Annotated in this window: 99 protein-coding genes and 2 tRNA genes; 72 read left to right on the forward strand and 29 right to left on the reverse strand. The window is 66.2% G+C overall.

The window, feature by feature from the left end:
* The 43 genes from BGO47_RS07960 to BGO47_RS08170 all read left to right on the forward strand — a co-directional run.
* A partial coding sequence (locus tag BGO47_RS07960) for an integrase core domain-containing protein (protein ID WP_292710592.1) occupies positions 1–120 on the forward strand: 120 nt, incomplete at its 5' end.
* A gap of 117 nt (positions 121–237) precedes the next feature.
* The gene (locus BGO47_RS07965) at positions 238–534 is read left to right on the forward strand and encodes an ATPase (RefSeq protein WP_292710318.1); all 297 of its coding nucleotides are present in this window, start codon (positions 238–240) and stop codon (positions 532–534) included.
* A 63-nt stretch (positions 535–597) separates the two neighbouring features.
* The gene (alaS, locus tag BGO47_RS07970; protein WP_292710321.1) at positions 598–3,258 is read left to right on the forward strand and encodes an alanine--tRNA ligase; all 2,661 of its coding nucleotides are present in this window, start codon (positions 598–600) and stop codon (positions 3,256–3,258) included.
* Positions 3,255–3,728, forward strand: a complete 474-nt coding sequence (gene ruvX / locus BGO47_RS07975; RefSeq protein ID WP_292710324.1) for a Holliday junction resolvase RuvX — start codon at positions 3,255–3,257, stop codon at positions 3,726–3,728. The genes alaS and ruvX overlap by 4 nt, the downstream gene beginning before the upstream one ends.
* Before the next feature lies 1 nt (position 3,729).
* Positions 3,730–5,346 carry an endolytic transglycosylase MltG gene (gene mltG, locus BGO47_RS07980; protein ID WP_292710327.1) on the forward strand — a complete coding sequence of 539 codons (1,617 nt, stop codon included), beginning with the start codon at positions 3,730–3,732 and terminating at the stop codon, positions 5,344–5,346.
* A gap of 1 nt (position 5,347) precedes the next feature.
* Positions 5,348–6,187, forward strand: a complete 840-nt coding sequence (locus tag BGO47_RS07985) for a shikimate dehydrogenase (protein WP_292710330.1) — start codon at positions 5,348–5,350, stop codon at positions 6,185–6,187.
* Between the two features lie 4 nt (positions 6,188–6,191).
* Entirely contained in the window at positions 6,192–7,436 is a 1,245-nt protein-coding gene (gene aroC / locus BGO47_RS07990; RefSeq protein ID WP_292710333.1) for a chorismate synthase, read from the forward strand.
* A 22-nt stretch (positions 7,437–7,458) separates the two neighbouring features.
* A complete protein-coding gene (locus BGO47_RS07995) occupies positions 7,459–7,974 on the forward strand; it encodes a shikimate kinase (RefSeq protein ID WP_292710336.1) in 516 nt (171 codons plus the stop codon).
* Complete coding sequence (aroB, locus tag BGO47_RS08000) at positions 7,971–9,047, forward strand: 3-dehydroquinate synthase (protein WP_292710340.1); 1,077 nt, start codon at positions 7,971–7,973, stop codon at positions 9,045–9,047. Before BGO47_RS07995 ends, aroB begins: the two co-directional genes overlap by 4 nt.
* Positions 9,048–9,073: 26 nt before the next feature.
* Positions 9,074–9,529 (forward strand): type II 3-dehydroquinate dehydratase, encoded by a 456-nt coding sequence (gene aroQ, locus BGO47_RS08005; RefSeq protein WP_292710343.1) that lies wholly within the window; start codon positions 9,074–9,076, stop codon positions 9,527–9,529.
* A 44-nt stretch (positions 9,530–9,573) separates the two neighbouring features.
* Positions 9,574–10,230, forward strand: a complete 657-nt coding sequence (locus tag BGO47_RS08010; RefSeq protein WP_292710346.1) for a TetR/AcrR family transcriptional regulator — start codon at positions 9,574–9,576, stop codon at positions 10,228–10,230.
* Positions 10,227–11,081, forward strand: a complete 855-nt coding sequence (locus BGO47_RS08015; protein ID WP_292710349.1) for a 3-hydroxyacyl-CoA dehydrogenase — start codon at positions 10,227–10,229, stop codon at positions 11,079–11,081. The genes BGO47_RS08010 and BGO47_RS08015 overlap by 4 nt, the downstream gene beginning before the upstream one ends.
* A gap of 176 nt (positions 11,082–11,257) precedes the next feature.
* Positions 11,258–11,818: an elongation factor P gene (gene efp / locus BGO47_RS08020; RefSeq protein WP_292710352.1), complete on the forward strand. Its 561-nt coding sequence runs from the start codon at positions 11,258–11,260 to the stop codon at positions 11,816–11,818.
* 3 nt (positions 11,819–11,821) lie between these two features.
* On the forward strand, positions 11,822–12,256 hold the full coding sequence (nusB, locus tag BGO47_RS08025; protein WP_292710355.1) for a transcription antitermination factor NusB: 435 nt from the start codon (positions 11,822–11,824) through the stop codon (positions 12,254–12,256).
* A 78-nt stretch (positions 12,257–12,334) separates the two neighbouring features.
* Positions 12,335–13,900 carry a Rieske 2Fe-2S domain-containing protein gene (locus tag BGO47_RS08030; RefSeq protein WP_292710358.1) on the forward strand — a complete coding sequence of 522 codons (1,566 nt, stop codon included), beginning with the start codon at positions 12,335–12,337 and terminating at the stop codon, positions 13,898–13,900.
* A gap of 71 nt (positions 13,901–13,971) precedes the next feature.
* Complete coding sequence (gene pyrR, locus BGO47_RS08035; protein WP_292710361.1) at positions 13,972–14,502, forward strand: bifunctional pyr operon transcriptional regulator/uracil phosphoribosyltransferase PyrR; 531 nt, start codon at positions 13,972–13,974, stop codon at positions 14,500–14,502.
* Entirely contained in the window at positions 14,499–15,479 is a 981-nt protein-coding gene (locus BGO47_RS08040) for an aspartate carbamoyltransferase catalytic subunit (protein WP_292710364.1), read from the forward strand. The genes pyrR and BGO47_RS08040 overlap by 4 nt, the downstream gene beginning before the upstream one ends.
* Positions 15,476–16,786: a dihydroorotase gene (locus BGO47_RS08045; RefSeq protein ID WP_292710368.1), complete on the forward strand. Its 1,311-nt coding sequence runs from the start codon at positions 15,476–15,478 to the stop codon at positions 16,784–16,786. Before BGO47_RS08040 ends, BGO47_RS08045 begins: the two co-directional genes overlap by 4 nt.
* Entirely contained in the window at positions 16,783–17,304 is a 522-nt protein-coding gene (locus BGO47_RS08050) for a hypothetical protein (RefSeq protein WP_292710371.1), read from the forward strand. The genes BGO47_RS08045 and BGO47_RS08050 overlap by 4 nt, the downstream gene beginning before the upstream one ends.
* Positions 17,301–18,458: a glutamine-hydrolyzing carbamoyl-phosphate synthase small subunit gene (carA, locus tag BGO47_RS08055; protein WP_292710374.1), complete on the forward strand. Its 1,158-nt coding sequence runs from the start codon at positions 17,301–17,303 to the stop codon at positions 18,456–18,458. The genes BGO47_RS08050 and carA overlap by 4 nt, the downstream gene beginning before the upstream one ends.
* Positions 18,451–21,738 (forward strand): carbamoyl-phosphate synthase large subunit, encoded by a 3,288-nt coding sequence (gene carB / locus BGO47_RS08060; protein WP_292710377.1) that lies wholly within the window; start codon positions 18,451–18,453, stop codon positions 21,736–21,738. The genes carA and carB overlap by 8 nt, the downstream gene beginning before the upstream one ends.
* Positions 21,735–22,589 carry an orotidine-5'-phosphate decarboxylase gene (gene pyrF / locus BGO47_RS08065; RefSeq protein ID WP_292710380.1) on the forward strand — a complete coding sequence of 285 codons (855 nt, stop codon included), beginning with the start codon at positions 21,735–21,737 and terminating at the stop codon, positions 22,587–22,589. The genes carB and pyrF overlap by 4 nt, the downstream gene beginning before the upstream one ends.
* Positions 22,582–23,490, forward strand: coding sequence for a guanylate kinase (gmk, locus tag BGO47_RS08070; protein ID WP_292710383.1), 909 nt, complete (start codon positions 22,582–22,584; stop codon positions 23,488–23,490). Before pyrF ends, gmk begins: the two co-directional genes overlap by 8 nt.
* Before the next feature lie 60 nt (positions 23,491–23,550).
* Positions 23,551–23,805, forward strand: coding sequence for a DNA-directed RNA polymerase subunit omega (gene rpoZ, locus BGO47_RS08075; protein ID WP_195693834.1), 255 nt, complete (start codon positions 23,551–23,553; stop codon positions 23,803–23,805).
* A gap of 73 nt (positions 23,806–23,878) precedes the next feature.
* The gene (gene metK / locus BGO47_RS08080; protein ID WP_292710390.1) at positions 23,879–25,072 is read left to right on the forward strand and encodes a methionine adenosyltransferase; all 1,194 of its coding nucleotides are present in this window, start codon (positions 23,879–23,881) and stop codon (positions 25,070–25,072) included.
* Between the two features lies 1 nt (position 25,073).
* Positions 25,074–27,068, forward strand: coding sequence for a primosomal protein N' (locus tag BGO47_RS08085; protein WP_292710393.1), 1,995 nt, complete (start codon positions 25,074–25,076; stop codon positions 27,066–27,068).
* Positions 27,065–28,024, forward strand: coding sequence for a methionyl-tRNA formyltransferase (gene fmt, locus BGO47_RS08090; protein ID WP_292710396.1), 960 nt, complete (start codon positions 27,065–27,067; stop codon positions 28,022–28,024). Before BGO47_RS08085 ends, fmt begins: the two co-directional genes overlap by 4 nt.
* Positions 28,021–29,403 carry a transcription antitermination factor NusB gene (locus BGO47_RS08095; RefSeq protein ID WP_292710399.1) on the forward strand — a complete coding sequence of 461 codons (1,383 nt, stop codon included), beginning with the start codon at positions 28,021–28,023 and terminating at the stop codon, positions 29,401–29,403. The genes fmt and BGO47_RS08095 overlap by 4 nt, the downstream gene beginning before the upstream one ends.
* A gap of 26 nt (positions 29,404–29,429) precedes the next feature.
* Positions 29,430–30,125 carry a ribulose-phosphate 3-epimerase gene (rpe, locus tag BGO47_RS08100; protein WP_292710402.1) on the forward strand — a complete coding sequence of 232 codons (696 nt, stop codon included), beginning with the start codon at positions 29,430–29,432 and terminating at the stop codon, positions 30,123–30,125.
* Between the two features lie 34 nt (positions 30,126–30,159).
* Positions 30,160–30,423, forward strand: coding sequence for a phosphoribosyl-ATP diphosphatase (locus BGO47_RS08105; protein WP_292710404.1), 264 nt, complete (start codon positions 30,160–30,162; stop codon positions 30,421–30,423).
* Positions 30,424–30,460: 37 nt separating this feature from the next.
* Positions 30,461–31,300 (forward strand): ATP phosphoribosyltransferase, encoded by an 840-nt coding sequence (hisG, locus tag BGO47_RS08110; protein ID WP_292710408.1) that lies wholly within the window; start codon positions 30,461–30,463, stop codon positions 31,298–31,300.
* A complete protein-coding gene (gene hisF, locus BGO47_RS08115; RefSeq protein WP_292710412.1) occupies positions 31,301–32,065 on the forward strand; it encodes an imidazole glycerol phosphate synthase subunit HisF in 765 nt (254 codons plus the stop codon).
* Positions 32,062–32,421, forward strand: a complete 360-nt coding sequence (gene hisI / locus BGO47_RS08120; protein ID WP_292710414.1) for a phosphoribosyl-AMP cyclohydrolase — start codon at positions 32,062–32,064, stop codon at positions 32,419–32,421. The genes hisF and hisI overlap by 4 nt, the downstream gene beginning before the upstream one ends.
* On the forward strand, positions 32,418–33,005 hold the full coding sequence (locus BGO47_RS08125) for a Trp biosynthesis-associated membrane protein (RefSeq protein WP_292710417.1): 588 nt from the start codon (positions 32,418–32,420) through the stop codon (positions 33,003–33,005). The genes hisI and BGO47_RS08125 overlap by 4 nt, the downstream gene beginning before the upstream one ends.
* A 42-nt stretch (positions 33,006–33,047) precedes the next feature.
* A complete protein-coding gene (locus BGO47_RS08130; protein WP_228178708.1) occupies positions 33,048–33,278 on the forward strand; it encodes a DUF6704 family protein in 231 nt (76 codons plus the stop codon).
* Positions 33,279–33,280: 2 nt separating this feature from the next.
* Entirely contained in the window at positions 33,281–34,057 is a 777-nt protein-coding gene (trpC, locus tag BGO47_RS08135; RefSeq protein WP_292710422.1) for an indole-3-glycerol phosphate synthase TrpC, read from the forward strand.
* Positions 34,054–35,268: a tryptophan synthase subunit beta gene (gene trpB / locus BGO47_RS08140; RefSeq protein ID WP_292710425.1), complete on the forward strand. Its 1,215-nt coding sequence runs from the start codon at positions 34,054–34,056 to the stop codon at positions 35,266–35,268. The genes trpC and trpB overlap by 4 nt, the downstream gene beginning before the upstream one ends.
* On the forward strand, positions 35,265–36,050 hold the full coding sequence (trpA, locus tag BGO47_RS08145) for a tryptophan synthase subunit alpha (RefSeq protein WP_292710428.1): 786 nt from the start codon (positions 35,265–35,267) through the stop codon (positions 36,048–36,050). Before trpB ends, trpA begins: the two co-directional genes overlap by 4 nt.
* A 72-nt stretch (positions 36,051–36,122) precedes the next feature.
* Positions 36,123–37,094 (forward strand): prolipoprotein diacylglyceryl transferase, encoded by a 972-nt coding sequence (gene lgt, locus BGO47_RS08150; protein ID WP_292710431.1) that lies wholly within the window; start codon positions 36,123–36,125, stop codon positions 37,092–37,094.
* A 95-nt stretch (positions 37,095–37,189) separates the two neighbouring features.
* A complete protein-coding gene (gene gltB, locus BGO47_RS08155) occupies positions 37,190–41,770 on the forward strand; it encodes a glutamate synthase large subunit (RefSeq protein ID WP_292710434.1) in 4,581 nt (1,526 codons plus the stop codon).
* Positions 41,763–43,229, forward strand: coding sequence for a glutamate synthase subunit beta (locus tag BGO47_RS08160; protein ID WP_292710437.1), 1,467 nt, complete (start codon positions 41,763–41,765; stop codon positions 43,227–43,229). Before gltB ends, BGO47_RS08160 begins: the two co-directional genes overlap by 8 nt.
* A 70-nt stretch (positions 43,230–43,299) precedes the next feature.
* On the forward strand, positions 43,300–44,748 hold the full coding sequence (gene pyk, locus BGO47_RS08165) for a pyruvate kinase (protein ID WP_292710440.1): 1,449 nt from the start codon (positions 43,300–43,302) through the stop codon (positions 44,746–44,748).
* Positions 44,749–44,819: 71 nt separating this feature from the next.
* Positions 44,820–45,209, forward strand: coding sequence for an SHOCT domain-containing protein (locus tag BGO47_RS08170; RefSeq protein ID WP_331791277.1), 390 nt, complete (start codon positions 44,820–44,822; stop codon positions 45,207–45,209).
* 239 nt (positions 45,210–45,448) lie between these two features.
* Here the strand turns inward: BGO47_RS08170 and BGO47_RS08175 are convergent.
* A tRNA-Leu gene (locus BGO47_RS08175) sits at positions 45,449–45,531 on the reverse strand.
* 38 nt (positions 45,532–45,569) lie between these two features.
* Here BGO47_RS08175 and BGO47_RS08180 point away from each other — a divergent pair.
* Positions 45,570–46,190, forward strand: a complete 621-nt coding sequence (locus tag BGO47_RS08180; protein WP_292710443.1) for a response regulator — start codon at positions 45,570–45,572, stop codon at positions 46,188–46,190.
* A gap of 66 nt (positions 46,191–46,256) precedes the next feature.
* On the opposite strand, the gene BGO47_RS08185 is transcribed toward BGO47_RS08180, so the two are convergent.
* Complete coding sequence (locus BGO47_RS08185; protein ID WP_292710446.1) at positions 46,257–46,712, reverse strand: hotdog fold thioesterase; 456 nt, start codon at positions 46,710–46,712, stop codon at positions 46,257–46,259.
* A gap of 50 nt (positions 46,713–46,762) precedes the next feature.
* On the opposite strand from BGO47_RS08185, the gene polA reads away from it, so the two are divergent.
* The 5 genes from polA to BGO47_RS08210 are packed head-to-tail and all read left to right on the forward strand — an operon-like array spanning position 46,763 to position 53,206.
* A complete protein-coding gene (gene polA / locus BGO47_RS08190) occupies positions 46,763–49,411 on the forward strand; it encodes a DNA polymerase I (protein ID WP_292710449.1) in 2,649 nt (882 codons plus the stop codon).
* Positions 49,412–49,438: 27 nt separating this feature from the next.
* Positions 49,439–51,112, forward strand: coding sequence for a DUF885 domain-containing protein (locus BGO47_RS08195; protein WP_292710453.1), 1,674 nt, complete (start codon positions 49,439–49,441; stop codon positions 51,110–51,112).
* A gap of 60 nt (positions 51,113–51,172) precedes the next feature.
* Entirely contained in the window at positions 51,173–52,237 is a 1,065-nt protein-coding gene (locus tag BGO47_RS08200) for an LLM class flavin-dependent oxidoreductase (RefSeq protein ID WP_292710457.1), read from the forward strand.
* A 4-nt stretch (positions 52,238–52,241) separates the two neighbouring features.
* Complete coding sequence (locus BGO47_RS08205) at positions 52,242–53,006, forward strand: SGNH/GDSL hydrolase family protein (protein WP_292710460.1); 765 nt, start codon at positions 52,242–52,244, stop codon at positions 53,004–53,006.
* A 32-nt stretch (positions 53,007–53,038) separates the two neighbouring features.
* Positions 53,039–53,206, forward strand: coding sequence for a hypothetical protein (locus BGO47_RS08210; RefSeq protein WP_292710462.1), 168 nt, complete (start codon positions 53,039–53,041; stop codon positions 53,204–53,206).
* Between the two features lie 93 nt (positions 53,207–53,299).
* Here the strand turns inward: BGO47_RS08210 and BGO47_RS08215 are convergent, their stop codons facing one another.
* Entirely contained in the window at positions 53,300–54,646 is a 1,347-nt protein-coding gene (locus tag BGO47_RS08215) for a D-alanyl-D-alanine carboxypeptidase (RefSeq protein WP_292710465.1), read from the reverse strand.
* A gap of 285 nt (positions 54,647–54,931) precedes the next feature.
* Between BGO47_RS08215 and BGO47_RS08220 the strand changes: the two genes are divergently transcribed.
* The 3 genes from BGO47_RS08220 (at position 54,932) to BGO47_RS08230 (ending at position 57,227) form a co-directional block, all read left to right on the forward strand.
* Positions 54,932–55,573, forward strand: a complete 642-nt coding sequence (locus BGO47_RS08220; RefSeq protein ID WP_292710467.1) for a hypothetical protein — start codon at positions 54,932–54,934, stop codon at positions 55,571–55,573.
* Between the two features lie 25 nt (positions 55,574–55,598).
* Positions 55,599–56,570, forward strand: a complete 972-nt coding sequence (locus BGO47_RS08225) for an AEC family transporter (RefSeq protein WP_292710470.1) — start codon at positions 55,599–55,601, stop codon at positions 56,568–56,570.
* Positions 56,571–56,666: 96 nt separating this feature from the next.
* Positions 56,667–57,227, forward strand: a complete 561-nt coding sequence (locus tag BGO47_RS08230) for a DUF308 domain-containing protein (RefSeq protein ID WP_292710473.1) — start codon at positions 56,667–56,669, stop codon at positions 57,225–57,227.
* A gap of 71 nt (positions 57,228–57,298) precedes the next feature.
* Here the strand turns inward: BGO47_RS08230 and BGO47_RS08235 are convergent, their stop codons facing one another.
* Positions 57,299–58,063: an SDR family oxidoreductase gene (locus BGO47_RS08235; RefSeq protein WP_292710600.1), complete on the reverse strand. Its 765-nt coding sequence runs from the start codon at positions 58,061–58,063 to the stop codon at positions 57,299–57,301.
* Positions 58,064–58,201: 138 nt separating this feature from the next.
* Here BGO47_RS08235 and BGO47_RS08240 point away from each other — a divergent pair, with 138 nt between their 5' ends.
* The 4 genes from BGO47_RS08240 to BGO47_RS08255 all read left to right on the forward strand — a co-directional run bounded on the left by BGO47_RS08240 (position 58,202) and on the right by BGO47_RS08255 (position 60,943).
* Positions 58,202–58,699 (forward strand): NfeD family protein, encoded by a 498-nt coding sequence (locus tag BGO47_RS08240; RefSeq protein WP_292710476.1) that lies wholly within the window; start codon positions 58,202–58,204, stop codon positions 58,697–58,699.
* Positions 58,692–59,621, forward strand: coding sequence for an SPFH domain-containing protein (locus tag BGO47_RS08245; protein ID WP_292710479.1), 930 nt, complete (start codon positions 58,692–58,694; stop codon positions 59,619–59,621). Before BGO47_RS08240 ends, BGO47_RS08245 begins: the two co-directional genes overlap by 8 nt.
* Positions 59,618–60,406, forward strand: a complete 789-nt coding sequence (locus BGO47_RS08250; RefSeq protein ID WP_292710482.1) for a glycerophosphodiester phosphodiesterase family protein — start codon at positions 59,618–59,620, stop codon at positions 60,404–60,406. The genes BGO47_RS08245 and BGO47_RS08250 overlap by 4 nt, the downstream gene beginning before the upstream one ends.
* 153 nt (positions 60,407–60,559) lie before the next feature.
* Entirely contained in the window at positions 60,560–60,943 is a 384-nt protein-coding gene (locus BGO47_RS08255; protein WP_292710486.1) for an RNA polymerase-binding protein RbpA, read from the forward strand.
* A gap of 72 nt (positions 60,944–61,015) precedes the next feature.
* On the opposite strand, the gene lnt is transcribed toward BGO47_RS08255, so the two are convergent.
* The 9 genes from lnt to BGO47_RS08300 form a co-directional block, all read right to left on the reverse strand.
* The gene (gene lnt, locus BGO47_RS08260) at positions 61,016–62,566 is read right to left on the reverse strand and encodes an apolipoprotein N-acyltransferase (protein ID WP_292710490.1); all 1,551 of its coding nucleotides are present in this window, start codon (positions 62,564–62,566) and stop codon (positions 61,016–61,018) included.
* A 50-nt stretch (positions 62,567–62,616) separates the two neighbouring features.
* A complete protein-coding gene (locus BGO47_RS08265) occupies positions 62,617–65,106 on the reverse strand; it encodes a DEAD/DEAH box helicase (RefSeq protein ID WP_292710493.1) in 2,490 nt (829 codons plus the stop codon).
* Positions 65,103–65,864: a twin-arginine translocase subunit TatC gene (gene tatC, locus BGO47_RS08270; protein ID WP_292710603.1), complete on the reverse strand. Its 762-nt coding sequence runs from the start codon at positions 65,862–65,864 to the stop codon at positions 65,103–65,105. Before tatC ends, BGO47_RS08265 begins: the two co-directional genes overlap by 4 nt.
* Before the next feature lie 68 nt (positions 65,865–65,932).
* Positions 65,933–66,202: a Sec-independent protein translocase subunit TatA gene (gene tatA, locus BGO47_RS08275; protein ID WP_292710496.1), complete on the reverse strand. Its 270-nt coding sequence runs from the start codon at positions 66,200–66,202 to the stop codon at positions 65,933–65,935.
* Positions 66,203–66,302: 100 nt separating this feature from the next.
* Positions 66,303–67,280 carry a WYL domain-containing protein gene (locus BGO47_RS08280; protein ID WP_292710498.1) on the reverse strand — a complete coding sequence of 326 codons (978 nt, stop codon included), beginning with the start codon at positions 67,278–67,280 and terminating at the stop codon, positions 66,303–66,305.
* On the reverse strand, positions 67,277–68,284 hold the full coding sequence (locus BGO47_RS08285; protein ID WP_292710502.1) for a WYL domain-containing protein: 1,008 nt from the start codon (positions 68,282–68,284) through the stop codon (positions 67,277–67,279). The genes BGO47_RS08280 and BGO47_RS08285 overlap by 4 nt, the downstream gene beginning before the upstream one ends.
* Positions 68,285–68,332: 48 nt before the next feature.
* Positions 68,333–69,295, reverse strand: coding sequence for an FKBP-type peptidyl-prolyl cis-trans isomerase (locus BGO47_RS08290; protein WP_292710505.1), 963 nt, complete (start codon positions 69,293–69,295; stop codon positions 68,333–68,335).
* 4 nt (positions 69,296–69,299) lie between these two features.
* The gene (locus BGO47_RS08295) at positions 69,300–70,337 is read right to left on the reverse strand and encodes a tRNA (adenine-N1)-methyltransferase (protein WP_292710508.1); all 1,038 of its coding nucleotides are present in this window, start codon (positions 70,335–70,337) and stop codon (positions 69,300–69,302) included.
* Positions 70,334–71,017: an HAD family phosphatase gene (locus tag BGO47_RS08300; protein WP_366246880.1), complete on the reverse strand. Its 684-nt coding sequence runs from the start codon at positions 71,015–71,017 to the stop codon at positions 70,334–70,336. Before BGO47_RS08300 ends, BGO47_RS08295 begins: the two co-directional genes overlap by 4 nt.
* A 124-nt stretch (positions 71,018–71,141) precedes the next feature.
* Here BGO47_RS08300 and BGO47_RS08305 point away from each other — a divergent pair, with 124 nt between their 5' ends.
* On the forward strand, positions 71,142–72,008 hold the full coding sequence (locus BGO47_RS08305; protein WP_292710511.1) for a PAC2 family protein: 867 nt from the start codon (positions 71,142–71,144) through the stop codon (positions 72,006–72,008).
* Positions 72,009–72,032: 24 nt separating this feature from the next.
* On the opposite strand, the gene BGO47_RS08310 is transcribed toward BGO47_RS08305, so the two are convergent.
* Both BGO47_RS08310 and BGO47_RS08315 read right to left on the reverse strand, forming a co-directional pair.
* The gene (locus tag BGO47_RS08310) at positions 72,033–72,857 is read right to left on the reverse strand and encodes an undecaprenyl-diphosphate phosphatase (RefSeq protein WP_292710514.1); all 825 of its coding nucleotides are present in this window, start codon (positions 72,855–72,857) and stop codon (positions 72,033–72,035) included.
* A 14-nt stretch (positions 72,858–72,871) separates the two neighbouring features.
* Entirely contained in the window at positions 72,872–74,179 is a 1,308-nt protein-coding gene (locus BGO47_RS08315) for a M20/M25/M40 family metallo-hydrolase (RefSeq protein WP_292710517.1), read from the reverse strand.
* A gap of 113 nt (positions 74,180–74,292) precedes the next feature.
* On the opposite strand from BGO47_RS08315, the gene BGO47_RS08320 reads away from it, so the two are divergent.
* Positions 74,293–74,377, forward strand: a tRNA-Leu gene (locus BGO47_RS08320).
* Between the two features lie 79 nt (positions 74,378–74,456).
* On the opposite strand, the gene BGO47_RS08325 is transcribed toward BGO47_RS08320, so the two are convergent.
* Positions 74,457–74,675: a tyrosine-type recombinase/integrase gene (locus BGO47_RS08325; RefSeq protein ID WP_292710520.1), complete on the reverse strand. Its 219-nt coding sequence runs from the start codon at positions 74,673–74,675 to the stop codon at positions 74,457–74,459.
* 2 nt (positions 74,676–74,677) lie between these two features.
* Between BGO47_RS08325 and BGO47_RS08330 the strand changes: the two genes are divergently transcribed.
* Complete coding sequence (locus BGO47_RS08330; RefSeq protein WP_292710523.1) at positions 74,678–77,047, forward strand: arylsulfatase; 2,370 nt, start codon at positions 74,678–74,680, stop codon at positions 77,045–77,047.
* A gap of 436 nt (positions 77,048–77,483) precedes the next feature.
* Here BGO47_RS08330 and BGO47_RS08335 read toward each other — a convergent pair whose 3' ends face one another.
* From BGO47_RS08335 to BGO47_RS08350, 4 genes are all read right to left on the reverse strand, one after another.
* Complete coding sequence (locus BGO47_RS08335) at positions 77,484–77,615, reverse strand: hypothetical protein (protein ID WP_292710525.1); 132 nt, start codon at positions 77,613–77,615, stop codon at positions 77,484–77,486.
* Positions 77,612–78,274: a DsbA family oxidoreductase gene (locus tag BGO47_RS08340; protein WP_292710528.1), complete on the reverse strand. Its 663-nt coding sequence runs from the start codon at positions 78,272–78,274 to the stop codon at positions 77,612–77,614. The genes BGO47_RS08335 and BGO47_RS08340 overlap by 4 nt, the downstream gene beginning before the upstream one ends.
* Positions 78,275–78,344: 70 nt before the next feature.
* Entirely contained in the window at positions 78,345–79,427 is a 1,083-nt protein-coding gene (locus BGO47_RS08345) for a VIT1/CCC1 family protein (RefSeq protein ID WP_292710532.1), read from the reverse strand.
* Positions 79,428–79,524: 97 nt separating this feature from the next.
* Positions 79,525–81,372, reverse strand: coding sequence for a DEAD/DEAH box helicase (locus tag BGO47_RS08350; RefSeq protein WP_292710535.1), 1,848 nt, complete (start codon positions 81,370–81,372; stop codon positions 79,525–79,527).
* 71 nt (positions 81,373–81,443) lie between these two features.
* On the opposite strand from BGO47_RS08350, the gene BGO47_RS08355 reads away from it, so the two are divergent.
* Positions 81,444–82,292 carry an SGNH/GDSL hydrolase family protein gene (locus BGO47_RS08355; protein ID WP_292710538.1) on the forward strand — a complete coding sequence of 283 codons (849 nt, stop codon included), beginning with the start codon at positions 81,444–81,446 and terminating at the stop codon, positions 82,290–82,292.
* Here the strand turns inward: BGO47_RS08355 and BGO47_RS08360 are convergent.
* Positions 82,267–83,079: an RNA methyltransferase gene (locus BGO47_RS08360; RefSeq protein ID WP_292710542.1), complete on the reverse strand. Its 813-nt coding sequence runs from the start codon at positions 83,077–83,079 to the stop codon at positions 82,267–82,269. The two genes, BGO47_RS08355 and BGO47_RS08360, sit on opposite strands and share 26 nt — an antisense overlap.
* Positions 83,080–83,179: 100 nt before the next feature.
* Between BGO47_RS08360 and BGO47_RS08365 the strand changes: the two genes are divergently transcribed.
* The 3 genes from BGO47_RS08365 to BGO47_RS08375 all read left to right on the forward strand — a co-directional run bounded on the left by BGO47_RS08365 (position 83,180) and on the right by BGO47_RS08375 (position 85,255).
* Positions 83,180–84,061: a Sir2 family NAD-dependent protein deacetylase gene (locus BGO47_RS08365; protein WP_292710544.1), complete on the forward strand. Its 882-nt coding sequence runs from the start codon at positions 83,180–83,182 to the stop codon at positions 84,059–84,061.
* On the forward strand, positions 84,058–84,666 hold the full coding sequence (locus tag BGO47_RS08370; protein WP_292710547.1) for a histidine phosphatase family protein: 609 nt from the start codon (positions 84,058–84,060) through the stop codon (positions 84,664–84,666). Before BGO47_RS08365 ends, BGO47_RS08370 begins: the two co-directional genes overlap by 4 nt.
* 115 nt (positions 84,667–84,781) lie before the next feature.
* Positions 84,782–85,255 carry an Lrp/AsnC family transcriptional regulator gene (locus tag BGO47_RS08375; protein WP_292710550.1) on the forward strand — a complete coding sequence of 158 codons (474 nt, stop codon included), beginning with the start codon at positions 84,782–84,784 and terminating at the stop codon, positions 85,253–85,255.
* Here BGO47_RS08375 and BGO47_RS08380 read toward each other — a convergent pair.
* Positions 85,227–86,219: a DMT family transporter gene (locus tag BGO47_RS08380; RefSeq protein ID WP_292710552.1), complete on the reverse strand. Its 993-nt coding sequence runs from the start codon at positions 86,217–86,219 to the stop codon at positions 85,227–85,229. The genes BGO47_RS08375 and BGO47_RS08380 overlap by 29 nt on opposite strands.
* 87 nt (positions 86,220–86,306) lie before the next feature.
* Between BGO47_RS08380 and BGO47_RS08385 the strand changes: the two genes are divergently transcribed.
* Positions 86,307–86,861: a CGNR zinc finger domain-containing protein gene (locus BGO47_RS08385; RefSeq protein WP_292710608.1), complete on the forward strand. Its 555-nt coding sequence runs from the start codon at positions 86,307–86,309 to the stop codon at positions 86,859–86,861.
* Here BGO47_RS08385 and BGO47_RS08390 read toward each other — a convergent pair.
* The 4 genes from BGO47_RS08390 to glgA form a co-directional block, all read right to left on the reverse strand.
* On the reverse strand, positions 86,821–87,720 hold the full coding sequence (locus BGO47_RS08390; RefSeq protein WP_292710555.1) for an alpha/beta hydrolase: 900 nt from the start codon (positions 87,718–87,720) through the stop codon (positions 86,821–86,823). The two genes, BGO47_RS08385 and BGO47_RS08390, sit on opposite strands and share 41 nt — an antisense overlap.
* Before the next feature lie 108 nt (positions 87,721–87,828).
* Entirely contained in the window at positions 87,829–88,086 is a 258-nt protein-coding gene (locus BGO47_RS08395; protein WP_292710558.1) for a type B 50S ribosomal protein L31, read from the reverse strand.
* A gap of 86 nt (positions 88,087–88,172) precedes the next feature.
* Positions 88,173–88,961 (reverse strand): ABC transporter ATP-binding protein, encoded by a 789-nt coding sequence (locus BGO47_RS08400; protein WP_292710562.1) that lies wholly within the window; start codon positions 88,959–88,961, stop codon positions 88,173–88,175.
* A 10-nt stretch (positions 88,962–88,971) separates the two neighbouring features.
* On the reverse strand, positions 88,972–90,195 hold the full coding sequence (gene glgA, locus BGO47_RS08405) for a glycogen synthase (RefSeq protein ID WP_292710565.1): 1,224 nt from the start codon (positions 90,193–90,195) through the stop codon (positions 88,972–88,974).
* Between the two features lie 47 nt (positions 90,196–90,242).
* Here glgA and BGO47_RS08410 point away from each other — a divergent pair, with 47 nt between their 5' ends.
* The 3 genes from BGO47_RS08410 to BGO47_RS08420 all read left to right on the forward strand — a co-directional run bounded on the left by BGO47_RS08410 (position 90,243) and on the right by BGO47_RS08420 (position 92,935).
* On the forward strand, positions 90,243–91,484 hold the full coding sequence (locus BGO47_RS08410; protein ID WP_292710568.1) for a glucose-1-phosphate adenylyltransferase: 1,242 nt from the start codon (positions 90,243–90,245) through the stop codon (positions 91,482–91,484).
* Positions 91,485–91,529: 45 nt separating this feature from the next.
* Entirely contained in the window at positions 91,530–92,168 is a 639-nt protein-coding gene (gene serB, locus BGO47_RS08415; protein WP_292710571.1) for a phosphoserine phosphatase SerB, read from the forward strand.
* Between the two features lie 68 nt (positions 92,169–92,236).
* Complete coding sequence (locus BGO47_RS08420) at positions 92,237–92,935, forward strand: alpha/beta hydrolase (RefSeq protein ID WP_292710574.1); 699 nt, start codon at positions 92,237–92,239, stop codon at positions 92,933–92,935.
* A 6-nt stretch (positions 92,936–92,941) separates the two neighbouring features.
* Here the strand turns inward: BGO47_RS08420 and fabG are convergent, their stop codons facing one another.
* On the reverse strand, positions 92,942–93,652 hold the full coding sequence (fabG, locus tag BGO47_RS08425; RefSeq protein WP_292710577.1) for a 3-oxoacyl-ACP reductase FabG: 711 nt from the start codon (positions 93,650–93,652) through the stop codon (positions 92,942–92,944).
* 142 nt (positions 93,653–93,794) lie between these two features.
* Here fabG and BGO47_RS08430 point away from each other — a divergent pair, with 142 nt between their 5' ends.
* The 4 genes from BGO47_RS08430 (at position 93,795) to BGO47_RS08445 (ending at position 95,774) form a co-directional block, all read left to right on the forward strand.
* Positions 93,795–94,250, forward strand: a complete 456-nt coding sequence (locus BGO47_RS08430; protein WP_292710580.1) for a DUF4190 domain-containing protein — start codon at positions 93,795–93,797, stop codon at positions 94,248–94,250.
* 66 nt (positions 94,251–94,316) lie between these two features.
* Complete coding sequence (locus BGO47_RS08435) at positions 94,317–94,682, forward strand: DUF3099 domain-containing protein (protein ID WP_292710583.1); 366 nt, start codon at positions 94,317–94,319, stop codon at positions 94,680–94,682.
* Positions 94,672–94,896, forward strand: coding sequence for a hypothetical protein (locus tag BGO47_RS08440; RefSeq protein ID WP_292710586.1), 225 nt, complete (start codon positions 94,672–94,674; stop codon positions 94,894–94,896). Before BGO47_RS08435 ends, BGO47_RS08440 begins: the two co-directional genes overlap by 11 nt.
* A 65-nt stretch (positions 94,897–94,961) precedes the next feature.
* Entirely contained in the window at positions 94,962–95,774 is an 813-nt protein-coding gene (locus BGO47_RS08445; protein WP_292710611.1) for an SURF1 family protein, read from the forward strand.
* A gap of 16 nt (positions 95,775–95,790) precedes the next feature.
* Here BGO47_RS08445 and BGO47_RS08450 read toward each other — a convergent pair whose 3' ends face one another.
* Positions 95,791–97,389: an ABC-F family ATP-binding cassette domain-containing protein gene (locus BGO47_RS08450; RefSeq protein ID WP_292710614.1), complete on the reverse strand. Its 1,599-nt coding sequence runs from the start codon at positions 97,387–97,389 to the stop codon at positions 95,791–95,793.
* A gap of 110 nt (positions 97,390–97,499) precedes the next feature.
* Here BGO47_RS08450 and BGO47_RS08455 point away from each other — a divergent pair, with 110 nt between their 5' ends.
* Positions 97,500–98,138, forward strand: a complete 639-nt coding sequence (locus BGO47_RS08455; protein ID WP_292710589.1) for a biotin transporter BioY — start codon at positions 97,500–97,502, stop codon at positions 98,136–98,138.
* Between the two features lie 19 nt (positions 98,139–98,157).
* Here the strand turns inward: BGO47_RS08455 and BGO47_RS08460 are convergent.
* Positions 98,158–98,262, reverse strand: a 105-nt coding sequence (locus BGO47_RS08460; protein WP_292710616.1) for an integrase core domain-containing protein, incomplete at its 5' end; no start/stop codon positions are given.

Consider the following 98,262-nt stretch of genomic DNA (forward strand, 5'->3'; position numbering starts at 1 on the left):
CGCCGCGCAGCCCTGCCCGCCTGGCTGCACTTCTACAATCACCACAGGCCCCACACTGCGATCGGGAAGCTCCCGCCCATCAGCCGGATCTCAAACAACCTGCCTGGGCAGTACAGCTAAGCACCGTTGCGCGGCGCGCTAAGCCGCGCGCTGGCAAGGGCGTCGGGGAGACCCGGCGCCCTTCGCTGTTCTCGCCTACGATGGAATGAGCCGCCGTCGCGGAAAGGGAGTGAGCGCATGAAAAACCTGCTGTGGTTCGCACTGGGGCTTGCCGGGGGTTTCGTCGCCGCCCATTACGTCAACAAGGATCCGCGCGGACACGAACTGCTCGCCGAGGTGGATGCGCGTATCTCGCAGTTCACCGACCGGATCGCGGATGCGTATCGTGAGCAGGAAGCCCGGATTGTCGGGATCGTCGAAGATGCCGTGGATTCGGCATCCGCGACCGCCGACGCCGTGACCGAGGCCGTGACGGACGCTGCCGGCGATGCCGCCGACGCAGCGAAAGACGCCGCCAAGAAGCTCACCGACTGATCTCAATGCGTGCGTGCGTCGCCCGGGCCGGGCGATGCCGTTCACCCGTGCAAAGGAAACCCGATGAAGACCGCTGAGATCGCCCAGCGCTACCTCGACTACTTCGAGAAGAACGATCACGTCATCGTTCCGAGCGCATCGCTGGTCACCGACGACCCATCACTGCTCTTTACCGTCGCGGGAATGGTGCCCTTCATTCCCTACCTCACCGGGGTCGTTCCCGCGCCCTACCCTCGCGCTGCTGACGTGCAGAAGTGCATCCGCACCAACGACATCGAAGAGGTCGGCAAGACCGCACGCCACGGAACGTTCTTCCAGATGCTGGGGAACTGGTCGTTCGGCGACTACTTCAAAGCTGGCGCCATCGAATACGCCTGGGAACTGCTGACCTCGCCCGAGTCGGCCGGCGGCCTCGGCTTCGCCGAGCGCGACCTCTGGGTCACCGTGTACGAGGACGATGACGAGGCAGCCGGGCTCTGGAAGAAGATCGCCGGGCTTCCCGATGAGCGTATCCAGCGCTTCGGCAAGGAAGACAACTACTGGTCGACCGGTCAACCGGGTCCCGCGGGGCCCTGTTCCGAGATCTATTTCGACCGGGGACCGGCGTACGGCCCGGACGGGGGACCGGCAGTCGATGACAGCCGGTTCACCGAGATCTGGAACCTCGTGTTCATGCAGTACGCGATCACGAACGTTCGGTCCAAAGTCGATTTCGATGTGGTGGGCGAGCTCCCGCAGAAGAACATCGACACCGGCATGGGCCTGGAGCGGGTCGCGTTCATCAAGCAGGGCGTCGACAACATGTACGAGACCGATCAGGTGCGCCCTGTGCTCGATCTCGCCGTCGCACTGTCGGGCCGCACCTACGGTGCCGTCCACGAGGATGACGTGCGATTCCGCGTTGTCGCCGATCACGTTCGTTCCTCGCTCATGCTGCTCTCCGACGGGGTCCGCCCCTCGAACGAGGGACGTGGCTACATCCTCCGCCGCCTCATGCGCCGCACGGTTCGTGCGATGCGCCTGCTCGGTGTCGACGCGCCGACGTTCCGCGAGCTGTTCGCCGCGTCGCGGGATGCCATGGCTCCCGCCTACCCGACTCTCGCTACCGACTACGACCGGCTGGAGTCCGCGGCGGTCGCCGAGGAAGAGACGTTCCTTCGTACGCTCGCAGCAGGATCGACGATCCTCGATCTTGCTGTGGCTGAGACCAAGAGCTCCGGCAAAGCCGAGATCGCCGGCTCCGAGGCGTTCCTGCTGCATGACACCTACGGTTTTCCGATCGACCTCACGCTCGAGATCGCCGAAGAGGCCGGTCTGTCTGTGGACCGGGCCGCTTTCGACTCGCTCATGCACGAGCAGCGCGAGCGCGCCAAGGCCGACGCGAAGTCGCGCAAGCGCGCCATCGCAGATCATTCGGTCTACCGCGAGTTCCGCGCCCTCGGCGAAACGACGTTCACGGGATACACCGATCTTGAAACCGAGTCCCGCATCCTCGGGGTTCTCGTGGATGGGGTCTCTGTCGATCGTGCCGCCACCGGTCAGGTGGCCGAGGTGATCCTCGCCGAGACGGCACTGTACGCGGAGTCGGGTGGTCAGGTCGCCGACAAGGGAATCATCGTCGGTCCCGGCTATCAGCTCGATGTCATCGATGTGCAAAAGCCGGTACCGGGCCTGGTGAGTCACACAGTGGAGGTGACCAGTGGCGAGGTCGCTGTCGGGTTGGCGGCTACCACGATCGTGGATGCCGCCAACCGCCGTGCGGCAGCACAGGCGCACTCCGCGACCCACCTCGTTCATGCCGCCCTTCGCGACACGCTCGGGTCATCGGCCACGCAGTCGGGATCGCTGAACCGCGCCGGCTACCTGCGCTTCGACTTCGCGTGGACTCAGGCTCTTTCTCCTGAGACGAAGTCTGAGATCGAAGAGATCGCAAACAACGCCGTGCGCGACAATCTGCAGGTCACCACGCGTGTCCTCGCGCTCGACGAAGCCAAAGAGCTCGGCGCCATGGCCCTGTTCGGGGAGAAGTACGGCGACACCGTTCGGATGGTCGACATCGGCGGACCGTGGTCGCGCGAGCTGTGTGGTGGCACCCACGTCGCGACGAGCGCCGAAGTTGGCCTCATCAACCTCGTGGGCGAATCCTCGGTCGGCGCCGCCAATCGTCGTGTCGAGGCGCTCGTCGGCGCTGATGCCTTCCGTGAGCTCGCCGCCGAACGAGCGATCGTCTCACAACTGACCTCGTCGCTGAAGACCCCCCGAGATCAGCTGCCGGCGCGCATCGCCGAGCTCGCCGCGAACCTCAAGGCAGCCGAGAAGAAGATCGCGTCGCTGCAGGCGAAAGCTCTGAGCGAGCAGGTTCCGGACCTCGTTGCCGGCGCTCGTCGTGTGGGCGCACTGTCGGTCATCACCGCCAACCTCGGCCGCACAGGCTCGGCTGACGACCTCAGAGCCGTCGCGCTGAAGGTCCGCGAGCGACTCGGTTCCGACGCTGCGGTCGTCGCTCTCGGAGGCGAGGTCGATGACCGACCGGTCGTCATCGTTGCCACGACCGACGCGGCACGCTTGCTCGGCGTGAAGGCCGGCCCCCTGGCAAAGGCTGCCGCGACGACACTCGGCGGTGGCGGTGGCGGACGCGACGACCTCGCCCAGGGCGGTGGCGCCGATGTCAGCGCGCTGGCTCGCGCCCTCGATGACGTCGTGGCGGGGCTGCCCCGGCCGTGAGCGGATTTCGCCGCGGCATCCGTCTCGCCGTCGACGTCGGGAAGGTTCGTGTGGGCGTCGCCCAGTGCGATCCTGACGGCATGCTTGCGACGCCGACCGAGACTGTCGCGCGCGGCGACGGCACGATCGGGCGCTTGGCTGAGCTCGTATCCGATATGGATCCGATCGAAGTCATCGTCGGCCTGCCGATCAATCTGCGGGGAGAACGCACCGCCTCGACCGAAGACGCAGAGGCGTTCGCCGTCGAGCTGGGTGCCCGGATCACCGTTCCGATCCGGATGCTCGATGAGCGCCTGAGCACGGTCTCGGCGCACAGCGCCCTGCGCGCATCGGGCAAAACCACCCGAACTTCTCGTACCATGGTGGATCAGGTCGCCGCCGTCGTGCTGCTGCAGCAGGCGTTGGACATCGAGAAGAGCACCGGCCGCCCACCGGGTGCGCTACTACCCCCCGCCGAGGAGCCTGCCTGACATGCCCGACGATTCGTCACCGTTCGACGATCCGTTCGCCGATCTCTTCGGGAAACTCCCGGACGGTCGGTCGCGCGGGACCGGAGGTGCAGCCTCGGCCTCGTCAGAGCCGTCTGCCCCCACTACCGGCGATCCCACTGACAGCGTCCCCACTACGGACGAACCGCCAGCACCGGTTCCAACTTCCGAGGGATCGTCCACGCCGGCTCCGCCGTCACGGCGTGCAGCGCGTGAGGCCCGTGCCGCCGGCACGACCGGCGGCACGCCGTCAGATCCTCAGCTCCCCGCACAGCCGACGAGCACGGCTGGCTCCGCCGCGGCAGACGACGATGTGCCGCCGGAGCTGTTCTGGGCCGCGGTCGCAGCGCCGCCGGCCTCCACCCAAAGCCTCACCTCGACCTCGACCTCGGCCCCTCGCGCGGAGCGTCCCGCGCCGGCACCGACCGGCACCCTCGATGACCTCTTCGCAGGAGAGCGCACCACGGATGACATCGGCATGACCCCTCCACCGGCAGAACGCCGCCGTCGCCGACGCGGCGGATGGATCGCCCTCATCGTCGTTCTCGTGCTCTTCGGCGGAGCTGCGGCAGGCGGCTGGTGGGTGTGGTCGACGTACGAGGACAAGATCCGCGAGGTGCTGGGCTGGGAAGAGCCGCAGGAATACGAGGAGGGGATCGCCACCGGCGAAGCCTTCCTCACGATCGTGTCGGGGGATACCGGCGCATCGATCTCACCCAAGCTCTACGACGCAGGTGTGACGAAGACGCCTGACGCGTTCTACGACTACCTCGTCGCCGAAGACCTCAATCCGCCGTTCGTCCCCGGCGTCTTCCGGCTCCAGCAGCAGATGACGTCGGCAGCGGCGCTGGAGGCGATTCTCGATCCCGCCAACAAGATGGAAAACACCGCGCAGTTGCGCGAGGGACTCACGGTCTATCAGTCGATCCAGATCCTCTCCGACAGCCTCGGAATCCCGCTCGAGGACTTCCAGGCCGCAGTGGCCGACCCGGGTCTGTACGGCGTGCCCGTCAATCAAGCTATCGTCGCTGCCGGTGGGCAGCCGCTGGAGGGCTGGCTGTTCCCCGCGACCTACACCTTCGACCCTGGCGTGACCGCACAGCAGGTCATTCAGACGCTCGTCGATCGCGCGGTCCAGTCCTTGGATACTGCGGGCGTACCCGTCGACGATCGGGAGCGCATCCTCACCGTCGCATCGATCATTCAGCGCGAAGCCCGTTTTGAGGCCGATTTCTACAAGGTCTCGCGCGTCATCCAGAACCGCCTCGATCAGGGCATGAAGCTGCAAATGGACTCGACGGCTCAGTACGGCTACGGCGAGTTGCATGACGGCACAGTAAGTTCATCGGGCGAGGCTCTCACCGACAACAATCCGTGGAACACGTACGTCATCGATGGACTGCCAGTCGGCCCCATCGCCAACCCGGGCGACCTCGCGATCGACGCGGCGATGCATCCTGAGGACGGCCCGTGGCTGTACTTCGTCACGGTGAACCTCAACACCGGCGAGACGGTCTTCACGACCAACTACGACGACCACCTGGCCGCCGTGGAGCAGTGGCGCCAGTGGTGTACGGACAACCCCGACGCAGGCTGTTGAGGTGACGCAGCGACGTACGCGTCTGGAGGTCTGGGGTGACCCGATCGAGCACAGTCGGTCACCCCAGCTCCACGCTGCCGCGTACCGCGCGCTCGGCCTGGATTGGTCCTACGGACGCCGCCGCGTCTCGGCGGAGAGCTTCCCTTCGGAGTTGCACTCGCTCGACGACGCCTTCCGAGGCCTGTCGGTCACGTATCCACTCAAAGAAGCGGCTTTTGCGGCATCCGTTACCCGCGATGCGCGTGCGGAACTTACCGGAGCCGTAAACACCGTTCTGCTGACCGGTGCCGGGCCTTCCGGATTCAACACGGACGTCGGCGGCATCGTCGGGTCTCTCGCCGAGTGCGGAATCACCGAGTTGCGTCGCGTCAGGATCGTCGGGGCAGGCGCCACGGCGACATCTGCGCTCGTGGCTGTCACGGAGCTTGGTGCGGACGAGATCGAGGTCGCAGCCCGGCGGCCTGAAGCTGTCGCCGGGCTCCGCGAGATCGGCGACAGGCGTGGACTCACCGTTCGCGGCGTCCCTCTCGCGCAGCCTGAGCTTGCACCTGTCGACCTGACGATCGCGGCGCTCCCCGGCGGTGCTGTGGTGGCTGACGCAGGCGCCGATCGGCTCGCATCGGGCGGTGGGGCGTTGTTCGACGTTGTCTACGGGCAAGGGATGACGTCCCTGCAGGCCGCCTGGCTCCGCGCCGGTCATCCGATTCATACGGGAGAAGGGATGCTGCTGCACCAGGCGGTGCTGCAAGTGCGGATCTTCGTCGGCGGCGATCCGGCAGTGCCACTTCGCGACGAGTCGACTGTTGTCGGCGCGATGCGAGCAAGCCTCATGGGAGACTAGACCAATGCTCCGCGTGCTCACGGCCGGCGAATCGCACGGCCCCGAACTGGTCGCCGTCATGGAGGGTCTTCCCTCTGGCGTTCCCATTTCCCGCTCCGAAATCCAGGCTGATCTTGCCCGCCGCAAGCTCGGGTACGGGCGCGGATCGCGCATGAAGTTCGAAGAAGACGAACTCACGATCTCCAGCGGCGTCGTCCACGGGATGAGCCTGGGCAGCCCAATCGCGCTGCGCATCGCGAACACCGAGTGGCCCAAGTGGGTCGAGGTCATGAGCGCTGAACCCATCGAACTGACCGAGAAGTCGCGCGGTCGCGGAGCAGCGCTCACCCGTCCCCGCCCCGGGCACGCCGACCTCGTCGGGATGCAGAAGTACGGGTTCGACGAGGCCCGGCCGATCCTCGAGCGGGCAAGCGCGCGCGAAACGGCCGCCCGTGTCGCGCTCGGGGCCATTGCTCGGGCGTTCCTCGCCGAGCTCGGCATCCGTCTTGTCTCTCACACGGTAGGTATCGGTCCGGTCGAAGCGCCCCGGGACGCTCCGCTGCCTACGCCCGACGATGTCGAAGCGCTGGATGCCGACCTGATGCGCTGCTTCGATCCCGAGACCTCGGCGCGGATGGTCGCCGAAGTCGACGACGCTCGTAAAGCCGGCGATACCCTCGGCGGTGTCGTCGAGGTCCTTGCGTTCGGACTCCCGCCGGGGCTCGGCAGCCACGTTCACTGGGATCGTCGGCTCGACGGCAAGCTCGCGCAGGCGCTCATGAGCATTCAGGCGATCAAGGGCGTCGAGGTCGGCGACGGCTTCCTGACGGCGCGGCGCCGGGGCTCGGAGGCTCACGATGAACTGTTCTCGACCGATGGCGGCATCGCCCGAGCCACGGATCGCGCCGGGGGTACCGAGGGTGGCATGTCAACCGGAACCGTCCTGCGGGTTCGTGCCGGAATGAAGCCGATCGCCACCGTCCCGCACGCACTGCGCACGGTGGACGTGGCATCCGGCGAGACCGCCAGCGCGCACCACCAGCGATCAGATGTGTGCGCTGTCCCGGCAGCCGGCGTGGTCGCCGAAGCCATGACAGCGCTCGTGCTCGCTGAGGTCGTACTTGAGAAGTTCGGCGGCGACAGCGTCGCCGAGACGCGTCGCAACCTGCAGTCCTACCTCGCAGCGATTCCCGCGGCCCTGCGCACGAGCGCAGAAAGCGACGAATCGCTGCTGGACGCGGCAGTTCTCACCAGCGATGGCCCCCGCTAGTCCGCTCGTTCTGGTCGGCCCCATGGGGGCAGGAAAGACGAGCATCGGGCGTCGCGTTGCCAAGGCACTGGGCGTGAGGTTCATCGACACGGATGCCGTGGTCCAGCGCGAGCACGGGCCGATCGAGCAGATCTTCGAGATCCAGGGCGAGTCAACCTTCCGCTCCTGGGAACGTGCGGCGATCCAGGACGCTCTCGGGCGCGGCGGTGCCGTCGTGTCGCTCGGCGGCGGAGCCGTGCTGGATGCCGACACTCGTGCGGACCTCGCGACATGCGATGTCGTCATGCTCACGGTCGACCCCCGCGTCGTGGCAGTGCGGATTCAGGGAACGGCTCGCCCGCTCCTGTCCGGCGAGGACCCGCTTGAGCGGTGGCGACGCATCTGGCAGGAGCGTCGTCCCCTCTATGAAAGTGTCGCCGACATCACGATCGACACGTCGACCGGTCCCCTCCAGCACGTCGTGGACGAGATCGTGTCGTGGGCGCGCCACCGCACCGAGTCCTCCTATCCACGCGCCACCGGGAAAGAAGAGTCATGACCGCTCCGACGACAATCGCCGTTACCGGCGACAGCCCCTACGACATCACGATCGGTCGCGGCATCCTGGACTCGGTCGGTGCGGCACTCCCGACAGCTGCACAGCGTGTGCTCATCGTGCACCCGCCGACCCTGTCAGCACAGGCTGAAGAGCTGCGCGGACGCCTACAGGGCGAGCGGCAGGTGCTTCTTGCCGAAGTGCCCGATGCCGAAGCCGGCAAGCGCGTCGAAGTCGCGGCATTCTGTTGGCAGGTCATGGGCCAGGCGAACTTCACTCGCAGTGACGCCGTCGTCGGCTTCGGCGGGGGAGCGGTGACGGACCTGGCCGGGTTTGTCGCCGCGACCTGGCTGCGCGGCGTCTCGGTCGTGCAGGTTCCAACGACCGTCCTCGGCATGGTCGATGCTGCAGTCGGCGGAAAGACGGGCATCAACACCGCCGAGGGAAAGAACCTCGTGGGCGCATTCTGGCCGCCGGCTGCCGTCGTTTGCGACCTCGATCTCCTCGAGACCCTGTCACGCAATGAGACTGTTGCTGGGTTCGCCGAGGTCGTGAAGGCGGGCTTCATCTGGCATCCGGAAATCCTGGAGCTCATCGAGAGGGATCCCGACGCTGCGACAAACCCGGCATCCGACGCGTTCCGGCGGTGCATCGAGTTGGCGATCGGGATGAAGGCCCGCGTCGTCTCCGAAGACCTGCGTGAGGCAGGGCTTCGCGAAGTCCTCAACTACGGCCACACCCTCGGGCACGCTATCGAGCACACCGAGCGGTATCAGTGGCGCCACGGCGCGGCAATCTCCATCGGCATGGTGTTCGCCGCCGAACTCTCGCGGCTCGCCGGGCGGCTTTCGGATGACGCCGCCCAGCGGCACCGCGACATCCTGACCACCCTGGGCCTGCCGACCACCTACCGAGCCGGGGCATGGCAGCAGCTGCTGTCGACGATGCAACGAGACAAGAAGACGCGGGGAAGCATGCTGCGCTTCATCGTCCTTGACGACATCGCCCGCCCTACGGTTCTGCAGGCCCCCGACGAGTCGCTCCTGTTCGCTGCATACCAAGAAGTGGCGGGGTGAGCCAGGCGCACTGATAACGTGCACACGTGACCGCCCGCCGCCTGCTGCTCGTGAACGGACCGAACCTCAACCTGCTCGGCATTCGCGAGCCCGAGGTCTACGGTCGTGAGACGCTCGCGGACGTCGAGCGGATGACAACGGCTGCCGCAGCACAGCGTGGCTTCGCCGTGACGGCGGTGCAGAGCAACCACGAGGGCGTGCTCCTGGATGCTATCCACCAGGCGCGCACGACGTGCGCCGGCATCGTGATCAACCCGGGGGGCCTCACGCACACGTCAGTCGTGTTGCGGGATGCACTGGCGGCTGTCGCGCTGCCTGTGGCCGAGGTTCACATCTCGAACGTGTACGAGCGCGAGGAATTTCGTCATCACTCGTACGTCGCCGACGTGGCCGCAGTCCACGTGATCGGCGAGGGGGTCGCCGGCTACGTGCGGGCGACCGGCCTGCTGATCGACATCATCGCTCGCGTCGCAGACGGCTGACGGACCTGAAAACTGAGTAGACTCATTTATGAGGGTACTCAGATATGACTGCGGAACAGAGCCGCCGAGAGCGCAGCAAGCTGCAGAAGCGTGCGCGCATCTTCACCGCTGCGCGCACGCTGTTCGCCCAGCACGGTTACGCCGCCGTGACCACACAGCAAGTCGCAGAACACGCTGATGTCGCCGCCGGCACGGTGTTCCGCTACGCCGCGACCAAGGCAGAACTGCTCCTGATGGTGTTCAACGCCGACTTCAGAGCCTGCGTCGAACGCGGCCTCGCCGAGGCCGCCGGTGTCTCACCCCCGACGGCTGCAATCTGGACGGCGCTGGCACCGACGCTCGCCGCCGCCGCCGCTCGCCCCGCCGATACCGCGGCGTATCAGCGCGAGCTCATCTTCGGCGAGGCCGCAGACCCGCATCGTGCGGAGGGGCTCGCCATCGTCGCGCACCTGGAGGAGGGAATCGCGCGACTGCTCGCGGGGGAGCACCCTGGCGATGACGCGCACAGCGCGGCACGCGCAGTGTTCGCCTGCGCGCACGTCGTTCTGGTGCGCGCGAGCACCGGCGGCGACCTTTCTGCCGCACAGCTGCAGGTACAGATCGAACAGATCGTCGCCGGTTGGGACCGGCGCACCATCCGCGCGGCCGACATGTCGCGCACGGCCAAGCGGGCGATCCCCGCTGGAGAGAAGGAATCATGACCGACATCACCACTGTCGCCGTCCTCGGCACAGGCGTTCTCGGTTCGCAGATCGCGTTCCAGACCGCGTACAGCGGATTCGCCGTTACGGCGTATGACATCAGCGACGACGCGCTGGCCGCGGCGCGGGAACGCTTCGCCCGCCTCGCCGCGACCTACCGGGCTGAGGTCCCCGGCGCTGCCGAAGACGGCAAAGCCGACCTCGCGCTGATGCGCCTGACACTCACAACCGACCTGAGCGTGGCCGCCCAGGCCGACCTCGTGATCGAGGCCGTTCCCGAGGTGCTTGACCTCAAGCGTGACGTGTACAACAAGCTCGGCAAGCTCGCCCCGGAGAAGACGATCTTCGCAACGAACTCGTCGACGTTGCTGCCTTCTGACATGGTCGAGTTCACCGGGCGGCCGGATCGCTTCCTCGCGCTGCACTTCGCGAACCGAGTGTGGAAGTTCAATACAGCCGAGGTGATGGGCACCACGCATACCGATCCCGCGGTTTTTGCCACCGTGCAGGAGTTCGCGACGGAGATCGGCATGGTGCCGATCGCGATCCACAAGGAAAAGGCCGGCTACGTTCTAAACAGTCTTCTCGTCCCCCTGCTGAACGCCGGTATGGGCCTCGCCGCCGGCGGGTACGCGTCGGTCGAGGACATCGACAAGACCTGGCGGATCGCGACCGGCGCCCCCTTGGGCCCGCTGCAGATTCTCGATGTGATCGGACTTACCACGCCGTACAACATCTTGACGCACAGCTCGACGGGCGACGAGAAGCTCGCTACCTGGCTGAAGGAGACCTACATCGATCAGGGCAAGCTCGGCGTTGCCACGGGCGAGGGCTTCTACAAGTACGCGTGAAGCCATCGCGGCAACTGTGCGGCCGGGCACGTCGCCCGGCCGCACACGACTTCCTCCCGCGTGGGCGGCGGTGGCCCGCCCGTGCTTGCCGCCCATGATCCCGTAGAATGATGCGTCGGGCCTGCCTCGACGAGTTCAGCTGCCCCTCGGAACCCCCAGAACGGAACTGAACACTCATGGCATCCACCGCAGACATCAAGAACGGCGTCGTCCTCAACATCGACGGACAGCTCTGGAGCGTCGTGGAGTTCCAGCACGTCAAGCCCGGTAAGGGCGGCGCGTTCGTGCGCACCAAGCTCAAGAACGTGATGACCGGCAAGGTCGTCGACAAGACGTTCAACGCCGGCGCCAAGGTCGAGACCGAGAACGTCGACCGCCGCGACTTCACCTACCTCTACAACGACGGTGACGGCTTCGTGTTCATGGACGTTGCCGACTACGACCAGATCACGGTCGGCGCCGCGACGGTCGGAGACGCCGCGAACTTCCTCCTGGAGAACCAGCAGGTGCAGATCGCGCTCAACAACGGCAACCCGCTCTACATCGAGCTGCCGGCATCCGTCGTGCTCGAGATCACCTACACCGAGCCGGGCCTGCAGGGCGACCGCTCGTCGGCCGGTACCAAGCCCGCAACCGTCGAGACCGGCTACGAGATCCAGGTGCCGCTGTTCCTCGAGACCGGCACCAAGGTCAAGGTCGACACCCGCACGGGTGACTACCTCGGCCGGGTCAACTGACGCGTGAGCGCACGCACCAAGGCGCGCAAGCGCGCCCTCGACATCCTCTTTCAGGCAGATGTCCGCGGTGAGGATGTCGCGCTGACGCTCGCCGCCGAGGCCCGTCGCGCCGCATCTGAGCCGGCGCGCGAAGCTTCGTGGCTGTACGCCCGCGAGATCGTCGATGGCGTGATCGACAACGCGCCGGCCATCGACGAGGCCATCACCGCTGCGGCGAAGGGCTGGACTCTTGCCCGGATGCCCGCCGTGGACCGCGCGCTGCTGCGGATCGGCACCTGGGAGATCGTGTACAACGACGGCGTCCCTGCCGCTGTAGCGATCGATGAAGCAGTCGAGCTTGCGAAGGAATTCTCGACCGACGACTCCGGAGCCTTCGTGCACGGCGTGCTCGGCCGGGTAGCGCGCGGGGGCGAAACTCCCGCCGAGAAGGTCAACTGACCTCGCCGCATTTGCACGGCGTGAACCGGCGGCTGCTGCGCAGCAGCCGCCTACACTCGTCTCGGGAGAGGAGCGACCATGCGCATCACCGGACTCGGACATGCCGGCATGTTCATCGAGACCGCCGGGGGCTCGATCCTGTGCGACCCGGTCATCGGGCCGTCATTTTTCGGATCGTGGTTTCCCTTCCCTGACAACCGGGGCTTGGAGTGGGAGCGGTTCGGCGCAGCCGACTTCCTCTACATCTCACACCGGCATCGGGATCATTTCGATCCACGGATGCTCCACCGCTATGTCCGCCGCGACATCCCGGTGCTCTTGCCGGAGTATCCGACCGACGACCTCGAGCGCGACCTGATCGACCTCGGTTACACGAACATCATCCGCACGGAGGCCGGTGTCCCGCTGACGTTCGGCGACATGACGCTCATGATCACCCCGCTGCGCGCCCCCTCCGATGGCCCGATCGGGGATTCATCGCTGTCGGTGGATGACGGCACTGCCAGCATCCTCAACCAGAACGACTCGCATCCGCTGGACCTCGAGAAGCTCCTCTCGTTCGGCAAGCCTGACGCCTATTTCACGCAGGTCTCCGGTGCGATCTGGTGGCCCATGGTCTACGACCTCCCGCAGGATTCCAAGCAGCACTTCGCGCAGCTCAAGCGCGAGGCGCAGAACAAGCGCGCCATGTACTACATCGACAAGGTGGACGCGGCGCACGTGTTCCCCATGGCGGGGCCCCCGATGTTCCTGCGTGAGGAACTGTTTCGCTACAACGGCACGGGCCTGGAGAACGACTCGATCTTCACCGATCAGGCTGAGTTCCTGGAGCACCTGCGCGCGCAGCGGCCCGACAAGGTCGGCCACCTGTTCGTTCCTGGCACACAGGTCGACATCATCGGCTCCGATGTCACGATCACGCAGACCCTCTATACGGATGCCGAGATCGAGCGCATCTTCCACGACAAATGGACCTACCTCGCCGAGCAGCGCGACAGTCGGCAAGACGAGGTCCGCGCCGAGGAGTCGCGGCGTGCGGCAGTACTCCCGCCTGCGGAGATGCTCGCGGCGATCAAGGAGTGGTGGGAGCCGCTGCTGCGGCGCGCACGCACCATCCGAGACGGCGTGGGCGGCAACGTGCGGTTCCGCATCGGCGAACTCGATATGGTCGTCGACTTCCCGAAGGCAAAGGTGCGCGAGTACGCGGGGGAGGAGTGCATCTACTGGTACACGATCCCCGCTGACCTCGTCTCGACCAACATCGCCGACCATGAGATCGACTGGTCGAACTCGATCTTCCTGTCGATGCAATTCTCGGTGGGACGCAGCGGCAAATTCAACGAGTTCCTCACCACGTTCCTGAAGTGTCTCTCGCGCGATCGAATCGAGTACGTGGAGAACTGGTATGCCGAGCAGTCGGACCAGACAGAAGATGTGCAGCTCGAGGACTGGGTCCTCCAGCGACGCTGCCCGCACCTGCGGGCCGACCTTACTAAGACCGGCAAGATCGAGGACGGCGTGCTGACCTGCTCGCTGCACGACTGGAAGTGGGACCTTGGCAGCGGCAAGTGTCTGACGACGACGGGGCATCCCATCCGGTCGCAGCGGATCACCGAGACGGCTGACGCGCCTGCCACTGCCTGACGAGCGCTTCCGGTAGGCTCGAAGCACAGCAACCTTTAACACCGTCCTGTGAGGCGGAGAAGGGAGCGACGATGAGCACCCGCGCAGTCATGCAGGATGCCGACATCTCACGCGCTCTGACGAGAATCTCTCACGAGATCATCGAATCCAATCGCGGCGCGGGCGAGCTCGTCCTCCTCGGCATCCCGACCCGTGGGGTCCCACTGGCAGAGCGCATCGCTGCGCTCATCGGCGACTTCACCGGCCAGACGGTGCCCGTCGGCTCGATCGACGTCACGATGTACCGCGACGACCTGCACCGCAATCCGACGCGGACTCCCCACCCGACGCGCATCCCGGACTCAGGCATCGACGGGAAGACCGTTGTCCTGGTCGACGACGTGCTCTTTTCAGGGCGCAGCATCCGGGCAGCCCTCGATGCCCTCCAAGACATCGGCAGACCCGCCGCCGTGCGCCTCGCGATCCTCGTCGACCGCGGACACCGCGAGTTGCCGATCCGCCCCGACTTCGTCGGCAAGAACCTTCCCAGCTCGCGCTCGGAGCACGTCGCCGTGCGCCTGCGGGAGATTGATGGTGAAGACGAGGTGAGCATCCGATCATGAGGAACCTGCTCGATACCGCCACCCTGAGCCGGGCCGACGCGCTGCGGATCCTGGACACCGCGGAGGATATGTCAGACACGCAGCGCCGGGAGATCAAGAAGCTTCCGACCCTGCGCGGCAAGACCGTCGTCAACCTGTTCTTCGAGGACTCGACCCGCACGCGCATTTCCTTCGAGGCAGCAGCCAAGCGCCTCTCCGCTGATGTCATCAACTTCGCCGCGAAAGGCTCGTCTGTCTCCAAGGGCGAGTCTCTTCAGGACACTGCGCAGACGCTCCAGGCAATGGGCGCGGATGCCGTCGTCATCCGACACGGCGCATCAGGCGCGCCCCACACCCTTGCCACGAGCGGCTGGATCAGTGCGGGAGTTGTAAACGCCGGTGACGGCACGCACGAGCACCCCACCCAGGCCCTGCTTGACGCCTTCACAATGCGCAAGCGTCTGTACGGAGATGACAGCCGGGGACGGGATCTCACCGGCACCCGGGTCGCAATCGTCGGCGACGTTCTCCACTCCCGCGTTGCGCGCTCGAACATGTGGCTGCTGCACACGCTGGGAGCGCACGTCACCCTTGTCGCCCCTCCGACGCTCGTGCCGCAGGATGTTTCGGCCTGGCCTGCCGACGTCGTCTACGACCTCGATGAAGCAATCGCCGCCGCACCCGACGTCCTGATGCTGCTGCGCATCCAGCTGGAGCGCATGAACGCCGCGTACTTCCCGAGCGAGCGAGAGTACGCGCGCAGATGGGGGTTTGATGCTCGGCGGCTCGCAGCCCTGGGCGCCGATAGCATTGTGATGCACCCGGGCCCGATGAATCGCGGACTCGAAATCTCAGCCGAAGCGGCCGATTCGGCTCAATCGACGGTCCTGGAACAGGTAGCCAATGGCGTGTCGGTGAGGATGGCGGTGCTCTACCTGCTGCTGGCGGGTTCGACGACAACACCAGCGACGACATCGACAGGTGAGGAACGAGCATGAACGAGGTCCTCCTGGTCCGCGGGGTCGAACTCGTAGACGGCAGCCGCACGGATCTGATCGTTCACGACGGAATGATCGTGGAGACAGGCGCCGGGCTCGACAAGCCCGGAGCTCGCGTCATCGACGCGTCAGGGCTCATCGCGCTTCCTGGGCTCGTCGACCTGCACGTCCATTTCCGCGAGCCCGGGTTCGAGGCATCTGAGACGATCCTGACGGGCTCTCGGGCGGCAGCCGCTGGCGGATTCACCACCGTCTTCACGATGCCGAACACCTCCCCGGTGGCCGACACCGCCGGCGTGGTGGAGCAGGAACTCGCCCTCGGAGAGGCCGCTGGCTACGTGACCGTGCAGCCCATCGGTGCTGTCACCGTAGGGCAGAAGGGCGAGCGTCTCGCCGAGCTCGGGGCAATGGCGGCCTCCCGGGCCCGGGTCCGTGTGTTCAGCGACGACGGGTTCTGCGTCTGGGACCCCGTCATCATGCGCCGCGCCCTCGAGTACGTGAAGGCTTTCGGTGGCGTGATCGCTCAGCACGCACAGGATCCGCGGCTCACCGAAGGGGCGCAGATGAACGAGGGTGTCGTGTCGGCCGAGCTCGGCCTCGCGGGATGGCCAGCTGTCGCCGAGGAGGCCATCATCGCGCGTGATGTGCTGCTCGCAGAGCACGTCGGGTCGCGCCTGCACGTCTGTCACCTCTCGACGGCGGGGTCGGTCGACATCATCCGCTGGGCCAAGAAGCGCGGAATCGACGTGACTGCCGAGGTGACGCCCCACCACCTGCTGCTCACCGAGGACCGGGTCCGCGGGTATGACGCCCGATTCAAGGTCAACCCGCCGCTTCGCACCACCGAAGACGTCGAAGCCGTGCGGGAGGGTCTCGCCGACGGCACGATCGACATCGTTGCCACCGACCATGCGCCGCATCCGAGCGAGACCAAGGCGTGCGAGTGGCAGGCTGCATCTCACGGAATGGTCGGCCTTGAGAGCGCGCTCCGCATCGTGCACAGCACCATGGTGGAGACCGGTCGCATGACCTGGAGCGATGTGGCGCGCACGATGGCGGCAGCGCCGGCGCGGATCGGGAGCCTCAGCGGGCACGGAACCCCCGTGGCCGCTGGTAACCCGGCGTCGTTCACGCTCTACGACCCGGCTCCGACCCGCACGTTCTCGGTCGATGACCTTCGAGGACGTAGCCGAAACTCGCCCTACCTCGGGGAAGAACTACCCGGCGAAATCCGGTGGACGATCAATCGCGGCACCGTGACTGTCGCAGACGGGGCGCTTCTCGAGACGCCAGGAGTCCTGTCATGACCCGTGAGGCCGCCGTCCTGGTGATGGTCGCCGTGGCCGTCGTGCTGCTGGGGCTCGCCGCCTGGGGCTGGGTGCGTCGTGCCCGCCGTGATCGGACGCCCCTCATCCAGCCAGCCGAGTTGAACGATGCCGACGTACTCCGCGAGACGATCGACGCGCTCTACGTCGCGACCACGGTCCATGACGCTCCGCTCGAACGGATCGCGGCGCCGGGCCTCGGCTATCGATCACCGGCGACTGTCACCGTGACGGATTCCGCTGTCGCGCTGGACCTGACCAACCAGCCGCGCATCACCATCGGGGCCGACCGGATCAGCGCCGTAACCCAGGCAACCCTCACGATCGATCGTGTCGTCGAGAAGGACGGCCTCGTCCGTCTGAGCTGGCTCGCCGACACGGGTGTGGTCGTCGACACGTATCTGCGCCCTCGGGAGACGTCGGCCCGGCACCTGGCCGACGTTCTCGCGCCCCTGGCCACTGCACCTGACCCCTCCACCGCAACCGGAGATTCCGAATGAGCTTGTTCACCACCGATCCCGCCGTGCTCGTCCTCGAGGACGGCACTCGATTCCGCGGCCACGCCTACGGCGCACGGGGAATGGCCCTCGGCGAGGTCGTCTTCGCAACCGGCATGACCGGCTACCAGGAGACCCTTACCGATCCGTCGTACGCGGGCCAGATCGTGCTGCAGACAGCTCCTCACATCGGCAACACGGGGATGAACGACGAAGACCCTGAGTCACGCCGGATCTGGGTCGCCGGCTACATCGTGCGCGACCCCTCACGTGTGGTGTCGAACTGGCGTGCTGACGAATCCCTCGACGAGGCGCTTGAGCGCGACGGCATCGTTGGAATCAGCGGGATCGATACCCGCGCCGTGACCCGTCACATCCGTTCGGCGGGGTCGATGCGGGGCGGTGTGTTCTCGGGGGATGCTGCAGCCCTCGATGCCGAGGAGCACCTGCGCCTGGTCCGCGACGCGCCATTGATGGCCGGTCAGAACTTGTCGGCATCCGTATCGGTGAGCGCACCCGAGGTGACTGCCGCAACCGCAGAGCGGCTCGGGTCGCTCGCTGTGATCGACCTCGGTATCAAGAAGGCCACGATCGACAACCTCGCGGCGCGCGGGTTCGACGTTCACGTGTTGCCGCAGGATGCGACGATCGACGACATCCGGGCGCTCGACCCGGTCGGCGTCTTCTACTCGAACGGTCCGGGTGACCCGTCGGCCTCAGCCGATCACGTGTCGCTCCTGCGATCCGTCCTCGATGATCGAGTTCCGTTCTTCGGCATCTGCTTCGGAAATCAGCTGCTCGGCCGCGCCCTCGGACTGGAGACGTACAAGCTGCCGTTCGGCCACCGGGGCATCAACCAGCCGGTCCTCGACAAGCAGACCGGCCGCGTCGAGATCACCGCCCACAATCACGGCTTCGCGGTCGATGCCCCCCTCGATGAGCCCTTCGACAGTCCCCAGGGCTACGGTCGCATCGAGGTGAGCCATATCGGTCTCAACGATCGCGTCGTCGAAGGGCTTCGCGCCCTCGACATCCCGGCGTTCTCGGTGCAGTACCACCCCGAAGCTGCCGCCGGCCCGCACGATGCCAACTACCTGTTCGACCGGTTCGCCGACCTCGTTCGCGCGAACCTCAGCACGAAAGAAGCGAATGCCTAAGCGCGACGACATCCGCTCCGTCCTGGTCATCGGCTCCGGTCCGATCGTCATCGGCCAGGCTTGTGAGTTCGACTACTCCGGAACCCAAGCCTGCCGCGTGCTGCGCGCCGAAGGTGTCCGGGTGATCCTGGTCAACTCGAACCCTGCCACGATCATGACCGACCCCGACTTCGCCGACGCGACGTACATCGAACCGATCACGCCCGAGGTCATCGAGACGATCATCGCGAAGGAGAAGCCCGACGCGATCCTGCCGACGCTCGGTGGCCAGACGGCTCTGAACGCCGCGATGGCGTTGCACGACCGCGGCATTCTCGAGAAGTACGACGTCGAGCTCATCGGGGCGAAGGTGGACGCGATCCGCAAAGGCGAAGACCGCCAGATCTTCAAGGAGCTGGTCATCGAAGCGGGCGCGGATGTCGCCGCGAGCCGCATCTGCCACACGATGGATGAGGTTCTCGCCGGCGCCGAGGAACTGGGCTATCCGCTCGTCGTGCGCCCCTCGTTCACGATGGGCGGTCTCGGTTCCGGTTTCGCCTACACCGAGGCCGACCTGCGCCGCATCGCGGGCGCCGGCCTGCACGATTCGCCCACGCACGAAGTGCTGCTCGAGGAGTCGATCCTCGGGTGGAAGGAGTACGAGCTCGAGTTGATGCGCGACACCGCCGACAACACGGTCGTGGTGTGCTCGATCGAGAACGTCGACCCCGTCGGTGTCCACACCGGCGACTCGATCACCGTCGCGCCGGCGCTGACGCTGACCGACCGCGAATACCAGAAGATGCGCGACATCGGCATCGACATCATTCGCGCCGTCGGTGTCGACACGGGCGGCTGCAACATCCAGTTCGCCGTCGACCCGACGAACGGTCGCATCATCGTGATCGAGATGAACCCGCGCGTCTCTCGCTCCTCGGCGCTGGCGTCGAAGGCCACCGGCTTCCCGATCGCGAAGATCGCCGCGAAGCTCGCCATCGGGTACCGACTCGATGAGATCCCCAACGACATCACCAAGGTCACACCGGCAAGCTTCGAGCCCACGCTCGACTACGTCGTCGTGAAGGTCCCGCGCTTCAACTTCGAAAAGTTCCCGGCCGCCGACACGACGCTCACCACGACCATGAAGTCGGTCGGCGAAGCGATGGCGATCGGCCGCAATTACGCGACGGCGCTGCAGAAGGCGCTGCGGTCGCTCGAGAAGCGGGGCTCCAGCTTCCACTGGGGTCCCGAGGAGCGCAGCGTCGAGGAGTTGCTCGAGATCGCGCGCACGCCGACCGACGGCCGGATCGTCGTCCTCCAACAGGCCCTGCGTAAGGGCGCGACAGTCGAGCAAGCGTTCGAGGCTACCGCGATGGATCCGTGGTTCCTCGACCAGATCGTGCTCATCAATGAGGTCGCGGCCTTCATCGCCGCGGCGGGCGAGCTGGATGCCGAAACGCTGCGCATCGCCAAGGAGCACGGTTTCAGCGACGCGCAGATCGCCGAGCTGCGCGGGATCACCGAGACCGAGGCCCGCGGCATCCGACACGGCCTCGACATCCGCCCCGTGTACAAGACCGTGGACACCTGCGCTGGTGAGTTCCCCGCGCTGACCCCGTACCACTACTCCAGCTATGACGCCGAGACAGAGGTCATGCCCTCCGAGCGCACCAAGGTCGTGATCATCGGATCGGGACCGAACCGCATCGGTCAGGGTGTCGAGTTCGACTACTCGTGCGTGCACGCCTCGTTCGCCTTGAGCGACGCGGGCTTCGAGACGATCATGGTCAACTGCAACCCCGAGACCGTGTCCACCGACTACGACACCTCTGACCGGCTCTATTTCGAGCCCCTCACGCTCGAAGACGTCCTCGAAGTGCTGCACGCCGAGGCGCGCTCGGGAACGATCCTCGGCGTCATCTGCCAGCTGGGCGGACAGACACCGTTGGGACTTGCCAAGGGGATCGAAGCGGCCGGTTACACGATCCTCGGCACGAGCCCCACGGCGATCGATCTCGCTGAGGAGCGGAGCCTCTTCAGCGGCATCCTCGCCGACGCGGGACTCGTCGCGCCGCGCCATGGCACCGCGGTCGACGCCGAGGGCGCCGTTGCCGTGGCCGAAGACATCGGGTACCCGGTGCTTGTCCGTCCGAGCTTCGTGCTCGGTGGACGCGGCATGGAGATCGTGTACGACACCGCGAGCCTGCGCGACTACTTCGTGCGCGTCGCCGACCAAGCCATCATCGGCCCCGGAATGCCGCTCCTGGTCGACCGCTTCCTTGACGACGCAATCGAGATCGACGTCGACGCGCTCTACGACGGCCACCAGCTCTACATCGGGGGCGTGATGGAGCACCTCGAGGAGGCCGGCATCCACTCCGGTGACTCCAGCTGCACGCTGCCGCCCGTGTCGCTCGGACGCACCGAGATCGATCGGGTTCGCGAGGCGACGCTCGCCATTGCGGCCGGCGTTGGGGTCCGAGGGCTCCTGAACGTTCAGTTCGCGATCAGCGCGGGCGTGCTCTACGTCATCGAGGCCAACCCGCGGGCCAGTCGCACCGTCCCGTTCGTGTCCAAGGCACTGGGGATTCCGCTTGCCAAGGCGGCCAGCCGCATCATGGCGGGCTCCACGATCGCCGATCTCATCGCTGAAGGGCTGCTGCCCGCATCCGATGGCTCACGCGTTCCCTTGGACGCCCCGGTCGCCGTGAAGGAAGCCGTTCTGCCCTTCAAGCGGTTCCGCACCAAGGACGGACAGATCGTCGATTCAGTCCTTGGGCCTGAGATGCGTTCGACCGGTGAAGTCATGGGTATCGACCGCGACTTCCCCACGGCCTTCGCGAAGAGTCAGGCCGCCGCATACGGCGGGCTGCCGCTGGAAGGGACAGTCTTCATCTCGGTATCGGATGCTGACAAGCGAGCGGTGATCCTCCCTGCTCACCGGCTGCAGGAGCTCGGGTTCGAGCTGCTGGCCACGGAGGGCACGGCCGAGATCCTTGCGCGCAACGGGATCGCCGTCGAGGTCGTCAACAAATACTCGGCGACGCAAGCCTCGGGTGAGACCAATATCGTCGACCTCATCAATGAGGGCCGCATCGACATCGTCGTGAACACCCCGAGCGGCGGGATGGCCCGAGCTGACGGATACGAGATCCGCGCCGCTGCTGTGGCCGGTGACAAGGCCCTGTTCACGACGATGGCAGTCCTCGGCGCCGCAGTCAGCGCATTCCCCGTGCTCCGCGAGGGTTTCGAGGTCAAGAGCCTGCAGGACTACGCACGCGAGAGGGCAGAACGCGCGTGAGGTCGTTCGGTTCGCGCCTGTGGGAGACGCTCGGTCGGTCTGGCCCGTTGTGCGTGGGTATCGACCCTCACGGGAGTCTGCTCGATTCCTGGGGCCTGGATTCCACCGCCGAGGGAGCGCGGCACTTCGGACTCCGCGTGGTGGAGGCGTGCGCGGGTCGGGTCGGCATCGTCAAGCCGCAGGTTGCGTTCTTCGAGCGCTACGGCGCGGCCGGGTTCGCGGCACTTGAAGACGTCATGGCGGCCGCGCGTGCGGCCGGGCTGATCGTCATTGCAGACGCCAAGCGCGGCGACATCGGAACCACGATGGACGGCTATGCCGCGGCCTGGCTCGAACCCGGCTCTCCGCTCGAGGCTGATGCTGTGACACTGAGCCCGTACCTCGGCCCCGACTCGCTCTACGCCACGGTCACGACGGCGATCCGCCGCGAGAAGGGCGTCTTCGTTCTCGCAGCGACGAGCAATCCGGAAGGCAGGCCCATACAGACCGCACTCACCAGCGATGATTCGGGGCCCGATGACGAGCGCGTCGCGGCGCGGGTAGCTCGCGAGATCGGTTCCCTCAACATCGGTCTGCCCGGGGCGCTCGGTTCGGCGGGACTCGTGGTCGGCGCAACCGTCGACCGCGCTGCATTCGGGCTCACCGACGTCGTCCTCGCCGGAACACCGATCCTGGCGCCCGGCTTCGGCGCGCAGGGCGCGCAGCCGGCCGATCTGCAGCGTCTTTTCGGCTACGTGGCAGCCAATGTCATCGCGTCCGAGAGCAGAAGCATCCTCGCCGTCGGCCCCGACCGCCTGGCCTCGCGTATCGAGGAGCGCGCAGCGCTGTACCCGCGAACCAGCCATGACTGAGCGCCCCGCCCCTCCCGAGGTCGACCGCCTCGCAGCATCCCGTCGGGCCGTCGCCGCCAGGCGGGAGCGTGCCTCGTTGAAACAGGATGTCGCAACTCGCGTGATCAGCCCGCAAGAGCTGCTCCGCCGCGCGCTTGCCGCCCCGGATTCACCTGCGGGCGCGATGCGTGTCACAGAATTCCTCACCGCAATCCCTGCGATCGGCGTCGGCAAGCGGGACAGAATCCTCGACCATCTGCAGATTTCGCCCGTGAAGCGACTCGGCGGCCTCGGCCGCAGGCAGCAGCAGGCTCTGCGTGCGTTTCTCGATGAGCGCCTGCCCGAGCCGCATCCACGCGCTGACCGGTCGGCCCTGGTGGTGCTCGCGGGACCCACCGCGGTCGGCAAAGGGACCGTGGCGCAGCACATCCGCGCTCACCACCCCGAGATCCACCTGTCCATCTCGGCTACGACCCGCCCGGCCCGTCCGGGGGAGCGTGACGGAGAGCATTACTACTTCGTCGACGATGCGGAGTTCGATCGGCTCATCGCAGATGGCGAGCTTCTCGAGTGGGCAACGGTCCACAACGCGTACCGCTACGGCACTCCGCGTGCACCGATCCGTGCCGCGCTCGATCGCGGTCAGGCGGTGCTGCTCGAGATCGATCTGCAGGGCGCACGGCAGGTGCGTGCGGCCCAACCTGACGCAACGCTGGTGTTCCTTCTCCCACCCAGCTGGGACGAGTTGGTCAGCCGATTGATCGGACGCGGCACCGAGGACACGGAGGAACGCGCGCGACGCCTCCGCACAGCGCGCGTCGAGTTGGCGGCCCAGGATGAGTTCGATTACCGCGTCGTGAACGCCGACGTCGCCGTTGCGGCGCGCGAGGTCGTAGAATTGATGAATGCGCCCGCGCGCTGAGCGCGACTGCGGCGCCACAGACCTCTCACCGACATCCGTCGCCAGCGAAGGGATTCCGCCATGGCCGGGAACAACAAGGGCATCATCGACCCCCCCATCGACAGCCTTCTCGAGAAGGTTGACTCGAAGTACCAGCTGGTGATCTACGCATCAAAGCGCGCCCGCCAGATCAACGACTACTACTCCGACCTGCACGAGGGAAACCTCTTCGACAACGTGGGACCGCTGGTTGATTCAACCGTCGAGGACAAGCCGCTGACCATCGCGCTCCACGAGATCAACGAAGACAAGCTTCGCCTCCGTCCGATCGACTGACGGTCACCTGTTCGCGCGCCGGTGTCGTAGGCCGGCGCGATACTGATCGGCGTCCACTACTGACGGGAGCTCCATGACCGCGTTGCGTCTGTTTACGTCCGAGTCGGTCACGGAAGGTCACCCCGACAAGATCTGCGACCAGATCTCTGACAGCATCCTCGACGCCATCCTGAGTGAGGATCCGACCGGGCGCGTCGCGGTCGAGACCCTCGTCACCACCGGACTGGTGCATGTCGCGGGTGAGGTGAGCACGTCCGCGTACGTCGAGATTCCCGCGATCGTTCGCGATGTGGTCAACCGCATCGGATACACCTCGAGCGAGACTGGGTTCGACGGCGACTCGTGCGGCGTGAGCATCTCCATCGGCGCGCAGTCCTCCGACATCGCGTCGGGTGTGAACAAGGCCTTCGAGCAGCGTGAACGCGGATCATCCGACCCTCGTGACGAGCAGGGCGCGGGCGACCAGGGCATCATGTTCGGCTATGCGACGACCGAGACGCCTCAGCTGATGCCGATGGCCGCGTGGACGGCGCACCGCATGGCTGAGCGCCTCGCCGAATCGCGACGCTCAGGTGCGCTGCCGTTCCTGCGTCCCGACGGCAAGACGCAGGTCACCCTCGGCTTCGAGGGGGCCGTGCCGCGCACCGTCGAGTCCGTGGTGCTCTCGACCCAGCACCACCCTGACATCTCGCAAGAAGACCTGCGCGCCCAGGTGCAGGAGACCGTCATCGATCCGGTTCTGGAGAGCACTGGACTCGATCTTTCCGCGGTCACCTACTACATCAATCCCGCTGGTCCGTTCGTGATCGGCGGCCCGAAGGGCGATGCGGGCCTCACGGGCCGGAAGATCATCATCGACACCTATGGCGGTGCCTCGCGCCACGGAGGCGGAGCCTTCAGCGGGAAGGACCCCTCGAAGGTCGACCGCTCTGCTGCCTACGCCATGCGGTGGGTCGCGAAGAACGCCGTGGCCGCAGGACTTGCTGATCGGCTCGAGGTGCAGGTCGCCTACGCCATCGGCAAGGCCGCTCCGGTCGGCCTGTACGTCGAGACGTTCGGAACCGGTCACGTGGCCGACGACATCATCACGACGGCGATTCTTGACGTGTTCGACCTGCGCCCGAAGGCGATCATCGACCAGCTCGATCTGCTTCGCCCGATCTATGCGCAGACCGCAGCCTACGGGCACTTCGGTCGAGAACTCGCCGACTTCACGTGGGAGCGCACGGACCGCGTCGACGACCTGCGCTCAGCCGCCGGTCTCTGACATGACCGCTCGGCGCATCGCGCGAGTGCTCCTGGATTCCCCGCTGCCCCAACTGGATCGGCTCTTCGACTACGAGATTCCCGACGAGCTGGTACCTGAGGCTCACGAGGGCGTCCGAGTACGCGTGCCGCTTCGTGCGGCCGGCCGGATCGTGGACGGCTTCATCGTGGAGCTGGACGACGAACCGTCCGCTGACCGCCCCCTGTCGGAGGTCGAGTCCGTCATCTCTTCGGTACCCGTGCTGCCACGGCGGCTCTACGACCTCGCACGAAAGGTCGCCGACCGGTCGGCAGGGTCGGCATCCGACATCCTGCGCCTGGTCGTACCGCGACGGATGGTGCGAGCCGAGCGTTCATGGCAGAACGCCGAACGAGCGGGCGTCCCCGAGGTGTCGGCATCCACTGCAGAATGGGCGGCAACTGCCCTCGCAAGCTTCCCCGGCGCGGCCGATTCGCTCACCCGGGGCGCGCGCATCGCCCTGACGGCGCCGACGGCGCCGGTAACGCCCGATTCGCCCGCACCGGGGTGGGTGGGAATCCTCGCTGCCGCGGCCGCGAGGCTGCTCGTGGCAGGACGCAGCAGCATCCTCGTCGTGCCCGACCACCGAGACCTCGACCAACTCGAGCAGGGCCTGATCGCGCACGGACTCGGCGAGGCACTCATCCGGACGGATGCCGCTCAGAGCGCCCCTGCCCGCTACGGCGCGTATCTGCGGGTGCTCGAGCCCACGCCCTCGATCGTGATCGGCAACCGATCGGCCGTGTACGCGCCCGTCCACGCGCTGGGCCTGATCGCTGTCTGGGACGATGGCGACCCGCTGCTGCGTGAACCGCTGTCACCGGGCGTCCACGCCCGTGACGCCGCGCTGGTCAGACAGGAGCAGGAGCAGTTTGCGCTTGTCTTCGCCGGGTTCACCCGCACCACCGACGTCCAACGTCTTGTCGATATCGGGTGGGTGGAGGAGCTGCGCGCATCCCGTCCAGCGGCTCCACGCGTGGTGCTCACACCTCTGCGCGAGGGGGAGACCGGGACCGCGCGGATCCCCTCTGCGGCGTTCACCGCCGCGCGCGAGGCAGTTCGGAGCGGTCCAGTTCTGGTGCAGGTCTCTCGCCCCGGGTACGCTCCGGTGCTCGCCTGCGCGGAGTGCCGGCATCCCGCGCGCTGTCGCGCCTGCGGCGGACCGCTTCATGCCGGAGCGCGAGGGGCAACACCAACCTGTTCTGCGTGCGGACGCCGCGCTGAAGGCTGGACCTGCGCCTCCTGCGGTGGCGCGCGCTTCCTGCTCATCGGCTCCGGGAGCCGCCGCACCGCGGAGGAACTCGGACGCGCCTTCCCCGGCATCCGGATCATCGTCTCGGATGCCGATCATCCTGTTCTCGATGTGCCAGAGACACCGGCGCTCGTCATCGCGACGCGTGGCGCGGAGCCTCGGGCCGCGCGTGGATACCGCGCGGTGCTGCTCTTGGACGGCGAACGGATGCTGCTCGCTGATGATCTGCGGATCGCCGAGCACTGTCTACGCTGGTGGTCAAACGCGGCCGCCTTGGCTGGACCAGGTGCGCCGGTGCACCTGGTCGGGGTCGCTGGGGCTCTCGGCCGAGCACTGGCGACCTGGTCCCAGCCTGCCTTCGCACGCGCCGAGCTCGCCGAACGCGCAGAGCTGCGAATGCCTCCCGCGGTTCGGGTTGCCTCGCTGGAGGGGTCTCGGCCGGCGGTGGAGACCGCGCTGGCCACCGTGCGGTCGGATGTGCCGGGGCTGCGGGCCAGCGACGTGCTCGGGCCTGTGCCGCTGCCGACCACCGGCTCGCACGATGGCGACGTGCGCGCGCTCGTGCGCTGCGATTATCACGATGGACCCGCCCTCGCGCGTTCCCTGCGCGCGGCTCTGGTTGCCGCAGCGCTGCGGGGGCGCCGCTCACGTAGTCGCGGCGGCGCACGCGCGACGCTGCGCATCCGTCTCGACCTGCCCGACCTGAACCTGGAGACACAGCAATGAGAATCGTGTTCGCCGGAACGCCCGAGCCGGCCGTGCCGTCGCTACGCGCCCTCGTCGACGCCGGTCACGAGGTGCCTCTCGTGATCACGCGGCCCGACGCGCAGATCGGTCGCCGCCGCGTCGTGACACCTTCGCCGGTGGCTACCGCCGCTGACACGCTCGGCCTGTCGGCGCATCGCACCGCACGCCTCGACGATGTAGCGCTCGAGGCGGTGCGCGCTGCTCACCCCGACCTGGGCGTGATCGTCGCCTACGGCGGCCTCGTCCGCGAACCCCTGCTCTCGACGCCTCGGCACGGCTGGATCAACCTCCACTTTTCGGCCCTGCCCCGGTGGCGGGGGGCTGCTCCCGTGCAGCACGCCATCATCGCGGGAGACCCCGAGGTGGGCGTCGACGTCTTCCAGCTGACGGCAGGCCTTGACGAGGGAGACATCTTCGGCGAGGTGCGCTTTCCACGCCCGATTGAGGCGACGGCGGGGGAGCTGCTCGCGACCCTCGCGGATGCAGGAGCAGAGCTCTTGACCACGGTCGTCGGCCAGATCGCAGACGGCACTGCGCGATCCCGCCCTCAAGCGGGCGACCCAAGCTATGCGCCGAAGCTCTCGATCGAGGACGGTCGCGTCGACTGGCAGCAAAGTCGGGAGCAGATCATGTCACGGATCCTCGGCGTGACCCCAGAGCCCGGTGCCTTCGCGACCGCGCAGGACGCGCGGCTGAAGATCCTCGCCGCCGTGCCGGCAACCTCCGAAGCGCCACGGTTGCGCCCCGGGCTGGTCGCAGCTCACGCGAAGCAAGTGATCGTCGGAACCGGTAGCGATCCGATCGCACTGTTGCGTGTCCAGCCAGCGGGGAAGCCCGCGATGGATGCCAGAGATTGGTGGCGCGGTGCACGGCTGAGCGAGCTGCAGTTCGATACTGACGCTCAGATGACCGGCGATGTCGGAGCCACGGCATGAGCGGCGCACCGTCGGCCCGCCGAGTCGCCTTCGACACGCTGCGTGCGGTCCACGACGCCGACGCGTACGCGAACCTCGTCCTGCCGACAGCCATCGCCCGGGCACGACTGAGCCCGGCAGATGCCGCGCTCGCGACGGAGCTGACATACGGGACCCTGCGGCAACAGGGAACCTGGGATGCTGTCATCGCTGTCGCTGCCAACCGGCCGGCCGAGAGCGTCGACCCGCCAGTCCTGGACATCCTGCGGCTCGGGGTGCATCAACTCTTGGCCACGAGGGTCCCGCCGCACGCGGCAGTCAACGAGTCGGTTGCTCTTGCGCGTTCCAGTGCGGGGGAGCGCGCTGTCGGTTTCGTCAATGCTGTGCTGCGCAGAATCGGCGAAGCGGATGCCGCGACCTGGATCTCCCGCGCCGAAGAGGCTGCACGCTCCGACGACGAGCGCCTCTCGGTGCGCACCTCCCACCCGGTGTGGGTTATCCGGGCTCTCCGGCGCGCTCTCGACGACGAAGGGCGCGCGGGCGAACTGCTCGATCTTCTCGTGGCCGACAACGACTCGCCCGGCGTCACGATGACGGCTCTCCCGGGGCTTGCCACCGTTCCTGAAGAGTCGGAGCCGACATCCTTCTCGCCCTATGGGTTCCGAGCACCGGCCGGGGATCCCGGCAGGCTCGTGGCAGCCTCGAACGGGGCGCTGCGCGTCCAGGACGAGGGATCCCAGCTCGCAGCCCTCGCCCTGTCGGAGGTCGACACGGTGCGATCCGGGGAGCGCTGGCTCGACCTGTGCGCGGGCCCGGGCGGAAAGACCGCGCTGCTGGCTGCCCGCGTGCTGCAGGCGCGGGAGGCGGGGACCCCGGTCGACCTGGAGGCGAACGAAGTCTCGTCCACGCGCGCCGGGTTGGTTCGTCGATCCCTCGAGCCGATCCCGTTCGAGGTTGTCGTCTCTGAGGAAGACGGCAGGGAAAGGGCAGGCGCCGACGCGTACGACCGGATCCTCGTCGACGCGCCCTGCACGGGCTTGGGTGCCTTGCGCCGCCGACCAGAGTCGCGCTGGCGCAAGTCCCCGCAGGATGTCGCACCGCTGGCCGACCTGCAGCGCGAACTGCTCTCTGCCGCGGTGACCGGGCTCCGGCCGGGCGGTGTCGTCGCTTATGTGACGTGCTCGCCGCACCTCGTCGAGACCCGCGATGTGGTGGCGGCGGTGCTGGATCAGCACCGAGACAAGCTGGACGAGCTGGACGCGCGAGACGTACTGCGCCGGGTGTCGCGGAGCACGCTGGACCTGGCGAGCCCGACGGGCGGCGGGGGGCGAGCGCAGTTGTGGCCCCACCGGCACGGCACCGATGCGATGTCGATCACGCTCCTGCGACGGCGCAGCTGACAGGCACACTCGCCCATAATGGACGGGTGAGTTCCCCCGACGCCGCGACGCATGATCTTGCGGTGCGCATCAATCCCAGCATCCTTGCCGCCGACTTCGTCAACATGCAGGCGGAGCTGCAGCGCATCGCCGCCGCCGACTTCGTCCACGTCGACGTCATGGACAACCATTTCGTTCCGAACCTCACGTTCGGACCACAGATGGTTGAGAGGATCCACGCGACGTCTCCCGTGCCGCTGGATGTTCACCTCATGATCGACGATGTGGACCGCTGGGCCCCGGGCTACGCCGAGATCGGCGCGGCTTCCGTGACCTTCCACACGGAGGCCACGTCAGAGCCGGTGGCTCTCGCCCGGCGGTTGCGCTCTCTCGGCGCACGCGCCGGAATCGCGCTCAAGCCGGCTACGCCGGTCGAGCCGCTCTTCGATGTTCTCGACGAGTTCGACCAGATCCTCGTGATGACCGTCGAACCGGGGTTTGGCGGTCAGTCGTTCATGGCCGACATGATGCCGAAGCTCCGCCTGCTCGCCGACGAATGCCACCGGCGCGGCTCTGCGGTCTGGCTGCAAGTGGACGGCGGCATCTCGCCGTCCACGATCGAGCAGGCTGCCGCAGCAGGTGCCGATACGTTCGTCGCCGGATCAGCCGTGTTCGGGGCAGATGACCCGGAAGCCGCGATCGTGAGCCTGCGCTCCCGCGGGGCCCACGCTCATCGGCACTGACCGGGCTACCCGCGCGGTTCGCTACCCTGGCATAGTGAAGTCGTTCGAGGAGCTGTTCGCCGAGTTGACGGTGAAGGCGCAGACCCGTCCCGAGGGGTCGGGGACCGTCGCCGAGCTCGATGCAGGCATCCACACGATCGGCAAGAAGATCGTCGAAGAGGCCGCCGAGGTGTGGATGGCCGCCGAGTACGAGTCGGATGAGGCCGCAGCCGAAGAAATCTCGCAATTGCTGTATCACCTGCAGGTGCTGATGCTGGCGAAGGGGATCTCGCTCGAGGACGTGTACCGACATCTCTGAACCCGTCGCCTCTTCCGCTTCGACCCGAAAGACCCCCATGCTCCGAATCGCCGTGCCCAACAAGGGTTCGCTGGCCGAGACATCGGCCGCCATGCTCACCGAAGCTGGATACACCGGCAGGCGTGATCCGAAGGATCTCCACGTCATTGATCCCGCCAACGAGGTCGAGTTCTTCTATCTGCGTCCGCGCGACATCGCGACCTACGTCGGATCCGGGGCCCTGGATGTCGGCATCACCGGTCGGGATCTTCTTCTGGATGCCCGGATGCCGGCGCGCGAGATCGAATCCCTGGGATTCGCGGACTCGACGTTCCGGTTCGCGGGGCCTCCCGGACGCTTCACCGACCTCGCTGACCTCGAGGGAATGCGCGTCGCCACCGCCTACCCCGGTCTCGTGGACTCGTTCCTCGATGAACGGGGGATCGCGGTCGATCTCGTTCCGTTGGACGGTGCTGTCGAGTCGGCGGTGCGGTTGGGCGTGGCGGATGCCGTCGCCGATGTCGTCTCGACGGGCACGACACTCAAGCAGGCGGGGCTCGAGATCTTCGGCCCCGTGCTCCTGGAGTCGGAAGCCGTCCTCATCGGAGGGCCACGGGAGGTCGAGGGGACCGAAACGCTCCTGCGGCGGCTCCGCGGTGTGATGGTTGCCCGCCGGTACGTTCTCATCGACTACGACCTGCCGGCAGACCTCGTCGACCGAGCAGTGGACATCGCGCCCGGCATCGAGTCGCCGACGATCTCGCCACTACGGGACCCGTCGTGGGTGGCAGTGCGCGTCATGAGTCCGCGCAAGGGCGTCAATCAGGTGATGGACGCCCTGTACGGCATCGGTGCTCGCGCCATCCTGGTAACCGAGATTCACGCGGCGAGGCTCTAGATGGCTGTTGCGACGCGCGTCATCCCGTGCCTCGACGTCGCCGCCGGGCGCGTGGTGAAGGGCGTCAACTTCCTGAACCTTCGCGACATGGGCGACCCTGTGGAGTTGGCGGCTGCGTACTTCCGCCAGGGCGCTGATGAGATCACGTTCCTCGATGTCACCGCGACTGTCGACGAGCGTGCAACGACATACGACGTGGTCCAGCGCACGGCAGAGGAGGTCTTCATCCCGCTCACCGTCGGGGGAGGGGTGCGTTCGGCAGACGATGTCGCTCGGCTGCTCGGGGTCGGCGCCGACAAGGTGGGGGTGAACTCGGCAGCGATCGCCCGGCCCGGACTCGTGGATGAGATCGCCGACCGCTTCGGAGCCCAGGTGCTCGTACTGTCCCTGGATGTGAAGCGCTCAGACGCCGTCGACTCGGGGTTCGTCGTCACGACCCACGGTGGGCGAACCGAGACGACTCTCGATGCGCTCACGTGGGCTCGCGAGGCCATCGATCGCGGCGCAGGCGAGCTCCTGGTCAACTCGATCGATGCTGATGGCACACGGGAGGGTTTCGATCTCGAGCTCGTCTCGCTGATGCGCGAGATCTCGTCAGTACCGGTGATCGCCTCCGGCGGCGCGGGATCGGTCGAGCATTTCGCACCGGCCGTGCACGCCGGAGCAGATGCGGTGCTGGCGGCCAGCGTCTTCCACACCGGTCAGCTCACCGTCGGTGACGTGAAGTCAGCGCTGGCAGCCGAGAACGTGGAGGTGCGAGCGTGACCGATCTCGAGGAGCGCATCGCGGCAGTCGCCTTCAATGCCGACGGTCTTGCGCCGGCCATCATCCAGCAGTGGGATACCGGCGAGGTGCTCATGCTCGGCTGGATGGATGCCGAAGCGCTCAGACGCACGCTCACGACCGGGCGCGTGACCTTCTGGTCTCGCTCGCGCCAGGAGTACTGGCGTAAGGGCGACACATCCGGACACGTGCAGTACGTACGCGGCGCGAAACTCGACTGCGACGGCGACGCGCTCCTGATCGAGGTCGAACAGATCGGTGCCGCCTGCCACACCGGAACGCGCAGCTGCTTCGACACGACCGACCTGCAGCCCGCCGTCACCCACGGGGACGCATGATCGCGCGGGCTCGGCTCATCGGCGTTGTCGGGTTGCTGATCGCGGGAGCGACGGGCCTCATCTCCTCGACTCAGACATGGCTGCTCGTGTCATTGAGCGATGGAGCCGCGGAACCGCTCGCCGTAGCCGGCGCATCTGCCGTGGTGCTCCTCGCGCCGCTGAGCCTGACGGCGCTCGCCCTCGGAGCTGCTCTGTCCATCGTCGGGCGGATCCTGCGTCCCGTATTCGGCGTGATCGGCGCCGTACTCGGGATAGCACTGGCAATCCTGACTGCGCCAATCGCCATCCAGGCACCGGTGAGTGCCGTCTCGGCAGAGGTGGCGGCCGTGACCGGCATCCGCGGTGAGAGTGCGATCGCGGAGCTTGTGGCAGGGATCACTGCCACGACCTGGCCCGCCATCACCCTCGTCGCGGCCGTCCTCATGGCAGCCGCGGGGATCTGGGTTCTCGCAACCGCGCGCCTCTGGCCCGAGGGCGGACGGCGGTACCAGTCAGAACGCGCCGAGCGACGCCGGAGCGGCGGGCCCCTCGATGCGATCGACTCGTGGGATGACCTCTCCCGTGGCGGGGACCCGACCACCTGACCGCTAGACTGACCACAGCCCGCGCACTACCGGAGGATATCCATGAGCAACCCCATCGGCGACCCCGGCCACGGACACTCGCCGGCGGCCTGGACGGCTGTCGTCATCATGCTCGCTGCCATCGCCCTGGGTACAGTGGCGTTCTTCCTCGAGATCGTCTGGCTGGTGTGGGCGTCGGTTGTCCTCGTCGTGGTGGGGGCGCTCGTCGGCTGGATCATGGCGAAGGTCGGCTACGGCGTAGGCGGCTCCAGGTACACCGCGAAAGAGCATTGAGCATGCTCGCCGACCTCACGGCCGGCGCTCTCGAGGACGCCCGGACGCGCGAAGCCGTGCGACCGCTCGCGGATGTCGAACGCGCCGCGCTTGCCCGCCCCGCTGCACTCCCGGCGCTGGCGCACCTTGCACCCGCAGAGCGTGTGCGCATCATCGCCGAGGTGAAGCGCGCAAGCCCCTCACGCGGTGATCTCGCCGACATCCCCGACCCGGCTCACCTCGCGTCGCTCTACGAGCGCGGCGGCGCGTCTGCCATCTCGGTCCTCACGGAGCAACGTCGGTTCAAGGGGAGTCTCGCCGATCTCGAGTCAGTCCGCGCCGCGGTATCTCTGCCGGTGCTGCGGAAGGACTTCGTATCCACCGAGTACCAGGTCTTCGAAGCCCGCGCCGCGGGTGCCGACATCGTTCTACTCATTGTCGCGGCCCTCGATCAGCCGGTGCTCGAGCGCCTGTTGCATCTGATCGAACAGCTCGGGATGACAGCCCTTGTCGAGACTCACTCACTCGAGGAGCTTCATCGTGCCGCCGACATCGGTGCGCGCCTGGTCGGTGTCAACGCACGAGACCTCTCCACGTTTCAACTCGACCGAGATCTGTTCGGGCGCCTGCGCGACTCGATCCCCGCTGATGCCATCGCCGTCGCGGAGTCGGCAGTACTGGCGCCGGCCGATGTCGCGCACTACCGGGCCGCCGGCGCGGATGTCGTGCTCATCGGCGAGGCGTTGGTGACCGGAGACCCCGTCGCGACCCTCACGACGTTCCTGGAGGCAGGATCATGACCACGAGCCTGCGCGAACAGCGCGGTCCCTTCTTCGGCGATTTCGGCGGACGTTTCATGCCCGAGTCGCTTATCGCCGCGATCGACGAGCTCACTGCCGAGTACGAAGCCGCTCGCATCGATCCGGCGTTCCACGCGGAGTTCGTCCGGCTGCTGAACTCGTACGCAGGCAGACCCTCGGCGCTCACCGAGGTGCCTCGGTTTGCCGAGCACACCGGGGTCGGCCGCGTCTTTCTCAAGCGCGAGGACCTGAACCACACCGGGTCCCACAAGATCAACAACGTGCTCGGACAGGCTCTGCTCACGCAGCGGCTGGGCAAGACGCGCGTCATCGCTGAGACCGGAGCCGGTCAGCACGGCGTTGCAACGGCGACGGCCGCTGCGCTGTTCGGTTTCGAGTGCACCATCTACATGGGCGAAGTCGACACGCAACGCCAGGCACTGAATGTCGCCCGTATGCGCCTGCTCGGCGCCGAGGTCATCCCGGTCACGACGGGGTCGAGGACGCTCAAGGATGCCATCAACGAGGCGTACCGCGACTGGGTAGCCAGCGTCGAGACCACCAACTACATCTTCGGAACAGCTGCCGGCCCGCACCCGTTCCCTGCGATGGTTCGCGATTTCCAGAAAGTCATCGGTGAAGAGGCGCGCGCTCAGCTTCTGGAGGAGATCGGACGGCTCCCCGATGCCGTCTTCGCCTGCGTTGGTGGCGGATCGAACGCGATCGGCATGTTCGATGCTTTCCTCGACGACGAGGGCGTCGCCCTCTACGGCGTCGAGGCGGCCGGCGATGGCGTCGACACGCCCCGGCACGCGGCATCCATCGAGCGAGGCACGCCGGGCATCTTGCACGGCGCCAAGACCTACGTTCTGCAGGACGAGGACGGCCAGACCGTCGAGTCACACTCGATCTCTGCGGGCCTGGATTATCCCGGAGTAGGGCCCGAACACGCCTGGCTTGCCGACATCGGTCGCGCGCACTACATCCCTGCCACCGACACCGAGGCGATGGAGGCCCTGCGCCTGCTGTCGCGCACGGAGGGCATCATCCCGGCTATCGAGTCCGCCCATGCACTGGCTGGAGCCCTGCGCATCGGACGCGAGCTCGGACCGGATGCCGTTGTTGCGATCTCACTGTCAGGTCGCGGCGATAAGGACATGGACACAGCGGCCCGGTGGTTCGAACTCTACGACGAGGGAGCGCAGCCGTGAGCGCCGTCGCCGCCGCGATCGACGCGGCCCGCGATGAAGGTCGCGGCGCTCTCATCGGATACCTCCCCATCGGCTATCCCGACCTGGAGACCAGCATCGAGGCCGCCGTGACGTTGGCCGAAGCCGGCGTCGACATCCTCGAACTCGGCCCGCCCTACTCAGACCCCGTTATGGACGGCCCGGTCATCCAGGAAGCCACCAACGCTGCGCTAGAAGCGGGCTTTCGGATGCGCGACACCTTCACCGCGGTCCGCGAGGTCGCTTCACGAACCGACATCCCCGTGCTCGTCATGACGTACTGGAACCCTGTCGTGCAGTACGGGGTTTCCCGGTACGCCGACGACCTCCGCGCAGCCGGTGGCGCCGGGCTGATCACGCCCGACATCACCCCAGACGCGGCAGCCGACTGGCTCGCCGAGAGCGCACGTACGGGCCTTGACCGGGTCTTTCTCGCCGCCCCGAGTTCGACCGACGCTCGACTCGAGATGATCGTGCGGGAAACCACCGGGTTCGTCTACACGGTCTCGACGATGGGTATCACGGGGGAGCGGGCCCAGTTGGATGCCGCAGCCCGTGCCCTTGTCGCGCGCCTCCGCGAGCACGGCGCCGAGCGCGCGTGCGTCGGAATCGGCGTCTCCAACGCCGACCACGTGCGGAGCGTCCTCGAGTACGCAGACGGAGCGATCGTCGGGACGGCGCTCGTGCGCGCCCTGCGCGACGGGGGCCTCGACGGACTAGCTGCTGCCGCGCGCGAACTCGTCGCCGGCACCGTCCGCGAGTGAGCGCGCCCCACTCGAACTAGACTCACGACGTCGGCCCTCCGGCCGGCGCCCCACCAACCGAGGACGATCGACATGATCACCGCTTTCCAGAACGTCCTGACGAGCATCCCCAGTCCGAGTGTCAGCTACATCGACCTCGGGCCGCTGCGCATCCATTTCTACGCGTTGTGCATCATCGCCGGTATCATCGTCGCGGTCCTGCTCACGAACTACCGCCTGACCAAGCGGGGTGCCGAAAACTGGATCGTCATCGACATCGCCCTGCTGGCGGTCCCGCTCGCGATCATCGTCGCCCGGATCTACCACGTCCTGACCCACCCCGGCTTCTACTTCGGTGAAGGTGCCGACATCTGGGCCATCTTCCGCATCTGGGAGGGCGGCATCGCCATCTACGGAGCCCTCATCGGCGGAGCGATCGGTGCGTGGCTCGGATGCCGCTGGACCGGCATCCGATTCTGGTCATTCGCCGACGCATTGGCGCCAGGTCTGATCATCGCCCAGGCCATGGGACGCCTCGGCAACTGGTTCAACCACGAGCTGTTCGGTCTTCCCACAGACCTTCCCTGGGGCCTGGAGATCGAGTCCACCAACGCGGCCTTCCCTCCGGGCCTGGCCCCCGGCACACTCTTCCACCCCACGTTCCTCTACGAGATGATCTGGAACCTCCTGGGAGCTGCCGTACTGCTGTGGGCGGGCCGTCGTTTCGCGCTGCAATGGGGCCGCCTGTTCGGCCTCTACCTCATCTGGTACAGCGCGGGGCGCATCGTCTGGGAGTCCATCCGGATCGATCCGAGCGAGATCTTCCTCGGCATCCGCGCGAACGTGTGGGCAGCGATCTTCGGCGTCATCATCGGCGCTGCGATCATGATCGTGCAGAAGCGCCGCCACCCCGGGCGGGAGCCCTCACCGTACGTTCCCGGTCGCGAGCGCGCCGCGAAAGGCACTGTACAATCGCAGGACACTCCCGACTTCGTCGACGTCAGCGAACCACCGGCCCCCGAAGTCACCGCAGGCAGCGCCACAAGCACCCCTCGGCCGCAGTGATCTGATCACCGGAGCAGTACCCAGATCACCGCGTACACCACACACAGCCGGGCCGACGTCGTCCCATCTTGAGCATCAACGTGAGGACGGTAGCAATGGCATCGAGCCCCCGTCGCATCGCCACCGGCGAATCCGGCTTCCCCGCCAAGCAGGGGATGTACAACCCTGACTTCGAACGGGACGCCTGTGGCCTGGCCATGGTCGCGACCCTGCGCGGCGAGCCTGGTCACGACATCATCGACCTCGCTCTGACTGCCCTGCGCAACCTCGAGCACCGAGGTGCCATCGGATCGGATGCCGGTACTGGAGACGGGGCCGGCATCCTCACCCAGATGCCGGATGCGTTCCTGCGCGCTGTCGTCGACTTCGACCTTCCGCCGGTGGGGGAGTATGCGGCTGGCATGGTCTTCCTGCCGCTGGATCACGAAGCCCGGGCCGAGCAGAAGGCCGGTATCGAGCGGATCGCGGCGAGCGAGAACCTTGAGGTCCTCGGTTGGCGCGAGGTCCCCACCGACGAGGAGCACCTCGGCAAGCTCGCGTTCGAGGCACGCCCGGCATTCGAGCAGTTGTTCGTCTCGCGCCCCGCCGTCGGCGACGCTCACGCTCTGTCGGGAATCGCGCTGGATCGCCGCACCTACCGGCTCCGCAAGCGCAGCCGCACCGAGCTCGGCGCGTACTTCGTGTCGCTTTCGGCACGCACCCTCGGCTACAAGGGCATGGTCACGACGCTGCAGCTGGAGCCGTTCTATCCCGACCTGCAGGATGAACGGTTCGCATCCGAGCTCGCCGTGGTTCACTCGCGGTACTCGACGAACACGTTCCCGTCATGGCGCCTGGCGCAGCCGCTGCGGATGCTCGCGCACAACGGTGAGATCAACACCGTCAACGGCAACCGCAACTGGATGCGCGCACGCCAGTCCCAGCTCGAGTCCGAGCTGATCGGTGACATCCGTCCGCTGCTTCCGATCTGCACCGACGGCGCCAGCGACTCGGCATCCTTCGACGAAGTGCTCGAGCTGCTCACCCTGACCGGCAGAAGCTTGCCTCACGCCATCATGATGATGGTCCCCGAGGCTTACGAGAAGCAGGTCGGGCTCGACCCTGATCTGCGCGCGTTCTACGACTATCACGCGATCCAGATGGAGCCGTGGGATGGCCCGGCTGCCCTGATCTTCACGGATGGCACGCTGGTCGGCGCGACACTGGACCGCAACGGCCTGCGTCCCGGACGGTGGACCGAGACCACCGACGGCCTCGTCGTCATCGGCAGCGAGACCGGTGTGCTCGATTTCGAGCCCGAGCGCATCAAGCGCCGCGGACGCCTGCGTCCCGGTCGCATGTTCCTCGTTGACACGGCGCAGCGCCGGATCATCGAGGATGACGAGATCAAGCGCGATCTCGCAACGATGCAGCCCTGGCAGGAGTGGCTGGATGCCGGCCGCGTGCGTCTGTCCGAGCTGCCTGAGCGTGAGCACATCGTGCATCCGATCGCGTCGATCACCCGCCGTCAGCGCACCTTCGGCTACACCGAAGAGGAAGTCCGCATCCTGTTGACCCCGATGGGGCAGAAGGGCGCGGAGCCGCTCGGCGCCATGGGTAGCGACACTCCCGTTGCGGTCCTGAGCGATCGCCCGCGTTTGCTGTTCGACTACTTCACGCAGCAGTTCGCTCAGGTGACCAACCCGCCGCTCGACTCGATCCGGGAAGAGGTCGTGACCTCGCTGTCGCTCGGCATCGGTCCCGAGCGGAACCTCTTGGACTGGGGTCCCAGCCACACGCGCACCGTGACGCTGGACTTCCCGGTCATCGACAACGACGAGCTCGCGAAGATCCAGCACATCGACACCGCCGTTCCCGGACGTTCCTCGGTCACGATCCGCGGCCTGTACCGCGTCGAGGCGGGACACAAGGGGATGCAGAAGCGCATCGCCCAGATGTGCAGCGAAGTCGATCAGGCAATCGAAGACGGCGCCGAGTACATCGTTCTCAGCGATCGGGACTCCAACAAGGACCTCGCGCCGATTCCCTCGCTGCTGATGGTCGCTGCCATCCATCACCACCTGATCCGGCGCGAGACCCGAATGAAGGTTGGGCTGGTCGTCGAGGCCGGCGACGTGCGCGAAGTGCACCACGTCGCGACATTGCTCGGTTACGGGGCCTCAGCTGTGAACCCGTACCTTGCCATGGAGACCGTCGAATACCTGGTGCGCGCCGGTTACATCACCGGTGTGACGCCTGAGAAGGCCGTCAAGAACCTCATCTATGCGCTCGGCAAGGGCGTGCTCAAGATCATGTCGAAGATGGGCATCTCGACCGTGTCCTCGTACGCGGGCGCGCAGGTGTTCGAAGCTGTCGGCCTGTCGCAGGAGTTCGTGGACGCCTACTTCACGGGCACGGAGACGAAGCTCGGCGGCGTCGGGCTCGACGTCATCGCCGCCGAGAACCGTGCCCGGCACGCCTATGCGTACCCGGAGGACGAAGCAGAGCGCGCTCACGAGCGCCTCTGGACCGGTGGTGAGTATCAGTGGCGCCGAGACGGCTCGCCGCACCTGTTCAACCCTGAAACGGTCTTCCGCCTGCAGCACTCGACACGCACGCGTCGGTACGACGTGTTCCGCGAGTACACGAAGCTCGTGGATGACCAGGCGAGCGAACTGAAGACCCTCCGCGGACTCTTCCGTCTGCGCACCGGCGTGCGCCGCCCCGTGCCGATCGACGAGGTCGAGCCGGTGTCGGCGATCGTGAAGCGGTTCTCAACGGGCGCGATGAGCTACGGCTCCATCTCGAAGGAAGCCCACGAGACACTCGCTATCGCGATGAACCGGATCGGTGGCAAGTCCAACACCGGTGAGGGCGGCGAGGATGTCGACCGTCTGCTCGATCCGGAACGTCGTAGCGCGATCAAGCAGGTTGCCTCGGGCCGATTCGGCGTGACGAGCCTGTACCTCACCGAAGCAGAAGACATCCAGATCAAGCTCGCGCAGGGCGCCAAGCCCGGTGAGGGCGGGCAGCTGCCACCGACCAAGGTCTATCCGTGGGTCGCGCGCACTCGGCACGCCACCGCGGGTGTCGGCCTTATCTCGCCGCCGCCGCACCACGACATCTACTCCATCGAGGACCTCAAGCAGCTGATCTTCGATCTCAAGCGCGCCAACCCCCACGCCCGCATCCACGTCAAGCTGGTCAGCCAGTCGGGAATCGGCGCGGTAGCAGCGGGTACGGCGAAGGCCCTGGCCGACGTCATCCTCGTCTCGGGCCACGACGGCGGGACGGGCGCGAGCCCGCTCAACTCGCTCAAGCACGCGGGAACGCCGTGGGAGTTGGGCCTCGCCGAGACCCAGCAGACCCTGATGCTCAACGGCATGCGGGACCGTGTGGTCGTACAGGTCGATGGCCAGATCAAGACCGGTCGCGACGTCATCATCGGCGCGCTGCTGGGTGCCGAGGAGTTCGGTTTCGCCACCGCTCCGCTGGTCGTCTCCGGATGCATCATGATGCGCGTCTGCCATCTCGACACCTGCCCCGTCGGTGTCGCCACGCAGAACCCCGTGCTGCGGTCGCGGTTCACCGGCAAGCCGGAATTCGTCGAAACCTTCATGGAGTTCATCGCCCAGGAAGTACGGGAGTACCTCGCAGAACTCGGGTTCCGCTCCCTGGACGAGGCGATCGGTCACCACGAACTGCTCGACACCAACCGTGCCATTGAGCACTGGAAGGCGAGCGGGATGGACCTGACCCCCGTGCTGGAGGGTCCTGCGTTCGCCGAGGACGAGCCGCGTCGCAACCTGCGTGCGCAGAACCACGAGATCGACGAGCACTTCGACGTCCCGATCATCGAGCGAGCCCAGGATGTCATCGCCCATGGCGGTCAGATCACGATCGACCTGCCGGTGCGCAACACCGCCCGCGCGGTCGGCACCTTGCTCGGGCACCACGTCACGAAGGCTCAGGGCCAGAACGGTCTGCCGGCCGGATCCATCACGATCAACCTCACCGGGTCGGCCGGGCAGTCCTTCGGTGCCTTCATGCCCGCGGGAATCACCCTGCGACTGACGGGAGACTCGAACGACTACGTCGGTAAGGGACTCTCGGGCGGTCAGATCGTCATCCGGCCTCCCCAGAATGCAGCGTTCGACGCGTCGCAGAACGTCATCGCCGGCAACGTGATCGGTTACGGCGCCACGCAGGGAACGCTCTTCCTGCGCGGCATCGTGGGCGAGCGCTTCTTCGTGCGCAACTCCGGGGCCACCGCTGTCGTCGAAGGCGTCGGCGACCACGCGCTCGAGTACATGACCGGCGGGCTCGCCGTCATCCTCGGTCCGACGGGTAGGAACCTGGGTGCCGGTATGTCGGGTGGAACCGCGTACATCTACCGGCTCGACCCCGACCTCGTGAACCGGGAAGCGCTCGCTACGGGTGAGCTCGAACTCGGACCGCTGGGCTCCGGGGATGCCGAAATGCTGCGGGACCTGCTCGCGCAGCACGCGGAACAGACGGGTTCCGCGCTTGCTGCGGACTTCCTCGCACGCTTCGACGAGGAAGTCGCCAACTTCGTCCGCGTCGTCCCTCGGGACTACGCCGCCGTGCTGCGCACGCGGCAGGAGGCCGTCGATGAGGGCCTCGACCCCGACGGCGACGTCGTCTGGACCCGCATCCTGGAGGTGACCGGTGGCTGATCCCAAGGGCTTTCTGAAGGTTACGGAGCGGGAACTTCCCGCCCGTCGTCCGGTGCCTGTTCGCATCATGGACTGGAAAGAGGTCTACGAACCCGGTGACAGTGCTGTGCTGCGCCGGCAGGCCGGACGCTGCATGGACTGCGGCATTCCGTTCTGCCACCAGGGATGCCCGCTCGGGAACCTCATCCCCGAGTGGAACGACCTCACGTGGCGCGGGGAGGGGCGCGCGGCGATCGATCGTCTGCATGCGACGAACAACTTCCCGGAGTTCACGGGTCGGCTCTGTCCCGCACCGTGCGAGAGCGCCTGCGTGCTGGGCATCAACCAGCCGGCGGTGACGATCAAGCAGGTGGAGGTCTCGATCATCGATCAGGCCTTCGCGAACGGCTGGGTCGACCCCAAGCCGCCGGGGCGCTTGACCGGCAAGACCGTGGCTGTGGTCGGTTCAGGCCCCGCAGGTCTGGCAGCCGCACAGCAACTCACGCGCGCCGGTCACACCGTGGCCGTGTACGAGCGGGATGACCGCATCGGCGGTCTGCTGCGTTACGGCATCCCGGACTTCAAGATGGAAAAGCGCCACCTCGAGTCCCGGCTTCGTCAGATGCAGGACGAGGGAACCCGGTTCCGCGCCGGCGTCAATATCGGTACCGACATCACCTGGGACGCCCTGCGCGCCCGGTATGACGCTGTCGTCGTCGCGACCGGGGCAACAGTTCCGCGTGACCTCCCCATCCCCGGACGCGACCTCGCCGGGGTTCACTTCGCGATGGAGTACCTCGTCGAGTCGAACCACGCTGTCGCAGGGGATGCCGTCGCCAATCAGATCAGTGCCGAGGGCAAGCACGTCATCGTGATCGGTGGCGGCGACACCGGTGCTGACTGCATCGGAACCGCCCACCGCCAGGGCGCGCTGAGCGTCACGAACCTCGCGATCGGACGTCGCCCTCCCGAGGCACGCCCTGACGCGCAGCCCTGGCCGATGGCCCCGACCCTGTTCGAGGTGCAGTCCGCTCACGAGGAAGGCGGGGAGCGGATGTATCTGGCCTCCACCGTCGAGTTCCTGGGCAACGACGCCGGCGAAGTTCAGTACCTTCGTGTCGCCGAGACCGAGTTCGTGGATGGCCGGCGCGTCCCGAAAAGCGGCACGGAGCGCGAGATCCCGGCAGACCTCGTTCTCATCGCCATGGGCTTCACCGGCCCCGAGCGACTTCTCCTCGAGGACCAGCTCGGTACCAGATTCACCGATCGCGGCAACGTTGCCCGTGAGGACGATTACCAGACGACGCATCCGGGGGTGTTCGTTGCCGGTGACGCCGGCCGCGGTCAGTCCCTCATCGTCTGGGCGATCGCCGAAGGACGCGCGGCCGCTGCAGCGGTGGACCGGTATCTGATGGGTGACACGGAGCTTCCGTCTCCTGTTCACCCCACGGATGTCGCCATCGGCGTGGCGCACGCGTAGGCTGGGCCCGGCCCCTGCCTGTACCCGCAGGCCTTCTGCCTGCATCACGCAAACAACGGAGCACACTCGGATGAGACGCGCGAAGATCGTCGCAACCTTGGGCCCGGCAACCTCGACATACGAGATGGTTCGCGCCATCATCGATGCCGGCGTTGACGTTGCCCGCTTCAACCTTTCCCACGGCGACTACTCGGTACACGAGAACAATTTCGCCAATGTCCGCAAGGCCGCAGACGACGCACAGCGCGCCGTCGCGGTCCTCGTGGATCTGCAGGGACCCAAGATCCGTCTCGGAAAGTTCGAGAACGGACCTCACGAGCTCGCGCCCGGAGACATCTTCAAGATCACCATCGAGGACATCCTCGGCACGAAGGACATTGTCTCGACGACGTTCAAGGGTCTGCCTGCTGACGTGAAACCGGGCGACTTCCTGCTCATCGACGACGGCAAGGTTCGTGTCAAGGTCATCGAGACAGACGGAACAGTCGTCACGACCGAAGTCATCGTCGGTGGTCCGGTGTCCAACAACAAGGGCATCAACCTTCCCGGGGTCGCGGTCAACGTTCCCGCCCTCTCCGACAAGGACGAGGCAGACCTCCGCTGGGGTCTGCGTACCGGCGCCGATCTGATCGCGCTGTCGTTCGTCAGGGATGCCAAGGACGTGCAGCGTGTTCACGTGATCATGGCCGAGGAGGGCCGTCGGGTTCCGGTCATCGCCAAGATCGAGAAGCCGCAGGCCGTCGACAACCTCGAGGAGATCATCGACGCCTTCGACGGCATCATGGTCGCCCGTGGCGACCTCGGCGTGGAGCTTCCGCTGGAAGCCGTTCCGATCGTGCAGAAGCGCGCAGTAGAGCTGTGCCGCGCGATGGCCAAGCCGGTCATCGTCGCCACGCAGATGCTCGAGTCGATGATCAACAACCCGGTTCCCACGCGTGCCGAGACCAGTGACGTCGCCAACGCCGTTCTGGATGGTGCCGATGCCGTCATGCTCTCGGGCGAGACGAGTGTGGGGGAGTACCCCGTTGTCGTCGTACAGACGATGGCCCGCATCATCGAGTCGACGGAAGAACACGGACTCGAGCGCATCGCTCCGATTCACACGAAGCCGCGCACGCAGGGGGGCATCATCACGCTCGCGGCCAACGAGGTCGCTGACTTCGTCGAGGCGAAGTTCCTGTGTGTGTTCACGGAGTCGGGAAACTCGGCTCGCCGTCTGTCGCGCCTGCGGCCGAAGATCCCCATGCTCGCTTTCGCCCCCGACCCGGCGATCCGCCGCCGCATGGCAGTGACGTGGGGCATCCAGTCGACCCTGGTCGAGCACGTCTCGCACACCGACCGGATGTTCCTCCAGGTCGATGACTACCTTCTCTCGAATGACCTGGCAAAGGTCGGTGACAAGGTCGTCGTGATCTCGGGTTCTCCTCCCGGAATCGAGGGCACGACCAACGACATCCGCATCCACAACGTGGGCGATGCGGTTCACGGCAAGGCTCCCGCATACCAGAACGCAGGCTGACACTCGCTTCGCACGAAACGGTCGCACTCGGCACTAGGCTGAGCGCGACCGTTTCGCATTCGGAGGTAGCCGTGCTCGGCATCTGGGACATTTTCTTGTTCGCGCTCGTGATGTTCTACATCGCCGCGTACATCTACGTCGTCGCGCTGATCATCATCGATCTGTTTCGCGACCACACGCTGGCAGGCGGCTGGAAGGCGCTCTGGATCATCTTCCTGGTCCTCGTGCCCTTCTTGACGGCTCTCGTGTACGTGATCGCCCGAGGACGCGGGATGGCAGCTCGTGCGAGCATCCGGCGCGGCGTCGTTCCCGAAACCGACGACTACCGTCCTGCCGCTGCCGCTAACCCGACTGCCGAGATCGAGCGCGCCAAGGCCCTGCTGGATGCCGGCACCATCTCGCAGGGCGAGTTCGACGCGCTCAAGAGCAAAGCACTCGGGAACCAGTTCTTCGGAGCCTGAGCCACCGTGTGCTCTTCCCAAGCCGCGCCATCGTGACGTGATGAAGGCCGCAACCCTGACGGGTCGCGGCCTTCATCACGTGCCGGTGGTGGGAGTCGTCCCCACGGCCACTCCACGCGCCGCTCCGCAGCGCGCGGAGCCTCCGGCCGCGTGGGCCCACCCACCGTGTGCTCTTCCCAAGCCGCGCCATCGTGACGTGATGAAGGCCGCAACCCTGACGGGTCGCGGCCTTCATCACGTGCCGGTGGTGGGAGTCGAACCCACACGCCCTTTCGGGCAACCGATTTTGAGTCGGTCGCGTCTGCCATTCCGCCACACCGGCCGGGGACGTCCGCATTGACCATACCGTAGGATTCAAAGGTGACAGAGCAAGAGCAGGCAGCAGCCTCCGCCGCCAACACCCCCCGCCGTGTCGTCGTAGCCGAAGATGAGTCCCTCATCCGACTCGACATCGTCGAAATCCTTCGCGACAACGGGTTCGATGTCGTCGGCGAAGCCGGGGACGGCGAGAGCGCGGTTCAGCTGGCCACGGAGCTGCGTCCTGACCTGGTCATCATGGACGTCAAGATGCCCCAGCTCGATGGCATCTCCGCCGCCGAGAAGCTCAACAAGAACAACATCGCGCCGGTCGTCCTGTTGACCGCGTTCAGCCAGAAGGAACTCGTTGAGCGTGCGAGCGAGGCTGGTGCTCTCGCTTATGTGGTGAAGCCCTTCACCCCGAACGATCTGCTTCCGGCGATCGAAATCGCCCTCGCCCGCCACGAGCAGATCCTCACCCTCGAGGCAGAGGTTGCCGACATGGTGGAGCGGTTCGAGACCCGCAAGCTCGTGGATCGCGCCAAGGGACTGCTCAACGAGAAGATGGGCCTGTCCGAACCTGAGGCGTTCCGGTGGATTCAGAAGGCATCGATGGACCGCCGGCTCACGATGCAAGACGTCGCCAAGGCGATCATCGAGCAGCTGGCGCCGAAGAAGGCCTGAGGCCTCGGCGTCGGTCGGCCGGCAGCTGCACTCCCGCGTCGCATCGGTTCACGCGCGAAAGTTGGCTCATCCCTCGGGGCGCGTGAGCTCCTCGGGGAGCGGAACATCCTTGATGAGGTTCGTGATGCGGATGGTGGAGCATCGTCGCCCCTCGTCGTCGGAGACGACGATCTCGTGAACTGTCATGCTTCGCCCGAGGTGCACGGGGGTGCACACGCCTGTCACCAGACCCGAGCGGGCGGATCGCGTATGGGTCGCGTTGATATCGACACCGACAGCGAGGCGGCCCGGGCCCGCCCACAGATTCGCAGACATCGACCCCAGGGACTCGCCCAACACGACGTATGCGCCGCCGTGCATGAGGCCCACTGGCTGCGTGTTGCCCTCAACGGGCATGGTCGCAACGGAACGTTCAACCGTGAACTCGAGGAACTGCATCCCCATCTTCTCGGCGAGGGTCCCCATGCCGCGCTGCGCCGCCCACTCCATGCCATTGACGTTCACCGGATGCTGCGTGCTCATGACCACCCTCGGGGAGAAGTGCTGTCGGAAGCCGTGGGTAGGCTGACAGAGTGACGGACTCCTCGAAGCCTACCCTCCTGGTCGTCGACGGCCACTCGCTGGCCTTTCGGGCGTTTTTCGCCCTCCCCGTCGAGAACTTCACCACCAAGGACGGTCAGCACACGAACGGGATCTACGGGTTCCTGTCGATGTTTGTGAACCTGGTCAAGGCCGAGAAGCCCACGCATGTCGCTGTAGCTTTCGACACTTCGCGCCAGTCGTTCCGTACCCGTGAGTACGCGGAATACAAGGCGAACCGTGCCGAGACCCCGAAGGAGTTCCAGGGCCAGATCCCCCTGCTGCAGGACTGCCTCCGGGCCATGAACATCACGGTGCTCCAGCAAGAAGACATCGAAGCCGACGACATCCTCGCCACTCTGGCGACCCGGGGCGCGGATGCCGGGTATCACGTGCTCGTCTGCTCGGGTGACCGCGACACGATTCAGCTCGTGGATGAGCGCATCACACTGCTCTACCCAAGTGTGCAGGGGGTGTCCCAACTCAAGCGGTACGACCCTGAAGCGGTACGCGAGCGTTACGGCGTTTCGCCTGAGCAGTACCCCGACATCGCGGCTCTGGTCGGCGAGACCAGCGACAATCTCCCCGGCGTCCCCAAGGTGGGGGAGAAGACGGCGGTGAAGTGGCTGACCCAGTTCGGCACCCTTGAAGACCTGCTCGAGAACGCCGACCGTGTCACGGGAGTGGTGGGCAACAACCTGCGCGAGCACCTCGATGACGTCAAGCGCAACCGCGCGCTGAATCGGCTCTTGCGCGACGTCGAGCTGCCGGTCGGCCCCGACGAGCTAGCTGTCACCGGTATGGATGCACAGGGCGTTCGCGACATCTTCGCGCGGCTGGAGTTTCGTACCCTGCTGCCGCGCGTGTTCGAGGCCTTTGGCGGCGAGGAACCCGCGGATGCAGCGCGGGCGGTGCATCTGCCGGTTGCCACAGAGGCGAACTCCGATGCTGTGGCTGCGTGGCTGGCAGGCGGCGTCGGCGAGGTCGCGGTGACTGTCGTTCCAAGCGCAGGCGCGGCGAGTTCGGCATCCCTCCCGACCCGTGTGGGGTTCGCGCGCGAAGCCGATGTTGTCGAAACCAGCTGGACGACAGAGTCGGCGGCCCACCTCTCGGGCTGGTTCGCGTCCGATAGCCCGAAAGTTTTCGCCGACGCCAAGGCCCAGATCAAGATGCTGCGTCGTGCGGGCGTCACCGTCGGGGGTGTCGCGTTCGACACTGCGTTGGCCGGGTGGCTTCTTCGTCCGAGCTTCCCCGACAAGACACTCGCAGATCTCGTCGACCGCTACCTGGGAGAGAAGCTCCCTGAGGCCGATCCGACGCAGCTGATTCCCGAAACCGAGGGCGCCACTCCCGGACAGCTGTCGTGGTTCACGCTGCGGGTCGCGAACGCGCTTCGGGCTGAACTGCCGGATGACCTCGCCGGCGTGCTCCGCGAGATCGAGCTTCCGACCCTCGACGCGCTCGTCGACATGGAGCTGGACGGGGTGGCAGTTTCGCACGAGACGCTTGCCGCGTTCTCGGCAGAACTCGGCGCCCGCGCCGATGCGATCGCCGCCGAAGCTTTCGACACAATCGGTCGCGAGGTCAACCTCGGGTCCCCGAAGCAGCTCCAGGAGGTGCTCTTCGAAGAGCTGGGACTCCCCAAGACCCGCAAGACGAAGACCGGCTACTCGACGGATGCCGCGGTTCTGGCCGACCTGCAAGAGACCAATCCGCATCCGTTCCTTGGTCTGCTCCTCCAGCATCGCGAGGCGACCAAGCTCAGGCAGATCATCGAGTCGCTGGATGCCGCGATCGGCACCGACGGCCGAATCCACACAACCTACGTGCAGACGGGGAGCCAAACGGGGCGCCTCTCGAGCACCGACCCCAATCTGCAGAACATCCCCATCCGGACCGAAGACAGCCGCCGTATCCGTTCGGCATTCGTTGTCGGCGCCGGGTATGAAACCCTCCTGACCGCCGACTACTCGCAAATCGAAATGCGCATCATGGCGCACCTGTCGGAGGACCCCGGGCTCATCGAGGCCTTCAATTCGGGTGAGGATCTGCATCGCTTCGTCGGCGCGCGCGTGTTCGGTGTGGACCCCGCCGATGTCACCCCGCAGATGCGCACGAAGGTCAAAGCCATGTCGTACGGCCTCGTCTACGGCCTCTCTGCCTTCGGGCTGTCCAAGCAGCTGCGCATCGAACAAGCCGAGGCCAAGCAGCTCATGATGGAGTACTTCGCGCGATTCGGCGCGGTGCGCGACTACCTGCGCGCTTCTGTCGAGAAGGCTCGGATAGACGGGTACACCGAGACGATCTTCGGTCGCCGCCGCCCCTTCCCAGACCTCACCAGCCCGAACCGCGTTCTGCGCGAGAATGCCGAACGCGCTGCGCTCAACGCACCCATCCAGGGCAGCGCTGCCGACATCATGAAGATCGCGCTGTTCCGCATCCACCAAGACCTCCGCGACAGCGATCTGCGTTCGCGGGTGTTGCTGCAGATCCACGACGAGCTCGTTGTCGAAGTCGCGCCGGGGGAGTGGGACCGGGTCGAAGAGATCGTCAGGCAGAGGATGGCTGACGCGGCGACCCTGTCCGTGCCGTTGGATGTCGAAGTGGGCCGCGGCGGCGATTGGAATCTCGCCGGGCACTGACCGCTCGTTCTGGTTAGGCTCGAACGCATGACTGAAGCTCCTCGATCTGCCACGCCCATCGACGCGATCGCAGATGCGTGGGTCGACACGCTCGCGGAGCGTGTCCCCACCCTCGCCACCTACATCGGTCGCTCCGAGCACAATGCACGCTACGGCGACTATTCTCCAGCTGGCGTTGACGCACTCGCCGACGAAGCCCGCACGACGCTCGCTGCGCTGCGCACCACCGAGCCCGTGGACGACATCGATCGCGTCACGAAAGCAGACCTTACCCGCGAGCTGGAACTCGACCTCGAACTCCACGACGCCCAGTGGCATCTTCGCGACCTGAACGTGATCGCCTCGCCGCCGCAGGACATCCGCGCGGTCTTCGACCTCATGCCCACCGACACGGCGGAGGACTGGTCTGTCATCGCGACGCGACTGGGAGCGGTCCCAGAGGCGGTACGCGGCTACATCGAAACCCTCCGAGCCGGAGTCTCAGCTGGGGTCGTACCCGCCAGGCGGCAGGTGCGCGAAGTCGTGACCCAGATCGGGCGCTACACGAGCGACCGCGGCTTCTTCGCGGAGTTCGCCGCCGAGGCCGCACCCAACGACGGGCAGCTTCCGGCATCCCTCGCCCGTGAGCTCGCCGACGCAGCGGGCGCTGCCCGCGTGGCGTACGAAGAGCTCGCCGATGTTCTCTCCGCCGAGGTCGGCCCTGCCGCTTCCGAGCAGGACGGCGTCGGCCGGGACCTGTACGCGCTGCACTCACGGCGCTTCCTCGGTGCGACCATCGACCTCGATGAAACCTACGAGTGGGGCATCGAAGAGCTCGCGCGCATGGTCGCCGAGCAGGAACAGATCGCCGACGAGATCCTTTCCGGCGCGAGCGTCGAGGCGGCTGTCGCGTTCCTCGAGAGAGATACCTCGCGAAAGCTTCACGGTACCGAGGCGCTGCAAACGTGGATGCAGCAGACGAGCGATCATGCCGTGGCAGAGCTCGGGAAGACGCACTTCGACATCCCCGAACCGATCCGCACGCTCGAGTGCATGATCGCGCCCACCAAGGAGGGCGGGATCTACTACACCGGCCCGACCGATGACTTCTCGCGCCCCGGGCGCATGTGGTGGTCGGTTCCGGAGGGCGTCGAGGACTTCGACACGTGGCGAGAACTGACGACCGTGTATCACGAGGGCGTTCCCGGTCACCACCTGCAGATCGCTCAGGCCGTCTACAACCGCGCACAACTCAACTCGTGGCGGCGTCTGCTGGCCGGTACGTCGGGCCACGCGGAGGGGTGGGCGCTGTACGCGGAGCGCCTCATGGAGCAGCTCGGCTACCTGGATGACCCCGCGGACCGGCTCGGCATGCTCGACGGGCAGCGGATGCGGGCAGCGCGCGTCGTGTTGGATATCGGCGTCCACCTCGGCAAGCCCCGCTTGGACGGCGAAGGCGTATGGGACCACGACTACGCCCTCGCCTTCATGCGCCGCAACGTCAACATGTCGGACGAGTTCATTCAATTCGAGGTCAACCGCTACCTCGGCTGGCCCGGGCAGGCTCCGTCCTACAAGGTGGGTCAGCGCATCTGGGAACAGTTGCGAGACACCGTTGCCGAGCAACAGGGCGACGCGTTCGACATCAAGGCGTTTCACAAGCGCGCGCTCGACATCGGCGGAGTTGGGCTCGACACGCTACGTGCGGCGTTGCTGATCTGAGGAATGGAATAGGGACCGGACCCGTATGGTTCTATGCACATGCATGGAAAGGATGCCGTCATGATTCAGTTCGGTCTCGATACCTTCGGTGATGTCACGGTCGATGAGAGCGGAGCGCCCCTCTCTGACGCACAGACGCTGCGCAATCTTGTCGACCAGGCTGTGCTCGCCGACGAACTCGGCATCTCGTTCATCGGCGTCGGCGAGCACCATCGGCCCGACTTCGCGGTGTCGAGCCCCGAGATCGTGCTCGCGGCCATCGCCGGGCGGACCCGCGACATCCACCTCGGCACTGCCGTGACGGTTCTCTCGTCAGACGATCCGGTGCGGGTCTACGAGCGGTTCGCGACCCTGGATGCCGTCTCGAACGCTCGCGCCGAGGTGGTACTGGGCCGCGGGAGCTTCATCGAGTCCTTCCCCCTGTTCGGGTACGACCTGAAGGATTACGAGGCCCTGTTCGAGGAGAAGCTCGAACTGTTCTCCCTCTTGCGCCAGGAGCGCCCGGTCACCTGGTCCGGAACCACCCGCGCCGCGCTCACTAGTGCTGACGTGTACCCGAAGACCGAGGGATCCGGCCTCATGACCTGGGTGGGCGTCGGAGGGTCACCCGAATCCGTCGTCCGGACAGCGCGGTACGGCTTCGGCCTCATGCTCGCGATCATCGGCGGACCCGCTGAGCGCTTCGCACCCTATGTTGAGCTCTTCCATCGTTCGCTGGCCTCCTTTGGACACGATCGCAAGCCGGTCGGCGTCCACTCGCCGGGTCACATCGCCGATACCGATGAGCAGGCGTGGGAACAGGCGTATCCTGCGTTTGAAGCGATGAACAACCGTATCGGAGCCGAACGCGGGTGGCCGCCCTACAGTCGGATGCGGTTCCAGCACGACGTCGGAGCCGGGGGAGCGGTTTACTCGGGGTCACCCGACCGGGTTGCTCGCAAGATCGCCGACACCGTGTTGACGCTGGGGATCGACCGTTTCGATCTGAAGTACTCGAACGGCACGCTCGGACACGAGCAGCTGATGCGCTCGATCGAGCTCTACGGCACCAGGGTGATCCCGATGGCGCGCGAGATGATCGCGGAAGGCGCAGACCGGCAGCGCGATGAGGCACCCGTAGGCTAGGGGAGTGCAGGAGATCCGCTACGTTGCCATCGGTGATTCCTTCTCCGAAGGCGTCGGCGACGAGCTGCCTGACGGCACCGTCCGGGGGTGGGCAGACCTCACCGCTCTCGGCTGGGCCAACGCACTCGGTGCTCCGATCGCGTATGCGAACTTCGCCATCCGCGGCAAGCTTGCGTGGCCCATCGTGGAAGAGCAACTGGAGCCGGCCCTCGCTCTCCGTCCGACCCACCTCTCGTTCAACGGGGGAGGCAACGACATGCTGCGACCCCGCACGACGATCGAGAGCATCGCGGACGCCTTCAGCACCGTCCTGCGCCGGTGCGATGAGGAAGGGGTCCGTCTGGTTCTGCTCTCGGGCGCCAACCCCTCAGCCCAGCTGCCGTTCCGGTCGCTGATCCAACGCCGCGGAGACGACCTCTCGCGAGCAGTAGTGGCACGAGTCACCGACCGTCCCGATGTTGTCCGGGCCCTCAACTGGCCGGATCGCGAGCTGTCGCATCCGTCGTTCTGGTCTGCCGACAGGCTGCACATGAACTCGCGCGGGCACCACCGGGTGGCTGCGCGCCTCCTCGGCGCCCTGGGCCACCCCGCACCAGGGGAGTGGTGGTCGATGCCCGAGCAGTCCACCGCCGACGCGGTGCGTGGTTTGGCCTACTATCGCGCGCACGTCGGCCCATGGGTTCGTCGACGACTGACAGGCACGTCGTCGGGTGACGGCCGGATGCCGAAGTTCGGGAATTGGGTGACGATCGAGCCCGCTGGAGCCTGAGCTGGTCTATCGTGGGGCACAAGGGGGTGGCGATGATGACGTTCTGGAACCGGGTGACTCGCCTCTTCGTTCGCAAGCCCGTCTCGTTCTCCGAGGCGAAAGAAGGCCGCGAAGCGCAGGAAGCTGTTGATCGAGCGCGGGCTGCCGCTCAGCATCAGTTCCAAGACAGAACCGTGCGCAACAGCGGCTGGTTCACGTGACTCCGCCCGGATGAGGCCATATGCCAGATCCGGAATCTAGTGTCAAGGCGCTCTGGGTGACCACGGTGAGCTGCGCGCCGACTGGTGCCGAGTTCAGCCCGCGACGAGCTCCGTAGGGTGTGTCAGTCGCCACCAGTCGGTCGGCGGATCGATTGACTCGGTCACGATGAGCTCAGCGCTCTCGCTGTGCGGACCGGCTGTCCAGGTGATCAGACCCACGACGTCGCCGGTCGCGAACTCGATCGGGTTGTCCATCGTAACCTCGACCGCGATCGGCGTGTCAGACCACGTGAAGATGTCGACGTCGCGCGCGATCACAACCTCCGTGGTTCCACCCCACGGTGCCGTGACGGTGCCGATGTGGTCGCCTGCCAGTCCGACAGGGACGTCGTGGAACCCGCGGCGGATGCTGTCGAGCATGCGAAGCACATCAGCATTGGCTGACTCCCGCGTCGCGCCGCCCTGGATTGCGCCTGTGACATCCAGGTGCATGCCTGCGATGTCCAAGCCCGCTGTGAACACCAACGCGTAGGTCCCGTACCCGAGGTTGCCGGTCTTCATCCCCGTTACTCCGTCGACGCCCAGCAAGGCGTTGGTGTTCTGCAGCGATCCAGGCCCCGGGATCGTGAGCGAGGCTGTTCCGACGATCGACGCGAGGGTCGGGTTTGCGGCGGCAAGCTTTGCGATAGCGACCAGATCAGTGGGCGTGCTGACATTCGCGGAGTCGAGCCCCGTGGGTTCGACGACCGTCGTGCCGGCCAGACCATGGGCCTGGAGCCAGTCGCTGGCCGCCGCGCGGAAGCTGGATACCGAGCCGAACGCCCACCGACTGATGGCCTCGGCGTAGTTGCTCGCCGAGGGGATCAACATCGTGGCCAGCGCATCGTGCAGCGACATCCGTGTGCCCGTGGGCATTGCCGCGATCGTCGCTCCACGAACGTAGTACTGATCGTAGAGATCGTGGTCGGCTTTCGAGAACGTGATCGTCGGGCCGGGATCGGATGCGTCCGCGAGCGGGTACTTCTCAAGTACGACGAGTGCCGTGATGATCTTGCTGACGCTCGCCATGACCTGCGGATCCTGGGGACCGGACGTCTGCCAGATTCCACTCGCGCCCTCGCCGAGATACACGTCCCCGCCTGACACGCTCAGTGCTGAAGAGCCGAAAGACGGAAGCGAGATCTGAGCTGCAACGGGAGACTCGACGGTCGGCGTCTGCCACTCCAGCGTCGCGGCAGGCAGGGGAGTGTTCAGCGCCCAGGCGACGTACCCGCCCGTCGCCACCATCCCGACAACCATCACGATGGCGATCACGAGACCCGTGATGCGCAGCGCCCGCGAGGGACCGTTGGTGGCGACAAACGCGTCGTCGTCCGAGTCCGGGGTCATGAGGTCAGCGATCGTGACCTGTTCGTCGGCGTCCGGGGGAGGAGTGGTCATGACAGCCGACCCTTGGCGCTCACCGCGCAACCAGGCCAGGCACGATCATCTGAACCGACACGTCCCCGCATCCGACACGCCCTCCGCGTCACGCACCACACCCGATAGAACGAGGCTAACCCGGGAGCCCAGCGAGCACGAGCGCTGCCAGGCCAGGAGAGCGGGCTTAGTCTCGAGCGGCATGGTCAGTTCAGACCGAGCTGACATAATGTGCATTATCGGCGACTATCCACGATGGCTCGGTTGTAACCGAGCCGACGCAGTCTGGCTCGTTAGGCTCGAAGGATGCGGCGGCGAAACCTGACGTGGACGATCGGTGGCAGCGCACTGATCCTGGCCGGTATCGTCGCGATGCTGGACGCCGTCATGCTCGGCTCTTCTCTACGTCCGGTTCTCACTGTGATCGCCGAGCTTGCTTGGGCCGTCGGCGTCACCGTGTTCGCCGTTGGACGAACGAGGTACGAAAGCATCGTCGCGCGCAGACCTATGGGTCTCGTCACGATGCTGATCGTGGCGTGGTGGCATGTCGTCGCCCGCATCGTCTTCGACGTGATGACACCGAACGGCGGCTTCGCCACACCAGATTCGATTCCGCCAATGTACGTCGTCCTGGGTTACCTCGACCTGTTGATACCGCTCGCTGCCGGGACCATCGCGACCGTCCAGATCGCGCGGACCCGCATCGTTCCGTCTCCGTGGCGGTGGGCGCCGCTCTGGGTTCTCGGACTGAGCGTCCTCGTGGGCGTCATGACCCAGGGCATGTACGCGACCATGGCACTCCCGCAGCAGGCCGTCGCCGACGTTGCAACACTCGTCGGCGCACTGTCGAGCCTTGCGAGCACAATAGGACTCGGCGTCCTCGCGCTCATCCTCAGCGAACGCGGCCGCGCCGAAAGCGTCCACATCTTCCGCTCCGGCCACCCGTAGCTCAAGCACCACGGTGGCGTGATTCGTGCGTCTGGCACCGGCGGTAGCGTGGAAGGATGCGAGTTCCGGACCTCCCGTGCTGAACGTTGCGACGGGGTTCGCGGTCATCGGCCTCGCGATCGCGGTCGGGTACGTCATCGGACGCATCAACCTCCTCGGCCCGCAAGCCGGCCCGGTTCTCGGGCGTCTGGTGTTCTTCGTCCTCTCCCCTGTGCTGCTGTTCGTCGTGTTGTCCGAGGCCGACATCGCCACCCTCTTTTCCGCACTCCTGCCGGTCTCGGCGATCACTGCGGTCATCATCATCGGTCTGTACGCGGCGATTTCACGCCTGTTCTGGCGGCGTACCGTGGGAGATTCGCTGATCGGCGCACTCGCCGCGGGTCAGGTGAACTCCAACAACATCGGCATCCCCCTCTCGCTCTATCTGCTGGGCTCGGCCGCCTACCCCGCACCCGTCATCCTGTTCCAGCTCCTTGTGCTCGTCCCGATCTCGATGGCGATCCTCGAGAGCGTCACCGCGACGACACGGAACGTCGGGAAGATCGTGGTGCGTACTGTCACGAATCCGGTCGTGATCGGATCGGTCGCGGGAACGCTCGTCGCGGCGACGGGGCTTCAGCTTCCCTCGCTCGTGACCGAGCCCCTGCACTTCCTTGCCGCTGCCTGCGTCCCCGTGTTGCTGCTGAGTTACGGGATGTCGCTCCACGGACAGCGGGTTCTCGCGGCCGGTGGGCACCGACGCGAGGTCATCCTGGCCACAGCGTTCAAGCTGATTCTGATGCCCCTGCTGGCGTGGGTGCTCGCGAGCGTCGTCTTCGGGCTTCCGAAGGCGGAAGCGCTCACCGTCGTCGTCCTGGCGAGCCTCCCAACCGCTCAGAACGTCTTCAACTTCGCCCAGCGCTTCGGCGTTGGCGAAACTATCGCGCGCGACACAGTCTTTCTCACCACGATCGGGTGCATCCCCGTTCTGGTTGGTGTCCTCGTCCTTTTCGGGTGATCTCAGGCCGACATACCCCTCCCACTCCCCCGAAGCCGGGTCGGAACGCTACGCTGAGAACGCAAGCTCTCAGCTAACTCCCAGAAAGGGAATGCCATGTCAACCGAAAGCTCCGTCGCCAAGGAGGCCATCAACGGCGTCCGCACGGCGCTCGGCATCGCCGGTGTCCTCTCGCTCATCGTCGGAATCCTGATTCTCGTCTGGCCGGGCCGCACGGCCATGGTCGTCACGGCGATCATCGCGATCTATGCGATCGTGGGTGGGCTCGTCTACGGCGGCCTCGGCATTTTCTCGAAGTCGATGGGCGGATGGTCGCGTGTCGGCCACATCATCCTCGGCGTCATTTTCATCGCCGCGGGTATCTTCGCCTTCTTCAACCTCGCAGCAACCACGGGATGGTTCGCCGTCTTCCTCGGGATCCTCGTCGGAATCATGTGGATCGTCGAAGGTGTCGTTTCACTGACCACGCTCAGCGACGCAGCTTCCAGGGGCTGGACAATCTTCTTCGCGATCATCAGCATCGTCGCCGGTGTCGTTCTGCTGTTCTCGCCGCTCTGGGGCGCAGTCGTGCTCTGGTGGCTGCTGGGGATCTCACTCGTCGTGCTCGGCATCATCCAGATCGTGCGTGCCTTCACGTTCGGCAAGAAGAGCGTCTGACCACTCACGTCATAGCAGAAGGCCCCGGGGATGCCCGGGGCCTTCTGCTATGAACGGATGCAGTGACGAGGTCACTCCCCCACGAAAGAGCTTGTGTCGCCGACGAGCCGCGTGTTGTCGGCGGGGATCGGGTCCACAGCGGCCTGTGCGACCTCCGCAGCGAACTCCGAAACGTTGTAGAGCTTGCCGGCCGATTCGCGCCGCGAAGCAATGGCTCCGGGGTTCGCCCGCTCCAGCAGCGTCGCCGTGATGGTTCCCTCGATCATGTCACCGGAGACGACGACGAAACCGATCCCGCGTTCGAGCAGTGCAGGCACACGCTCGCGAAGCGCATCTTCACCGGCACGCTTGGAAAGGGCGACCGGCTCGTATTCGGGCATCGTCGGGGTCGTACGGATGAAGTGGGCCTGGTGGCTGGTCACGAAAACCACTCGTGCGTCGCCGCGAAGAAGCGGCACGGCCGCCTCGAGCACGGTGACCTGGGCGTCCCGGTTCAGGAGCAACGCGTAGTCATCGGCCATTCCGGCTTCCATGCCACCGGATGCGTTCAGGACGAGGATGTCGAGGCCCCCGAACTCCTCCTCGACGGCAGCGAACATCGCCGCGACCGACTCGGGATCGGTCAGGTCCGCTCCCACGACGAGAGCATCGACGCCCAACTCCCGCACTTCGGCGGCAAGCTTCTCGGCGCGGGGAGCCTTGTTGCGGAAGTTGATGACGACGTTCGCTCCCGCTGCTGCGAGATAGCGGACGGTGTCGGCACCGATTCCGCGCGACGAACCGGTGACGAGCGCGGTCTTTCCGCGCAGGGTTCCGGGGGCGATCGGGGTGGAAATGTCGCTCACAATTGCTCCTGTTGCAGGTCGGCGCTTCAGCCGCGGGGCAGCACCGGAATGGCGCGCGTACCGACCCTACCAACCGGTCCGCGCCGGGCCCTGCGTTGATAGGGTCGGACCAAGAGGAAGGAGATTCGGATGTTGCCCGATCTCACGCAGTATCTGTGGATCCTCTGGCTCGCTCTGGCAGTCCTGTTTGTGATCATCGAGCTCCTCACCCTCGAGTTCACGTTTCTGATGCTGGCTGCCGGAACACTGATCGGCGGCCTCGGGACGAACCTGTTGGGCGGCCCGTGGTGGCTTCAGATCGGGCTCGCCGCAATCGCCTCAGCACTTCTCCTGTTCACGATTCGCCCCCTCCTGCTGCGCGCGCTCCATCGAAGTTCGCCGGTCGTCCTCACGAACGTCGATGCGCTCGTTGGGATGCCGGCCCGTGTGACCCGCGCGTTCACGCAGGGGGCAGGTGAGGTGAAGCTCGACAACGGCGAGACATGGACGGCACGACTGAGCGCCGGTCTGACGGATGCTGAGGCGAACGTCGGACAGCCGGTCAGCGTCATCGCGGTACGGGGCGCCGCCGTCGAAGTGGCTCCGCAGCCCCGGCCATCGACAGAAAGGACCATGGAACATGATTGACATCGGCGCGTTCGCGGGTCAGATCTTCGTCATCGTCCTGCTGCTCGTCATTGCGATCTTCGTGGTCGTGGTGATCTTTCGATCTATTCGGATCATTCCGCAGGCCACGGCCGGCGTCGTGGAGCGCCTCGGTCGCTACCACAAGACCCTCTCCCCCGGCTTGAACCTCCTCGTCCCGTTCATCGACCGGGTACGGCCGCTGATCGACATGCGCGAGCAGGTTGTCTCATTCCCCCCGCAGCCAGTCATCACCGAGGACAACCTCGTCGTCTCGATCGACACTGTCGTGTACTTCCAGGTGACGGATGCCCGCGCAGCCACCTACGAGATCGCGAACTATCTGGGTGCGGTTGAGCAGCTCACGACGACGACGCTGCGAAACGTCGTCGGTGGCCTGAACCTCGAAGAAGCACTGACCAGCCGCGACGAGATCAACACGAAGCTGCGGGTGGTGCTGGATGAAGCGACGGGCAAGTGGGGCATCCGTGTCTCGCGTGTGGAGCTGAAGGCGATCGATCCCCCGGTGTCCATCCAGGACTCGATGGAAAAGCAGATGCGCGCCGAGCGTGACCGTCGTGCGGCGATCCTGACCGCAGAGGGAACAAAGCAGTCGGCCATCTTGCAGGCAGAGGGTGCACGCCAAGCCGAGATCCTGCGTGCGGAGGGCGAAAAGCAGGGTCAGATCCTGCGTGCGCAAGGTGAGGCCGAGGCCATCGCTACAGTCTTCAACGCCATCCACGAAGGCAATCCGGATGACAAGCTCCTCGCCTATCAGTACCTGCAGACGCTTCCGAAGATCAGCGACAGCGCGTCCAGCAAGCTGTGGATCATCCCGAGCGAGTTCACCGAGGCACTCAAGGGCGTATCCGGTGCGTTCGGGGCTCGAGAAGCCACAAAGACGGCACCTGACGAGCAGGCGTGACCCACCCGTACTTCGTCGATGCCCCGTATCCGCGCGTCCTTGCGCACCGGGGCTTGACGGTTGACGACGCGATAGCGGAGAACTCCTACGCGTCGGTCGCTGCCGCGCAGCGGGCCGGCGTGACCTACGTCGAGTCCGACTGCCATCTCACCCGGGACGGCGAGGTCGTGCTGTTCCATGACGCGGATCTTCGCCGGGTCACCGGCGATCCTCGACGTATCGTCGACGTCGAGCTTGCGGAGTTGACGGCCCTGATGGAGGATCGGGGCGGACTGATCACGCTGCGCACCGCACTCGAGGCCTTCCCGGCCCTGAGGTTCAACCTCGACGTGAAAGCGCCCGGGGCCGCCGACGCAGTGGGTGTCCTGGTCGCCGGTCATGGTGAGCGCGTCCTTGTCACGAGCTTCGCGGATGCGCGACGCCGAGCGGCAGTGGAATCCGCCGCGCGTCACGCACCGCCCGGCGCCGTTCCTCCTGCAACATCGGCGGGACGGGAGACGATTGCTCGGGTGATCTGGGGGCTGATCGCACGGTCCCCGCGGCTGGTCGCATCCTCGCTCGCGGGCATCGACGCGCTGCAGGTCCCGGAGCGTCAGGGACCGGTTCGGGTGGTGACGCCCCGACTGATTGAGGCAGCTCACGCGCACGGGGTCGAGGTTCATGTCTGGACCGTGAACGATCCCGCAGATATGAGGCGCCTGGTGGGCATGGGTGTCGACGGCGTCGTCACGGATCGCGCAGACGTGGCGCTCGACACTCTCGGACCGGCCTCGAACCAGCCCTGATACAGCGGCGCCGACGGCGGCACGCCCCGCCTCGGCCTTGCGCGGACTCCTCCCCGCTGAAGATCGCCTGAGAATGCTCTCATCTGCGGGTCGGCATGGATGATCTGCCCAGGTGAGCGCGTTATACCTGTACAGCGACGAGAGGACCACACAATGGCAGACCGCAGCCTCCGCGGCATGAGACTCGGCGCCTCCAGCCTACAGAGCGAGGACGGCGTCGTATTTCATGAGCGGGCACAATTCACCTACTCCTGCACGTCTTGTGGGCGTGACACCACCATGACCTTCGCGGCAGATGCCGAGGTCCCTGAGACCTGGGAATGCCGCACCTGTGGCGCCGAGGCTTTGCTCCGCGTCGATGGTGAGACTGTCACCGTTGACCACGGCGACGTCAAAGCCCCCCGCTCGCACTGGGACATGCTTCTGGAGCGTCGTACGATTCCCGAGCTCGAGGAGCTCCTTGAAGAGCGCCTCGCTTTCGTCCGCTCGCGCCGCGGCGCCGGCGACGACGTCACGGTCGACAAGCTGAGCGCCTGACAGACGCCCACCGCAGCCTCCACCGATGCGGTGCGTGAAACGGGACCGATCCGATCACGGGTCGGTCCCGTTTCATGTCCGGCGGCGGCTCGCGACGATGCCGCTGGCAACCAGGCCGATGATGCTGAGGATTGCGATTGCGATGCCCAGCGAGCCGCCGATCACGATGCTCGGCGTCAGACCGGTTCGCAGCGGAACGTCGGTGAGCATCGCACCAGCCTCATCGGCGGGCAGTGAATCGATCGTCGTACCGTCGGGGCCGATGACCTGGCTTGTCCCGACGGTGGAGATGTTCACCACGGAACGACCGGTCTCGATCGCGCGCGTGCGTGCGAAGGCGAGCTGCTGCAGGTTCTCATCGGTGTTGCGGAAGTCGGCGTTGTTGGTCTGGAACATGTAGACCTCCGCACCGTCGCGCGCGCCGTCGTGGATGACGTCGTCGTAGATGACGTCGAAGCAGATCGCGAGCCCCACCCCGGTGCCGTCGATGTCGACGAAGGGAGGGTTAGATCCCGGGGTGTATTCACGCCCGATGAGCCCGATCAGGTCGGGCACGATCATCTCGTAGAACCACCTGTCGGGCACGTACTCGCCGAACGGAACCGGGTGGGTCTTGTCGTGATACTGCACGGCGCCCGCTCCCGCTTCCCACAGTATCGAGGTGTTGTAGGTCAGGTCGCCGCGCGTTGTCGCGGCGTTGACAAGAAGCGGAGCATCCACCGCCTCCGATAGTCCGTCCAGAACCGCCGCGGTGGTCGCGTTGGTCATCGGGTCCGAATCGATCCCACCTTCGGGCCACAGCAGCACATCCATGTCCTGACCGATCAGGTCGGTGGATGCCGACAGCTGCGCGTTCAGAATGTCGTTGCGTTGACGGGCATCGAAGTAGCCGGACGGGCCGTTTCCCTGCACGCTCCCCACGGTCATCGTGCCCGCCGGAGTGGTGGGGAACTGCGGCGTGATGAGCAAGACGACCCCGAGGCCCGCGACCGGCAGCGCAGTGCGCACATCCGACCACTGGCGCAGACGCAGCCACTCGATAATCCCGGCGGTGAAGGCGACCATCAGGAACGACAGGCCCGTCACCCCGATCCACGAGGTCAGGTGTGAGAGAGGGCTCTCGGATTGGCTCATCCCGATCCGCGCCCACGGGAAGCCGGTGTAGGGCCAAGACCCGGTGACAAGTTCCCGCAGTACCCACAGACCCGCGATCAGCAGCGGCGTGAGGACGAGCTGAGCCCACCGGCCAGGGACGGCTCTCGGCATCCATCGGTAGGCCAACGCGATGAGCACCGACCCCAGAGCGACGTAGATCGTGGCAGCGACCGCCAGGGCGAACCACGGGATCACGCCCAGGTAGCGGTTTAGCCACACGATGTGGACGAGATAGAACGTGATCCCGAAGATGAACCCGACAAGCAAGGCGCCCCAGGCGCTGCGCCCGATGAGTGTCACCAGAGACAGTCCGACCCCGACGAAGGCGAGCGGCCACCAGCCCACCGACGGGTATGCCACATCCAGAATGAGCCCGGCGGCAACTGCCACCAGCACGGCCGCCCACAAGGGCAACAGCGGACGCACGTCAGTGGCGCGACTCTGCGTGGCGCTCGAGGCTTCGGGCATAACGTCCAGCCTAGATTCGGACGGCTATGGCGCGGCTGAAGGTTCGGCGATCACACCGACGAGTACGCCACGATTCCGCGCCGAACGCCATCGAGCGCGCGGCGCGCGACCGCGGCGAGACCGGGCTCGGCCACCAACGACATCTGGTCGAGAAGGTCGATCGTTTGCTTGGCCCACCGTACGAAATCGCCCGCCGCGAGGTCAGCCTCGCGCAGCACGCGGTCCAGCGGCATCCCCTTCGCCCACGAGTGCATGGCGAGCGCGAGTCCCGCAGCGGGCGGCTCCGACCCGGGCAGGCGTGAATCGCGTTCGAGATCGTCGAGGCGTTGCCAGAGGTCCAGGGTCTGCGCGAGAGCCTCGCGGAACGCACCGCGGGGAAGCGCTCGCTCCCCCGGCTCGTCACGGCGTGGCTCGTAGACCAGCGCGCAGGCCAGGGCCGCCAACGACGGCGCGTCCAGCGAGTCCCAGAGACCGAGGCGCAGTGACTCGGCCACGAGCAGATCCCGCTCGCCGTAGATCCGCCGCATCGTCCGACCAGCGGCCGTGAGCCTGGCCGCACTCTCTGCATCCACGCGCACGTAATCAAGGGACGCCAGAACGTCGACAATACGGTCGAAGACCCGGGCGACAGTTCCCGTGCGCGCATCGATCTGGCCACGAAGGCGCTCGACCGTGCGGTTCAGCTTCCAGTACCGCTCTGCCCAGCGGGCGTGATGCTCACGGTCCGGGCACTGGTGGCACGGATGCCGCTGCATGCGCCGGCGCAGCTCACTGATCTCCCGCTGACGCTTGTCTCGCGTCTGGCGGGAGGCATTGGCATCCTTGCGAGTGAGCTTTTCGAGATCACTCAACTCGCGACGGATGCCCGAATACTCGGCGAAGTCGCCCTTGTCGCAGCTCATCGCCTTGGCGTAGCCCGCGAGCGACTCCTCGGCATCCTTCACCTGCCGGGCAAGGCCCACCACAGCCCTGTCGGCCTGGAACTGCGCGAACGAGGACTCGAGAATCTCCCTCGCGCGGGCCCTGCCGAACTGGTCGATGAGGTTGACTGCCATGTTGTACGTCGGCCGGAAACTGGAGTTCAGTGGATACGTACGGCGGGACGCCAATGCTGCCACTGCCTGCGGGTCAAGTCCCTCGGTCCACTGGACGACGGCGTGGCCCTCGACGTCGATCCCCCGGCGTCCGGCGCGGCCCGTGAGCTGCGTGTACTCCCCCGACGTGATCGCGACCCGCGCTTCGCCGTTGAACTTCTCGAGCTTTTCGAGCACAACCGTTCGCGCCGGCATGTTGATCCCCAGGGCGAGGGTCTCGGTCGCGAAGACGACCTTCACGAGCTTGCGCTGGAAGAGCTCTTCGACGACCTCTTTGAACGCCGGAAGAAGACCCGCATGATGTGCAGCGACACCCCGCTCCAGGTTTTCACGCCACTCCCAGAATCCAAGGACGGCGAGGTCTTCCTCGAGCAGCGTCCGCGTGCGTTCCTCGACGATCGCTCGGATCTCCGCCCGCTCTTCGGGGGTTGTGAAGCGTGCTCCGGAGCGACGCACCTGCTGCACAGCAGCGTCGCATCCGGCACGGCTGAAGATGAAGAAGATCGCGGGAAGCAGATTGGATCGCGCGAGCAGTTCGATCACGTCGGGGCGATCGAGCCGTTCGATCCGTTGTGCGTTCGCGGACCGCACGGGACGGTGACCGCCCTTGTGCGGCCGGCGATGCTGGCCGTCGCGCCCGCGGCTTCCCGACATGGCGGCGCTGCGACTGGCCTGCACGCGGCGGTTGCTCTCGTAGGTCGGACCCTTGAACGAACGGATACGCATGAGTTCTTGGTTCACCTGCGCCGTCGCGATGCCGGCACGGTCGTCGAACAGTGGCAGGAGGTCCCCGCGCACCAGAACGTGTTGCTCGAGCGGGACGGGTCGGGTCTCCGACACGATGACGTCGGTGTCTCCGCGCACGGTGTCGAGCCAGTCACCGAATTCCTCAGCGTTCGACACCGTTGCCGAGAGCGAGACCAGACGAACCGCGGGCGGCAGATGGATGATGACCTCTTCCCACACGGCACCGCGGAACCTGTCGGCGAGGTAGTGGACTTCGTCCATGACGACATAGCGCAGGTCGCGCAGCGCCGGCGAGCCCGCGTAGAGCATGTTGCGCAACACTTCGGTCGTCATGACGACGACGCGGGCATTTCCGTTGATGTTGGTATCGCCCGTCAGAAGCCCCACATCATCGGGGCCATAAACTTCCACGAGCTCACGGAACTTCTGGTTGGAGAGCGCCTTCATCGGCGTCGTGTAGAACGCCTTGTCGGCGGGCTCCCGCATCGCCAGATGAATCGCGAACTCGCCGACAATGGTCTTTCCCGCGCCCGTGGGGGCGGCGACGAGCACGCTTCGACCCGACTCGAGCGCGTGGCATCCGGCGATCTGGAACGGATCGAGATCGAACCGCTGATCGTCAGCAAACGCCGCCGTGACCGGATACACGCGAGCTGCCTCGGCCCGCGCAAATCGCTCCGCTGGGCTCGGAACGCTCACCCCGCAGCCTCAGGCGGCAGCAGGGATGCTTGGCGCTTGGACTTGCGTCGATCGAACAGCATCGAGACACCGGCCGCCGCAAAGAAGAGCACGATCAGGATCCCCGCGAGCATCACCATCGACACGGCATCAGCGGCAGGCGTTGCGACCGCGGCGAACAGCGTTGCGACGAGTACCGCCACCCGCCAGCCCTTGAGAATGCCGCGACCCGACATGACCCCCGCGACGTTCAGGGCGACGAGGAAGACGGGAAGGACGAAAGAGACCCCGACAACGAGGAGGAACTTGAACACGAAGTCGTAGTAATACGTCGCATCGTAGAACAACGACGTTCCTGTGGGCGCGAACGTCGCCATGATCTCCACGACGTGCGGGAGCACCAGCCACCCCACGACGGTCCCGGCGAAGAACAGCGGCACGGCTGCACCGACAAAACCAGCCGTGTAGCCGACTTCCTTCCGGGTGAGTCCCGGCATGATGAAAGCCCAGATCTGCCAGAGCCAGATCGGCGCCGAGATCAGGATGCCGATCGCGAAAGCGATCCGGATGCGAAGGTCGAACGGTCCCGTAACCGTCGTGAACATGACCTCGACATTGAGATCCTCCCCCCGCGAAGCCGCGACATCAACGATGGGGACCGTGATCAGCCGAATGATCGGATCGGTGATGATGAACGCCACGACCATGCCGACGACCAGAGCGAGGGCAGAAATCATGAGCCGCTTGCGCAACTCGATCAGATGCTGCCCGAGAGACATCCTCCGGTCACGGCGCGGCCGGTTGGGCTCTCCCACCTGCGGCAGGGAACTGGTCGCCACGCGGCAGATCAGGCTGTGGAATCTCGGCCGCTGGATGACGCGGCCTGCGACGAGCCGGCAGAACCCGTCGAGGACGGGTCAGCAGCCTCGGACGCGGCGACGTCGGGCTTCGCGGCATCCTTGGAGTCGTCGTCCTTCATGGCCTTCATCTCGCCCTTGAAGACGCGGGCTGACTGGCCGAGGCTCTTTGCCAGCGCGGGCAGCTTCGCCGCGCCGAACAGCAACAGGATCACCGCGAGAATGATCAGCAGGTGCGGCCACCCGAATGCGTTCCCCATGGGGTCTCCTCACGATTGCGGTGTGTGCAGTCTACCCCGGCGCCGCTCACGGGTGCCGGAACCTGGCCTGAGGGCCGTCGACGTCGTTCGTTTGGTCTGCCTATGTCTGCTCGGGATATTGAGCCAGGCCCGCCTCAGCCCACTCCCGCGCCGCCTCGCGGGCGCCGATCGGCGCGAGAATCCGAACCGCTCCCCCGCGCCGTGCTGCCAGCCGCCGAAGGCTCACCTCGTCGGCTACTCGCATTCGTGCGGTACTGACTCCCGCGGTCGTCGTGACGGTCGCCCGATCGAGGTAGTCACCAAGAAGAGGCGCAACGGATGCCGGGAACTCCAACGTCACGATCACCTCGTCACCCGCGTTCTCCCCGGTTGCATCAAACCACTCCGGCGCCGGTTCCTGCCCGTGCGCGATCGGGATCTCGGTCAGGACCAGATCGCTGACGCGGTCAAGGTGGAAGGTCCGCATCGCCTCGCGCAAATGACACCATCCCTGGAGGTACCACTGCCCCTGAGCGATCAGGACCTTCACGGGGTCGACAGTCCGGGTTGTGGGAGCACGTTCGGGTGTCTTGTAGGTGAAGCTCACCGCGACGCGCCGCCCCAGGGCATCCGTCACCAGGCGCCTGACGGCATCGACCGGTTCTGAGGCAACGACCACGGCCGCGGGGGTACGGGAGGCGCCGCGGCCGAGCTTGGACAGCAATCCGGCATACAACTGCGAGTCCCCGACGCCGGGGATCGTGGCGGCAAGCTGAAGGCCCGCGAGCAGAGCCGCCGCTTCCCTCGCCGTGAGGCGCGGTGCGCGCTCAAGGCCCACCGAGTTGGTGATGACGATGAGGTCGCGCTCCTCGAGGAGGTCCCAGTCGATGTCGAACAGCTCGTTTGCCATCTGCCAGTAGCCAGAGTCACCCGGCAGGCCGATCACGGTAAGCCCGCGCACCATGGTGCGCATCTGGTCGGCGGTGACATCGAACTCGTCTGCTGCCTCGGCGACAGACACTTCTCCCTTGGAGATGAGGTACGGAACGAGCTGTAACAGCAACGCCGCGCGGTCCGTGGCGACGGATGCCCCGCTCACTGGACCGCTCCGGCATGTGCGTTGCGCACGGCTCGAAGCCGGCTAATGACCTCAGACCTGACCTCATCCGGTTCGACGACACGGACTTCCGGTCCGTACGACGCCAACTCATCGGCGAAAACGTGAAGGTCAACGTAGGGCACCCAGTACCCCTGGGCCGCGGGCTCGGCTCGACGCGACAAACGCAGCCAGGCTTCGGTGCCGGGGTCGATCTCCAGGAGCGCCCGCTGCCGTGCCGCGAGTTCTCGCAAACCTGCGAGAGCTCGCTCGCCCGCGCCCTCGCGCAGTGCTGGATCTCCGGCAGTGCGAGTGATCACCACATCGTCGATGATCCGCGTGAGCAGGAAGGTGCGCGGCGCGTCCAGGTCGAGATCCAGGCCGTACACGTGCCACCGAGCCTCGAACTCGACGAGCGCGAGCGGCTGGAGTCGCCGCACTCGCGGCGCGGCGCTTCCCGGCCGCATATAGCGAAAGCTCACGATGCGCGAGTCCTCGATCGCCCGCTGCAGGGGCGCAAACGACGGTTCGCGCAGGCTGATCCTCGGCGAGTATCCGAGGATCGGGTCCTCGACCGGGATGCCGAGTGCCCGGATCTTGCGGAGGCCGCTGCGCGCGTCGGCCGACAGAGAGCTCTCGCTCCATACGCCCCCTGCGAGATTCAGCAGGGCGAGCTCGGCGGGGGTGAACTCGATGTCGGCAGGCAGCTCGTACTCCGCGGTAGGAACGCGGTACCGCGCCTCCCGGAGATCGTCCGGATCAGCGCGATCGCCGATCGTCTCGATCGGCACACCCAGGCCCCGGAGGCTCTCTTTGTCGCGCTCGAACATCTTCTCAAGCGCGTCTTTCGACGTGCCGGATTCCGACTGCTCACGGTAGCCCGAAACAGACGACAGAATCGTGTCCTTGGTGAGTCCCTGCTCGGTCGCCATCAGGGCCACCACCAGGTTGACGAGCCGCTCCTCGGGCGGGATGCGCGCAGCTGACTTCGAGGACACGCCCCTCATCCTAGGTGTGCAGCGCGCGGCATCCCCGCTTGCCGAGGGTGATTTGGACTACGAGGCGGGTTGCGGATCGAGGCCAAGGATGTCGATCACGAACACAAGCGTTGCTCCGCCAGGAATTGCTCCCTGACCCGCGTCGCCGTAGCCCTGATCGGGCGGCACGACGACGAGCACCTGCGAACCGACGGTCTGGCCCTCGAGAGCCGCAGCGAAGCCTGGAACCACCGCGTTCAGATCGAAGGAGACCGGATCGCCATCCCAGCTGGTGTCGAAGACCTCGCGCGTGTCCCACAGCAGGCCCGTGTAGTGGGCGCGGACCGGCTGGTCACCCGTGACGACCTCGCCATCGCCCTTCTTGATGGTCTGGATCGAAAGTTCAGTCGGTGCAGGGGCGTCAGGGATGATGACCCCGGGCCGGCCGTTCGGGGCGCGAACCACAGAGGGAAGACCGTTGCTGTCGGTGAACTGGTCCGCGCCATCCGCCTTCGGCAGATAGACCTTGCGCACGTCGACAACCGCAACGGCGGAGCTGCCCTCCTCGAGACCGATCTGCGTGGCAGCTGCCGGATTGATGGCCTCGGACGGGAGCGCAATGACAACGCGGTCCCCCTCCTGCGCGCACTGCAGTGATTCCTGGAGGCCGGGCAGCGTGTCGATCCACCGCGACATTGAGAAGACGCTCGAGAGCGTCTCGTCGTACGACGTGGCGACAGCCGGCTCGCCGGTCTTTCCGTCCAGGACCACCATGTCGAGCACGACCATCTGGTTGGGCGTGGTGATCGGCGTGCCCTCGCCCTCGGTGAGGTCGGCCCATGCCAGCTCATCCACCTGGAACGGCGTGTACACCTCGACGTCGGGGGCCGCGCCGAACTCCCCGGTGACGCTGACGAGATCGGTCACGGCGGGATCGGTGTCGGTGACCCGCGCACACCCGTCAGACGGGCTTGCCGAGCAGCCGACGAGCGCGGCAGCTGTCAGTCCGAGGATCGCGAGGAAGGCGGGTGTCTTTCGCACCGGATCAGTCTAGGCGGTCGGGCTCTGCCGTTTCGGCAGCCGTCGCAGGGGCCGCGCCGGCAGCAGCGTGGCGCGCACCGTCGGCAGCGCGTTGGGCCTCGCGAACTCGCTTCCGCAGGTTCTTGTCGGTGATCTGACGGTCCCCCACGGCGCCGGGAGTCCACAGTTCGACATCCTCGTCGCCGTAGCTGCTCTTGGAGGCGCGCCGCTTCTGCTCGGGTGCGACAGCGCCCGGCGCAAGGCGGCGCGCCCACAGCAGAAAGCCCGTGTGAGCGACCATTCGGTGATCGGGGCGCACGGCGAGACCCTCGACGTGCCAGCCGCGGACCATCGTCTCGTTCGCGTCGGGTTCGGTGAACAGACCGGTGTTGCGGATGTATTCGGCTACGCGACTGAGCTGTGTCGCGGTCGCGATGTAGCACAGGACCACCCCGCCCGGGGTCAGTGCCTCGGCTACCGCGTCGATGCACTCCCAGGGCGCGAGCATGTCCAGGATGACGCGGTCGACGGTTCCGGGTTCGACAGCCGTTGGAAGCTCGGTCGCAAGGTCGCCGACGCGCACCTCCCAGGAGGCCGGGCGGTGACCGAGGAACGTCTCGACGTTGGCCTGCGCGACCTCGGCAAACTCCGGGCGTCTTTCGAACGAGACGAGACGGCCAGCGTCACCGATCGCGCGCAGCAGCCAGAGGGAGAGCGCGCCAGAGCCCACGCCCGCTTCCACCACAACAGCTCCCGGGAACACGTCAGCCTCGGAGAGGATCTGCGCGGCATCCTTCGGATACACGATCGCTGCCCCCCGCGGCATCGACATGACGAAGTCACGCAGCAGCGGGCGAAGTGCCAGATACTCGTGACCGGCGCTATTGACCACGACCGACCCGTCGGGGATGCCGATCAGGGTCGCATGCGGCAGCACGCCATGGTGTGTGTGTAGTTCCCCGCCTTCGCGAAGCGTGATCGTGTGAAGCCGGTTCTTCGGGCCGGTCAGTTGGACGCGATCACCGACCCGGAAGGGACCTGACAGACGGGGTGTCGTGCTCATGCAGCGCCGACCTTTCGATGTGCCCGGTGAAGCTCACCGAGGTCGGAAGCTGTCACGCCGTGAAGCGTGGGCCAGACGGCGTGCGCACCTGCTCCCTCGAGCGAGACCATGGCTGGAACGCCCAGGACGACCGACCCCGCCGCCACCGCAGAGCGCAACCCGTTCGGCGAATCCTCAATGGCCAGGGTGTCGACGGGGTCTACGCCGAGCGACGTGCACGCCTGAAGATACGGATCCGGATACGGCTTCGGACGAGTGACGTCATCGCCCGCGACCACGATGTCGAAGGCGTCGAAGTCGATGAGCTCGGCAATGTGGGTTGCCATCCGTCGCATGGACATCGTCACCAGGGCGGTCTTCACACCGGCATTCTTGAGGTCGGCGAGAAGCTCTCTCGCGCCCGGGCGAAACGGAACCCCGTCCTGAGAGATGCTGCGCATCACCTCGGTGGTGAGGTGGTCGATGATGTCGCGGGTCGACATTCGCACGCCCTCCCCCTGCAGGATCCGTGCGGAATCCTCCAGGGCAAGCCCGACGAGCGACAAGGCCTTCTCGTGGGTCCAGGTGCCGCCATAGCTTTCGACGAGGGGGGTCTCCGCCGCAATCCAGTACGGCTCCGTGTCGACGAGCGTGCCGTCCATGTCCCAGAGCACAGCGGAGAGGGCGGATGGGGCAGTCACCGAACCATGCTACCGACGGCCCCGCTGACGATCGGCCACTCGCGGTCCTCGCGACCTCGACGTTTCGCGCACCCGACTGACGGCAGCGTCCTATTCTGGATGGATCGCCACCTGAGGAGGTCACGTGGAGGGACTGGGACGCAGGGTTCTCGTCGCCGCATTCGACGGCTGGAACGACGCGGGTGAGGCAGCGTCCTCGGCGGTAGCTCACCTCCGCGACTCCGGCGGCTACGAGACTGTCTACTCGGTCGACCCCGAACTGTACTTCGACTACCAGTACACGCGTCCGCAGATTCGTACGACGGCGGATGGCGCGCGGGAGCTGACGTGGCCCGAGACGACCATCCTCAGGCCGACCCGAGCAACACGTGGCACGCAACTCTGGCTCCTCACCGGAGTCGAGCCTGCGCGAGCATGGCAGGCTTTCGCCTCCGAACTCGTCGATGTGGCCCTGCGCGAAGACATCACCGGCTTTGTGTCGATGGGGTCGATGATGTCGGATGTTCCGCACACGCGCCCGATCTCCGTCTTCGCGGGTAGCGAGAGTGAGCCGGTGAGGGCAGCCCTCGGACTTGAGCGCAGCTCCTACGAAGGACCCGTCGGCATTCTGAGCGTCATCTCGCACGTTGCCACTGCCGCCGGTATCCCGTCCGCGCAGCTGTGGGCAAGCGTGCCGCACTACGTCGCCGGGCACACTCCCTCACCGAAGGCGAGCCTGGCGCTGCTCGATCGGCTCGAAGACATCACCGGCGCGAAGGTCGATCGGGGAGACTTGCCGACGCAGGCACGCACGTGGGAAGCCTCGATCGATGCGGCGGCAGCCGATGACGAAGAAATGACGGAGTACATCCACCAGCTCGAGCGCACCCGAGACACCTGGGACTCACCGGAGGCATCCGGAGACGCGATCGCGCAGGAGTTCGAGAAGTACCTGCGTCGCCGCGGCGATGGACCCGGTCGCGGTGGACGCGACGAGCCTCGCAAACCCTGACATCTTTCAGCTGGAGCCGTCGACTCAGTAGGGCTGGATGATGCCCATGCTCAGCAGCACGAGCAGGACCGCACCGAGAGCTACCCGGTAGACCACGAACGGCAGGAAGCTGCGCTTGGAGATCCAGCTCATGAAGAACGCGATGACACCGAGTGCGACAACGAACGCCACACCGGTGGCGGCGGCGGTCTCGATCGGGGTGAACGGCCCCTGCTCGTCCCAGCTCTTGGCGACCTGATAGAAGCCGCTTCCGAAGACCGCGGGAATCGCCAGGAGGAACGCGTAGCGGGCTGCTGCCGCGCGCTCATAGCCGAGGAACAGTCCCGCCGTTATCGTGCCGCCCGAACGCGAGACCCCGGGAATCAGCGCAAGGGCCTGCGCGAACCCGAAGATGATGCCGTGCCCCAGGGTGAGCTGGTCGAGCTTTCGTCGCTTCGCACCCACGAGATCGGCAATTCCCAGCAGCACACCGAAGAAGATCAGCATCCCGGCAACGAGCCACAGCGATCGCAGGGTGGTCTCGATCTGATCCTGGAAGAGCAGACCGAGCACGACGATCGGCACCGATCCGATGATGATCAACCACCCCATGCGGGCGTCGGGATCATTCCGCGGTGCCTTGCCGACGAGGGCGAGCGACCATCGCGAGACGATCCGGACGATGTCGCGCCAGAAGAACACCACGACAGCGGCCTCTGTGCCGATCTGGGTGATCGCCGTGAAGGCTGCTCCAGGGTCCTGCGCACTGGGCAGAAACTCTCCCAGGATGCGCAAGTGAGCGCTCGATGAGACCGGGAGGAATTCCGTGAGCCCCTGTACGAGACCGAGGATGATTGCTTCCAGCAGCATGGATGCCTTCCGAGTCAGTACGACAGCAGCAGATCGGTCAACACGCGCTGACCGAAGACGAGCGAGTCGAGCGGGACCCGCTCGTCGACGCCGTGGAACATACCGGTGAAGTCGAGGTCCGCAGGCAACCGTAGCGGCGCGAATCCATAACCTCGGATGCCGAGAGCCGCCAGTGCCTTGTTGTCGGTGCCACCGCTCATCAAGTACGGGAGGACGGGGACACCCGGGTCATGTCGCCCGAGGGCCGCGACCATCGCATTGACGAGTTCGCCCTCGAAGGGAACTTCGAGGCCAATGTCCCGGTGGACGACCTCGATCTCGATGTCTGGCCCGACGATGTCCTGGATGGCACGAAGGGCGCCGTCTTCGCCGTCTGGAAGCGTGCGCACGTCAATCAGCGCTTCGGCGCGGTCGGGAATGACATTGTGCTTGTATCCGGCCGTGAGCGCCGTCGGGTTGGCCGTCGTGCGGATGGTTGAGCGTAGGAATCGCGAAGCCGGTCCGGCCGCCGCAGCGACCGCATCCGGGTCATCGGACGGCTGCCCGGTGAGCTCGGCGATCCGCTCGGTCAGGCGCTTCGTCGTTGCGGTCAGCTCCACCGGCCATGCCGTGCGCCCCAGCGCGGCGACGGCCTCAGCGAGGCGGGTGACAGCGTTGTCTTCGTGGAATGCGCTGCCGTGTGCCGCCCGGCCTCGGGCGACGAGGCGAATCCAGACCAGAGCCTTCTCCCCCACCTGAAGGAGGTAGGCGCGTCGTCCAGCGAGGTCGATCGAGTAGCCGCCGACCTCGCTGATGGCTTCGGTCGCGCCAGCAAACCATTCAGGGCGGTCACGGACAACGAGCGCCGAGCCTTCACCGCCCCCGTTCTCTTCGTCGGCGAAGAAGGTCACCACGAGGTCACGAGCCGGCCGGCGTCCGCTGCGCAGGATGTCGGCAACGGAGGTCAGGATCATGGCGTCCATGTCCTTCATGTCGACCGCACCGCGTCCCCACAGCATGCCGTCGCGAATCTCTCCTGCGAACGGATCGACCGACCAGTCCTCCGCTACCGCTGGCACGACGTCGAGATGGCCGTGCACCACAAGTGCGGGCTTGCCGCGGTCGACACCCGGGATTCGCACGCCGACGTTCGTTCGCCGTTCAATCGGCTCGTAGATCTCGGGCGTCAGATCGAGGTTGCGAAGATAGTCGGCCACATATTCCGCCGCTTCCCGTTCGCCTCGGGCATGTCCGCCACCCCAATTCGTGGTGTCGAAACGGATGAGGTCCCGGGCGACGACGACAACTTCGGGAAGCTCGGACTCGGTATGTGACACGGCCACAAACCTACCGCGCTCAGACGACGCGAATGTTTCGGGTCAGGACCCTGAGCGATTATCGGCGGCGCCGTTGTCGTGATAATGTCGATCTTCGGTTGCAAGACCGAAACCACTCTGCGCGGGTGGCGGAATAGGTAGACGCGCTAGCTTGAGGTGCTAGTGCCCGTATAGGGCGTGGGGGTTCAAGTCCCCCCTCGCGCACGCGAATGAAATGGCCCCTGACCTGGGATTTTATATCTCAGGTTGGGGGTCTTTTGCGTCGGAAGTGCTAGAAAAAGTGCTAAGCCTTGCCGAGATGGGCGGCGAAGCGGTCAACTGCCGACCTCTTCATGGTCGGGGTGACGTGGGAGTAGATGTTCATCGTCGTCGTGATCGTTGAGTGACCCAATCGCTCCTGCACGACCTTGGAGTGCTCGCCGAGTTCGAGCAGCAGGGTCCCGTGGGTGTGACGCAGCCCCTGACTGACGCGGAAATCGACAACTGAGATTAGGAGACGCACTCATGGCTGAGGCACACGACGAGCCGGCAACACGGACGATTCTTCCCATCCCCGACCGGCCGACAAGCGGATACGTCGCGTACGATGCGAAGGACCCTGAGTACACGGCACCACCGATCACGCGGCTGCGCCCGCCGCAAGGAGCTCCCAACATCATCGTCGCCCTGCTCGACGACGTCGGATTTGGGGCATCGTCAGCGTTCGGCGGCCCCGTAAGCATGCCGACAGCCGAGAAGCTGGCCGGCCGCGGGCTGCGTTACACGCGTTTTCACACGACTGCGTTGTGCGCCCCCACCCGTGCTGCGCTCCTCTCCGGGCGCAACCATCACTCCGTGGGGATGGGCAACATCACCGAGATGGCCTCGGGTGCGCCCGGCTACAACGCCATCCGTTCCAACAGTAAGGCGACCTTCCCCGAGACACTTCGTCTCAACGGATATGCGACGGCGCAGTTCGGCAAGTGCCACGAGGTGCCGCCGTGGGAGACGAGCGCGGTGGGACCGTTCGACCGCTGGCCCATCAACTCCGGCTTCGAGCACTTCTACGGCTTCGTGGCAGGAGAGACCCACCAGTACTATCCGGCGCTCTACGATGGCACGACGCCCGTTGATCCTCCGAAGACGCCCGAAGAGGGGTACCACCTCACGGAGGACCTTGCAGACCGAGCGATCACGTGGATCCGACAGTCTGCGGCCCTGCAGGGTGACCGTCCCTTCTTTGTGTACTGGGCACCGGGGGCAACGCACGCCCCGCACCACGCGCCTAAGGAATGGGCCGACAAGTACAAGGGTGCGTTCGACCAGGGCTGGGACGTGCTGCGCGAGCAGATGCTTCGTCGCCAGATCGACCTGGGCGTCGTAGCCCCCGAGACGGCGCTCACCGAGCGGCCCGAGGAGATTCCCGCGTGGGAGGAGATGAATGAGGCGTTGCGCCCCGTCTTGACCCGGCAGATGGAGGTCTATGCAGGCTTCCTCGAGCACACCGACTACCACTTCGGGCGTGTGATCGACTCACTAGAGGAGCTCGGTCTGCTCGAGAACACGATCGTGCTCTACATCGTCGGCGACAATGGAGCCTCCGCCGAGGGCACCCTCCGCGGCTCGTTCAACGAGGGCATGAACTTCAACGGCATGGGGCATCTTGAGACCGATGAGTTCCTCCTCGCACACCTGGACGATTTCGGCTCTCCTGCGGCATACAACCACTACGCCGTCGGCTGGGCGCACGCGATGTCAACGCCGTATCAGTGGACCAAACAGGTCGCGTCGCACTTCGGCGGAACACGCAACGCCACGATCGTGCACTGGCCCGAGGGAATCGCAGCACGCGGCGAAGTGCGCAATCAATTCACACACGTGATTGACGTGGCAGCCACGCTCCTCGACGTCGCAGGCATTCCCGAGCCCGTGCAGGTGCACGGTGTGACGCAGGCACCCATCGAGGGACGCAGCTTCGCGGCGAGCTTCAACGATCCGGATGCGCCCGAGCATCGGGAGACGCAGTACTTCGAGATGTTCGGGAACCGCGGCATCTACCACAAAGGCTGGACCGCAGTCACGAAGCACCGCACGCCCTGGGAGCTCACGGGCGCGCAGACTATCCCGTTCGATGACGACCAATGGGAGCTGTATGACACCACAACCGATTGGAGCCAGGCGAAAGATCTCTCGGCGCAGCGCCCTGACAAACTGCACGAGCTGCAGCGGCTCTGGCTCATCGAGGCGACCCGGTACAACGTGCTTCCACTCGATGACCGGGGCACCGAGCGCATGGACGCCGTGGTCGCTGGAAGGCCGCAGCTGATCGAGGGCGACACGCAGATCCTGTTTCCGGGAATGGGGCACCTCACCGAGAACACCATGATCAACCTGAAGAACCGTTCCTTCAGTGTCACCGCGCAGATCGCCGTCGACGACTCCAACGTTCGCGGTGTTCTCCTCAGCCAGGGAGGCTACCTCGGGGGTTGGTCATTCTACGCCGACGGCGGCGCGCTGAAATACGCATACAACTTCCTCGGGCTTGAAAAGACGGTGATCGCGTCGGAGGGCTTCATCCCCCTTGGCAACCACCAACTGCGGGTGGAGTTCGCATACGACGGCGGTGGCTACGCCAAGGGTGGTGGCGTATCGCTGTTCGTCGACGGTGAGCTGGTCGGGTCGGGCCGCCTGGAAACGACGCAGCCGATCGTGTACTCGGCGGATGAGACGAGTGATGTCGGGCGCAGCACGGGAACGCCCGTCACGACAGATCCCGGCGCCGCTACCGACTTCACCGGCTCGATCGCGTGGATCCGTATCGACCGCGGGGATGACGACCACGGTCACCTCATCCCCGTCGAGCAGGCCGTGCGCTCCGCCCTGGGGAGGCAGTGAAGCATCGCCGGTTCTCTGCCGCTTCTATGCGGCTCTGCTGAGGGCCGTTCAGCAGGGTCGCCTCGAACTCGTCGGGCTGACCATTCCGAGGAGCCTGCGGTGGTTGCAACAGTCGACCCAGTCGGCGGTCGCGTACTCGACGTCGGCGATGGTCTTGTGCCGACCTTCATGCAAGACCGCTTTGTGCAGGCATTGAGCCCGAGATTCCAGCCGATTCGGCAATCTCCAAGAGTGCTAACGAAGGTGCTAAGCATCCTGTAGGTCGGGGTATCGCGGTGGAGTTATCCACCGGACACATGCCGTAGATCGTTGATCTTGTGCGGCAGAACGCCCTACACGGTTTCGCGGCGCGAGGGGATCGAGGTCAGTTCAAGTGCCCCCTCGCGCACAGACGAAAAGGGTCCCGAAAGGGGCCCTTTTCGTTTGTCTGGCGTCGCTAGCTCGTCGATGCGTCGTCGGCGACGGAACCGGGGATGAGGCACGAGTCGCCTTCGCAGACGACACCGCCGCCGCCGAGCATTGTGAACGGCTGGGCGGCGGCCTGCGGTGTCGGGGAAGCGCCGGTCATGCGGGAGTCCGCTCCGATGCCACCTGCGCAAGCACCTGGGCGAAGGTCTCACTCTCCTGCGCTCCGGAGACACCGTACTTGCCGTCGAAGACGTAGAAGGGTACGCCCTGGATGCCGTACGCAGCGGCCTGCGCGACATCCGCCTTCACCGCTGCGGTGTACTGGCCCGACTCGAGCGCCCGGACCACGTCGTCATGGTCGAGCCCGACGGTTGCGGCGAGATCGGCGAGATCCTCGATCCGGCCGACATGCCCGCCGTCGACGAAGTAGGCCTTCAGGAGGGCTTCCTTCATCTCTGCCTGCACACCACGCTCCTTCGCGTAGTGCAGCAGTTCATGAGCTTTGATCGTGTTCGTCTGGTGGATGTGGTCGTAGTCGTATGCGAGACCCTCACCCGCAGCGAGTGTCGTCACGCGCTCGACCATCTGAGCGGCTTGCTCGGGCGATACTCCCTTGCGCTCGGAGAGGTACTGCACCGGTGATCCGTCGTAATCGACCGGCGTGTCAGGGGCGAGCTCGAAGGAGTGGTACTCGATCTCCACAGGAACTCCGGACGCTGCCACGCCCTTCTCGAAACGCCGCTTCCCGATGTAGCACCAGGGGCATTGGACATCCGACCAGACGTCTACCTTGATCGGGGCAGAAACAGACTCACTCATGTCACACCGAACCGCGACATCGCCGACACTATTCCCGCTGCGCCTGCCGCCGCAGGTTCGGATGCCGCGGTCAACCAACCGACACGCCGAAGAGCAGTCCCAGGACGTACGTCACCGCTGCGGCTCCGAAGCCGATCGCGAGCTGCCGTAGCGCGCGCTTCAACGGCGGACCACCGGACAGCAGCCCGACGGTCGCGCCCGTCGCCAGGAGCGCCACGCCGACGAGCGCCAGCGCTGTCACAACTGCCGCGAGTCCCGACAGTCCGAAGATCCACGGCAACACCGGAATGATCGCTCCCGAAGCGAAGAACAGGAAGCTCGAAAGCGCTGCGCCCCACGCGCTTCCGACGACGTCATCCTCGCCCTCGCCGCCGATGCCACCGCGAGCAAGCGCACCGGGGCCCGCCGCTTGCGCGTCGCCGATGATTGCGCGCGCCGCCGCAAGGGCCTCGTCTTCCGGCATCCCTCGTGTTCGGAACACCAGCGCCAGCTCGTTCGCATCGAGATCGAGGAACGACAAGACGTCGTCCGCGTAATCGTTCGGCTGCGTCGCCGCCAGCAGCTCACGCTGGGATCGCACCGACACGAACTCACCGGCGCCCATCGACAGCGCACCGGCGAGCAGACCCGCGATACCGCTGAACAGCACGAACTGCGGGGCGACTCCGGTCGCACCGATTCCCATGACGAGGGCGAGGTTCGAGACCAGGCCGTCGTTCGCGCCGAAGACCGCGGCCCGGAACGTCCCCGACAGCCGCCGTCGTCCGCGGGCGGCAAGCCCACGCACGACCTCGTGGTGGATCTTCTCATCGGCAGCCATCTGCGAGGTCGCGTGCGGATCGCTGTCGTAGGGAGAACGGGCCTCGGCGTTCTGAGCGAGCGCGAGCACAAAGATCGATCCGAAGTGCCGCGCCATCCACGCGAGAGTTCGCGTCGACAGTCGTGGCCGGGGCAGCGTTTCCGGCTCACCGCCGAGCAACTGGAGCCAGTGGGACTCGTGCCGACGTTCGGCATCCGCGAGGGCTTCCAGGATCGCCCGCTCCTCGCCGGTGCGGCGGGCAGCCAGCTCACGGTATACGCGCGCTTCGGCGCGCTCGTCCACAAGGTACTGAGCCCACCTCCGCCGCTCGCCAGCCGTCGATTCGGCGTTCATCGGGCTCCTTCTGGGGTCCTCCCCAGGGTAGGAGACACGGCGAGGGCCGCCCGCTCGAATCCGAGGATTCGCAGCATTTTGGAGCACCGAATCCCGGCTACGACCTCACGCGGACGCGCAGCACATCAATACGCGCCTGAAGCTGCGCGACCGTCGCGTGCGAGACTGCCGGGCCCCCGCAGATACGGCGAAGCTCGGCATGGACATGGCCGTGCTGTTCGCCAGACTGCCTCGCGTACAGCCCCACGAGGCTGTTGAGCAGTTGCCGCTGTTCCTTCAGCGTGCGGTGCAGCGCAGGAGGCGGCGCGGGCGGCGCGTCATCCGTCGCCCCCGCTTCACGCTCTCGCGCTTCGCGCGCCTGCCGGTGGCGGCTTTGCCGTGCCTGCCGCTGCATCAGCAGATCGTGTACGTGTTCGGGTTCGAGGAGCCCGGGAAGGCCGAGGAACTCCTCCTCTTCGGGCGTTCCCGGCGTGGCGAGCTGTCCGAACTCCCTACCGTCGAACAGCACACGGTCAAAGTGTGCGATGGCGCCGAGAGCCGCGTACTCGAACTCGTCGGTCAACGCGTCGGATGCGGCATCCTCGCGCTCAGCAGCCGCGAGCAGGTCGTCTTCAGCCGACCATTCGCCGTCCTCGTCCGAGGGGCGGTCGAGCGCGTGATCGCGCTGGCGTTCGAGCTCTCCGGCCAAGACGAGCAGCGGTGGCACGTGCGGCAGGAAGATGCTGGCCGTCTCGCCGCGGCGCCGCGCCCGCACGAACCGGCCGATCGCCTGCGCGAAGAACAGCGGCGTCGACGCCGAGGTCGCGTACACCCCGACCGAGAGCCGCGGCACATCAACGCCCTCGGACACCATTCGCACGGCGACCATCCAGCGGCTCGTATCGGCGGCGAACGACTCGATGCGGGCGGATGCCTCGGGCTCGTCAGAGAGCACGACCGTCGGCTCTTCGCCGGCCACCGTCTGCAGGATCTGTGCGTACGCCCGCGCGGCAGTCTGATCCGTGGCGATCACCAGGCCGCCGGCATCCGGAACGTGCTCTCGCACTTCGGTGAGCCGGCGATCGGCCGATCGCAGCACTGCAGGAATCCACTCGCCGCCCGGATCAAGAGCTGTGCGCCAGGCCTGCGCCGTGATGTCTTTCGTGTTGTCTTGCCCGAGCTGCGCTTCCATCTCGTCGCCGGTGCGGGTTCGCCACCGCATGTGGCCGGCGTAGACGAGAAAAAGCACGGGACGCACGACCCCGTCTTCGAGGGCGCGCCGATACCCGTAGTCGTAATCGGTACGAGACACGCGGATGCCTTCGGCCGTGGGGTGGTACTCCACGAACGGGATGGGCGCCGTGTCACTGCGGAAGGGAGTGCCTGACAGCAGCAGGCGTCGTGTCGCGCGTCCGAAAGCCTCGCGGAGCGCGTCTCCCCAGCTGAGGGCATCACCGCCGTGGTGCACCTCGTCGAGGATCACGAGCGTCCGTGCCGTCTCCGTGACACCCTGGTGCACTGACGCCTTCGTGGCTACCTGCGCGTAGGTGACCGCGACCCCGTGGTAATGGCGGGCGGGACGGGTGTGACGGTTCGTGAAATGGGGGTCCAGGCGCAGCGATACCCTCGCCGCGGCATCCGCCCACTGGGTCTTCAGGTGCTCGGTCGGGGCAACGACGACGACCCGGTCGATGATCCCGCGCCGCAGCAACTCGGTTGCCAGGCGCAGAGCGAACGTCGTCTTGCCGGCACCGGGCGTCGCGGCGGCCAGGAAGTCGCGAGGTCCACCGCCCGGGCCATCAGGCCCGTCCATGTCGAAGTACTGATCGAGCGCCTCTGCCTGCCACGCGCGCAAGCGCCCGGCAGTTCCCCACGGGGCGCGCTGCGGATAGGACGGCGACAGGTGTTCGGCGGCGAAGCTCCCCCGCGGGTGATCGGATGCCGGGACCGGCGCTGTCTCGTGCACGCTCCCCCTCCCACAGACATCGGTCGCTCGTCGGACCGCCCGACTACGATAGACGACCAGGAGGACAGAGCATGGCCGCCACCGACGAACACCGAACTCCGTTCATCGAGAACAGCGAACCTCACCCCTGGCGACGGTTCGTGGCGCTCGGCGACTCCTTCACGGAGGGCATCGGAGATCCCGATCCGACGCACCCCGGGTCACACCTGGGCTGGGCCGACCGTGTCGCCGATGTACTGGGGTCCCAGTCCGAAAACTTCGCCTATGCGAATCTTGCCGTGCGCGGCAAGCTCATCGCTCAGATCGTCGACGAGCAGGTCGAACCGGCGCTCGAGCTTTCTCCTGACCTCATCACGTTCTGCGCCGGCGGCAACGATGTCATCCGTCCCGGAACAGATCCCGACGAGATCTCCCAACTTTTCGAGGATGCCGTCGTGCGCCTGAGCAGCACCGGCGCGACAGTCGTGATCTTCACCGGTATCGACACGAGCTTCACCCCGGTCTTCCGCGCGTTTCGCGGAAAGATCGCCATCTACAACGAGAACCTCCGCGCGATCGCTGACCGCTACGACTGCATCGTCGCCGACCAGTGGTCTCTCAAAGAGATTCAAGATCCGCGCTTCTTCGATGACGACAGACTCCATCTGAACGCGCTGGGTCACCACGAAGTGGCACGGATGGTCTTGCGCGCGTTGAACGTGTCGAACGATCTCGTGCCGATGCAGCCAGATCCCTTCCCTTCCCGCACGTGGCGCGAAGCGCGTGCCGGCGATCTGGTCTGGGCACGCACGCACCTCGTGCCGTGGGTCCTGCGGCGCCTGCGTCATCAGTCGTCCGGAGACAACCTGACAGCCAAACGTCCGCAGCCGCTTCCGGTAGCGACTACTGGTGCGATCACTCTGCCGCGTGAGGATGCCTGAGCGCCCACAGCGCGACGGCGCTGGCCGCGGCGACGTTCAGTGAGTCGACACCTCCAGCCATCGGGATGGTCACGACGGTGTCGGCAGCGGCGAGAGCTTTCGGGGTGAGCCCGTCACCCTCGGCGCCGAGCATGAGCGCCACGCGGGAGGCCGGCTCGAAGTCATCGAGCGAAACAGCGTCCTCGCGCAGCGCGAGTGCCGCGATCTGGAACCCTTCCTCGTGCAGGATGCTGCGCGTCTGGTCCCAGTCGGGCAGTCGCGTCCACGGGACTTGGAAGACGGTTCCCATGCTGACCCTGACGCTGCGCCGGTAGAGCGGGTCGGCACAGCGCGGCGAGACGAGCACCGCATCGGCCCCGAGGCCTGCGCAGGCACGGAAGATCGCACCGACGTTGGTGTGATCCACGATGTCTTCGAGGATGACGACGAGCCTCGCCTCCCGCAGCACGTCCCGAAGCGGTGGCGTCTTTGGCCGGTGCATCGCCGCGAGGGCGCCACGGTGCACGGCGTAGCCCGTGAGGTGCTCCGCGAGATCGGCCTCGACAACGTAGACCGGCACCTCAGGGTGCTGCACCAGCAACGGAGCGAGGTCATCGATCCACTTCTCCTGCACGAGGACCGAACGCGGCCGATGACCCGCGGCCAGAGCGCGCGCGATCACCTTCGCGGATTCGGCGATATACAGCCCTCCGGCCGGTTCGATACGCCGCCGCAGGGTGACATCGGTGAGATCCCGGTAATCCTCGAGCCGTGGGTCCGTCGCATCTCGGACATCGATGCGCTGCATCCCTTGATCCTCTCATTCATGCGGTGCCGACCCAGCAGCACGAAACATCCCCGAAAACCTGGATGCCTAGACTGGAATGAGGCAAGCAGAGGAGGCGGGCATGTCGCTCATCGACGGCGCTGCCGCGGACGTTCCCGAAGCCCTCTCCCGTGCGCTCCGCGTTCTTGACGGGCGCACCCTGACGATCCTGACCGGGGCCGGGGTGTCAACCGACTCCGGCATCCCCGACTACCGTGGCAAAGGGGCGCCCGTACGACGCCCGATGACCGCCGAGCAGTTTCTCGGACGCGATGAGGCGCGTCGACGCTACTGGGTCGGCTCGCATCTCGGCTGGCGCAGATTCGCCTCGGCGGAACCCAACGCCGGGCACCGCGCCATCGCCGCGCTCGAAGAGCACGGGATCGCAACCGGGGTCATCACGCAGAACGTCGACGGTCTTCATGTGCGCGCCGGAAGCCGTCGCGTCGTTGAGCTGCACGGCACGATGCGCCGCGTCTTCTGCACCCGCTGCGGTCAGGTCTTCGACCGCCGAGACCTCTCGTCGCGGGTGGAGAGCGACAACCCGTGGCTGGTCACCACCCACGAGCTGCCCCTCGGACCCGACGGAGACGTGACGCCCGAGACGACCGAAGGGTTCGTCGTGCCGGATTGCTCCGTGTGTGCGGGAACCCTCAAGCCCGACGTCGTCTTCTTCGGCGAGTACATCCCATCCGAGAAATTCCGCGAAGCCGAGCAGCTCGTCCTGGGTAGTGACGCGCTGGTCATTGCCGGATCGTCGCTCGTCGTGAACTCGGGGATCCGCCTGCTCGAACGAGCACGACGACGCCGCATCCCCATCGTGATCATCAACCGCGGCCAGACGCGGGCCGATGCTCGCGCAACCGTGAAGATCGACGGCGGAACCTCCGAGGCCCTCACCGCGCTGCTGGAGGGGCTGGCGCCCACCGGGCACCGGGAGCTGGCAAGTAGTCTCGAGAGGTGATCCACCTCACGCTCATCCGCCATGGCGAGACCGACTGGAATCGCGCTCGGCTCATCCAGGGCAGTACCGACATACCCCTCAACGACACGGGTCGGGAGCAAGCCCGGCAGACCGCCGACCGGCTGAGCGGCGTGCTCGATGACCCGGCCGCTGCGCGCATCGTCAGCAGCGACCTCTCCCGTGCCCGTGAGACAGCGCAGATCATCGCTGACCAGTGGGGCTCGCCAGCCCCACTGGCGTATCCCGCACTGCGTGAGCGCGCGTACGGCGACGCTGAGGGGGTCACCATCGAGGACTTCGCCGCACGGTGGGGCGATTGGTACACCTCCGAGGTCCCCGGCGCCGAGTCACGCGAACTGCTGCGCCTCCGGGCCTTCGAAGGCTTTGACACCGTTGTCACCGATGCGCTCCGGTCTCAGCCCGATGTCACGCACATCTTCGTGGTCACCCACGGCGCACTCATCCGCTCTGTCATCCATCACGTGAGCGACGGCAGGTTGCCGGCGCGCCAAGAGCGGCTGGCAAACGGATCCGACTACACCTTCCACTACTCACCCGACGGGCTGACGCTGATCGACTACGCCGGCACCACGGTTTCGCTCTGAGCTGGGCACACCGATCCATACACCGGAAAGCACTACGCAGCTCGCTCAGTTTCGTAATGACATTGTGAGCAACATGAGCAATCCGCGATTCGGCAGCATGCTAGCCTTCCGCGATATGACAGCTCTTGACCATGTCGACCTCGAGCTCTTGGCCGCGCTCGCGGAAGATCCGCGCGCGACGGTGGTGGCACTGTCAGATCGCCTCGGTCTGTCCCGGAACACCGTGCAGGCGCGGATGTCACGGCTCGACAAGGCCGGCGTCTTTCTCTCGTACGAGCGAGCCCTCTCCCCCGCGGCGCTGGGCTTTCCCATCGAAGCATTCCTCAACGTCACGGTCCGTCAGGCTGAGTTGCCGCGCATCACGGCAGAGTTCGAGCGAATTCCCGAGATCGTTCAGGTGCATGGCCTGAGCGGAACCGTGGATCTGCTCGTGAGGGTCGCGTGCCGCGATACGCAGCATCTGTTCGACACCGACGCCCGCATCCTCGCGATCGAGGGCGTGGAGCGCACCGAGACCTCGCTCGCGATGGGTGAGGTGATCGGTTACCGCGTGCGCCCGCTCATGGAGCTGGCACGAGGGGAACGCTAGCCGCCTCCTCCTTGGCGGCCTCACCAGGGTCGGACCGCACCAGGATCACGCCTGCCAAGATCATCGCTCCCCCGACAGCTTGCATGACGGTCGGGACTTCGGCGATCACAAGCCACGCGATCAGCAGGGCGAACAGCACTTCGGTGAGCCCGACGAACGATGCGACGCGGGATCCGAGCATCGATCCCGCTCGCACTCCGAACGCGTAGCCTCCGGCGGTTGCCACGACGATCACCCATACGATCGGGATGTACCAGGGAACGCTCACGCCGGCCAACACAACGTCGACGGCCGGTGCGGTGAACGCAAAGAGGCCGGTGCCGACCAGCACACCCATGAGAAGAGCGCCGGTAATGAGGCCGCCCGAGGCCAGCGCGAGGGGCGGGATGTCGTCGCCGGTCTTCTCGGCGATGAGAAAGTACGCGGCGGTGCAGGCAGCAGCAGCCAGTGCCAGCAGGGTGCCGATCAGGTCGAAGCTTGCACCAGCGATGTCGACGACGAGCACGAGGCCGACGATCGCAAGAACAGAGCCCGCCAGAATGCGACGCGATGGTGCCCGTCGAGTGCGAACCCACGCGAGCCCGACCAAAAGGACCGGGGCGAGGTACTGAATGAGAAGGGCCATCGCCACCGGCATCCGTTGCAGCGCGGCGAAGTAGAAGATTTGACACCCGGCCACTCCCGTGAGCCCGAACGCAATGATCAGCAGTCCATGCTTGCGAAGAAAGCCGGGCCGGCGACGGATCGTGACGATCAGAACGGGCGCGAGAATCAGTGCCGCGCCACCCATGCGCAGCAACAGGGTCGCACCCAGGCTCCAGCCCGCCTCCATGAGCGGCTTCATGAAGCTCCCCGAGGATGCGAAGCTCAGGGCAGAGAGCAGCCCGATCGCAAGCCCAGCCATCGATGAGTGCCGGCCCGCGGGGGCAACAAGCACAGGGACCGGAGTGGTCGGAGCGGACATGGCAGCCTGTCAGGAGTGAAAGGGTTTGACACTCGTGACACACTGGTCACGAACGAAACAGTAGCCCTCGGAATGTCAGGAGTCAACATGGTCTTTATCCATGACACCGAGATGGCCCTGCGCGCGGCCGTCGACCTGGTCAACACGCTGCCACTCAATGGCGACGAAGACACCCTGACGACCGCGGACGAGTATGACGCCTTCCTTGGGCGGTACCCGTACAGCGGCAAGATCTCACGCACGAGGCAGGAGCGAGAGGCGGTACGCAGCATCCGCGCTCGCCTACGCGCTCTGTGGGATGCCGACCGCGAAAGCGCCGTGCCGCTGGTCAATGCGATGCTTCGCGATGGCGAAGCTCTCCCCCAACTCGTGATCCACGACGACTACGACTGGCATGTGCACGCGTCGGATGACGACGCGCCCCTGGCCACCCGCATCCTTGTCGAGACCGCCATGGCGTTCGTGGAGGTCATTCGCATGGATGAGTATGACCGGGTGCTCGTCTGCGAAGCCGATGACTGCGAGGGCGTTCTGGTCGATTTCTCTCGCAACCGCTCAAAGCGCTACTGCGACACCGGCAACTGTGGCAATCGTATGAACGTCATCGCTTATCGAGCTCGTCGAGCCCAAGAAACGTCGTGATCGCGGCGGCCGCCGGCGCCGGCGTCTCGTAGTGGATGAGATGTCCGACATCCGCAATCTCCACGAGCGTGGCGTCGGCGAACCGGCGCGCAAGCTCGCGCTCGGCCTCGATCGGGGTGATGTCGTCCCGCTCGGCAGCGATGAGCAACGTCGGCTGCGCGATACGCGGCGCGAACTCCCTCACGTCGTGGGAGACCGACGCCAGAAACGCATCGTGCAGCACATCGCGGTCGGCGAACCGCGAGAAGTATGTGTCGTGCTGGTCGTGGATGAACCGGCGCAGGCCAGGATCCTTCGTCTTGGCCATCGACACGCTCATGATCCGAACCACAGCACCGTTTCGCAGAAGCGCCGTACCAACGCGGCTCGGTAGCCGCGCGCCGGTCCAGTAGTAAAAGACCGCCAAGCGAGTAAGGACGCCGCGAGGCCCTTCCAGAGCCGGCGCACCGATCGGATTCACCAGGATGACGCGGGGCGTATCGAGCCCGCCGGCCACGGCAGCAGCCACGACGATCGAGCCGAAGGAGTGACCGAGGATGACGGCCCCTGGTGCGACGCGGCCGACGAACTCGGCGAGCCACTCGGCATACAGCGACAGATCGTGTCGGCGGCCTGCGATCGGCGCCGTCTCACCGAAGCCGGGAAGATCCGGCGAGATGATACGGATGCCTGGGAGGAAAGCGATGACCGGCTCCAGCCCGTGGTGCTCGCCGCGGAAGCCATGAACGGCGACGACGGTGACGGGCGCATCATCCGGCCCGTAGTCCCAATAGGCTGTCGTACCGCCGAGCACCGTGACCTCACGAGCGGTCACCGGGATCTCGTCCAGGAGCGCGGCGTACGGGTGCGGGGCGGGCATCCGTCGAGTCTAGTGAGGGTACCTGTCGGCTCGCCGCCGCTACGAACGACGCGATACAACGACGAAGACCCCGCTCGAAAGCGAGGTCTTCGTCGTGTGCGGTCGGGCTTACTTGCTCGCGCCGCCGAAGTTCTTGAAGCGCTGGTTGAACTTCTCGACGCGACCCGCCGAGTCCATGATGCGCTGCTTGCCCGTGTAGAACGGGTGCGATGCCGAGGAGATTTCGACGTCGATGACGGGGTACTCCACGCCGTCGAGTTCGATCGTCTTGTCGCTGCTCACCGTCGAACGCGTGAGGAAGGTCTCGCCCGAACCGAGGTCGCGGAACACGACAGCCTGGTAGTCGGGGTGAATGTCAGTCTTCATGGGGTTCCTTGCCGAGATGGGGAAAGAAAGTCTGCGGTGCGCTGGCACCAAAGGACGAGTCTACCAGGTTCGCGTGCGGATGCCGATCACGAGGTCCGCGCCCGCGCAGCGTAGCGGCCGGCCTCCTGATGCAGAGCGATCGGGACCCCGAACGCCGTGCTGAGCGCATCCTCCGTAAGGGTCTCGCGCAGTGGCCCCGCTGCTACGACGGCGCCGTCGCGGAGCAACAGCACGTGAGTGAAGCCCACCGGGATCTCTTCCACATGATGGGTGACCATGACCATGGCAGGAGTGGTCGGCTCCGCAGCGTAACCGCTGAGGAGTGTGAGAAGCTCCTCACGCGAGCCCAGGTCCAGGCTCGCGGTTGGCTCATCCAACAGCAGCAGCTCAGGGTCTGTCATGACGGACCGAGCGATCTGCACACGCTTCTGCTCGCCGTCCGAGAGCGTGCCGAACGTGCGCGTCGCGAGATCGTCGAGTTGCCACTCGGCGAGGACCCGCATCGCGCGACGGATGTCGACCTGGTCGTACTCTTCACGCCAGCGACCCATCACCGCATAGGCGGCGGTCATCACGACATCCAGCACTGTCTCATCCGGCGGGATCCGACGCGCCATGGATGTGGAGGCAAACCCCACACGGGGGCGAAGTTCGAAGACGTCGGTCCGCCCGATCCGCTCCCCGAGGATGTTCACGCGACCGGAGGTCGGGTGGAGGAGCGATGCACACAGCTCGAGCAGAGTCGTCTTGCCCGCCCCATTGGGGCCGAGGACGACCCATCGCTCATCGTCGGACACGGTCCAGTCGATGTGATCGATGATGTCTCGGGCGTTTCTGCGGACGACGACGTCGGAGAATTCGAGCACCTGAGCCATACGTTCAAGCCTATCGGGCGCCGCGGATCACCTCTGCGTACAGCGCGGCGGTTTGCTCCGCGATGCGCTGCCAACTGAAGGCGGTCGTCGCGCGCTCCCGACCCGCCCGCCCGTACGCCTTCGCCGCCTCGCGATCGCTGACGACCTCGCTCAGAACCCGAGCCAAGTCCGCAACGAACGCCTCGGGATCCAGGGGCGTGCCGGTGCCGTCCGAGACCTGCTCGATGGGCACAAGCCTGCCCGTCACACCGTCCACCACGACTTCGGGGATGCCGCCGGTAGCGGTGCCGACGACGGCTGCCCCACACGCCATCGCCTCGAGGTTCACGATGCCGAGGGGCTCGTAGATCGAGGGGCATACGAAAGTTGTCGCCGCTGTCAGTGCTACGCACAGCTCGTGCCGGCTGAGGTGTCGGTCGATCCAGACGACCCCGTCCCGAGTCTCCTGCAGACCGCGGACAAGACCTTCGACCTCGGCGAGGATCTCGGGGGTATCCGGAGCACCGGCACACAGGATCAGTTGCACCTCCGGGTCCAACCGCTCGGCAGCGCGAAGCAGGTACGGCAGACCCTTCTGACGGGTGATACGCCCGACGAAGACGACGGAGGGCCGGGTCGGATCGATGCCGAGGGCAGCGAGCGTTTCGGCATCCTCAATCGGATGCCACTGCTCGGTGTCGATGCCGTTGTAGATGACCCGGACGGTCGCGGGGTCGAGGCCGGGGTAGCTGCGCAGGATGTCGGCACGCATGCCTTCACTGACCGCCACAATCGCCGCGGCGCCGTGGTACGCGGTGCGTTCGATTTCACTCGAGACCGCATACCCGCCACCGAGCTGTTCGGCCTTCCAGGGACGAAGCGGCTCGAGACTGTGCGCGGTGACGATGTGCGGAATGTCGTTGAGGAGCCCGGCGATGTGCCCGGCGAAGTTGGCATACCAGGTGTGAGAGTGAACGACGGCGGCACCAGCGACATCATCGACGATGAGCAAATCAGTCCCCATCGTCTGAATCGCCGCGTTGGCACCACGCAGTTCAGCGGGCGTGGAGTACGACGTCGTGTCAGTTTCATCGCGGTCGACGCCGAACGCACGCACCTGAACCTCGAGCGGCTCATCGCCCGGCGCCGCGGTCGCGGGAAGCGCGCGAAGAGCTTTGACCAGCTCCGCGACGTGGACACCCGCGCCCCCATAGATTTCGGGCGGATACTCCTTGGTGACGATGTCGACGCGCATGTGTCGAACGCTAGTACAGGGTCGTGGGGCGGCATAGTGTTGGGGGTATGGCTACGTCGCCCAAGATCTTTGGAATCGTCCTCGCCGGTGGAGAGGGCAAGCGGCTAATGCCGCTGACCGCCGACCGAGCCAAACCCGCTGTTCCCTTCGGCGGTCAGTACCGTTTGATCGACTTCGCTATCTCGAACCTGATCAACTCGGGGCTTCGGCAGATCGTTGTGCTCACGCAGTACAAGTCGCACAGCCTCGACCGACACATCTCCCAGACCTGGCGGATGTCCCCGATGCTGAGCTCCTACGTCACGTCGGTGCCTGCCCAACAGCGGCTGGGCAAGCGCTGGTTCTCGGGGTCTGCCGATGCGATCTTGCAGTCGATGAACCTCATCATCGACGAACAACCCGACATCGTCATCGTCATCGGCGCCGACCACGTCTACCGCATGGACTTCCGCCAGATGCTCGACGCCCACATCGCCTCGGGCGCGCGGGCGACTGTTGCCGGCATCCGCCAACCGATCGGTCTGGCGAACCAGTTCGGCGTCATCGATGTCGAGCCCGGTTCGACGCGGATCCGCGAGTTCCTCGAGAAGCCGCAGAATCCGAGCGGGCTGGCGGATGCTCCGCACGAGGTGCTGGCATCGATGGGCAACTACATCTTCGACACGGATGCCCTCATCGAGGCCGTCGAGGCCGATGGCGAGATCCCGACATCGAACCATGACATGGGTGGCGACATCGTGCCGTACTTCGTCGACCGCGGCGAAGCGAGCGTGTACGACATGAAGCTCAACGACGTTCCGGGCTCTACGGATCGCGATCGGTCGTACTGGCGCGACGTCGGAACCATCGACTCGTTCTTCGACGCGCACATGGATCTGATCTCGACGCTCCCGGTCTTCAATCTCTACAACACCGACTGGCCGATCCACTCGCAGACCGTCAACTCTCCGCCTGCGAAGTTCGTGCGCGACTCGGTCGGAAGGATCGGGACCGCCATCGATTCGGTGGTTTCGCTCGGTTCAGTGCTCTCCGGGACGCACTTGGAGCGCAGCGTCGTCGGGCCGTGGACTCTGGCAGCTGGCGGGTCGACCATCACGGATGCCGTGCTGTTCGACTATGTGCGCGTGGGCCCGGGTGCGCGCGTGCATCGCGCAATCCTGGACAAGAACGTCGTGGTAGCCGACGGAGCCACGATCGGGGTCGACCGCGCCCACGACCTCGAGCGTGGGTTCACCGTCACCGACTCCGGGATCACGGTGGTCGGCAAGGGCGTCGTCGTCGAGCGCTGATCGTCCTGCACCGGCTCAGCACGGCCGGGCCGGTAGCGTAGTCGGGTGATCCCAGCCCGCTTCCTTGTCGTCCTCGATGCCGATTCGACGCTGCTGCGTAACGAGGTGATCGAGCTGATCGCTGATGAGGCGGGTCGCGGTGCCGAGGTCGCTGCCGCGACAGAGGCCGCGATGCGCGGCGAGGTGGACTTCGCCGCGAGCCTGCGAACCCGCGTGGCTGCTCTGACAGGAGTTCCGCTGGCCGCATTCGAGCGCGTGTTGGCGCGCGTCGAGCCGACGCTCGGGGCATCCGAGTTCATCTCGGGCGTCCACGAGCGCGGCGGTGTGGTCGGCGTCGTGTCCGGCGGTTTCCACGAGGTGCTCGACCACATCGCACCAGCACTCGGGGTTGACCGCTGGCGGGCGAATCGCCTTGCCGCCTCCGATGGTGCTCTGACAGGAGCCGTGGACGGTGAGATCGTCGACGCCGAGGGCAAGGCAGCAACCCTGCGCGAGTGGGCGCGTGCGCTCGAGCTGCCCCTCTCGCGGACGATCGCGGTGGGCGACGGTGCCAATGATCTCCGGATGATGGCGGCGGCGGGGTTAGGTGTGGCATTCAACGCGAAGCCTGCGGTCCGCGAGCGTGCGAACGTCGTGATCGATCCGGTCGACCTGCGCGAAATCCTCCCCCTCCTCCCCCGCTGAGCGCCACCGTGGACGACGGGCTACGTGTGATCCTGGTCGCTGTCGGATGCCGGGATTAGCGTTACGACATGCACATCATCCTGATCCCCGGCCTCTGGCTGGATGCGTCATCGTGGGACGACGTAGTTCCGGCGCTTCGCGACGCCGGCCACGATCCGCATCCCGTGACGCTTCCGGGTGTGGGAGAACCGGCTGATACATCCGGTGAGGTCGGTATCGCCGACTGGGTGGATGCCGTCGTCGAGATGATCGACAGACTCGAAGGCGCCGTCGTGCTCGTCGGCCATAGCGGCGGGGGCAACGTCGCGTGGGGCGCCGCAGACCGTCGCGTGGACCGGGTGTCGCGCATGATCCTGGTCGACACGCTTCCGCCGAACCCCGGCGGGATGATCTGGGAGTTTCCCGTCGTCGACGGCGTGGTGCCGTTCCCCGGGTGGGACACCTTCGAGAACCCCGAGATCCGAGACCTCTCCGAGGCGGTGCGGGCCGAGGTCGCGCAGCGGGCGCTCTCGGTGCCGTCACGAGTGCCGACCGATGCGATCACACTCGCCGACGAGCGACGTCACCGGGTGCCGATGACCATCCTCATGGGCACTGCCAGCGCCGACGAGATCAGTGGTCTGCTCGAGGAGCCGCCGGCGTGGGCAGCAGAACTCGCCGCCAGCCAGCACCTCTCGATCGTGGAGATCGATTCGGGTCACTGGCCGCAGTTCTCGGTTCCCGATGAGCTCGCTAAGCACCTCGTCGCCGCCATCAGGGAGACCTGAGCGGTGTCAGTGCCCCATGCCCAGTCCGCCATCGACCGGGATGACCGCTCCCGAGATGTAGGCGGCATCGTCTGAGGCGAGCCAGGTGACAACGCCGGCTACCTCGTCGGGGGTCGCAAATCGGCCCGCAGGGATCGTTGCCTTGTACTGAGCCTGCGTCTCCTCCGGGAGCTCGGCGGTCATGTCGGTCTCGATGAAGCCCGGCGCAACCACGTTCGCGGTGATGGCGCGGCCGCCGAGCTCGCGCGTCAGCGATCGCGCGAATCCTACGAGCCCACTCTTCGATGACGCGTAGTTGATCTGTCCTGGCGAGCCATAGAGGCCGACGACGCTGGAGATCAGGATGACCCGCCCCCACTTGGCGCGCAGCATCCCCTTTGCTGCCCGCTTGACGACACGGAATGCGCCGCCGAGATTCGTGGCCACGACCGAATCGAAGTCGTCTTCACTCATCCGCAGCAGCAGAGTGTCCTTCGTGACGCCGGCGTTGGCGACGACGATCGTCACGGGCCCAAGCTTCTCCTCAACCTCCGTGAAGGCCGCGTCGACGGCCGCGGCATCCGTCACATCGGCACGCACCGTCAGCGTGCCCGCGGGGCCCTCTCCAGACCGGGCGGTCACGGCGACGGGATACCCCTCCGCGACGAACCGCTCAGCGATCGCGCGGCCGATGCCGCGGTTGCCTCCGGTGACGAGAACGACGTGGTCGGTGGACATGAAGCATCTCCTGCTGTCGGTTCGACCCGCGGTGTGAGCGGGACCGACCCAGACTACCGTTCACGTTGACACGCCCGGGGGCGACTGGAACGCTGGTGGCAGCACGAATGATCGTGCGGATGCGTGTCAGAAAGGCCGAACTGTGAGCGACCAGAACTCCCCCGCGACCCCCGAGGAGCAGCCGTCCGCGGCAGCTCCAGTACCGCCGGCGCCGGCCGCCCCCGCCGCATACCCGCCGCCGGCCCCGCCCGCACCTCCGGCCTACAGTGCGCCGGCGGCTCCGCCCGCCTACGGTGCGGCTCCGGCGTATGCCGCGTACCCGCAGGGCCCCAAGACCAACACGCTGGCGATCGTGTCGCTCGTCTCATCGCTCGTCGGCGTGTTCGTGATCCCGATCATCGGCCAGATCGTCGGGATCATCACCGGACACATGTCGCTGAGCCAGATCAAACAGACAGGTGAGGGCGGCCGCGGGCTGGGGCTCGCCGGCGTCATCATCGGCTGGGTCTCGCTCGGCCTGTGGATCCTGGGCATCATCGCACTCGTGCTCTTCTTCGTCGCTGTCGGCACCGCGGGGGTGACGAGCTACCGCTCCTGAGACGCACGACATCAGCGCCGCCCCGACGGATCCCGTCGGGGCGGCGCGGCGTACTCTGGTAGCACCGTGAAATCATCAGCAAAGCCGCAACCGGCGACGTCCCTTCCCCGGGCACCGAAAGAGGACGCCGGCAAGCGGTCGACGACGTATCTCGTGATGATGGCGATCCGTCTCGTCTGCTTCGCCCTCGTCCTGTTCGTCACGCCCTACAGCTGGTACACCTGGGTCTTTGCGGCCATGGCGATCTTCCTGCCGTACCTCGCCGTCGTCATCGCCAACGTCAGCGCCGACATGACGGCACCCACGGCGCTCGGACCGGAGCGCATGATCGAGGCTCCCGCGCCCAGCGCGGCACCGTCCCCCGCTGCTGCGCAAGCGCCGCAAGTGATCCGGATCGACGAGAGTCCGCAGGAGCGCGCGGGTGAGAGCTGAATCCGCGTCACCGGGCTCCGAGACGATCTGTTCGCGCGCCGGATGCCGAGAGTCCGCGCGCTGGAGCATCCGGTGGCGAAACCCGCGAATCCACACGGGAGATCGCAGCAAGACCTGGCTCGCGTGCGATGAGCATGTCGGTTACCTGCGCGAGTTCCTCACTGCCCGCTCGTTCCCGGTGAGCGTTGACGCATTCGCGGCGGAACAGGCGTGAGTGAGCACGAGGCGCCCGCGGCAGAGCACGAGGCGCCGGCGGCAGGGTACAGGGCGCCCGCGGCGGTGCGGTGGACGGCGTACGTCGCCGTCGCGGTGCTGTTCGCGATAGCGTGCGGATTTCTGTCGAACTGGCAGTTCACGCGCAACGCTGAGCGCTCGCAGCAGCTTGCGCTCGTCGAGGCCAACTACGACGCCGAACCGGCGACGCTTGATGATCTGGTTCCCGCGACCGGGGAGCTACCGGTCGACAACGAGTGGCACCCGGTGGCGCTCGAGGGAACCTATCTCGTCGATGACACGGTGCTGGTGAGGAACCGCCCGCACGGCGGTACTGCCGCCTTCGAAGTCCTGGTGCCGTTCCAGACCACGGATGGTCGAATCCTGCTCATCAACCGCGGTTGGGTACCGCCCGCCGAAGACAGTGATCCGAGTGCGATCCCCGCGCCCCCGGCGGGGACCGTCGAGGTGATCGCACGGCTGCGGACGGGCGAGTCACTCCCCCGATCAGGACGTACCGACGCACCCGAGGGTCAAGTGCCGACGATCCACCTGCCCCTCATTGCCGAGGACCTCGGAGGCGACCCTGCCTTCATCACAAGCGCCTACGGTGTGATGGTCTCGGAGACGCCTGCGCCGGCATCCCACCCGAATCCGCTGGAGTCCCCCTCTGACGACCCAGGGCCCTACCTGTCGTATGCGATCCAGTGGATCCTGTTCGCCGTCATGGGGTTCTTCTTCATCGGTTACGTCATCCGCACCGAGATCCGTCACCGTCGGGAGGAAGCCGCCGACTCCCCGCGTCCCCCACGCGGCCAGCGACGGCGCGACCGCGACATGGCCGAGGAAGACGAGATCCTCGACCGGCTCCCGCAGTAAGCGCGAGGATGCCGCGCTAGGCGAGCGTGATGAGGTCGATGTAATCGCGACCCCAGATGTCCTCGACGCCGTCGGGCAGGATGAGGACCCGCTCGGGGTTGAGCGCCTCGACAGCACCCTCGTCGTGCGAGACCAGGATGACGGCACCCTCGTAGTGAGCAAGCGCGCCCAGGATCTCGTCGCGGGATGCCGGGTCGAGGTTGTTGGTCGGCTCATCCAGCAGCAGCACGTTGGCGCTCGAGACCACCAGTGTCGCGAGCGACAGCCGGGTCTTCTCCCCACCGGAGAGCACGCCGGCGGGCTTGAGCACGTCGTCCCCTGTGAACAGGAACGACCCGAGAACCCTGCGCGCTTCGGTCGCGGTGATGTCGGGCGCCGCGGACATCATGTTGTCGAGTACGGAGCGGCCCACATCGAGGTTCTCATGCTCCTGCGCGTAGTACCCGATCTTCAGACCGTGCCCGGGCTCGATCTGCCCGGTGTCGGGACGATCGACTCCGGCGAGGATGCGCAGCAGTGTCGTCTTCCCGGCGCCGTTGAGGCCCAGCACGACAACCTTGGATCCGCGGTCGATCGCGAGGTCGACATCCGTGAAGATCTCCAGCGATCCGTACGACTTCGACAAGCCGGATGCCATGAGCGGCGTCTTGCCGCACGCTGCGGGCTTCGGGAAGCGGAGCTTGGCGACGCGGTCCTCTTGCCGCACCTCGTCGAGCCCCGAAAGAAGCTTCTCGGCTCGGGCAAGCATCTGGTGAGCAGCCGCGGCCTTCGTCGCCTTGGCCCCGAACTTCGCTGCCTGCTGCTGGAGGGCTGTCGCCTTCTTCTCGGCGTTCGCGCGCTCCTTCTTGCGGCGTTCCTCGTCGGCCACACGCTGGCGCAGGTAGTTCTTCCACGACATGTTGTAGATGTCGATGACCTGGCGATTCGCATCGAGATAGAAGACCCGGTTGACGGTTTCGCCGACGAGCTCGACATCGTGCGAGATGACGATGAGGCCGCCCTTGTAGTTCTTCAGGAACTCCCGCAGCCACACCACACTGTCGGCATCCAGGTGGTTCGTCGGCTCATCGAGGATCATCGTCTGCGCGTCCGAGAAGAGGATGCGCGCGAGTTCGATGCGACGGCGCTGACCGCCCGAAAGCGTGCTGAGCGGCTGGTCGAGGATGCGGTCGGGCAGCGCCAGGTTGTGGGCGATCGAGGCCGCCTCGGCTTCGGCGGCGTACCCGCCGAGCGCCTCGAAGCGCTCGGTGAGCGATCCATACCTTCGCATGGCGCGCGCCGCCACATCGGCGTCGTCGTCGGCCATCGCGAGGCTTGCCTCGTGCATCCCGATCGCAAGCTGGCCGAGGCCCCGCGCATCCAGGATGCGGGTGCGGGCCAGGTCTTCGGGATTACCAGAGCGCGGATCCTGGGGCAGGTACCCGAGCTCCCCGCTGCGATCGACGCGTCCGGCAGCTGGCAAAAGGTCGCCCGAGAGCACCTTTGTGAGTGTCGTCTTGCCTGCACCATTGCGGCCTACGAGCCCGACCTTGTCGCCCGCGCCCACACGGAAGGTGACGTCCGACATGAGCACCCGGGCGCCCACGCGAATCTCGAGGTCGTGCACGGAGAGCACAGCAAAGCTCCGTTTCATTCGGTGAGAAGGGTACAAGGGGGCCGATGGCCAGCCCCCTAGTATAAGTCGCAATACCTCCCCGCCTGGCTTCCCACCGACCAAGGAGCACCATGACGACTGCCGCAGCACCGGCCACGAACACTCGGGTTCTCGCCGACATCATCGCCCGGCCCTCCTCGCGGGCGCGGGCGTTCGCCATCGACGCCGGACTCGTGCTGGCGGGAGTCGCCGTCGTGGCGCTGCTGGCGAAGGTGTCGTTCTTCATCGGGCCGATCCCGATCACGGGGCAGACTCTCGGCGTCATCCTCGTAGGCGCAGCGCTCGGGTCTGCTCGAGGCGCTGCTGCGATGACGACCTACATGTTCGTCGGTCTGCTCGGCCTGCCCGTCTTCGCGGGGCCGGTCGCAGGTCCCGCCTATCTGCTCGCGCCCTCGTTCGGGTTCATCCTGGGCTTCATTCCCGCGGCTTTCGTCGCCGGATGGTTCGCTGAGCGCGCCTGGGATCGCAAGCCCCTGCTCGCCTTCGCGGGCTTCGTGATCGCCAGCGTCATCCCGTTCGTCATCGGCATCCCGTACATGGCCTTCATCCTGTCGACCGTGATGGGTCAGGACATCTCGCCCGCCGGTGTGCTCAACGCAGGTCTGTTGCCGTTCATCGTTCCCGGCCTGATCAAGGCGGGCTTCGCCGCGCTGCTGATCCCCGGCGCATGGGCCCTCGTGCGGCGGATCGACACCGCCAAGAAGCACTGACGGTCAGCGCCACAGCGCCCTAGGTGTAGCGACCCGTGAGGTTGTGAAGGCGGCAGGTGGGGGTGTGGCCTCCGAGGGCGGTGTGGGGTCGTCGGTGATTGTATTCCTCGAGCCAGTCGGCGTA

It is taken from the genome of Microbacterium sp. 67-17 (assembly GCF_001898325.1).
Lineage (GTDB): Bacteria > Actinomycetota > Actinomycetes > Actinomycetales > Microbacteriaceae > Microbacterium > Microbacterium schleiferi.

What these genes read in the sequence shown, in the direction of transcription:
- BGO47_RS07965 (WP_292710318.1), top strand. Translation starts at nt 238, where the DNA reads ATGAAAAACCTGCTGTGGTTCGCACTGGGGCTTGCCGGGGGTTTCGTC.
- alaS (WP_292710321.1), top strand. Translation starts at nt 598, where the DNA reads ATGAAGACCGCTGAGATCGCCCAGCGCTACCTCGACTACTTCGAGAAG.
- mltG (WP_292710327.1), top strand. Translation starts at nt 3,730, where the DNA reads ATGCCCGACGATTCGTCACCGTTCGACGATCCGTTCGCCGATCTCTTC.
- aroC (WP_292710333.1), top strand. Translation starts at nt 6,192, where the DNA reads ATGCTCCGCGTGCTCACGGCCGGCGAATCGCACGGCCCCGAACTGGTC.
- BGO47_RS07995 (WP_292710336.1), top strand. Translation starts at nt 7,459, where the DNA reads ATGGGGGCAGGAAAGACGAGCATCGGGCGTCGCGTTGCCAAGGCACTG.
- aroB (WP_292710340.1), top strand. Translation starts at nt 7,971, where the DNA reads ATGACCGCTCCGACGACAATCGCCGTTACCGGCGACAGCCCCTACGAC.
- BGO47_RS08010 (WP_292710346.1), top strand. Translation starts at nt 9,574, where the DNA reads ATGACTGCGGAACAGAGCCGCCGAGAGCGCAGCAAGCTGCAGAAGCGT.
- BGO47_RS08015 (WP_292710349.1), top strand. Translation starts at nt 10,227, where the DNA reads ATGACCGACATCACCACTGTCGCCGTCCTCGGCACAGGCGTTCTCGGT.
- efp (WP_292710352.1), top strand. Translation starts at nt 11,258, where the DNA reads ATGGCATCCACCGCAGACATCAAGAACGGCGTCGTCCTCAACATCGAC.
- BGO47_RS08030 (WP_292710358.1), top strand. Translation starts at nt 12,335, where the DNA reads ATGCGCATCACCGGACTCGGACATGCCGGCATGTTCATCGAGACCGCC.
- pyrR (WP_292710361.1), top strand. Translation starts at nt 13,972, where the DNA reads ATGAGCACCCGCGCAGTCATGCAGGATGCCGACATCTCACGCGCTCTG.
- BGO47_RS08040 (WP_292710364.1), top strand. Translation starts at nt 14,499, where the DNA reads ATGAGGAACCTGCTCGATACCGCCACCCTGAGCCGGGCCGACGCGCTG.
- BGO47_RS08045 (WP_292710368.1), top strand. Translation starts at nt 15,476, where the DNA reads ATGAACGAGGTCCTCCTGGTCCGCGGGGTCGAACTCGTAGACGGCAGC.
- BGO47_RS08050 (WP_292710371.1), top strand. Translation starts at nt 16,783, where the DNA reads ATGACCCGTGAGGCCGCCGTCCTGGTGATGGTCGCCGTGGCCGTCGTG.
- carA (WP_292710374.1), top strand. Translation starts at nt 17,301, where the DNA reads ATGAGCTTGTTCACCACCGATCCCGCCGTGCTCGTCCTCGAGGACGGC.
- carB (WP_292710377.1), top strand. Translation starts at nt 18,451, where the DNA reads ATGCCTAAGCGCGACGACATCCGCTCCGTCCTGGTCATCGGCTCCGGT.
- gmk (WP_292710383.1), top strand. Translation starts at nt 22,582, where the DNA reads ATGACTGAGCGCCCCGCCCCTCCCGAGGTCGACCGCCTCGCAGCATCC.
- rpoZ (WP_195693834.1), top strand. Translation starts at nt 23,551, where the DNA reads ATGGCCGGGAACAACAAGGGCATCATCGACCCCCCCATCGACAGCCTT.
- metK (WP_292710390.1), top strand. Translation starts at nt 23,879, where the DNA reads ATGACCGCGTTGCGTCTGTTTACGTCCGAGTCGGTCACGGAAGGTCAC.
- BGO47_RS08085 (WP_292710393.1), top strand. Translation starts at nt 25,074, where the DNA reads ATGACCGCTCGGCGCATCGCGCGAGTGCTCCTGGATTCCCCGCTGCCC.
- fmt (WP_292710396.1), top strand. Translation starts at nt 27,065, where the DNA reads ATGAGAATCGTGTTCGCCGGAACGCCCGAGCCGGCCGTGCCGTCGCTA.
- BGO47_RS08095 (WP_292710399.1), top strand. Translation starts at nt 28,021, where the DNA reads ATGAGCGGCGCACCGTCGGCCCGCCGAGTCGCCTTCGACACGCTGCGT.
- hisG (WP_292710408.1), top strand. Translation starts at nt 30,461, where the DNA reads ATGCTCCGAATCGCCGTGCCCAACAAGGGTTCGCTGGCCGAGACATCG.
- hisF (WP_292710412.1), top strand. Translation starts at nt 31,301, where the DNA reads ATGGCTGTTGCGACGCGCGTCATCCCGTGCCTCGACGTCGCCGCCGGG.
- BGO47_RS08125 (WP_292710417.1), top strand. Translation starts at nt 32,418, where the DNA reads ATGATCGCGCGGGCTCGGCTCATCGGCGTTGTCGGGTTGCTGATCGCG.
- BGO47_RS08130 (WP_228178708.1), top strand. Translation starts at nt 33,048, where the DNA reads ATGAGCAACCCCATCGGCGACCCCGGCCACGGACACTCGCCGGCGGCC.
- trpC (WP_292710422.1), top strand. Translation starts at nt 33,281, where the DNA reads ATGCTCGCCGACCTCACGGCCGGCGCTCTCGAGGACGCCCGGACGCGC.
- trpB (WP_292710425.1), top strand. Translation starts at nt 34,054, where the DNA reads ATGACCACGAGCCTGCGCGAACAGCGCGGTCCCTTCTTCGGCGATTTC.
- lgt (WP_292710431.1), top strand. Translation starts at nt 36,123, where the DNA reads ATGATCACCGCTTTCCAGAACGTCCTGACGAGCATCCCCAGTCCGAGT.
- gltB (WP_292710434.1), top strand. Translation starts at nt 37,190, where the DNA reads ATGGCATCGAGCCCCCGTCGCATCGCCACCGGCGAATCCGGCTTCCCC.
- pyk (WP_292710440.1), top strand. Translation starts at nt 43,300, where the DNA reads ATGAGACGCGCGAAGATCGTCGCAACCTTGGGCCCGGCAACCTCGACA.
- BGO47_RS08185 (WP_292710446.1), bottom strand. Translation starts at nt 46,712, where the DNA reads ATGAGCACGCAGCATCCGGTGAACGTCAATGGCATGGAGTGGGCGGCG.
- BGO47_RS08195 (WP_292710453.1), top strand. Translation starts at nt 49,439, where the DNA reads ATGACTGAAGCTCCTCGATCTGCCACGCCCATCGACGCGATCGCAGAT.
- BGO47_RS08200 (WP_292710457.1), top strand. Translation starts at nt 51,173, where the DNA reads ATGATTCAGTTCGGTCTCGATACCTTCGGTGATGTCACGGTCGATGAG.
- BGO47_RS08210 (WP_292710462.1), top strand. Translation starts at nt 53,039, where the DNA reads ATGATGACGTTCTGGAACCGGGTGACTCGCCTCTTCGTTCGCAAGCCC.
- BGO47_RS08215 (WP_292710465.1), bottom strand. Translation starts at nt 54,646, where the DNA reads ATGACCACTCCTCCCCCGGACGCCGACGAACAGGTCACGATCGCTGAC.
- BGO47_RS08220 (WP_292710467.1), top strand. Translation starts at nt 54,932, where the DNA reads ATGCGGCGGCGAAACCTGACGTGGACGATCGGTGGCAGCGCACTGATC.
- BGO47_RS08230 (WP_292710473.1), top strand. Translation starts at nt 56,667, where the DNA reads ATGTCAACCGAAAGCTCCGTCGCCAAGGAGGCCATCAACGGCGTCCGC.
- BGO47_RS08240 (WP_292710476.1), top strand. Translation starts at nt 58,202, where the DNA reads ATGTTGCCCGATCTCACGCAGTATCTGTGGATCCTCTGGCTCGCTCTG.
- BGO47_RS08245 (WP_292710479.1), top strand. Translation starts at nt 58,692, where the DNA reads ATGATTGACATCGGCGCGTTCGCGGGTCAGATCTTCGTCATCGTCCTG.
- BGO47_RS08255 (WP_292710486.1), top strand. Translation starts at nt 60,560, where the DNA reads ATGGCAGACCGCAGCCTCCGCGGCATGAGACTCGGCGCCTCCAGCCTA.
- lnt (WP_292710490.1), bottom strand. Translation starts at nt 62,566, where the DNA reads ATGCCCGAAGCCTCGAGCGCCACGCAGAGTCGCGCCACTGACGTGCGT.
- tatC (WP_292710603.1), bottom strand. Translation starts at nt 65,864, where the DNA reads ATGTCTCTCGGGCAGCATCTGATCGAGTTGCGCAAGCGGCTCATGATT.
- tatA (WP_292710496.1), bottom strand. Translation starts at nt 66,202, where the DNA reads ATGGGGAACGCATTCGGGTGGCCGCACCTGCTGATCATTCTCGCGGTG.
- BGO47_RS08285 (WP_292710502.1), bottom strand. Translation starts at nt 68,284, where the DNA reads ATGAGGGGCGTGTCCTCGAAGTCAGCTGCGCGCATCCCGCCCGAGGAG.
- BGO47_RS08295 (WP_292710508.1), bottom strand. Translation starts at nt 70,337, where the DNA reads ATGAGCACGACACCCCGTCTGTCAGGTCCCTTCCGGGTCGGTGATCGC.
- BGO47_RS08310 (WP_292710514.1), bottom strand. Translation starts at nt 72,857, where the DNA reads ATGCTGCTGGAAGCAATCATCCTCGGTCTCGTACAGGGGCTCACGGAA.
- BGO47_RS08330 (WP_292710523.1), top strand. Translation starts at nt 74,678, where the DNA reads ATGGCTGAGGCACACGACGAGCCGGCAACACGGACGATTCTTCCCATC.
- BGO47_RS08335 (WP_292710525.1), bottom strand. Translation starts at nt 77,615, where the DNA reads ATGACCGGCGCTTCCCCGACACCGCAGGCCGCCGCCCAGCCGTTCACA.
- BGO47_RS08340 (WP_292710528.1), bottom strand. Translation starts at nt 78,274, where the DNA reads ATGAGTGAGTCTGTTTCTGCCCCGATCAAGGTAGACGTCTGGTCGGAT.
- BGO47_RS08345 (WP_292710532.1), bottom strand. Translation starts at nt 79,427, where the DNA reads ATGAACGCCGAATCGACGGCTGGCGAGCGGCGGAGGTGGGCTCAGTAC.
- BGO47_RS08355 (WP_292710538.1), top strand. Translation starts at nt 81,444, where the DNA reads ATGGCCGCCACCGACGAACACCGAACTCCGTTCATCGAGAACAGCGAA.
- BGO47_RS08360 (WP_292710542.1), bottom strand. Translation starts at nt 83,079, where the DNA reads ATGCAGCGCATCGATGTCCGAGATGCGACGGACCCACGGCTCGAGGAT.
- BGO47_RS08365 (WP_292710544.1), top strand. Translation starts at nt 83,180, where the DNA reads ATGTCGCTCATCGACGGCGCTGCCGCGGACGTTCCCGAAGCCCTCTCC.
- BGO47_RS08375 (WP_292710550.1), top strand. Translation starts at nt 84,782, where the DNA reads ATGACAGCTCTTGACCATGTCGACCTCGAGCTCTTGGCCGCGCTCGCG.
- BGO47_RS08380 (WP_292710552.1), bottom strand. Translation starts at nt 86,219, where the DNA reads ATGTCCGCTCCGACCACTCCGGTCCCTGTGCTTGTTGCCCCCGCGGGC.
- BGO47_RS08385 (WP_292710608.1), top strand. Translation starts at nt 86,307, where the DNA reads ATGGTCTTTATCCATGACACCGAGATGGCCCTGCGCGCGGCCGTCGAC.
- BGO47_RS08390 (WP_292710555.1), bottom strand. Translation starts at nt 87,720, where the DNA reads ATGCCCGCCCCGCACCCGTACGCCGCGCTCCTGGACGAGATCCCGGTG.
- BGO47_RS08395 (WP_292710558.1), bottom strand. Translation starts at nt 88,086, where the DNA reads ATGAAGACTGACATTCACCCCGACTACCAGGCTGTCGTGTTCCGCGAC.
- BGO47_RS08400 (WP_292710562.1), bottom strand. Translation starts at nt 88,961, where the DNA reads ATGGCTCAGGTGCTCGAATTCTCCGACGTCGTCGTCCGCAGAAACGCC.
- glgA (WP_292710565.1), bottom strand. Translation starts at nt 90,195, where the DNA reads ATGCGCGTCGACATCGTCACCAAGGAGTATCCGCCCGAAATCTATGGG.
- BGO47_RS08410 (WP_292710568.1), top strand. Translation starts at nt 90,243, where the DNA reads ATGGCTACGTCGCCCAAGATCTTTGGAATCGTCCTCGCCGGTGGAGAG.
- BGO47_RS08420 (WP_292710574.1), top strand. Translation starts at nt 92,237, where the DNA reads ATGCACATCATCCTGATCCCCGGCCTCTGGCTGGATGCGTCATCGTGG.
- fabG (WP_292710577.1), bottom strand. Translation starts at nt 93,652, where the DNA reads ATGTCCACCGACCACGTCGTTCTCGTCACCGGAGGCAACCGCGGCATC.
- BGO47_RS08455 (WP_292710589.1), top strand. Translation starts at nt 97,500, where the DNA reads ATGACGACTGCCGCAGCACCGGCCACGAACACTCGGGTTCTCGCCGAC.